This window comes from Campylobacter sp. IFREMER_LSEM_CL292 (genome assembly GCF_025771615.1).
Lineage (GTDB): Bacteria > Campylobacterota > Campylobacteria > Campylobacterales > Campylobacteraceae > Campylobacter_D > Campylobacter_D lari_D.
Genome location: NZ_JAKMQP010000001.1, coordinates 114050 through 229392 on the forward strand (window position 1 = coordinate 114050; position 115343 = coordinate 229392).

Here is a 115343-nt window from a genome sequence, read left to right on the forward strand (position 1 = left end):
GCAAAATTTTATTCACTCTATAATCAGCTCTAGCATTGTCACTTTTTATGCGTATATAAATTCCCGCTTTTTCATTTAGCATATTGTCTATATAAATTTGACTTTGATTGAGATTGTAATTGTTAAAATATAATTTGTCATAGATAAATTCTAGTTTTTGTTTATTAAATTCAAGCCTTACAAAAGGACTAATGATAGGATCTATACCTTTATCTAAAACCACCTTCAAGTTATTTACATAACCTTTAGCACTAATATCATTCAAATAATATCTATGTTTTCCAAAATCTGCAAAGCCATTTAATTTCTCTATAAAATAAAAATCAGCCTTTACCTTACCGCCCACCCAAAGAGCAAGATTAGAGGGCAAATACACTCCATTTTCCACTAAAATATCAAAAATTTTTGAAATATTATTTGAGCTTATATTTTCTAATTCATAAGCAATCTCTTCTCTTTTAAGTGAGAATTTAACATCACTTTTTAAAAAATCACTATCAATTTCTCCTTTAAAAGTATAAAATTTTGTCTTAGGATTGATAAGTAAAGAGCCAACTACACTAAGGTTATGATCTTTTAAAAGAAAATTATCAATATTAGCTTGTATATTTTTATCACTAATTTTTAAATTGACTTTTACTAAAAGATTTTTACTGTTTATAAAAAATAGATTATTTTTATAAATTAATTCCACGGGATAGTTATTAACAAAAATTTCATCTATATTGATTTCTTGAAAAAACCAATAAATATATTTTACATCTTTGATAAGCTGTACAGCTTTACTCGCACTAGTTTCATTTTGAGTGTTTTGATTTTGAGAATTTACTATAACTTTTTTTGCATTTAAAATGAGTTTTTTATCTAATTTAATATATAATTTCTCCAAATTAATAGAAGAAATTTCTAATTTTTCTATGTAAATTCCATTTTTGAGGTAAATAAACAAAACAATGAAAAGTATCATAGGTAATGCTAAAAATTTAAGAATTTTTTTAATATGTTGTGATTTGATTTTAATTTTTCTTTTATCCATTTTTTACTATCTACTTTTACCTATAAAAACAAACTCTGTAGTTTTTATACCACAAGGTTCTGTTAGTAAGATTATAACGCAATTAGATAAAAATAACTATAAAATGAGCAATATTGACAAATATACTTTATATTTTTTAGGCCATCCACAATCTGGCTGGATAAATATAGGCACAAAAGAACTAAATAGAGCTGAATTTTTACATAAGCTTACCGTCGCTAAGGCAGCACTTGAAACTATTACTTTAATTCCTGGGGAAACGACTGAAATTTTCTTTGAAGAATTAGCACCAAAGTTAAATTTAAATGCCAAAACCTTAATGCAAGAATTTTACAAACAAAGCCCTTTTAAAGAAGGTATGCTTTTTCCCGAAACTTATAAAATTCCAAAAGGCATTACAGAAGAGCTTTTAGTAAAATATCTTTTGGCTTACTCTGCAAGTGAATTTAAAAAACTTTCTTATAAAATTTTTAGAGAATACAATGAAAAAAAATGGCATGAATATATCATCATTGCTTCCATTATACAAAAAGAAGCAGCGAGTAATGAAGAAATGCCTATAGTTTCATCTGTGATTAGAAATCGCTTAAGAAAAGGCATGAAGCTTCAAATGGACGGGACATTAAATTATGGAAAATACTCTCATGAAAAAATCACTCCACAAAGAATAAGATCAGATAATAGTTCTTACAATACTTATAAATTTAATGGCATACCAAAAGAAGCTGTGTGTAATGTTTCATTTGAAGCTATTAAGGCGGCTATTTTTCCTGCTAAAACAGAATATTTATACTTTGTAAGAGATAAAAAAACCAATAAGCATATTTTTACCTCTACTTTAAAAGATCATAATAAGGCAATAAGAAATTGATTATAAAATTTCTCTTTGGCCTTTTGCATCAGGTTCGCTTAAAACACCTGTTTGTGAAAGTTGTTCTATGATATTTGCTGCACGGTTATAGCCTATTTTTAAGCGTCTTTGCAAATAAGAAATACTAGTTTTTCTATCTTCTAAGATTACAGCCTTTGCTTCTTCATAAAGTTCATCTAAATCTCCATCATCAAATTCACTTCTTTTATAAGCTCCATCTTGACTATCATCTTTTAAAAAGCTCTCATCATATTCTACTACTTGTTGAGCTTTTAAAAACTCTACAATATTTTCGATTTCATTTTCACTTGCAAAAGGTGCGTGCAAACGCACTAAACCACTCATACCAGGAGGGGTAAATAAACAATCCCCGCGCCCTAGCAAACTTTCAGCACCCATAGAATCTAAAATAACCTTAGAGTCTATCTTTTGCCCTACTTTATAAGAAATTCTACTTGGTAAATTTGCTTTTACAACACCGGTAACAACATCTACTGAAGGGCGTTGTGTGGCTACGATTAAGTGAATTCCGCTTGCTCTTGCCATTTGTGCTAAACGACCTATATAAAACTCTACATCCTTACCTGCTGTCATCATTAAATCAGCCAACTCATCGATAATCACTACAATAAATGGTAAAATTTCTCCACCTTGTTCTTTGATCTTTTCATTGTAATTTTCTATATTTTTAGTTTTTGCTTCAGCCATCAAGCGATATCTGCGTTCCATTTCAGCCACCATATTTGATAAAGCATTTACCGCCTTTTTAGGATCAGTAATTACCGGTGTAAGTAAATGTGGAATATCATTATAAATACTAAATTCAAGCATTTTAGGATCTATCATCATTAATCTTAGTGTTTTTGGCGAATTTCTATAAAGCAAAGATAAAAGCATAGAATTTATACCCACACTTTTACCACTTCCTGTAGTTCCTGCTATTAAAAGATGAGGAAGCTTTTTAAGATCTGTGATGAAAGGATCGCCTACTATATCTTTACCCAAAGCTATGGTTAAAGGTGAGCTAGAATTTTTAAATACCTCACTTTCTAAAATTTCTCTTAAGTAAATCGTATCGATTTTTTCATTTGGAACTTCAATTCCCACTACATCTTTACCTGGGATTGGAGCTTGAATTCTTATAGTTTGAGCTTTTAAAGCCATAGCTAAATCATCTTGTAATGATAAAATTTTACTTACTTTAACATCTGCTGCTGGGCGAAATTCAAAAGTAGTTACAACAGGACCTGTGTAAGTTCTAACTACATCGCCACCTATTTTAAAGCGTCTTAATTTTTCCAATAAATCATAAATTTTTCTATCTATTTCTTCTTCATTTATCTCGCTTTTGCCTTCTTTTGGCATAGTTAAAAAATCTAAGGGTGGTAAAGAAAAATCTTTTGGTTTTTCAAAATTCCCAAAGTCAAGATCTTTTAATAAAGCTTTATTTTCACTCACTTCATTAGTGATAGAATGGTGTGTTTTATTTTCTATTACTTCTATTATAGGCTCTTGGGTAATCTCAAATGGAATTTTTTCTTCTTTAACTTCATTTTGTGCTTCTTCTACTACAAAAGGATTTTCATAGTTTCTTTTACTTCTTAGCTCTTCTATACTAATAGGCTTGGCAAAATCATCTTCACTAAAATCAAGTTCTTTTACTTCATTTTGTGGAATAAAATCTTCATCTTTAAATTCTTTTACCCCTAAAAAGTTAGTTTTATTTTGAATTTTTTTAAACTCAGCTTCTTTTTGTGCTTCTATAGCATTTAATTCTTCAATTTTTTTAAAATCCTCATTAAGCTCTTCTAAGATTTTTTCTTTTTGCAAGGCTTTATATTCTTCTAGCAATTTAGCTTTTTGTAGCATTTGCTCACGCTCTTTAAGCTCTTTGGCAAACAAAGAATTTTCTTCTATCACCTCTTCTTTGTTTTCGTTTAAATCCATATTGCGTCTTTTATAGCTTGGTTCATCTAAATTTTTACTTTTTAAAGTTTGAGTATAAATATCTTCACTTTTATTTTTGTATTTTAATAAATACTCTTCAGGGGTCATTTCATCTTCCTTTATATTTATTTGACTAGCTTTTTGAGCAAAACTTGCAATAGGCTCTGAAAGCTCATGAATATAACTTGAACCTAGCTTTTTATCCTCTTCACTAATCACAACCTCTTCTAATTCTTGATTTTTTAAATCTTCAAGATTAAATTTTTTATTCTCTTGGATTTCTTTTTTTGGTAGCTCTTTTTCCTTGATAAGTTCTTCTGTTTTATCTTTAATTAAAAGCTCTTGTTTGAGCTTTTCTTGTTCTTCTTTGGTTTCATTTTCATATTTATCGCCACCAAAAAAGCCAAAAATTTTATTTTTAATTAAAGTTTCAAGTTTTAAATAAAAATCAAAATCAAGCTCTATTTTAAATACCTCTTTGATAATTTGCGGAAAAGAAATACTAAAAGCAAAAGCTAAAAGCAAAATCACCAAGATTAAACTTCCTATTTTTCCAAAAAGTCCATCTAAGATTACAAACATAGCAGAGGCTATATAGCCTTTATCTTGCAAGAACGCTGAAGCAAAAATAAGTGAAGCAAAAATACAAGCAAAAACAGCCACACTAAATCTACGCTCTATAGGTTCAAAATTATAGTTATTTTTATACAAAAGATAATTAAACCAAAAAAAGACAAAAGGGTAAAATTTAGTCAATGATCCAAATAAAAAATAACTAAGTTTTGCCAAGGAATACCCTATAATACTTACTAAAGCTTGATCGGGTATCAAAGCACTTAAGCAAAAATAAAAAATAAAAATATTAGAAATAACAAAAATAGCTTCTTTTTTTATAATATATCCTTTATAAAGAAAAAAGCTATTATATCAAAAAATTATAAGTAGTTTAATAAACTAATTTGAGAAATTTTAGAAGTAGCCGAAAGCATAGCTTGATAAGATACCATAGTTTGCATAAACTGCATATAAGTTTGCCCATAATCAGCATCAGTTACACCGCTTTTAATAGAAGCTACATTGATATTTAAAAAAGTCATTCTTTTATTTGTCTCTTCTATATTATTAGTGTAAGCTCCTATGGTTGTTTGCATTTTTCTAACATGATCTTGCAAATGATCTATTCTTTCTAAAGCCCCTTGTAAACCTGTATTTCTAGGATCACTTCCTTCTGAATCAGCCCTCATACTGCCATTTAAAACAGCATCTATCATCTCATCTAAGTCTTTAATCAAATCAACATTTGGATCATCAATAGTTAAAGAATTATTTGCACTAAATACAAAACCTGATCCATCGCGTATTTCTCCTGCTGGAGGAAAACCGCTATTTGAATTTGAATCTTTAATAGTAAGACCTATATTAGTGTTACTTGAAAATTTATCAGTAATACTTATACGACCTTTATAGTCCATACTAACTTCAACAAAACCTTTAGAATCATTTATATTTTGTTGAATGGTTTGAAAATCTCCATTGTTGATAGTACCATTTGCATTTGCATTTATAGTTGCTGTAGGAACATTATCACTTGCAAACATACCGATAATATCATTTAACTGGCCATAAGTAATATCTTCAGGTCTTGTTTGCATACCCACTGCATTACCTGTGTTTTCATTATATTGAGAGTGAGTAATAGGAAAACTTATAGTTTGAGTAGGATCGTTTGGATCAGGATAGCTTACTCTTGAGTTCTCCAAATCAATAGTTACCTTATAAGTTCGTCCACTTTTGGAAACAATTTCCATTTGGAGTTGTTGACCTTGCATACTTCCATTGGCATTTGCTACAACTTCACTTAACTTTGTACTATCAGTAGCATATTCACTTGTACCTTTAATCACTTGAGAAACATTGCCAAAAACAGTATTTCCATCTTTTTCAAAAGGCACATCATAACTAGCCCCATTAGTTTTATCACCATTGATATTACTTTTAATAAAATCTGTTTTGTGTAAGTCTATGTTAAACTGCTTACCACCTACTGTTACTTGTATTGGACTTTGAGCATTGTTTAAATTACCATCTTTAATTGCTGCATTCATAATACGCTCTGTAACTTGAGCCATTGTAATACCTTCATCTTTAGCAGCATCACTCAATTCTTTAATTTGCTCTGGATCTAAAAGTTGTGGAGTCATAGCAACAGCATGAAAATCTAAAGAACTACTTCCTTCTTTTAAACTCTTTATTTCTATCTGCCCGCTATCATTTAATGCTACTTTAACAACCTCATTTCCCTCTGTATTTCCATATAATCTTCCAATATTTTTTAATACATCTTCAATTTTTGCATCAGGATCTATATCTAAAGTAGCTTTAAAACTTGTTCCATCAGGTCTAACACCTTGAATATACATAGTCGAATGCGGGAAAGAGAGTTTTTCATCATAGCTATCACCAAAATGCTCATCGGGCTTAAGTTCTCCATTTTGAACATAGTTTTGGCCTATTAAATGTGAAAACTTAGATTCTCCGGTTAAAAATTCTTTTTTGTCCGGATAACGAGCATCAGTAAAAGAAACATTTGTTGAAATAATTTTATTGATATTTGAATCAGGCTTAAAAAATAAATCCCATCCAGGTATATTATAAGGAATTTGGGTGCCAGCACCACTTACTACAAAAATATTATCTTTATTCCCAGTATAATTTCCATAATTATCAAAAGGTTTATTTGCACTATTTGATCCTGCAAAGAGATATTGCCCATTGATACTAGTATTAGCAATATTTACAATAGAATCTCTTACAAGTTTGAGTTCTTTTGCTATAGCCTCTCTTGATTCTTGAGAATTACCATCACTTGCAGCTTTTGTGAGTAATGTTTTAAATTTTTCTAAAAGTTCTGTGATATTTTTCAAGGCAGTATCTGTGTTTTTTGCTAGCTCCATAGCAGATTGAGTTCCTTGAACTATTTGACCTATGTTTGCCATCTCATATTCTAATCTTGAGCCATTAATATAAACATTTGCATTTTCCCAAGAATGCTGAATAAGCTGACCTGTTTGTAGCTGCAAATTATATTTATTAAGCAAAGACTGACCATCTGTGTAGTTTTGTATAGAAGTGTAGTAATTATACTGATTGCTAATTCTCATTATTTTGCTCCGCAAATAAATTTTTTAATTATTTACAAGCAAAAAAAGTTCCAAATTTTAATGATATTTAAATTTTTTATATAAAATATTTTATATTGTTTTAATTTTTTTTTAGTATAATCCCATATTCTATTTAATTATTTTAAAACTTTCAAAAAGCCCGAGTGGTGAAACTGGTAGACGCGCCAGACTCAAAATCTGGTAAGGGCAACCTTGTGTCGGTTCGAGTCCGACCTCGGGCACCATTACTTTTCAAAGTGTTTTCTAAAATTTTTAAAAAACTCAGGGAGCGGTTTTGGTAGCGGTTTTTTTCTCAAAAATTAATTTTTAATACTCCATATTAAAATAATATAATTTATCATTATAATCTAAAAAAAAGAAATTGACTTTTATAAAAATATTTAAAAAAGAATAAAATAAAAATACATTTTACTTTTTTATATTCAATTGCTAATTCATTTTCTATTTCTTTTTTTATTAAAAGAAGACAGTATAAACTAAATACATTAATTTATTTATTTTATTCATAAGGCTTTAAAATTAGTTAAACCATTAAAACATATGAAATTTTATAATTATTAGCATTGGTAAAATAATGGTTTCTCGGCTTTTTCGGTTTTTTGCTTTTAGGATTAAGCAAATATTATTTTGTATACATCTTAATCTTTTTATCAAAAATATAAAAAAATTATTTTAATTTAAAATTATTATAAAATTATATCACTTAGTATTTTTAAGCTAGCGATTAGCTTAAGCTATGATCCTTTTTATATTTTATTAAACTATAAGGAGGTGATCATGATTGATATTAAAATAAAAATTAATCTGATTTTATCTTTTTTATTTTTTATAAAAATGAAATTTATTTTAGTTGGATCGCTAGCTTAAAAATACTCTCATTTTTTCTTAAAATATATCTTCATTTTATTAAAGTTATAAAAAAATATCCAAAAAATTCAAGTTAATTTTTTCAAAAAATCTTACCTTTTTTTGTTTTGATAAAAAGTTTAGTAAAATGGAAATTTTAAGCTGTATTTTAAAGCTTTCTTTTTGGAGTTTTATAGGTTAAAATTTATCAAAAAATAGCCCATTTTAAAACAATCACTACTCCATGCTAAGCAGATATACCATTTTCATTACCTTTAATGTAAAAAAGTATATATTTCGTATAAAATACTCTAATTTTTAAAATAATCACTACACCATGCTAAGCAGATATGTCGTTTTCGTTACCTTTAGCTTAAAAAGTATATATTTCGTATATTTTAATAAATTTTTGGTGTATTTTTTATGGATTTTTATAAAATTTGTCATTTTTGCTAAAAATAATCGTTTTTGCAATACATTACTTCGTAAGTATTAGATTATATGTTTTCGTTACCTTTAGTATTTTTTTTGAGATTTTTTGAGATTTGCTGTGTTTTTTTAAAAAATGAAAATGTTATGATTTTGTAATTTTTGTATGATAAAATATTATAAATTTTTGTTAAAAAAGGCAAGTTATTCTGTGTTTAAAAATATATTTTTCAAAAAAACTGTATCTGCTGATAATTCTAAAAATGAGATAAAACTAGATGAAACTCCTACGCAAAACAAAAGTGATAGATTAGAAAAAATAATTCACACTTGGGTAGTAAATTGCACTAAATATTCTTTAAAAAATCCTTATGATACAAGACGCATTAACAGAAAAAATGGCTGTATCAAATTTGTCTTAAGAATCTTTAAAGAACCTAAAAATGAAGGTGTTTTAATTGGCATTAGCTCTTCACTTTATGATAAATATAAAAATCTTTATAAATCAAAACTCGCTAGAGTAAAGCAATCAAACAAAATAAAAAGCTTACAAGAAAAATATCCTGATTTAGATATTATCAATGCCTATAAATATGCCATATTAAGCAATAAATGTGCTTTATTAAATGAAGATGTTAAAGACTTTGAAAATATTATAAAGATTTTATTGCAATTAAATATCGCTAAAAACAAACAAAAACAAGCCTAAAATCAAAAATCTACTATAAAGCAATATCAACCTAGCATTAAATAATTAAAATCGATTTATGAGCTTGTTTTGTTGGGTTATGTTAAGGAAGTGGTGTTTTAGTTATTATTTGTGTAATTTTGGCAAGCTCGAACGGATCTTGCTTGCCGTGACGATAGTACATTATAGCAATAATTTATAAAAAATAATAATTTATCAAATCGATCACAAAATAAACCTAAGAAAAGTAAATCTCTTAGGTTTATAAAATAAACCACAGACTAGTTTATTTCGCATATGTGTGTGTTTGAAAATTTATCTGTGAATGCGTATGTTGAATTATACTATAAGATTAGTAAACTTCGTAAGATTTCTTTTCTTCGAGCTCCTTTAATATATCAACGTTTTTCCATTTTACAAACCAAAATTTTTGTTTCATGGAAAATTTTATAATATAGTTTTGTAAACCCCTTTCATCAATTTTGTAATTTTCTAAAATTTTTACTTTAAAATCTTTATCAAGAAAAGGACAAGCAAGAATATCCATACTTAATAATGTTAATTCTGTATTTTTGTTATTAAAATCTTTATATTTATCAATAATTTTGTCTTTGATTTGTTTTTTTATCTCTTTAAATTCAGGATCATTCTCTATATAGTATAATAATACTACAATATCAAAATAATTCATTTCTTCACTTAAGAAAATTGTTTCTAAAATATTAAAATTAAGTTTTTTGTAATTTTTTATCTCTTTTAAGTTAATTAATAAATATAAATTTTGATTGTGTGAATATTTTCTACTTTTATTTCTTTTTAGCAAATGATGAATTTCATCAAAAATAAGTTTATAAAGTTTGTTTTTTAAATATTTATCAAAATAATTATGATTCATAAAGTTAATTAATTTAGCAAGAATTAAAGATAATTTAACCGTAGCAGAAGTTTTGTCTGATTCTGAATATATAAAAAAAACAAATTTTAACATTTCTTTCAAATGAATAAAAAGTTTATCTTTTATTTTCAAGCAGTTATTTTTAATTATAGATTTTATATTATCAAATTCACCATTTTCATTAAAAGAAAAAAGTTCATCAGCTTCATTAATCGTTTTTTTAAAACTATCTTTCATATCTATATACATTTCAAAAAAATCTTTTAACGCACTAAGTTCATCTAAGCTATTATTAATGTATTTAGTGATTTTTTTGTCTTCATGAATACTATCTTTTAAATCTTTGATAGTTTTTTCATAATTGTTAATATTTTTAGCAAGGTCTTCTTTATCAAATTTAAACTCTTTTTTTATTTTTAAATTTTGTATATGAATATCAATAGTTTGCATTATATTTTCAATATCTTTTTGTATGCTTTTTATGTTATTTTTCTTAATTTTATTTAAATTTTTTTTCAATTTTACTAAAATTAATTCAGCTTTAATTTCGTTAAAATTATTTATAATATTTTCAATAATTATATATTTATTTATATCTTTATTGATAAAATCTATTTTTTTATCAATTATTGCTAAAGTGTAATTTAAAATATCATTATATTTAATTTCATTTTCTTTTAAAATTGCTTTAAAATTAACAATTATATCTTTTGAATCTATTGTGTATTTATTGTTGCTATCGAAATCAAATTCTTTTAATAAATCTTTTATTTTTTTCTTAGCTATTGTTATATTAGTAACAAAAGGTTTAGTGAATTCTTCCATTTTCGATTCATTTAGATAAAACTTATATTTTTGCAACTCATTATTAAAAGTTTGGATTATCAAATTTTTTACATCATCTTCATTATAAAAAAGAAAATAATCATCTACATATCTGAAAATTACATAATCTTTTTTATGTAATATTTTATTTTCAGTTAATTTATTTAAAACTACTTTATCTATTTTTTGCAATATTAATTCAGCAAAGATACGAGAAAATTCAGATCCTATTAAAATACCATTTGTTTCTTTATAATTCATATTTTGCATTAATTTATCAAATTTATCAGCAAATGTATTATTAATTTTATTTAAATTATCCTTTATTGTTTTTTTGTCATAGATAGCCCAAGCGATAGAATGTGTGTATATACTATCAAAACACTTGCTAATGTCAAATTTATATAATTTTTTAAATAATTTCTCATTTTTTTGATACTCATATGATTCGTAAAACATGTATATATGACTATATTTTTTATAAGCAAAAAAACTTTTAAAATATTTTTCTTTGTGATGTTTTATTTCTATACTGTTATTTAATTCGTCATCTATGTTTTTTGTATTCGTAAAATCATTTTTATTATAAAATAAATTAGCAACTTTATAAGGTCTTCTAATGGAAAATTCACTTTTACTTGAAAAATACAAAATAGCTTGTTTGTAAGTATCATAAAAATTCATAACTTTGATTTGATGTGCCGGATGTATGATTGATAATTTTCTATATTCATTTGTTTTGTGTGGAATTTTAAAGTGAAAAGGTATGGTATAATCATCAAATTTTCTATCTATAAAAAGTATGTTTAGTATTTTTTCGCAACTTTTTTTAATATTTGCAGAATTATCAAAATAATTATTTATTTCTATTTTATATTTTAATAAAAAATTATAAAAATTTTTATTTGAAAATATTATAGGAACTTCATAAGGTAAAATTTCTGATAAAACAACTCTTTCTTTTTTATATCTTATTTTATGATTTTTGTATTTCATATTAATTTTTCCATGCCAAAGATATATTTTTTAAATCATTGTTACTTTTTAAACGAAAAATTTTTTTGTTTTCAAAATTTTTTACAAAAGAATATTTTTCTTTAATTTCATTTTGTAACTTTTGTAACTTTTCTAAATCAATATTTAGTTTTTCATATGGTTTTATTTTATCTATTTTGCATTTTAAAAAAGCATCTAATCCTTGAAAACAACTAATATCGTTAATATGCCTATTTGAGTAAAATACACCTGAATATATATGTTTTTTAGCACCTTTTAAAGCTATATTACCAGTTAAATATTTTAATCTTTTTATTAACATTCTTCTAGCATTTGTATCATCATGCTTACTTTGTTTATTATAACATTCTACGGTCTTGGTTATTTTGTTTTTATATTTTTTTATTTTATTTTTACTTAAACTAATTGATAATTTTTCTTTTTCTTTTTTAAAAGCATATCCGAGAAAATCAAAATGTAACTGTCCATTTTTTGAAGTATCAATGATTTTTCTTTTTTGGCTTCTGCTATTATGAAAAGATAATTGTGTTTCTTTTTCTAATAAATTTTCAATTTTGTTTTCTATGTTCGAAGTACTAATTATTATAATATCATCTACATATCTTGCATAATATACAACTTCTTCTAAACTATCAACTTTTTTATCAAAATCTCTCATATAAAGTTCAGATAAATAAGCACTAATCCCTATTCCTCTAGGGATTCCTATATTTTGATTGTTGGATAATTTGCTATATTCTTTTAATATAGCAAAAATGATTTTTTTTGATGTTGGCTCTAAAATATAATTTTCTTTAATTATTTTTTTTAACTTATCATGAGGTATAGTTTCATAAAAATTTTTTATATCAAGTCTTATAATAAATTTAGGAATTTCATCATCTATTAAACATTTTATTTGTTCAATTATTGCATTTCTATCAGATTGTTTAACCTTAAAAGATCTTTGTATATCCTTTTGTGCAAATTTCAACGCAAAAAATAAAGCTTCATTTTTAGTATCTACAATATAAGTATCTTTATCTTTTATACTCTTAATATCTATGTGGATATTTAGTTTTTCACTGTCTATTTTATTTTGTATTTCACAAAATAATTTATTTAAAATTTTTCTTTTTTCTTTATAATATTCACCTATTTCTTCTTTGACTTTTCTGTCTTTATTATTTTTTAATTCTTTAATTTTTTTATCGATATTTTCAATTTCGCCAAAACTTTTAAACTTATCAGGAAGATAATTTCCTTTTTTATTTTCTTCAAAATATATTTTAAAGAAAATCTTCATGTGTGAAAAAATTTCATTTTCTAAAATCATAATAAATAACCTTGATATTTAATTTGTATTTTCACTCACACTCCATTTTACTAATCTCATTTATCAAATCAACGCTTTTTATAGATAAATCAATGATTTTTAAAAGAAGTTCATAGATATATTTACCACCTTGATAATCATTTGGATTGTTTTCTATCAAGCTTTTTTTATCTATGCTTATTTGGTATCTATCGATAATCCAATCAATCGCACTTTTGCCATTGATTTTATACTCATAAGCAATATTTGGTATATTTTTTATAGTGATATTGTGATTATAAAAAATATCATTTCCTAGTTTTTTCATCTTAGTGACTTTATAAAACTCATCATTGCCAATATCAGCTAAAACTCCATCTTTAAATTCCACTTCTTTAAACATTTCATTATTTTCATAGTTTAAATGTAAAGCGGCTAGCTTTTTACCCAAAATGCTTAAGCTTTTAAAATCTTTACTTATAGGTACTCTTGGGGCTTCTTTTGAAAGTTCAAATTTGTATTTTTCTAAATAGCTTTTGTGATTTAAAATAGCATAAATATAATAAAATATATCTTCTTTGTTTATAGTTTCATCTTTTAATTGTTTTTTAAATTCATCTAAAGCAAAATCACTTATAGCGTATTCTTTACCTCCATTTTCTTGGTAAAAATAAAGCGGAAAAGCTTGGGTGTTGGCTAAAGTTTGATAGTCGGTTATAGAATTTACTATAAAAGATGAAAATTCTTTAGTCGCCATTAAACTTGTTAAAATCAATAAATTCTCATCTGTATTTTTAGGAAATAATTTTGAAAATTGAGATTGTTCTTCATTCCAAGTTTTTTCCCAGTAAAGATATTCTTTAGTAAAGGGACGATGAGAAATTTCTCTTATATTTTCTTGATTAAAATCTTTGATTTTTTCATTATTTATTAAATCTTTTTTTAAAGCTCTAGTCCAAGCTATTTTAGTATTATCTATGGTTATATCATTATCGCTTAGCTCTTTATAAAGTTCAGATTTTTTAATATTTTTATTTTTATCTAAAAATGCTTTGTGATCAAATTTAGCTAAGTCTTCATTATAAGTAGCTATGCATTTTTGCATAGAATTTGCAAGCTTTTCTTTAGAAAAATTATAAGCCCAGCTATCACGATTTGTTACTATGCCTGTGGCATTTATAGCAAAAATTCCATATTCATTTTTATCGCTTTTTAAAGGCATTAATTTATCAAAGTCCTCTCCTCTTTGATTGATCCAATCGCCTTTTTCATTTGGGATTATATTTACAAAAGGCACATTTATTATGCTTTCAAACTTTTCTAATTTATTAAGTTTTTCTTGTCTATTTAGATAATCTCCTATATCATAATAATGAATTTTATTTGTTTTAGCATTTGTATCTTTTATGAAAAATACTATAGCCACTGTTGCACGTGATCCAGAACTAAATATCTGTCCGCCTTCTTGTTTAGCTTTTTCTCCAAAAGTTCTTGTATTTCCTCTTAAATTTAAAATATAAATATCGCTAAATTCTTTAGCTACGCATTTTCTAAAGCCATCAGCACTTGTTGCATCTATAAAGCCTCCATTTACCACAAAACCTATAATGCCATTATCTTTTATTTTATCGCTTGCCATACGTATAGCTTGAATTAGCGTATCCCTTGTTGAATTACCAAATTTACCATTTGATTCATTGCCATAAGTCTCTTTAACGCGTTTTTCTAAATTGGGGTGAGAAATGTTTGCATTATTATCATTTGCACTACTTGCTCCAGTTGAATAAGGAGGATTGCCTATGATGACTTTGATTTTTTCATTGGCTATTAAGTCTTTGATTTTTTTATTTTCTTCTAAATCTTTAAATTCTAAAGCAAATAAGCCACTATCTTGTGTTTTTTTATCTAAATAATCAAGACTATCAGCTAAGGCTATATTTTTAAATTTATCTAAAGTATTTATCCTTTCATTGCCAGTTTGTGTGATATTAATAAGCGCTATATAATAAGCAAGTAAGATTATATCTTGAGCAAAAATTGCTTTTTCGTATTTGTTTTTAAAATTTTCATCACTAATTAAGTCATTTTCTTTGCTTAATAATCTTGTGATAAAACTTCCTGTGCCTGTGAATGGATCAAAGATTTTTACATTTTCATCGTTAAAATCTGTATTAAAATGTCTTTTTAAAAGCTCATTAACAGAATGAAGTATAAAATCAACCACTTGTATAGGAGTATAAACTATGCCTAATTTTTCAGCTTGTTTTTTAAAAGCTGATCTAAAGAAAGTATCGTATAAGTTTTTAATGAGTTCTTGTTTGCTTTTTTGACTTTTTGCTAATTTTACATTTTCTTCTACGTTTTTATAAAAGGCTTTTAAAGATCTTGTTTCTTCATCATCTAAACCAAAGGTATTTAACTTTTGATTTACTTCATCAAGAGCTTTTCCTATGGGATTATCATCCATATTTTTATCAAATAAAACATCAAATATAGGTTTAGTTATAATGTGAGAGCATATCATATCTATGGCTTCATCTTCTTTGATATTTGGATGAATATTTTCTTTTAAGGAAGTTAAAAATTCTTCTAAAATTTCAGGATGATCTTTAAAGATAGCATTTAATCTAATGTTTAATTTTTCTACTATTTTAGCTGTTTTTGCACTAAAGCTTTGCCAGTAACCTTTATCGCCAAGCTTAGTTGGTATGGCATTATACATCGTGTTTGCAAGCTCACTTAAGGTAAAACTATCAAACAAGCTTGGCTCATAGTTTTTATCTGTATTATTCGAGCTTTCATCTGCCACATAATCAGCCACAGCTATTTTGATCTTTTCTTTAAATACAGCCTCATCTACTAAGGTATCATCGTGACTTCTTAGAGCTTTTAAGATATTCCATATATTTAAAAAATTGGTATTTTTTATAGCCTCATCTAAATTTGAAAGCTCATTCTCGCTTAATGCTAAAGGCAGTATGATATAACCTGTTTTTTTATTTGGAGCTTTTCTCATTACTCTACCTACTGATTGGATTATATCTACCATAGAATTTCTTCCATCAAAAAATACTACACTATCTAAAGCAGGTACATCCACACCTTCACTTAAACATCTTGCATTGCTTAGTATATTACAAGTATTTTCTTTTGGGGAGTTGAGATTATTTAGTTTATTTAATCTTATATTGGAGTTCATAGTTCCATCAACATGATCTATGTTTATATCAAGATTTTTAAAAGAATCTTTTTTTAATGCTTCATCATAGCATTGCATAATAATTTTAAAAGAATTGGTTATATTTTTAGAATCTCTTATGCTTTTGCAAAAATTTATAACTCTTCTTGAAATATTACTATCCATTTCTTCTAAAAAGTCATTATCTATTTGGTTGTTTTCATCAAGAGCAACCAAATCATTTCTTGCTAAACCTTTATGTGTACCTATGATTTTAGATACAAAGTCTATATCTACATATTTTTCATCTACATTTTTTTCATCTTTTAATTTTGCTATGGCTGTATTTGCTATGTTTGCAATACCTTCTTGTTTGATAGCTAAAATAATAACTTTATAATCGGTGAGTAAGCCTTTTTCAACTGCTTCTCTAAAATTAATACTATAAATTTCATCTCCAAAAATTTCTTCATCATCCATAGAAAATACTTCATTATCACTTTCCAAAGCTTTGCTTTTTTGAGAACTAGAATAAATCTTTGGAGTAGCACTCATGTAAATTCTTTTTTTGGCTTTGATGTTTTCATCACTATGGCATAGAGTAAAAGTATTTAGTTTATCTTTTTCCTTGCCTGAATATAAATTTCCTACACTTCTGTGAGCTTCATCGCAAATGATTAGATCAATCTCATCTAGATCGTTTTGTTTTTGAGCTTGCATGATTTTTTCAACACTTTGATAAGTAGAAAAGATGATAAATCTTTTGTTGTCTTTTTTAGCTATATCGTAAGCTTTTTTAATGCTTTGTGTATCAGTAGAAGCAGGAATGGGCAATTCTAAAATATCTATATCATCTTCAATGCTTTTACCTGATTTACTATCTGAGCATACAATAGAAGCAACAAAATCATCAGTTTTCTCTTTGCAATATTCTCTAAATGTTTGCCCTACTAAAGCTATACTAGGAGCTAAAAATAAAACAATGGAATTTTTAGGAGTAATTTCTTCTATAATCTTTAAAGATGTAAAAGTTTTCCCAGTACCACAAGCCATGATAAGCTTGCCTCTTGTGTTATTTTTGTTTGCAAAATATTCTTTTGTGTTATTTATGGCTTGTATTTGATGTTCTCTTGGTTTTTTCTTTGCAGTAATTGGTAGCTCTAAAGAATTATTTGGATCAAATTTATCCCAACTTATGTTTGAATTTAAAAAATCTTCTAAAGTGATCAATTCTATAGGTATATTATTTTCTGAAATTCGCCCCAATTGCTCTTTAGCTTTTTGAGTGAGATCGCTAGCACTTATAATAATACCTTTACTAAATTTAACTTCTTTTACTCCGTTTGATAACATACTAAAATAAGTTCCTAATTTACCAAAACCTACTTTTGAATTTTCATAAAACTTACATTGAACTGCAATATAATCATCATCTTTTGTTTGAATGATTAGATCAATACCACAATCTTGCCCATCTTTTTTATCCCATTCATCCCAAAGATAAATATTTTTATAAATATTTGCTGTATCTTTTTCTTTTAAAAGATGTTTTGAGAGTTTTTCAAACATAGATCCCTTCGATCTAGTGTTTAAATTTGCTTTTTTTAATTTTTCTAAGATGATTTCAAAAGTAGTTTCGTTTGCACTCATTAAAACTCCTAATCTAATAATATAAAGAATATATCAAAAATTAACTTTGTAACTTATAAATATAAAAGTTTTGTATTTTTATTTTGTGTAATTATAAATGGATATTATACCTACTAGAAAGCTTATTAGATCAGTAGTGTTTTCTTTATAGAGATATCTTCTTATACAGTTTTATGCTTTAGTTTTCTTTGAAGCCATAATTATTATATTAATTTCAAAGGGCTTTATAATAACTTATTTTATTCTTAACAATATTTAAAAATATATTTATTGAATATTTCATTTAAATCATTAAGAGTAAATATATTTTTGTGGATTTAGTTTTATACGAATATTTTATATGCCTATGGAGTGCAATATTGAAATTTGCTAAGTTGTTTATTTTTTACCTTGATTAAGAATGTATTTTTATTAATTCATTTTTATAGCTTTAATTCTTTAGTGAATATTATAAAAATATCAAAACAGACTTTAAAACTATATATTTTTAAACATAAACATATTTTATGTTTATATTAACTATCAATGCTTTATAATAACGCAAAAGGAAAATATTATGTTAAGAAAAATAGAAATATCTGGTCTATATTCTTTTGGAATAGAAACACAAATTGTTGATTTTACAGCAAAGCCAAAAAGTAAGTTGAAAAATACAAAATATGAGTATAATTTTAATTTATCACAAGCTGGGAAACCTATGAAATCAGCAGTTTTTTTTGGAAAGAATACTAGCGGAAAAACTAACTTTTTTATAGGCGTAAAAATTTTACTAAATATAATTAAATATGGCTTTTCTCATACCCTAAGAGAGCATTTAACAAACAATGCCTTTAATGAAAATTCAAATTCTATAAAATTAAGTATTGAGTTATCTAATAACAATAAAGATATTTTTACATATTCGATAGAGTTTGATAAAAAATATATCCTAAAAGAATCTTTTTTGAAAAATAATAAAATTATATATGAATTTGAGAATGATAAGGCTATTTTTAATATTTACAGTAAAGAAGATAATAAGCTATTAGAGTCATTTTTTTCAAGAAATCTTAGTGAAAATATATTTTACTTATTAAAAGATTTTGAAATAGAGCAAAAAGAAATATTTGTAAATCTTATAAACAATATTGAAGTTTATATGAATAGTAATTATTCAAAAAAATATAATTTTGAATTTGAAGAAAATAAAAAGAAATATTTTTTAGAACACAAAGAAAGTATTTTGGAAATTTTTCAATTGCTAGATAAAACTATAAAAGATTTTGAGTTTAAAAAGTATGAAAAAGATGGAAAGAATATATACGAAATCTTTTTTGTTCGCAATGGAAAGAAATTTAATTATCAAATAGAATCAGAAGGTATTAAAAAAATAGTATATTTTGCAGATAAAATAACCCAAATTATCAAGGAAGGAAAAATTGTTTTTATTGATGAATTAGATTCTTCAATAAGCACTTTGGCGCTAATACTTATATTTAACAATCTTATTAATACAGAGGAAAACCATAATGGACAATTAATTGTTTCATCTCATAATGTTTTATTATTTGATGTTAGTTTTTTAAATTCACAACAAATATTTTTAATTCAAAAAGATCAATACCTAGAGAGTAAGATAAGAACTTACTACGATTATGATATTAGAAGCGAAAAGAAAAAAGCATATATTGATTATTTAAAAGGGCTTTATGATGAATAAAAAAACAAAACCCAGTATACAGATTTGGTGTGAAGGTAAAACAGAAGAAGATTATTTTAATTCCCTTTTTAAATATCTAAATTATGATAATGTTAAAATAGATGTAAAAAATTTAAAAAATAATAATTCATATAAAAACATTCTTTATAAAATAGAAAAAGCACCTTATATTGATAAACTTATTATTGTAATGGATCTAGATAGAGCAAAAAGTGATACTAATGAGTTAAAAATTTTAGAAAAACTTATAAAACATATAAAAAAGTCAAAAGATATACATTTATTTCTTACTCTTGATGATTTTGAAGATTGGCTTAGATTTCATTTTGTAGATAATAGTAAAAATAACAAAACAAATTTTTATAAAAAATTAGGATATAGCGATAGTAAGAATTTTAAATCATCTACTAACGATTTATATTCTCAAATATTAAATAAAGGTGGATGTATAGAAAATGCTGAAAAGTATTTTTGTAATATCGCTGTTTTTTGCGATGATCAGCGTAAGATTGATAAAAATTCACTAAATAATCTAACTCAAAGTAATCTATATTATTTTAGAAAATTATTAGAACAATATAATGGTATTTAAAAAAACTCTGCTTCTTTTTTTATATTGTGATTATATACAGATTAATCAATAATATCTGAAATTGGTTTTTTAGCTAAAACAATTTAAATATTTATGAGTAAGTTTGTTTTGTCTTTTTTTACAATTTTGGTTTAATTTATATAATTGATCTTCCTCAAATCCATCATTTATTCCTGCCTCGGCAAGCTCTAACTGTTCTTTGTGAAATTCTTCATCATCTTTAAAAGCTTCAAAACTTTTTATCCATAATGCTTTTCTCTGGTTTATATATTCTTCGTTTTTAAACATATCTATCCTTTTGTTTTATTATTTAATTTTGCTTATTTTAATTTTTCTAAGATAATTTCAAAAGTATTTTCGCTTACACCCATTAAAAATCCTAAGCTAATAATATAAAGAATATATCAAAAATAGACTTTATAACTTATAAACATTTTTCTGTAAATATATTATTTAAACTATTCTTAGTAGAAATTTGTAGATTTCGCAAATATCAAGAATATCAACAAAGTAACTATGGATATAATACAAAGTTGATAAAAGCTAGATCTTTGAAATATTATAATTAAAAAATAATATTGTATTTTTAAAGTTGATTAGATAATATATTAATTTAATAATTTTTATAACAAAAAAAAGGAAATAAAATGGGACAATATATTGTATTAGCCTTTGCAATAGCAGTTGCTATATTTGCGACATTTTATGACTTTGATAAAGATAAAAAAATCGATAATAATAAAAAATAATTGATTTTGATATTTTATTATTAGAAGCATGTTTATATCTTTTAGCTTTTATTTTTTATTGCTAGATAATAATATAAATAAAAATTTTAAAAAGCATTATTTATAAAAATACCTGCGAAACAATCTTAAGATTCATGGAATCTATTGGCGTAGGATTATTTATAAATAGTCTTTATGGTTTGCAAATGGGCGATAGTTGCACTATTATCGATCTTTCTTAAAGATTGATCTTTTTTTAAAAGAAAATAAGAGAGAATGGATGGTTATAATATAGCTATTTTAATTTGGTGCTATCACTCTTATTTTTGGCACATTGGTTTTAACAGCTCATTATTTTAACGATAAATATACTAATGAAAGAAAAAGTTAGTCTTTAGCTTTTAACGCACCCTATAAGTTGGGAGTAATAAAACAGAAATAAAATATTACCTTAGTGTTGCAACTAAATACGGTCTAGATCCTTTCTTACGCCAAGTATTTTTTGTTCCTCGTAAGGCAAAAGTTACAAAAAATGGTAAAGATGTGTGGGTTGAAAAAATAGAACCTTTAGTGGGTAGAGATGGCTTTTTAGCTATTGCTCACAAAAGCGGAAAATTTGGCGGTATTCGTTCTTATAGTGAGATTAAAAACTATCCAAAATTAGTGAATAATCAATGGCAATACACTCAAGATTTGGTTGCAATTTGTGAAGTTTATAGAACTGTTGGCGATAAACCTTTTATAGTTGAAGTTGCATATAGTGAATATGCGCAAAAAACATTGAAAATGCCTACAATCTAGTATAAAATATAAAACAGCTTAATATAAGTTAAATACAAAAGCTTGATATATAGAATAAATAACCTATCACAAATTGTGTTATAATGATAAAGGATTAAATATGCAAGGAAATATTATGGCTCAGGAAAAAGAGTATATACTTAATGAAAGTTTTAAAGCTTTATTAGAAAGTATTTTTTCTAATCCTGAACAATCACAAAAATTAATTAAAGCTTTTGAAGAACTTGTTAATGGTAGAGCAACTACTCAAAGATTGAATTTTGAAAATCTTAAAAATCAAACTATAGAAGAAATAAGACAAGAGCTTGTAAGTAAAGATTTATTTCAATCAGAGATTAAAAGATTGGAAAGTTTAATTTATTCTGAAGTTGCAAGACTAGAAGGAATTATTAACACCAAAATAGCTGAAGTTAAAACTGAATTCTCAGAACAAATTTCTAGCGCTAAGCAAAAAGCGCTTTATTGGCTTTTAGGTACTGCAGTAGCAACTACAGTAACTATACTTTCAAGCGTTTGGATTATGATGAATTTTATGCTAGAAAGCTTAAAATAAAAATTATTTAAAGTTTTTACTATATCTTGTTGATATACAATTTTATAGTTAGGATAATATAGTTATCCTATGAATTTAAGTAATGTTTTTCATATAATCATAAATTAAAGCTGTTCGACTAATAATAAAATTCTCAAAATCATCATTTAATAAATATTTAACCATATCTTTTGTTATAAAATGTGTTTCTAAATCTTTAAAAAATTGTTCTTGTTGATTATCTTGTATTTTTTTATTTAGCAACTCTTTTATATATGTGCTTGGATTTTTATTATTGATTTTATTATTATATTCTTTTGTAATAAGTGCTATATTTGCTATATTATTAATTATATTATCATTAGATGAGATAAAATTTTTTAGATATCTCTTTTCCTAATATTAGAATTTATAGGAAAAATATGATATTCTTCTAAAAATTCACTAAACTTCTTAAAAACTGTTTGCTTTTATCACTCTTGATCTTCTGGCTTAAAACCTATTATTTTTGCCATTATACCCCTATAGCTTTCAAAACTATTCATTGCTTGCATATTACTAACTCTAAGAAGTCTAACTTTGTGATCTTGTTTGTAAAAAACTTTAAAAACACAACCACTTTCTTTGTGTTTTACCATATCATCTAAACCACATTTTTCTATAAACTCATAATCTTTAGCAAAAACTTCATTTTCTACATCAAATAAATCTTGAGAATAGCCATTAGGATTAGCTGGATCATAAGTATAAGAACCTACTACACATTCTCTCATAGCTTTTTGTATTTCTTCTTGGGATAATTATTTTTCCATTTTACTTCCTTTTTTTATTTTTATAGTGATATAAATAATTTAATGTATAGTTGAGAAATTTATTTTTTGAATATTTTATAAAAGAACCAATAAACTATATAAAAGTACATATTATAAAATTGCAAAACTATTAATATTAACTACTTTTTATTTGTTATTATTTTTTTCTTGCTTTTGCCATAAAAACTGAGAAGCTACAACTCCAATTGAAGTAACAAATCCTACAAAACTTAACCAAGGATATTTAAGATACGCGAGGGCAAAACCAAATATAAATCCTATTAAAATTATTATAAAAGCAAATATCTGTCCTTTTTTTACATATTTAATTTGCTCTGGAGCTAGATTTCTCATAACTTCTTGATTTTTACTATCTTCATTAATTAGTTTTCTTTCAATATCTATAATATGATCTGTTTGTTTTTCCATTAAAGCAATACATTTTTCTTGCATTTCTTTTGATAGTCTAGGCAAACAATCAAAAGAAGAATTAACATTAATGAAAGTATTATTTTGCTGATTAAGAGTAATATTATTTTTGTTTTGTGATTTTTTTGATTTCGGTTTTATATTGTTCATTGCTATCTTTTCTTAATTCTTCTGACTTTTTGTAAAAATTATCCACCATTGTCTTTCTATCTTTTAATGATATAGCATTAAGAATATCTGCATTAAACATATTTGTAAAGCCAAATAAAAAAGCATTTATGTTTGACATTTGCCTTACCCCTTTCTTGCTATAAAATAGCACTAACTCACAACAAGTAAATTATGTTATTTATTATACACAATTTTTTATAAATGTTTTAACAATTGTCAAGTAAAAATCAGGATTTAACTTACCAATATTAATTTTAAAGTTAAAATTAACAAATTAAATTATAAAACAAAATAAATACTAATATATCAATATTTAATGCTTATAAAAAAGACTTTATAAAGGACTTTTGTGGGATATATAAAGCACCTTTAGGGGCGAAATAAAGCACTTTTTTGATATATTTTAAGCAAAAAATAATAAAAAAAGAAAAAATGGACTTTATAAAGGACATTTAGGAGATATATAAAGGACTTTTATGTGTAAAAATACGCTTAAAAAGCACTTGAAATAAACTTTATAAAGGACAAAAATGTAAAATATAAAAACACTTGCAAAATACTAAAAATAGGCATTTAAAAGCATTAAAAAACTTGATTTTTATTGTGAATTTTGGTATAATTTTATTTATAAGCAAAAATGAAATACTAAAACTCTTATATGGCTTCTCTACTAACACAAATATATGCAAAGTCTTTATCGGGATAAGCTTTTCTTACACTTCCATCATAAGGTCCATTGGATATAAAAGAAAAGGAACATAATCAGTAAGTTTCATTTTACTTCTTTTGTTAATAATATCAGAATTTGCTGTATCTATAAATTTTTCTTTATCAAGGTTACTTCTTGGTTTTAAACCATTTCTAATCATACTTTCTAAATTTTCTAATGGTGTTAGATGATATAAAAGCTTCCCATCTTTAATATTTACTCTTTTAATTTTTTCCGGTATATTATTCACATTTAACCTTTTAACCCTCCTTATTTTCTGATATTGTATCCAAAAGATATAAAAAAGAAATGCAAAATTTCATTTTAGTAGATTACCCATTCTATATTATTTATCATAAACACTAAATAATAACCAAACAATAATCGCCAGATAATTCAAAAATTATTTTATATTTTAATTTATTTAATTAATATAGATAATAAAATAGTAAGCTCAATAAGCACTCAATTATATTAACATGTATATTCTTTGTTATACAAAATATAAATTAATAGAAACTATAAGTATCAATTTTTACTACTGCTGCAAATTTTATAATATCTTATATATTATATTTTAACCAAATTTCTATTGATGATATTCAACTCTTCTTCAATAATTTTTAACACTTTTTCCTTTAAATCATTAAATAAAATTTGAATTTCTAAATCATCTAAATTACTCAATACCCAAGACACAAGTCTATCCATATCATCTTTTTTAAGTGCTAATAAATGCTTTATTTCTATTTTTTTAGGCAAGGTAAAATCTGATATTATGTCTATAAAATCTTGTTTATTTTTTGGAGTGTTTTCTATTTTATTAATATACAAAATAAAATAATATAGAAGAACTAACATTCTTTCTCCATTTCCATTCCAAGCTTCTGAAAATTTCTGAATAAAAGTTTTTCCTTTTACTGTCCTAACAAGAGAAGTTATTTTTTTAATTCTTAAATTTTTTAAAATTTCTTGCATAGATTCTTCATAGCCTAGCTCCAAACACAATCTATTGATATGTTTTTTGCATTCATTTTCTTTATAATCTTGCGCTCCAAATATTAATTCATCTGAACTAAATCCAAATTTCTTACACAATATTTCAATAATATCTATACTAGGTTTTGAGGCATTTGTTTCCCAAAGACTAATGGTTGATTGTTGTACATTTAAAATTTCAGCTAAGTCTTTTTGCGTAATATTATTTTCTTTTCTAAGAGATTTTAGATTTTCTCCAAACATCAGCACTCCTTTTAAATATTACAAAATTATAACATAAAAATTAAAAAATAATGTATAATATCAAAAAAAAATATAAGGATAAAAATGGAATTTGAAAAATATATTGTAAAATCAATAGATTTTCAAACTTTAAATCCTCAGGAATGGTTTATCAAAAATTTAATACCCAAGCGTTCTTTGGGTGTTCTATATGGCTCTAGTGGTTCTGGAAAAACACTAATAGCCATTTATTTAATAAAAAATATATTAAAAGATCATAATATTAAAATTTCATATATCAATGCGGACATGGATCTTTTAAATTTAAAAAATTATGGTATTGATGAATTAAAGAATAATTTTAAAGAAAAATTCGAATGCTTAAATATAGTTGGATGTGACAATAAATATCAAATCTATAAGGATTATCTAGAAAGTTTTTCAAAAACTAACTTGAATAATATTTTTATAGTCGATTCTTTTAACTCTATTTATCCAAAAATAGGTAATTTGCTAAATTTAAATGTTCTATATAAAATAGAACAAAAACTTAGAAGCAGAGGAGCTACATTTTTATTTATACATCATACAAACAAAAAGGGAATTTTTGGCGATTCTCAACAAATAGTAGATTATGCTGATTATACTTTTCAATGTTTTTCAAATTTAGAAAAAAAATCTATTTTATTGGTACCAAAGAAATCAAGCAGATATGAATCATTAAAAGACAAAGCTTTTCTCTTTGATGGATTAAAAATTATTGGAACAACAGAAGTCGAAGAGATGATATTGAGTGAATTTGAAAGTAAATTTATTGATTTGGTTTTTGAAATTTTAAAAATAGGAACTATAAAACAAAATGAACTAATAGATATTGTTTATAGAGATAGAAGAACCCGTTTTGGAAAAAATAGAATTAGAATTCTATTACAAAAGCATGCTAAAAATCCTAATGGAAAATGGTGTATGAAACAAGAACCTTGTGACAATAATTCTATTTATTACTATCTTAGAAAAAATAAAAATGAGGAAAAATAATGGATATGGATAATATAGTAATTTGCAAAGCTAGTGATCTTGAAGATATTTTTAAAAAGATTTTAAAAGAAAATGAATTAATCAAGAATAAAACTGATGAAAATTTAAATGTACAACAGGCTTCAAATTATTTAAAAATAAGCACTTCAAAACTTTACAAGGATTGTAATTTAGGAAAAGTTCCTTTTTGTAAAATTGGTAAAAAACTTGTTTTTAAAAAAGATGATCTTGATGAATATTTAAAACTTAATAGCTCTAAAAATAGTTTAAAATTTTAATCACACTTAACCAAAAAACCGAAAAACCTAAAAAACCATTGTAAATTAGTGTTTTTCAGTTTTAAAATTACTAAAAATAGCATTTAAAGTATTATTAATAGTTTCATTTTTAATATTTGCATATCTTTTTGTAACTCCTATGCTTGAATGTCCTAATGTTTCTCCAATAGCTTCTAAAGATATACCCATATTAATACCTATATATCCTATTAAATGTCTTAAGTCATGCAATCTAATAGGAGTTTTTAATTTTTGATTTATTTTATCCCAATGCCATCTTATATCTTTATAAGGGTTTCCATCTTCTTTAATAAAAATATATCCTTTATTTTTTACTCCAATGCTTTTTAAAGCTTCTATTTGTAAAGAACTTAACGGAAATTGTAAGTTTTTCCTTGATTTGTTTTGGCTTGAAGGTAAAAAATAAATTTTATTAGCAAAGTCAATATTGTCCCATTTTAATGTAAGAACTTCACTTTTTCTTCTTCCATGTAAAAGAAATATAAACATAGCTCGTATCATTAAATTTTCATAATTTATAATAGCTTTATAAAGAGCATTTCTATCCTCATCATCAATAGTAAAATATCTTTTGTTATCAAATTTTTGTATCTCTATTTCTCTTGCTATATTTTTTTCTATATAATCATTTTTAATAGCAAATTCAAATACTGGAGAAAGTATGTCTTTTATTGTTTTTGTTGTTCTTGGAGATTTGCCTTGATCAATCATTTTATTGACAATATTTTGCATATCTTTTAATTTGACTTGTTTTATTTTGATGTTTCCTATAACATCTTTTATATGTGCATTATATGAAAATATGGTTACCTCGTAATGTTTTTTAGAAATAGTATTTTTTCGCATACTAATCCATTCTTCAAACACTTCATTTAGTTTAGGTTCTTTAATTTTAAATTTCTTTGCAAATTTTCCATTAATTCTTTGCAAGGCAATTAACTCACAATTCTTTTTAAGGGTCTGGGTGTTATTTAAAATAGGAAATATCTCATAACTTGATTTTTTCCCTTCATAATATCTTATAGCTAATTCGTATGGTATAGTTAATCTTCTTTGCAATTCTACTAAACTAATTTCTTTTATATCCTCTAATTTCTTATCTTTGTCTATAAAATATATACCCTTATATTCTTTTATTTTTACTAGATTTTTCAAGATATTCCTTTTTTGCTTTTAATTTACGCAGAAAATTTTATTATTTTTTACATAATATAAAATTAAAAATATACTAAAAATAGTATCTCAAATGGATTTTAGTGGTAGCGGTTTTGGTAGCGGTTTTTTTCTCAAAATGGTATAAAATAATACTATTTTTAAGATAAACTTAAACAATAAAACGCCTATTTTTCAATACTTTGATAAAAAATGATAACAAAACGCATTAGGCTCAAAATCTGGTAAGGGCAACCTTGTGTCGGTTCGAGTCCGACCTCGGGCACCATTTGCTTTAGTTTTAAACTTATACTAGCTAAAATATACCATTTACAAAAAAAACTTCTATAAAAGGTTTATGTTGAATTACACATTGACAAAAAAAGATAAAATATTTTATTATGAATTAAATTTGAAAAATCAAAACTTTTTTGATACTTTTTTAAAAATAATGGAAAATAGTATTTTTAAAGTAGAAAAAATTCAAGAAAATAATTTTATCGTAAGCGGAGGTAAATTTACTTGGATTTATGAAAATGGTAAAAATATCATAATAACAGAATCTGCCTTTGAGATAATTGCAAATTTTATTCTAGATGATTTTTTTAATCTTTACCGCCAAACTCAAACAGATAATGAAACAACAAATGAAACCAAAGACGTAACCGAAGAAAACTATACACCTAAAATGCAAGATTTCATGGATCAATTTAGTTGTTTTAATATTCCTCAAACTTTAGATACAAAATCTTTAAAAATCAATGCACAAGATATGTTTGAATTTGCAAAACAAATAAATGCTATGAGAGATTATTATGAAGATGAATTTGAACAAAGTGGCAAAATGGATTCAGAGCAAAAAGCTTTAAAAAATTATCAAGAAAAAATTATACAAAAAGCCTTAAGAGATGTCTTAGATATCACTCAAGAAGAATTTGAAAAACTCTCTTTAAGTGATACAAAAAAAGCACAAGATTTTATCGATGATGCTTTGGAGATTGAACTTTTAAAATATACTGATATATTTATCAATCATAAATTAGATGATGATATTTTCACATGTATAATTAAACCTTTACTTGAAGAAGAAACAAAAAATCAAATAGGTTTTATACAATCTAAATCTTTTAATAACATCAATTCTAAAGAATATTTTTTCAATTTAATAAAAGCTGGTGCAAAAGTGACATTCAAGCAAGCTCAAAAAAGTATGATAATGCAAAATTTTTATTATTCTTTACAAGCACAGCTTTGCGAAATTTATAATCAAAATAATCAAAATTACAAATTAGAAGACGAAGAAATAAATAAATTTATAGAATCTTTACCTAACTATATAATTTTTAACAAAATAAACATAGCTTTGCAAATATCTCAAGTAACACAAGGAAAAGAGCGTATTAACCAACTTGATGATATTGAATGTTTATATGATGAGTGGCAAAAAGAAGAATGTATAGAACTTTTTATGTTAAATTATACCTATAGTCCTCCAAAACTTTTAGCTTATGAAAGAATTGATGCAAACTTAAATGATGAAGAGATAAAAAATAAAGAACAAGAGCTCATAAGAGCGAAAAAATTTAATTTTAATGCCATAAAGGCTTACAAAATTAAAAAAAGAAATGATTTTTCTAAACAGATCTTAGAAGAGTTAGCTCCTTCACAAAAACACGAATATACTATAAATTTAAATTCTATTGAAGAAAAATACATAAAAGAAATTTTAAATTTAGATGAAAATGTAAATATTACAAATTTTCACATAAATACTATCAATTCTTTATTTAATAAAATTATCCAAAAACTTTGTGGTAATTTTTTAGCATTAGATGATGTTTTAGAACAAAGCAAAATACACGATTTAATTCACAATGATTTTATCGAAATTTTAATGCAAAAAAGTGTTAGTAAAAAAACTTTGAAAAATATAAATATTTGTGTTTTTGAACCTATTTTTAGTACTAAAGAATACGATTTTTATTGTAATTTAGAAGATGAGCAAAAACAAAATTTTGCCTTAAAAATAGATCAAAATTTTTTCAAGACTTTATTAAAATGTGGAGTAAGTATCACTCAAAAACACCTAAAAAAGCTACAAACCTTGAAAGAATTTTATACCTTAATGCATAAATTAAATCTTGAAAATTTTAATCAAAATTTAAATTATTACGAAAATCAAATATACTACACAAAAGACCATATCAAAATTCAATTAAAAAATTTAAATAAAATCACAAATTTTCAAGAATTTTTAAATAAAAATACAAATTTTATAGCTTTAAATCAAATTTTAGATATTTTAAGTCAAATAAAAGATTTATCTTCGTATGAAAAAGAAGAATTTTTACAAAATTATGATTTTAAAGATTGGCAGCATACTGATGGTGAAATTTTTGTATATGATAGACAATACATTAATGAAAACTCCATAGGTTTTTTAAAAGCAAATAAAGAATTTCAAGAACCAAAAATACGCTTACTAGGTTTTACACAAATTAAACCAAACAATAGCATAGAAAGTCAAGCAGAAGAAATATTTGATTATTTAATGCTAGGAGAATCTCTTTTTGATTTAGATAATATATTAAATTTCTTAAATATCATTAAACACAAAGAATATTGCTATGCCTTAAAAGCTAATATAACCTATGGATTAACTTACAGACGAATGATAAATTTAAAAGAATTAGCAAATTATCTAAAAACAGAAGAAATTAAAAATATTATATTTATCCAAAATGACGATGAGTGCTTTAACTCCTTAAGTAAAGCTTTGAAAATATTAAATTTAAAAGCAAATTTTGATTTTAAATTAGATTTAGATAATAATTTGCAAATTTTCATACTAGAAAATGAAGAGAATAAAAATTTAAAATCAGCTATTATGTTTGGAGATACCATAGAGGAAGAATATATTTTAGATTTTATAGAAAAAGAGCAGTTTAACCAAAACTCTCTTCCTTTACTTTTTGATTTAAATTTTAGACAAAATGGCAATGGAGGAATAGCTTTAAATTCTATTTTTTATCAAGGTTGTTGCTATTTGGAAGACAACTATACTAAAGTTGATAAATACATAGGTAGTTTTGATTTTTTTCAATGTAATTGTTTTTTAAAATATTTTAAAAATGATTTAAAAAAGATCATTATATCCTATATAGATAGAAGCGAAGAAGAGGATTTTAACATTGACGAAAATATAGAATTTAAATCTAATTTTGATAAAAAATTCTTTGACTATGTTTATTCTTATAAAAATTCTTACAATAATCTTTTTATATGTGAAAAAAATAATATACTTTATATTATGTTTTGTATAGATATGTATCAATCAAATTTAGAAGATAATTTTACATGCATGAGCTCTTTTATAAATAAACATTTTCCACTAAGTGTAAAGGAAGTTAAATTTTACTCACGAAGTCCTTATGAAAAATTTGGACTAGAAACATTTTATATACAAGAACAAATACAACTAGAAAAATTACAAAACATTAAACAAACAAATGAAAATTTTATTTCATTGCAAAGCATCAAAATGGCTAAAGAATTTTATGATACATTAAAACCTTTTGATGGTTTAAATGCTCTAAAAATTTATAATGAATTTAAAAAAATTTGCCTAACACCAGTGAATTTTTTAGAAAATACAGATAAAGATTGTGTAGATTTTTTTATAGATATTGATATTTCACACAATAGACCATTTATAGATGAATATTATATTTGTTTCAAATTTGAGAAAGATTTTTACACTTTTTTTAAAGATGAAAATCTAAGTAGATGGGTTTTAACGATAACTTTTAGTCTATCATATGATGAGTATCTTGAGCAAAACAAATCTTACTCAAGCAATGATAACAATGGAGAATTTATTAAATATGCAAATTTGAAAGAAGTAGATGATATGGAAAATCTAGAAATCAACTATGAAGAGCAACAAATAAGATGTGAAAAAATCTTTGACTTTATAGAAACAAATCCACTCTTTAAGAAATTTTTCAATAAAAACAATCCTAGGAATTTTAAATTACGATTTGCTACTTATGCTGAACAAATTGATGAAATAGTTTGGATTAATAACACTTGGATTAAATAAAGAAAGGAAAAAATAAAAACACTAAAAAATTGAAAACCAACAACACAGGAAAAATTATGGATTTTAATACCGATATTTTAGAAAGCTTAGATGATTTCAAAGCATTTTTAGATACAAAACCTAACAAAGAAGTTTTAAAGATCGTAAAAAATCATATTGATGATTTTATGGAGGGTGCGTATGATAATTTAGATCCATAAAACTATGAAGTTGCTTTTGAAGAAGATACTGGTATACCTTATGATGAAGCAGATGAGGATGAATTTGAGGATTGGTTTATTAAAAATGTGCTTTATCATGATGATTTAAGTGAGATTTATAAAATACTAAAATCACTTGTTAAAGATTAAAACCCAATTTACAAAGAAAGGAAAAACAATGAAAACATTAGAAGAAATATTATATTTAGAAGAAGATGTAGATAAATATGTAAAAAACTTATGTTTAGAATTTTATGATCTTGTAGAGGCTAACAAACTTGAAGAAGTTAAAGAATTTTTAAAAGATTATCCTGTGCCTGAAATATTTTTTGAAAAATGCTATACACCTTATTGGGATAGTGAAAACAAAAGAGCTATTATAGATACTGCTATCACTTTAGCTTGTGCAGGACTTGCTTATGATAAAAGTAAAAGTTTTGAAATGATGGAGTATTTTGAAAATTTAGGACTTAAAGCCAATGAAGTGTGCTTTGGATACAATGCGCTTAGTAGGTATATTGATAGAGATGGAAAAAATAAAGAAGTAATAGAGTATTTTTTTAAAAAAGGATGCACATTTGAAACTTATAATGAAGAAAGTGGCAGCACTCCTTTACATGAATGGATATTATGCGGCGAAGAAGTGAAGTATTTAGAAGAAGCTTTAAAACTAGGAGCAAATCCTAATATGAGAGCTATTAAAACAGAAAGTGAATTTAGCTTTACTAATACAGGAGAAACCCTTTTGCATAGAGCTGCAGAATCTGATGAGAAACCTATAGGAGCTTGTGTGGAAGTGCTAATCAAATATGGAGCTGATGTAAATGCGGCTAATTGTTGTATAAGTGATATTGAAGATGGGAAAATTGAATATTATGATCCTGCTACTCCATTAGATAGAGCTAACACCTATGATATAAACAAAAACATAAAAATCTTAAAAAAAGCAGGAGCTAAGACTTGGGAGAAATTGGTTGAAGAATACAATATCGATACAAGCTTAGAAGAACCAGAACAAATTAAAATGTATGAAGAAAGAAGAAAGGATAAAAAATAAGATTAATAAGGTAAAGAACAAAAAAGGATTTTTCATTGAAATTTAATGATGTGAAATTTAAAATCAAAGAATTTGAAAGTGTGGATATCATCAGTGGTTATTCTCTTGCCTTTTATTTGCCTAAAGAAGAGCATATGATAGGAGAAGAAAACAAGAATAAAAACCAAAAAACAAAAAAAGATGAATATCGCATCAATAAAAGCAAATCTTTAGAATATATACAAAAAATCAATGAAGAAAAAGAAAAAGAAATTGAAAAACTTAAACTTCAAAGCAATGAAAAAATCAATGAAGAATTTGATAAATTAAAAGATGATGCTTTACCTGCTAAAGAATATAAAAGAAAAAATTATGAATACGATGTATTTTATGATGTTTATACAAGTAAGGATAATATAAACAAGTGCATAAAAAAATCCCGATAGAAAATGGTGTGGCAATAGTAACAAAAGATTTTTTAGAGGAATTTTATGAAAATTCTGTTAAGGGTCAGTATAATTGTAAATGGTGTCTTATACCCAGACTAATCCGCAATGAAGGAGAATCTAGTTTTGATCCTGTGCCTATTTTAAATAGCAGCTTTGTCATTTCAGAATTAAGCAATATCAAACAAAAAAACCCTTACTTTTCAAAGAAAAATAGCCAATGTGGAACATCCAAGTCATTTTGCTTTACAAAGCCCTAAGGAATTTAAAAGTATGCTTGAAAATGAGCAAAGCTTTGCTTCTTATGGTGGTAAAGAAAAACAAATAAAAGATCTTTCAAAAAGCGCACAACATAAGCTTGAAACCATTAAAAAAGCAGATGGAATTTCTAAAAAAACTAAGGAAGATTTAGAGAAAAAGCAAAGAAAAGAAGTTGAAAAATGCAAAAAATTAAAAAATAGCAAGAAAAAAATTTCACCCAAACTCATAGGAGATACGGGAGAATATGTCACTTCTTTACTTTTTGGGAAAAGATCCACACGCTATTTAAGCAATCAAAGAAAACTAGATACTAATTTTAATACTAAAGGTTTTAATCACACCATACCTGATTTTTTAGTAACGCTAAATGATTACCCTACTTTAGTAGAGGTTAAAAATGTTCAAGATCAAGCTTTAACAGAACAAATAAGCTTTGAGTTAAAACTTGCTAGAGAATATGAGCTTGATTATTTATTTTTATGCAATCATTACACAAAATTAATAGATAATATAACTAATCTAGAGATATTTAATAAAGACAATGAAAACCATAAAGGATCAAGAAGTGGTTTTATCTACCACAGACATGCTCACAGAAGCATAAAGACAATATTTAAAGAAATATATCTACACCATATCAAAGGAGCAGCACCTAATAAAATAGTAATAAAAAGATTAAATTTAAATGACCCTGTTCATATAGAAGAAGAATTAAACAAAAACAAACAAATACAAAAAAACTAAAGGAAAAACAATGAAAACATTAGAAGATATCAAAGCTATGAACTATCAAGAAAAAGATGAATTAGAAGATCTAGTTCTTGAAGCTATAGATGATAATGATTTGGCCAAGGTAAAAGATATTTTAAAAGATTATCCTGTAAAAATATCTTGTTATGAGCTTAATATCAAAGATGAGGATGGAGACTTCCCTTTATTTGATCCTTTTAACTTGATAACAAGAGCTGCATTTACTTGTGAAGAAAATAATAATGATTTTTCTATTTTAGATTATTTATTTGATGAGTATGGTTTAAGTTTAAAAGATCCTAAATATAATTTTGTTCTTATTGATATGAAACATATCAAAGAAGCTAATGAAAAATACATCTTAATGAAAGAAGTAGAAGGCGAGCCTAATATTTATAAAAACGCTCTAATCTATTATTATATACTCAATGCCGATAATCCAAATTCTCAAATCATACAATATCTAGTCAATCGTGGAGCTAAATTTGAAGTGCATGAAGATGACTTTGGTTGGACTCCTATGCATTTTTGGGCTAGACGCAATAATTATGAATTATTAGAACTAGCTATTAAAGGAGGAGCTAATGTGGATATGCAAACTTTTAGTAAATTAAGAAAATACAGCAAAACTCTTTTATTTGAAGCTGTAAGCGAACCTGAAACTTATAAGGTTACAAAGCTTTTAATTGAACTAGGAGCTAATGTGAATTTTGCTACCCCAAGAACTCCTTTAGATAATGCAAAAGGATCTAGAAATAAAAAACTTTTAAAAGATGCAGGAGCAATGACTTCAAATGAAATTAGAAAAAAATATAATTTACCAGCATATGATGATTCTCATTGTGAAATTAATGGAAAAACTGACTTTGATTTATTGGGTAAATATCGTGATGAATGCTCCAAACTTTTAAACGATGCCATAAAAAAAACCAAGGAGAATGGAGAAAAAAAAGATGTAAATAAAGTTTCAACACAAGAAACTACAATAATTTTAGGAAAAACTCCTAAAGAGCTTATAGATGCTGTGCAAAATTTTAAAGTTTTAAAAGCTTTAAATTTATTACAAAATGACGCTATTAAAAGCATCGACAAAGACATTTTAAAAATATGTGATGATGCTATAAATGAGTTAATCGATAAAGTTGTAGTAGATTCTAACAAAGGTAAAAATATAGGAGATGGTATTTATATAGAATTTAGTGAATTTATTTGCATTGATTATAATGATGATGGTTATAAAGATTATAGCGGGTGTGTAAGGAAAGAACTCAAAAAAAGTAGTCTTTATGAGCTAAAAAAGATTTTAGAAGATATTATAAAGGGTAAAAGCATAGAATCTGCTTTGCACAGTTGTGCTTTTTATGATAAAAAAGGTAAATTTAAACCAAAACATCCAAATCTTTGCTATATTCCATTTAATCTTTTTGAATTAAAAATATTAGTAGAGATGGAATTTATATCTTTAGGGCAAATTGATTTAAGTTACATAAAAGACCTAAATCAACTTTTTGCTAGTTATTCTATGGAAATCATTCATTTGCATACAAATAGGAAAGATTTTAGCGGGATAGAGTCTTGGGATGTGAGCCAAATCAAATACATGAATGGACTTTTTAAAGGATTAAAAGATTTTAATGCAAACTTAAGCAAGTGGAAAGTTACAAATGTAAAAGATTTTGAAGATATGTTTTGTGATTGTGAGTCTTTTAAAAGTGATTTATCTAAATGGAAACCAAAAAAAGCTGAAAATATCAATTCTATGTTTCATGGAGCAAAATCTTTTGACTGCGATTTAAGCGAATGGAATCTACCAAGCGAATTAGTAGAACAATCAAACAATATATTTAGCGACTGCCCTTTGCAAAACAATCCACCTTCATGGTATAAAGCAGTATTTGATATGGATAATCCAAGCTATGAATTATTATGCAAACTTGTTAAGGCGCGTGATTATAAACAAGCTAAAATTATTTTAGAAAAGATACTTCCTTTACAAAATGAACAGTATCAACATATCACTCAGCTTTGTTTTTATGTACCGAAAGGGACAGTAAGCAATGCAATGCCAGATGAGGATTTTTTTAGTACTCTTGTAAAAAATGCAAAATCTCAAGGCTTTCATATTCCTATTAGTGATAAAGTGATGCATACTTGTTTGCGTTTTGATAAACTAGAATATGCTAAATTTCTTAGAACATTAGGCTATAAAGTAGTAATTACTGAAGAAAATAATTTTGGTTTATTTGTTGCATTAAAACATAAATTGAGCACAGAAAACAAAAATATTTTAGAATTTATCTTGGATAATCTTGATAGCAAAATCGATACTGCATTTTTTGAAAATATTAGACTTGACAAAACGCCTAATAGAAGATTTTGCGATGCAGATGATGAAACACTTGATTTTTTCTTTCAAGAATTAATAAAGCGTTACCCTAAAGAGATGCTTGATGAAAAACTACTAGTTATGTTTGTGCATAGCGATCTTATTTATTTACTTTTTAAACATGGATTAAAAATAGATTTAAAAAATATACCATATGATCTAAATATAGTAGGAAGGTATTACTTAGCGCCGATTCAGAAAATGCTCGCTTATGAAGCAAAGGGAAGAGTATCAAGATTTTTACAGCTTTTAAGACATAATTTATTGCGTGCAGATTCTATTATAGAATATCATACTGGAGTAAAAGCCCCTGCGTTGCTTATTTTTTTAGATAATTTTAAGGATAGATTAGACCTTGATGGTAAAGAATACCCAATAAAAGACATTTTAATAGAATTTGCAAGTCATAATGTAGATATACAAAAGCTTGGAACTTTTTATGATAAAGATTTTTATGAAATTTTAAAATTAAGCGAATATAAACAAGAAATATTGAAAATTTTTAAAAATTAAATATATATTATATTTGACAAACAAAAATGGTTTTTTATATATATTTTAGTTATCTTAAAAATTCTGTCTTACTAAAAAAATAATTAAATTTTTAACTAAAAAATATATAAAAACCTTTTTTGAGACATTTTATAGGATAACCTTGTGATTTTTTAAAATGGCATTGAATTTTATCAACTTAAATTTGCATATATAAAATCTCATATAAAATTCAAACCTATTTTTATTTAAATACTTAAGTTTTACATTTTTGAGCTATCACATCCATAGCTTCTTGCGAGAGAACAAAATTTGTATGATAAAGCAAGCAGCTACCCATATCAAGTACTTTTAACACAAGCTTTTTATTATTAGCATCTTTTGGATTATGTCTTGTATTAGCTAGATCATAAATTTCATACACCATATCTTTACTAAGCTTATTAATGTCAAGTTCTATGATATTTTCTTCAAATTTCATAGGATCTTGTGTAAAATCTTCTTTGTTTTCTTTTTTTACAAAGCTTTTTTTCTTACTAAAAGATTTTAGCTCATTTTCTTTTGCTTCTTCTAGTGTATAAATTTCATTTAAACTAAAGCTTAAGTCATTGTCATTGTTTTTATATCTTAGTAAAAAGGCAAAGGCTTCATCTTTGCTTTCTTTAAAAAGTGTTTCAACTTTTTCTACTTGAGTTTCAAAAATAATCATATCAAAAGAAGAATAAAAGTCTAAAACCACAGCCTTAGCATATCTTTTACCACTTTTACTCATCATTGATTTAAAATCTTCAATCTTTCCTACAACCAAAAGCTCACCCTCGCCTTTGAGTGTTTCAAAATCCATACTTTTAAAATAATCTATACCTTCTATTTGACTTGCAAATTTATCCAAAGGATGGCCTGATACATAAATTCCTAAGATTTCTTTTTCATAGCCTAGTTTTTCCATTAACTCAAATTCTACTTTGCTATCATGAAGCCCTACTTTGATATCTGCGGCTATTTCTTCTTCTCCAAAAAGAGAAGCAGTAGAATTTCTTTTAACTTCAGCTATTTTTCTACTTGTTTCTGAAATAAGCTCAAGATTATCCACCAAACATTTTCTAGTATAACCAAACTCATCAAAAGCACCTGATTTAGCTAAATTTTCTATAGTTTTTTTATTAATCTTAGTAGGATCAATAGAGCTTATAAAATCATCAAAATCACTAAAGCCCTCTTCCTTGCGAATAGTCATGATATTTTCTATCGCAGGAATTCCCACACTCTTAATCGCTCCAAGCCCATAAATAATAGCTTCAGAACCATCTTCAAGCTTAGTTGCACTAAATTCTCTTTGAGCTTTATTGATATTTGGCGGCAAAAGCTTGATATTCATTCTTTTCATCTCTTCAATGTATTTTGCGACCTTATCCACATTGCTTTCTTCGCTTGTTAAAAGCGCAGCCATAAATTCACTTGGATAATAAGTTTTTAAATACGCTGTTTGAAAGGTTATAAGCGCATAGGCAGCCGAGTGAGATTTATTAAAACCATATTCAGCAAATTTCAAAATAAGCTCAAACAAATCATCAGCCTTTTTCTCATCATAGCCTTGTTTTTTAGCTCCTTCTAAATACTCTGCTTTAAGATTGTCCAAAATTTCTCTTTTTTTCTTACCCATAGCACGACGCACATTATCAGCTCCACCCAAAGAAAAACCACCAATTTTTTGCACTATTTGCATAACCTGCTCTTGATAAACTATAACCCCATAAGTATTTTCAAGTATAGGCTTTAAATCATCAAATGCATATGTTGCAGCCTTTCTACCATGCTTGATATCGATAAAATCATCCACCATCCCACTATCAAGTGGCCCTGGTCTATATAAAGCTAAAACCGCGATTAAATCTTCAAATCTTTCAGGCTTTAACCTAGCATTCAAACTTTGCATACCGCCTGATTCTATTTGGAAAATGCCCAAGGTATTACCACTTTGTATGGTTTTATAAACCTTAGGATCATTCATATCAATCTTTTCCCAAATTACATCTTTACCATAACGCTTTTTCACTAGCTTAATCGCATTATCAATTACTGTAAGGGTTTTTAAACCCAAAAAGTCAAATTTAATTAAATCCACATCTTCAAGATATTCTTTAGAATACTGCGTTACCAAATGGCGCTCATCGTTTTTGCTTTGTCTAAAAAGCGGAGCTTTATTCCACAAAGCTTCATTAGATATCACAACTCCGGCCGCGTGCATACCTGCATTTCTATTTAAACCCTCTAGTGCTTTAGCAAAATCCCAAACTTGACGCCCTTTTGGATGAGAATTTACAAATTCAGCTATTTTTGGTTCTTGCTCATAGGCTTTTTCTAAAGTAATTTTTAGCTCTTCAGGAACTAATTTTGCCAAAGCATCCGCATCAGGTATGCTCATATCACAAACCCTAGCTACATCACGGATTACTCCCTTTGCTAAAAGCTTACCAAAGGTAATGACTTGTGCAACCTTTTCAGCTCCATATTTATCGATCACATAATCAATCACTTCCCCTCTTCTATCTTGACAAAAATCCACATCAATATCGGGCATTGATACACGCTCAGGATTTAAAAATCTCTCAAAAAGAAGATTGTAAGGTATAGGATCTAAATCTGTAATTTTCAAACAATACGAAACTAGACTCCCCGCAGCACTCCCACGCCCTGGGCCAACTGGTATATCTTTTTCCTTAGCTGCGGTGATAAAATCATGAACGATTAACATATAACCTGAAAATTTCATATTTTTAATAATACTAATTTCTAAATCAAGCCTATCTTTATACTCTTGGTGCTTACTCTCATCGATAAATTGAAGTCTTTCTTCTAAGCCTTTTTTACAAAGATACTCAAAAACTATATCATCATTATCAAAGCTAAATTCTTGATCTTCTTGTGCTAGATTTAAACTATATTTTTTTGCATATTCACGGGTAAATTTAAAATTTGGTGGGGTTGGATCGCCTAGTTTTAATTCTAAATTGCATTTATTAGCTATTTCTTGAGTATTTTCAATGGCTTCAGGAATATCAGCAAAAAGCTCGCTCATTTGCTCTGGCGTTTTTACATAAAACTCATGCACCTCATGTCTTAAACGCCCTGGATCATCAAGCTTAACCCCCATAGCAATACACATAAATACTTCATGAGCAGCCGCTCTTTCTTTAAAAGTGTAATGCGTATCATTAGTTGCAATAATTTTTATATCAAGCTCTTTAGCAAGTTTGATGATAGAATCATCAATAAATTTTTGATCATCAATACCATGACGCATAATTTCAAGGTAAAAATCATCTCCAAAAACCTTTTTATACCATAAAGCTGCTTCTTTTGCACCCTCATAACCCTTTGCGCCAAATTTTATATTTCTTTCATTCTTGGTATTTAAATGCCAATTAATCTCACCTTGCAAACACGCAGAAGAGCAAATCAAACCATCACTATGAGCCTCTAAAAGCTTTTTATTAATCCTTGGGTAATAATACAAGCCATGTATATAACTTTGCGAGCTCAAATACATCAAATTTTTATAACCAATTTCATTTTTGGCAAATAAACAAAGATGAAAACGCTGTCTTGAGCTTTTATCACTTAAATCATCGTGATTATGTAAATATGCTTCAAGCCCTATAATAGGCTTAATTCCTTCAGCTCTCATTGTTTTATAAAAATCAATAGCACCAAACATATTTCCATGATCAGTCATAGCAACACTTGTTGCACCTTGTGCTTTTAGCGTTTTAGCTAGCTCTTTGAGTTTATTTGCTCCATCAAGTAAAGAATATTCTGTATGTAAATGTAAATGTGTAAATTGGCTCATATTTTTCCTTGTATTTTTTTATTATTATAAAAAAAAACCTTAAATTTAAAACTTACAAGCATAAAAAATGTATAATAGCTTACTTTCAAAAAAGGAGTAAAAAATGGAAGTAAAAATTTATTATTGTAATCTTTGAAATTACAAACCACAAGCTGCAAGGGTTGCAGAAGAAATACAAAATGAATTCAAAGATGCGCAAATTTCTACCATAGAAAAAGGTGGTGGTCATTTTATAGTAGAAGTAGATGGTAAAATCATTTACTCTAAAAAAGACTTGTTTAATTGTGAAGTAGATAGATTTCCTCATGAGGGTGAAATTACCAAGCTTATGAAACAAATATAAGCTAAACCCTCATTAGCGAGGGTTTATTTTGTTAAAGGAATAAGCATTCCATCATAAAGTTTTTGATAAATTTCTTCTGAGCATAAATGTTTAGCAAGCTCTAAACCAAATAAAATAGCCGTAGCAGGCCCAGCTGCTGTGATGATATTTTCATTTACTACAACTGCTTTATTTACTCTTATACCTTCAATACCCGCTTCACAACCAGGATAGCAAGAAAACTCCCCGTTAATCACCCCTGCTTTTGCCAATACCATAGGTGAAGCACAAATAGCAGCTACGATTTTTTTCTTAGCATGTAAATCTTGTATGATTTTTATGATAAGAGAATTGTTTTTTAAATTCATCATACCTTCAAATCCACCTGCCAAAGCGATTGCATCTAAATTTTCTTGATCAACACTAGCCAAACTCACATCAGCCCTTATGCTAATTCCATTAGCTCCTTGCACTAAAAGCTCATCATCTAATGAAGCAATAATAACTTCTAAATTTCCACTAGCCTCTCCTGCTCTTTTTAAAACATCAGCTATACCTATAAACTCAGCTTCTTCAAAACCTTTTGCCAAAGGCACTAAAACTTTTTTCATTTTTCTCCTTTTAGTCGATAAATCTTTTATTTAATTCATGAAAATATTCTATGCGTCTATCGCGTAAAAATGGCCACCATCTACGCACATTTTCACATCTTTGCATATCAATTTCAACGATTTTACAAAGCTCTTGTTTATCATCAGCCCTAAAAAGCTCTTCACCTTGGGCCCCAAAAACAAAAGAATTCCCCCAAAATCTTATACCTTCTTCCACACCGCTTTCATCTTTTTCAAAACCCACTCTATTAATAGCTACTACAGGTAAGCCATTAGCTATAGCATGACCTCTTTGCACACCTATCCAAGCTTCAAGCTGTCTTTGTTTTTCTTCTTTTTCATCCTTATCAAACCAACCTATAGCGGTAGGATAAATTAAAATTTGAGCTCCCTTTAAAGCCATTAACCTAGCAGCTTCAGGATACCATTGATCCCAGCATATTAAAACACCAAGCTTTCCAACACTTGTTTGTATAGGCTCAAAACCCAAATCACCTGGAGTAAAATAAAATTTTTCATAAAAACAAGGATCATCAGGAATATGCATTTTGCGGTATTTGCCTGCTATGGAGCCATCTTTTTCAAATACCACACTAGTATTATGATAAAGCCCTGCACTTCTTTTTTCAAATAAAGAAGTTACCAAAACAACTTTATTTTCCCTAGCTACATTAGACCAAAATTTAACATCCTCTTCATAGTCATTTGCCAAATCAAAAAAGTTTGTATTTTCACTTTGACAAAAATACTGCGTTTGATGAAGCTCTTGCAAACACACAAGCTCAGCCTTTTCTTTTGCTGCTTGTTTAATAAGTTCGCATGTTTTTTCTATAGTTTTTTCTTTATTTTGTTTAAATTCTTGCTGAATGAGCGCTAATTTCATTTTTATTCCTTTCTTCTTCTGAATCATCATAAGGATCTAAATGTATATGGATATTCCAAAAATCATCTTTAAAATGTTCTCTTATACTATCTTCAATCTCATCACCAATCTCATGAGCTTTTAAAAGTGATATTGTAGGTTCAAAAACTAAATGCACACTAACATAAAGTATATCAGGACTTTTTCTAGTTTTTAAATGATGAAAGCTTTTGACTTCTTTATTTGCACTTATGATTTGTTTAATCACTTCAACTTGTTCTTTATCAATAGCTACATCTAATAAAATTTTAGAACTTTCCTTAATGATTTTAAAAGCTGAAAAAATCGTATATAAACTTATAGCTATGCCAAATAATCCATCAATAAAATGATAATTTGTAAAAGCTATAATCACAAGTGCTAAAAGCGTTAAAGCATTAGTCAAGAAATCTATTTTATAGTGTAAGCTATCAGCTTTTATAATCAAGCTTTTTGTTTTTTTAGCAACATAATTTAAAAAAACCACCAAACACAAAGTCACAGCCATAGCAAAAGCCATGACAAAAATTCCAAGATCAAGTTTTTCTACACTTTCTTGATTGTGAATTTTCAAAACACTCTCATAAAAAATATAAACCCCAATCCCACTAATAACAAGACCTTCAAAAAGCCCCATTAATGCTTCAATTTTACTAAGGCCAAAATTATATTCCTTGCTAGAGCCTTGAGAACTTTTTTTCAAAGCTAAAAAATTTAAACCCGAAATCACACAATCAAGCAAAGAATCAATCGCACTAGAAAGTACTGCAACAGAACCCGAAGCTAATCCTACTGCAAATTTTATAATAGCTAAAAAAATAGCACATACACTTGCGATTATAGTCGCACTTTTTTGTAAATTCATCTTTGACCTTCATAGCGGTTTTGACAAGAACAATGCAAAGAACCATTTTGTCTTAAAAACACCCTTGCATCAACCCCTACTATTTTTCTATCTTTGCATACTTTTTGTAAATTTTCTAATACCAAAGCATCATTTTCATCATTATAAGTTGGCACTATCAAACCACCATTAACAAAAACAAAATTTGCATAAGTAGCACCAAGTCTTCTACCTTCAAAATATAAAGGCTTAGGTAAAGGAAGCTCTAATAAATCAAATCCTGTTTTTTTAAGTTCCTCTTCCATAGCCTTTAAAGGTTTATAATGCTCATCATTTTCATCTTTACACACACAATAAGCAATGGTTTTTTCATTTATAAATCTTGCTAGAGTATCTATATGATGATCAGTATCATCGCCTTTTATACAACCATGATTTAACCATATAATTTGTTTTAAGCCAAAAATTTCTTTTAACTTAGCTTCAATTTGCTCTTTATTAAAATGTGAATTTCTATTTTCATTTAACAAACAAGCACTCGTTGTAAGCATTACTCCTTGCCCGTTAAAATCAATACTCCCACCTTCTAAAATAAGATCAATTTTTTCTAATTTTCCAGATAATTTTTGTGCAAAAAGTTTTGAATTTACCGCATTATCTAAAGAACTTTGAAATTTATCGCCCCAAGCATTAAAAGTAAAATCAAGCCCTATAATTTTATCATCTTCACGCACATCAATTGCACCAAAATCTCTAATCCAAGTATCATTAGTATCACACTTAAAAAAATCTACATTTTTTATATGTTTAAATCTTTGAAAATCTTTTTCACTTGGAGCAATAAGTAAAACTTTTTGAAAATTTGCCACAGCTTTAATAAATTCCTCATAGCTTTGCATAATTTCTTCTAAATAAGGACTCCAATCGCTATTTTTATGGGGTAATGAAAGTAAAAGTAGCTCTTGTTTTTGCCATTCTGCTATGCTTTTTCTCATTGATAATTTCCTTTGATAAAATGTATAAAAAGGTAACATTAATTACATATTCTAAAAAATATTAATAATATCATTTTTATCTTTAAAAACGGCATAGTAGTATTTAAAGATACTTTTACATTAAAAACATTTAATATTTTTTTAAATTTCAAGTTATAAGATGAAAATAAGACAAGTTTAAGGAGGTAAAATGAAAAAAATTGTATATTCTGTCTTATCTTTATCTTTTTTAATGAGTTCTGCTTTTGCCATTGATCAAGCAAAACTTCAAGCAAAAAAGCAAACAGGTATCCATTTACAAAGTGCACAATGGAAAGTCCCAAATACTATAGAAAATGGTATTATCATTGAAGATAAACTTCCAAATTCACCTTATACTCAAGCAGTCATTTTGGGTAATAAAATTTTAAATTACACCACAAACTATATAGGACCTCAAGCAAAAAATCCTAAAAATCGTTATGCAGGTAATAATCTTTCTTGCTCAAGCTGTCATGCTAATGCTGGAACTATAAAAAATCAATCAGGTTTTGTAGGAATTTATGCACGCTTTCCACAATATAATGCAAGAGCGGATAAAATAATCACTCTAGAAGATAGAATTAATGGCTGTATGGAAAGATCCATGAATGGCAAAAGGCTTCCAAACAACTCTCCTCAAATGAAAGCCATACTTGCTTATATGCATTATATTTCTCAAGGTATAGAAGTAGGAGCAAAAACACAAGGACAAGGATTACCTAAAATATCCTTTTTAAAAAGAGCAGCAGATCCTAAAAAAGGTAAAGAAATTTATCAAAATAAGTGCGTAGCCTGCCATGGAGAAAATGGAAAGGGGGTAAAAAGTAATGATCCTAGTATGAGTTATTACATATATCCTGCTTTATGGGGAAATGATAGTTACAACACAGGTGCTGGCATGTATAGACTTATCAAAGCTGCAAGTTATATCAAAGCAAATATGCCAAAAGATGATGCAACCTTAACTCTAGAACAAGCTTATGATGTGGCAGCTTATATTAATTCTCAACCAAGACCTATTAAAAAGAATAGAAATAAAGACTTTCCAGATCGTGATGTAAAACCTGCAGATATGGATGTAAAACCTTATGCTAAACATGATAAATTTAGTATAGAGCAACATCGTTATGGTCCTTTTGAACCTTTATATATTAATACAAAATAATTTTTAAGAATAGCTAATTCTAGCTATTCTTTTTTTAAAACCCAAGCAAAATACCATATCGCAAAAGATAAAAGCAAAATCATAAAAAGCTTTTTATCATACACTCCAAAACCAATATAAAGCACAGAATACATAAAACCAAAACTTCCTGCATAAATGCAAATTCTACTCATTAAGCCATTTTCTACTGCTCTAAAACATGGACATTTGTGAAAAAATTTCTTTTTTGTTTCTTTGGGTTTAAAAAAACTCAAAATCGCACTTAAAATCAGTAAAAAACTTAAAAAATATAAAACCTTATCCATTAATGAAAATACCTTAACCAAGCAGGAATTGCACTTTGCTCTTCTCTTAAAGAACTTTCTTCTCCATGCCCTGGAAAAAGCTTAAAATCTTTTTCATAAGCTAAAACTTTAAGCAAACTCTCTTTCATCTTAGTTGCATCTGAGTAAGGAAAATCCCACCTACCAATACTACGATAAAATAAAAAATCCCCACTAAAAAGCACATCTTCGCCCACAAGTTCTATCATACAACACCCTGGAGTATGCCCTGGGAAATGATGAAATTTAAACTTAAACTCATCTATACTAAATTCATTTTCATTTTCTATCAATACATCAGCACTTGAATGCTCAAAACCATAATTAAAAGGATCTTTTAGCATAAAAGCATCATCTTTATGGATAAAAATTGGAATTTCATAAGCCATTTTAACTTTAGCATTATCATAAACATGATCATAATGACCATGGGTATTTAAAATAGCTAAAGGTTTGCTTGTATTTTCTTTGATAAACTTATAAGCATTTTCTCCTGGATCGATGATAATTTGCTTGTTATTATGATCTATAATATAACAATTTGTTTCATACATTCCACATGGTTGTTTTAAAATACGCATATAAACTTCCTTTTAACTAAATCAAATATAATTTTAAAAAATTAATATTTAAAGATTTTTTATGAATTATACAAAATTACAAGAATTATTGATCAATTTTATAAAAGAACAAGCAAGAGATAAAAATCTCATCTTAGGTTTAAGCGGTGGGATAGATTCGGCTTTAGTAGCTCATCTTTGCAAAAAAGCAGTAGGTGAAAAACTTTTTGTGCTTTTAATACCTACAAAATATTCTAAAAAAGAAAATTTAGATGATGCATTAATGCTTTGTAAAAATTTGCAAATTCATCACAAGATCATTTATATTGATGAAGTACTTTGTGCTTATGAAAAAATTTGTCAAGACTTAAACCCTTTACGCTTTGGAAATTTAGCTGCAAGAGTGCGCATGAGTTTGCTTTATGATTATTCGGCTTTACACAATGCTTTAGTGGTAGGCACTTCTAATAAAAGCGAGCTTATGCTTGGTTATGGGACTATTTATGGGGATTTAGCTTGTGCTTTTAATCCTTTAGCTACACTTTATAAAAGTGAAGTTTTTGAGCTTGCTAAATTTATAGGTGTGCATGAAAATTTCATACAAAAAGCCCCTAGTGCTGATCTTTGGCCAAATCAAAGCGATGAAAAAGATCTTGGCTATAAATATGAAGTTTTAGATGAAGTTTTAAAAGCTTTAGAAAATAATCAAAGTTTGGAAAATTTTGATGAAAATTTAAAAAATTTAGTCTTAGAGCGTATGCAAAACAATGCCTTTAAAAGAAAACTTCCAACAACATTAAAGAATACATATGACTTGGCTTGATCGGTATTTTTTTAAACCTAATTTTTTGCAAAAAACTCTAGCCTTTTTGCTTTTACCTTTTAGCTTTTTATATATGATTATAGCTATTTTAAATACTAAATTTAAAAAAGAACTTGATTTTAATTTACCCATTATAAGCATAGGTAATCTAACCCTAGGAGGCAATGGAAAAACTCCCATTTGTAAAGCCATAGCTGCTGAGTTTGAAAATTGTTTTATTATCTTAAGAGGCTATAAAAGACAAAGTGAAGGCTTAATCATCGTTAAACACAAAGATAAAATTTTATGCAGCATTAAAGAAAGTGGCGATGAAGCTATGGAGTATGCACTTACAAAGCACATTAATGGAGTGATAGTAAGTGAAGATAGAGTTAAAGGCATACAAAAAGCTATCGAACTTGGAGCAAAGATCATACTTTTAGACGATGCTTTTTCTAAATTTCATATTAAAAAACTTAGTATTTTATTACAAAGCAAAGATGAGCCTTTTTTTGATTTTACCCTACCTAGCGGGGCTTATCGTTTGCCAAAATCTTTTGCTAAAAGGGCTGATTTTATAGCTAAAGAAAATGAAGATTTTGTGCGTTATTCTCATGTAAAAGAAAATCAAAAAGCCATTTTAATAAGCTCTATTGCAAAGCCTTTTAGATTATATGAGCATTTTATCAAAGCTAGGGCTTGTTATTTTTTTGCTGATCATTACACTTTTCAAAAAGAAGAATTAGAAAAACTTTTAAAAAAACACAATTGTGATACCTTAATGCTAACCTTTAAAGACTATGTCAAGGTAAAAGATTTTGGCTTTAAAACAGAATTAATTCATCTTGATATTATTTTAAAAGACAGCTTTAAGCAAATTTTGCAAGATTATATTGATAAATTTAACAATAAGGAAAAAAATGTTACTACACTCAACCCAAGATAAAAATCACCAAGTAAGCTTTTCAAAGGCCTTACTTAGCCCTAGTGCACCTAATAATGCTTTATATGCACCACTTAATCTACCAAAGCTTGATAATGAAGCTTTAAAAAATTTAAACTACAAAGAATTAGCCTTAAAAATCATCGCAGCTTTTGATTTTGATTTAGAGCCTGAAGTTTTTGAAAAAGCTTTGAAAACTTATGAGAGTTTTGATGATAAAACCTGCCCTATTAATTTAAGAAAAATTAATGATAAGCTTTATATTAATGAATTATTTCATGGGCCAACAAGAGCTTTTAAAGACATGGCATTGCAGCCTTTTGGCGTGCTTTTGGAATGCTTAAAAAAAGATGATGATTTTTTAATCATGTGTGCTACAAGTGGCGATACAGGACCTGCTACGCTAAAAAGCTTTGAAAATAAAAAAGGCATAAAAGTAGTTTGCATTTACCCAAATGAAGGCACAAGTAAAACTCAAGCTTTACAAATGACACACTCAAATGCAAGCAATTTAAAATCCATAGCCATTGAAGGTAATTTTGATGATGCACAAAATGCCCTAAAAACACTTTTAAATGATGAAGATTTTAAAAATACTTTAAAAGAAGAAAAGTTAAGTCTAAGTGCTGCAAATTCAGTTAATTTTGGAAGAATACTCTTTCAAATCATCTATCATTACTATGCTAGTTTGAAAATTGATAAAATAATAGATATCATCATTCCAAGTGGAAATTTTGGCGATGCTTTGGGAGCTTATTATGCTAAAAAAATGGGAGCAAATATAGGTAAAATTAAAATTGCTTCCAATTCAAACAATATCTTAAGTGAGTTTTTTAATACAGGCAAATATGATTTAAGAAATAAAAGCTTACAAAAGACTATTTCTCCTGCTATGGATATACTCATATCATCAAATATAGAAAGATTGCTTTTTGATAAATTCAAAGATGAACGCACCAAAGAACTTATGCAAGCTTTAAAGAATGAAAAATATTATGAGCTTAGCCAAAAAGAACTAGAGCTTTTACAAGAAGACTTTGAAGCTGATTTTTGCAATGATGATGAGTGTATGCAATATATCAAACAATACAGCCACTTAGGACTTTTAGATCCTCACACTTGCACTTGCTTTAAAATGCTTGATTCTAACACCACGACACTCATCACTTCCACAGCACAATGGAGTAAATTTACCCCAAGTATGTATCAGGCAATTTATAACAAAGAATGTCAAGATGAACAAGCTTGCATGCAAGAACTTGCAAAAGAATTTAAGCAAGAAATTCATCCAAATATTGCAAGCTTATTTACAAGCACTCAAAAACAAAATCAAGTTTGCAAACTCAAAAATCTAAAACAAACTATTATAGAATGGATAAAACAATGATAATCATACCAGCAAGATTAAAATCAAGTCGTTTTGAAAATAAAATTTTATGTGAAATTGACAATTTACCTATGTTTATTTATACAGCTAAAAAAATGCAAGAAGTTGATGAAGTGTGTGTGGCACTTGATGATGAAGAGGTTTTAAAAATAGCACAAAAACACAATATAAAAGCAGTTTTAACAAGCAAAAATCATGAAAGTGGCACTGATAGGATCAACGAAGCTTGTCAAATTTTAAAACTAAATGAAAATGAGTTAATCATTAATGTCCAAGCTGATGAACCTTTTATAGAAACACAAAATATTAAAGATTTTAAAGAATTTAGCCAAAAAGCTTTTGAAGATGAGCTTTGTTTTATGAGTAGTTGCTACAAAGAAGTAGATGCAAAAGCTTGCGATAATCCAAATTTGGTTAAAGTAGTTACTGATAGTAATGATTATGCTTTATATTTTTCAAGATCTAAAATTCCTTATGAAAGGGCAAATTATAAACAAAATTTTAAAGCCCACCTTGGAATTTATGCATATAGGGTTAAAAATTTACAAGAATTTTGTACTTTGAAAAACTCAGCTTTGGAAGAATGTGAAAAATTAGAACAATTAAGAGCCTTAGAAAATGGCAAAAAAATCAAAATGTTAAAAATACAAAGTCAAAGCATAGGTATAGATACAAAAGAAGATTATGAGAGGGCTTTGGCTAAATTTGGAGTTAAAAAATGAAAAAAATACTTTTTTTACTAAGCTTATTTTTTACACTTCATGCAAAAGAATTAATCGTAGGTATGGAACTGGCCTACCCTCCTTTTGAAATGAGTGATACTAAAGGCAATCCAAGTGGTATTAGTGTAGAGTTTTTACAAGCCTTTGCTAAGGAAAAAAACTATGATTTAAAAATTCAAAATATAGCTTGGGATGGACTTATACCTGCTTTAAGAACTCAAAAAATAGATCTCATCATGTCTTCTATGAGTATAAGCGAGCAAAGAAAAAAAGTAATAGATTTTACCTTGCCTTATGCTAAGGCAAATTTAGCGATATTAAGCGCTAAAAAATCAAATATTAATTCCATAGAAGATTTAAATCAAAAAGGAAAAATCCTTGCTTTAAAAAGAGGTTCAAGTGCGCATTTATATGCTCAAAAAAATCTTAAAAATGCAAAAATCCTAGTATTTGATAAAGAAAATGCAGCTATTTTAGAAGTCATTCAAGCAAAAGCTGATGCTTTTATTTATGATCAAATGAGTATTTATAAAGCATGGAAAAAACATCCTGAGCAAACAAAAGCTATTTTTACCCCTTTTGAAAAAACACCTGAGCAATGGGCTATAGCTTTAAATAAAAACAATACCAAATTAAAAGAAGAGCTCAATGAGTTTATTTTAAAATCTAAAGAAAATGGTCTTTTTGATAAGCTAAGTCAAAAATATCTCAAAGATATGCAAGAAGTTTTCAAAGAACAAAAGCTTGAGTTTTTCTTTTAAGAAAAACTCTTTTCAAGTTTTCTTGAAAACATAGAAATAGGTAAAGTTAAAACCAAATAACAAAGCGCTAAGGGAATATAAATTTCTAAAGTAGAAAAGGTAAAAGCATTAATTTCTTGAGCATTTTGAGTTAATTCTGAAATAGCTATAACGCTTAAAAGAGAGCTATCTTTGATCAAATTACTAAGTTGTCCACTTAGTGGTGCTAAGATATTTTTTAAAGCTTGAGGAAAAATCACACTTTTATAAATTTCAAACTCACTCAAACCTAAAGCCTTAGCACTTTCATATTGCATTTTATCAACACTTAAAATCCCAGCTCTAAATATTTCACAAATATAAGCACTAGCAAATAAAGCTAAAATCAAAACTCCACAAACATAGCGATTATCAAGCCCCAAATTATCCGCAAAAATATAATAAATCAATAAAATTTGCACTAGCAAAGGCGTGCCTCTAATAAGCTCTATAAAAACTCTTGCAAACATATTAAAAAGCACGATTTTACAAAGACTCATATAACACAAAATCAAAGCAAAAATCACACCTACAATCAAAGACAAAACACTAATAAAAAAACTCGTAAAAAAACCTTGTATCATTTTGTTTTTATACTCATAAATTGCCATAAAATCAAAATTATAACTAGCACTTAAAAAAGATAAATAAAAAAATAAAAACAATAAAAATGCTAGCAAAAAGGCATTAACCGCAAACACCTTTGGACTGATTTTTTTATGCTCATTAAATTTATTACGCACTATAAAAAGATGATTCAATTCTAGCCTTTATTTTTTATCAAATTTTTTAAGTTTTTCATCATTTAAACTAAGTTCCATCTTACGAATTTCTTCCTCACCGCTACGGACTAATTTTTTATCATATTTAAAATACTTATTTTTAATTTTATTTGGATATTCTAAAGAATTAAGTAGATATTTAAATAAATTTATCCTTGCTTTCTTTTTACTATCTGAATTAATGATCACCCAAGGACATTTTGGTGTATTAGAAGCTAAAAGCATAGAATATTTTGCTAGAGTGTATTTATCCCATAATTCTTGTGATTTTTCATCAACAACAGAAAGTTTGTATTGTTTTAGCGGATCTATTCTCCTTTGCTCAAAACGCCTTTTTTGCTCTTGTTTGGAAACTGAAAAATAAAATTTAAAAAATAAAATTCCACTATCAAGTAGCATTTCTTCAAAAGAAGACACCTCACGCAAGAATTTTTTATGCTCATTTGGAGTACAAAAGCCCATCACAGGTTCCACCCCTGCTCTATTATACCAAGATCTATCAAAAATCACTATCTCTCCTGCTGCAGGCAAATGTGTCACATAACGCTGAAAATACCACTGAGTTCTTTCCACATCACTTGGTTTTTCAAGTGCTACCACACGACAACCTCTAGGATTTAAATGTTCAATTAATCTTTTAATAGCACCACCTTTTCCTGCTGCATCACGCCCTTCAATTAAAATCAAAACTTTTAATCCTTTATCTTTGACATGATTTTGAAATTTTAAAAGCTCGATTTGTAATCTTCTAAGCTCGCTTTCATACTCAAGTGTTGATTTTTTCACTTTAATAAGAGTAAATTTATCCTTATCCACAACAAACTCCTTAATTTAGGATAATTATTAACTTAAATTTACCACAAATAAGTAAAATAAAACAAATTTAATTTTCAATTTCAAGGAGAAAAATGCGTTTTTTAGCGGTATTTTTTATTTTTTTAAATTTAGCTTTTGCTAACAATGGAGTATTATCACTTAATGAAGCCTTTAAACTCAATACTCACAGCAATAATCAAGGAATTTTTTTAAAAATCAATCTTGCAGATAGAATTTATCTTTATAAAGATCAAATCAAAGTAGAATTAGACTCTAATGATATTACTTCTTTATTAAATTTCCCACAAACTCAAACTAGAGAAAACAAAGAAGTAATTTTTAGCCAACTTGAACTTTTCATACCTCAATTATTATTAGATGATTTTATTAAAAACAACAAAGCAAAACTTTCCCTAGCTTATCAAGGTTGTTCAGAAGAAGGTTTATGCTATCGTCCTGTATATGTAAATTATGAGCTTAATAAACAAAATGGAATTTATGCTATAAAATCCACTAAAGATCAATTTAAAAAGCAAAATGAAGATGAACAAATTGCTAATGATTTAAGTACGCAAAATATATTTATCACACTTTTGACTTTCTTTGGTTATGGCTTATTATTAGCACTTACTCCTTGTATTTTACCAATGATACCTATTCTTTCATCATTAATTGCAATGAAACTCAAAGATAAACCATCTAAAAAACATAGCTTTTATTTATCTTTTATCTATGTCTTTTTTATGTCTTTAGCTTATGCTATAGCAGGTGCTTTAGTGGGCCTTGCAGGGGCTAATGTACAAGGTTTATTACAACAACCTTGGATTATCATTACTTTTGCAGGCATTTTTGTATTACTTTCACTTTCTATGTTTGGACTTTATGAATTACAACTGCCACTTAAATTTCAAAATTTTATCAATAAAAAGATAGAAGGCAAAAATGGAGTTTTTGGTATAGCTATCATGGGCTTTTTATCAGCTCTTATTGTAGGTCCTTGCGTGGCTGCACCTTTAGCAGGAGCTTTGCTTTATATTACCAATAGTGGTGATGTATTTTTAGGAGGACTTTCTTTATTTGTGATGAGTTTTGGTATGGGCATGCCTTTACTCTTAATAGGTCTTGGAGGAAATCTTTTAAAAAGTGGGGCTTGGATGCTTAAGATAAAGATTTTCTTTGGTTTTATCATGCTCATTATGGCAGTTTGGATGCTAGAAAGAATACTTAGTGCAAATATCATTTTGATACTTTATGGAATTATAGGGGTATTTTTTGCTAGTTTTATGGGTTTATTTGATGAAGCTAAAACTAATTTTGATAAATTTAAAAAAGCGAGTATGATTTTAGTTTTAACTTACAGTTTAAGCCTAATTTTAGGCGGCTCAATGGATTCAAAAAGCTTGCTAAAACCTCTTGAGTTTAACCTTACTTCAAAAGAAAATAGCTCTAATTTAATTTTCAAAACGATTAAAAATTTAAAAGAACTTGAGCAAGAATTACAAAATTCTACCAAACCTGTTATGCTTGAATTTACAGCCGCTTGGTGTGAAAACTGCAAGCTCTTAGAAGAATATACTTTTACAGATGCTAAAGTACAAAATTTACTTGCTAATTACACACTTTTAAAAGCAGATATAACACATAATAGCCAAGAAGATTTAGCTCTTATGAAAGAATTTGGAGTTTTTGGGCCTCCTGTGATGATATTTTTTAACAAAAGCGAGGAAAAAGGACGCATTATAGGCTATGTAGATGCAAATGAATTTTTAAATAGAGTTCCTTAAAGGACTCTATTTAAAATTAATTTTATTTCAAAAAACCTTTCAATCCTTCAAGCTGATATTGCCATAGTTTTTCTATAAAAATTTTAAGTTTTATTGCCAAAAGACCACTAATTGGTTTATGTAAAACCGTACCAACTGCATAATCTTTTCCTATTGAACAAACGGTATTTCCACTCACAAAAGAAAATTCTTGCTTAAAATCTTTCTCATCAATCATAGCCATTAAAGCTTTAGCCACATAAGCTCCTTCTCTTAATGCAAGCTGGGCTGTTGGAGGATATGGAGTGTTAGTTTTAGGGTTTTTAAATAAACTATTATCGCCTATAAAAAAGTATTTTGATGAATTTTCAACATTTAATGGATGCATAAAAACATCTACTTCTATACGCGATCTTGTGCTTGGAAAATCTGAGCTATTTTCTATAACGCTATTACCTCTAACTCCTGCAGTCCAAATGATAGTATTAGCTTTAATAAATTCTCCCCCATCAAGCCTTATGCCATTTTTTTCACATTCTATAATTTTAGATTTTTCATATACTTTCACACCAAGTGCTTCTAGCCTTTGCCTTGCTTTTAAAGCCAAACTTTTATCAAACATAGGTAAAATTTGATCCATAGCTTCAATAATAGAGAGTTCTAATTTCTCATAAGCAATTTGCTCTTTTTGACAAAATATTTTAAGCTCTTTAGCTAAAGAAGCTACAAATTCAACCCCACTTAAACCCCCACCACAAACTGCTATTTTTAAATCATCTTCATTTTGGGTGGTTTTATAATTTTTTATTTTCTCATATATTATTTCATTAATTTTTAAAGCATTTTCATAATTATCTATACTCAAAGCATATTCTTGCATGCCTTTAATACCAAAAGTTTCCTTCGCAAAACCAAGCCCACATACTAAAATATCAAAGTCAAATTCATTATTTTTAGTAAAAACTTTGTCTTTAGAAATTTTTAAAACTTCATCTTGAATAAAGTTTATTTTTGGATTTAATAAAGGCAAAAGATCATATTTTGAACTATAAATATCTTCATTGGAAGCTACTTTGTGTAGTAAAATAGTATGATAATGATAAGAATTGTTATTAACCAAACTCACTTGTGCTTTTTCAAAAAACTCATCAGGTAAAGCTTTTATAGCCGATAAAGTAGCATATCCTGCACCTAAAAACAAAATTTTCTTTTTTTGCATGGATTTTCCTTTAATTTGATAAAAAAATAAATAAAAATTTGGCATAATGGTATTATTTTTTATCTTAAAATATTTTTTATTTAAATTTAGCAAGGAAAAAGCATGCAAAGACAAACTTGGAGCAATACGCTAACTTATATCCTTACAGTAGCAGGAGCGACTATTGGTTTTGGAGCCACTTGGCGTTTTCCATATTTAGTGGGTGAAAATGGAGGCGGTGCTTATGTTTTGGCCTTTTGTATAGCTATGATTTTTATAGGAATTCCTGTGATTTTGGTCGAAAATGTCATAGGAAGACGCAGAATGCTAAATTCAGTCGATGCTTTTGGCGGAAAAACAAGCGATGGAGTTAAAATATCTAATTCTTGGCAAGGTGTTGGCTATATGGGACTTTTGGGAAGTTTTGGAATCATGGCTTATTATATGGTAATAGGTGGATGGGTTTTAGCTTATATTTTTAAAATCATCATAGGTGATTTTAATCTTTCAAGTCCCATTAACGCTCAATATACAAGCGAATTTTATAGCTCTACTATAGAAAATAATCCTTTATTAATAGGAATTTTTACTACTATATTTGTGATAATTAATTGGATTATCTTAAAAAAAGGTGTAATTGATGGCATAGAAAAATCAGTAAAATACCTTATGCCATTTTTGTTTATCTGCCTTTTGGTCGTTGTTGCGCGCAATTTAACTCTTGAAGGAGCAAGCGAGGGTGTGAAATTTTACCTTACTCCTGATCTTTCTAAAATCACTCCCAAATTGTTTATAGATGTTTTAGGACAAGTATTTTTTGCCCTATCTTTAGGTTTTGGTGTAATGATAACCTTATCATCTCACCTTAAGAAAAATGAGAATTTAATCAAAACTTCTGTTTATACAGGAATTTTAAACACCCTCATAGCAGTGCTTGCTGGATTTATGATTTTCCCTGCTTTATTTAGCGTAGGTTTAACCCCTGATAGTGGGCCATCTTTGGTTTTTAAAACTTTACCTGTTGCATTTTCACATATACCTTTTGGAAGTATAATTTGTGTGTTTTTCTTTTTGCTTTTAATCATCGCTGCACTTACTACAAGCTTGCCAATTTATCAAGTAATCATTAGTGTTTTGGAGGAAAAATTTAAACTAGCTAAAAATACTGCTATCAATCTAACACTTGGAAGTATTTTTGTTTTGGGAAATTTACCATGTATACTTACCTATGGTCCTTTAAGAGATATTACTATCATCAAGGGAAAAAATATTTTTGATAGCTTTGATTTTATTAGTGGAAATATATTCTTTGTTTTAACCGCATTTTTTTGTTGTATTTATGTAGGTTGGGTGCTTAAAAAAGATGCTATTTATGAACTTTCCAATCAAAATACCCTAAAAGGAAGTATTTTTAAATTATGGTATTATTATGTTAAATTTATTATACCTTTGATTATCTTAGTGATTTTTTATTTTGGAATTTTTTAATTTATACTCATAACGCTTTAACATGCTTATATTTCCTTCAAGGCCTCCTTGATGGATATATAAGATTTTTCTACCAAATTGCTCTTTATGAGCTAATAAAGTTTTAAAACCCACCATATCATAAAGCAAATCAAACTCCACTCCACATTCTTTTTTTAAATCCTTATAAAGCTCATAAAATTCTAAATAAGGCTTAGCAAAATGATATTTTTTAGGTGAATTTAATATGGTTAAATTACCAAAATCATAATTTGGCTCTAAGCTTAAAATTTGCTCTTTTAAATATGCACTATCGCCCACACAAGCACATGTAAAAACTTTAAATTTACTATGTTTAGCCAAAAAAGCCGCAGAAGTTCCTGTACCTGAAGGTAAAAAAATACTTACATTTTCATTTAACTGCTCACTAAGCTCTAAGGCTAGTTGTTGGTATCCAAATTCAGCTTCTTTTATAGCCACACCCTCTTCTATAAAAATATCATCATCTTTTTTCAAGGCTAAAGCTTGCAGTCTTCTTGTGGGATAATTTATATTTTCTATCAACTTCACATTGTATTTTAATGCAAATTCTAAATTTCCATGGGGATTTTCTTTTAAAAAAGAACTCATTTTTTCACAAACAAAAATGAGCAAAAAATCATTTTCGTAACAAAACTTAGCTAAAGCAACTAAAGCATTACTTTGAGAGGAGCCAAAAGAAATAAATCTTTGTCCTTTTTTAAATAAATGTTTATTTTTTTCAAAAAAGGCTAGTTTTCTAGCCTTATTTCCATTAATATAACCTAGTAAATCATCTCTTTTGAGTAAAAATTCAAAATCTTTGTATTTTAAAACATCAATTCTACTTGCTATCAAGGTATTTTTCAACCTTTTCTAAAGCATTATTTGTATTGATATTAAACTTAATCTCTATTCTACGACTTGCCTCTTTGTCTTCTTTACCATCTTTCATAATCACATCAGAATAAGATCTACCACTTGCCATTAAAAGTTTTTGCAATCTTGGATCTTTGTAAAATGAGTGTATAAAACTCATCACAGCATAAGCTCTTTTTTGTGATAAATCAAGATTATATATATAAGAGCCTGCACTATCTGTGTGACCTTCTATGACTATATTTTCTATACTATTTAAGATATTTTCATCTTTTAAGATATTGTCAAAATACTGTGTTAAAATTGCCTTTAAATTCTCTTTTGCTTGAGCTTTTAGAGTAAAAGAATTTGTATCAAAAAGCACTTCAGAAGGTAAAACTATCGCACCTGTATTAGAATCTAAGGTAATATTAGTATCAAATTTTGCTTGAAGATTTTTGATGGTATTTTCTTTGATTAATCCTAGTTCTTTGATTTTGCTTTTCGCCTCATCAAAATTACGCTCTAATTCTTTGATTTCCTCATCTTTTTTATTTAATCTTTCAAGTAAAGCAAAAATTTGCTGATCTTTTTCATCTAAACTTGAATTTAAATCTTGATTAAGTTTAGTAATATTAGCTTCTAAAGCTTGTTTTTGTTTGCTGATATTATCAAGCGTACTTGAGGTATTACTTAATTTTTGGCTAAGACTTTTTAAAATATCTTCTTTTTGATTTAATTCTTCTTTATTCTCTCTTAAGCGTTCTTCTTGTTTTTGCAAATTTTCTTTTATGATTTGTAAATCACTTTGAGTTAAAACATACTTAACAACTATAGCTCCAATAAGCAAAATAAATATAAAAAGCAAGCCCGCCATTAAATCTGCATAAGCTATCCAAAAATTATTTTCTTCATTGCTAGAATTATTTTTTATCATCTATTTTTTCATCTTCTTTTTGATTTTCAAGCTTTGCAATAACTTGTGTAGTTTGCTCATCTAATTCTTTGCTTTCTTCTTTAAATTCTTGCATTAGTGAAATTTTTTCGTCAATATTTTTTTCATCTTCATAAGCTTCTTTAAAAGTATGCATACCCTCTATAATACTTGCCCTAAAGCCTTCAAAAAGCTTAGTTTGATTATCAAGCATAAGATTTTGATATTTTTCAATATTATTTGAAAAATTATTTACCTTTTCATCTAAAGCACTCACACTTTTATCTAAATGCACAATCTTATCTGAACTCACATCTAAAAGTCTATTATATTGCTCTGAAATTCTTAAAGTTAGATCTTTTATGTTTGAATTTAACATATTTACCGCATTTGCAATCTCGCTATAAGTTTTAACTATATCTTTTTGCTCTCTTTGGGTTTTAGATAAATCACTCATAGTTTGTTTTACATGCTCACTGCTTAATCTTACAGCTTTTTCTTCAGCATTTACAAGTTCTTGAAAAACTTTGAATTTTCTATCTATTGTATTATCTAGTTCTTTAAAAAATTCCTCATTGCTTACATGTTCAAAAATCGTGCCTATTTTTTCAAAATGTTGCAAACTTTCTTGAAGGTATTTTCTATCAATTTCTTCTTTAGACCAAAAAAAATCGCTTGTTGCGTTTTTTTGACGATTTAGAAGTTTTTGGAATTTACTACTACCGTATTTTTCAAAAAATATCCACCAAAGTGCTAAGAAAATTCCATAAATTGATACATAAAAGGCTGTTCCTACTCCATTTAATAAAACTGAAATCTCTTGTTCTAAGCCTGCTGTGTCGCTTGAATTAAAATTTGGCATAGACATGGCTATACTTATAAAAGTTCCTAAAATACCAAGCATAGGAAAAATAGCTGCACCCACAGAAGCAAAATTTTCATTTCTCAAATCTTTCACATAAGCATATGCAAAATCATCAAAGCTAGCATTTGACTTTGTTTCTTTACCTATAACTAAAAAATGCTTCATAATATAGCGTTTTAATATCAGCTTAAACTCATCTTTTTGTTGCTCAAAAATACTTGAAGCATAATCAGCACTATGTCTAGCAAAGATCAAAGCTACTAAAAAGATAATCCCTATCATTACAACACTATGTAATTCTACTTTAAAATCAATCTTTCCAAAATACCCTAAAAGCACTAAAATATACAATATAGCAGGGATAAAAATAATCTTTAAATAAGCAACAATTCCTGTACTACCTTTTCCTTCAGGTAATACAAGATCAGAAAAATCATCAGTTGTTTTAACTTCCATTTTATAAACCTTTGTTAATTTTACTCTAAAAATTTAAAATCTTCACAGGAAAATCAACTAAGAGTTATAAAACTCTTAGTTTCTATCGATACAATTTAAATCGCTAAAAGCGCACTCTAAGCGTTTGATCATACTCTCTTCGCCCGCTCTAAGCCATACTCTTGGATCATAATATTTTTTATTTGGCTTATCTTCTCCATCTGGATTACCAATTTGGCCTTGCAAATAAGCTTTATTTTTAAGCTCATACTCTCTAACACCATCCCAAAAAGCCCATTGTGTATCTGTATCAATATTCATCTTAATTACACCATAGCTAAGTGCTGCTTTGATATCCTCTATATCGCTACCACTGCCACCATGGAAAACAAAATTGATTGGTTTATCTTCACCAAGATTGAATTTTTCTTTTACATAATTTTGAGAGTTTTTAAGAATTTCAGGTCTTAAAATCACATTTCCTGGTTTATATACTCCATGTACATTACCAAAACTAGCTGCAATTGAAAATCTATCACTAATTTTAGAAAGTCTCTCATAAGCTAATGCTACATCTTCAGGCTGAGTGTATAATTTTGCATTATCAATATTAGTATTATCCACTCCATCTTCTTCACCACCCGTACATCCTAGCTCAAGCTCTAAAGAAATTCCAAGCTCAGACATTTGTTTTAAATAATTCTCACAAGTGCCTAGATTACTTTCTAAATCCTCTTCACTTAAATCAATCATATGAGAGCTAAACAAAGGCTTACCTGTTTCTTTTTTAAACTCAATATTTGCTTCAATCAAAGCATCAATCCAAGGAAGTAATTTTCTAGCAGCATGATCTGTGTGTAAAATTACTGGAACTCCATAAGCTTTTGCCATTAAATGTACATGTCTTGCACCACTTATAGCACCAAGCACATCAGCTTTTGGACAAGCTTTTCCTGCTACAAATTTAGCTCCACCATTTGAAAATTGAATAATCACAGGTGAATTAACTTTTTTAGCACTTTCTAAAACCGCATTAATAGAATTTGTCCCCACGACATTTACCGCAGGGATAGCAAATCCTTCTTTTTTTGCATAATTATATACGGTATTTAGATCATCGCCACTTAAAACACCTGGTTTGACAAGATCTAATACACCCATTATTTATATTCCACTTTTGCTTTTTGACGAAGCTCTTGAGCTTTTTTATTCATAAGTTCTTTAAATTCTTCCATTTTGATATTGCTTTCAATACCTGCTTTTACTTCATTATAACTCATAGTACTTTTCGCTCTAGCATCTTCTTTTAAAATAATATGATATCCAAAATCACTTTTTACTGGTGTTTTAGAAATAGTACCTTTTTTCATAGAAAAAGCTGCATCAGCAAATGGTTTTACCATAGTTGATTCAGCAAACCATCCAAGATCACCACCTTGAGCCGAAGAACCTTTGTCGATTGATTTTTCTTTTGCAAGTTGAGCAAATTTATCATTTAAAGCTTTTCCGCTTAACTTACCAAGCTCAGCAATAATATCTTTAGCTTCTTTTTCACTAGTTACCAAAATATGCTTAGCTTTTACTTGAGCTGGTTTAGTAAATTTATCTTTATTTGCTTCATAGTATTTTTTAGCCTTAGCATCGTCATTTTTGATAGAATCAAAAATTTTCTTTTGATAGATATTTACCATGATAGCTTCTTTAGCACGCTCTAATTCTTCTTTATATGAAGGATCATTTTCTATTTTTTGAGCTTTAGCGTCTTTTAATACAAGTTGTTGGATGATATATTGATCAATGATTGCTTTTTTTTGTTCAGCTGGTAAGTCAGTGATTTTAGCACCTCTTAACATAGGAGCAAAAAACTCATTTACTTCTGTATCGCTAATATTGTTTCCATCAAGGGTTGCAACCACCGCAGCATTTAAACTCAAACCTGTTAATAAAGCCGCAGCAACTAAAGAAATTTTTTTCATTGTTTTTCCTTTGAAATAGTTTTGTTGATTTTATTATATCTAAACTTTATTTAAAGCCGATTAACATACAATAAGTTTATGAAAAGAAATTTAGAAATTAAAGAATTATTTTTAAAACATTTTGGACAAGCAAAAACAGAATTAGTTTTTAGTAATGCTTATGAACTTATAGTTTGTGTTATGCTTTCAGCTCAATGTACCGATAAAAGGGTTAATCTCATCACACCTGCTTTATTTAAAGCTTACCCTAGTGTGCAAGATTTAGCTAAGGCAAATTTATCTTCTTTAAAACTTTTGATTAATTCTTGCTCATTTTATAATAATAAAGCACAAAATTTAATCAAAATGGCTCAAGCAGTTTGCGAGCAATTTAATGGTGAAATTCCAATGGACGAGCAAGATTTGAAAACTCTAGCAGGTGTAGGACAAAAAACTGCACATGTAGTGATGATAGAATGGTGCGGGGCTAATTGCATGGCTGTAGATACCCATGTATTTAGAGTTTCGCATAGACTTAATCTTAGCAAAGCCAAAACTCCCGAAGAAACCGAAAAAGACTTAACTAAAATTTTTAAAGATAATCTAAACTATCTTCATCAAGCTATGGTGCTTTTTGGGCGTTATACATGTAAAGCTAAAAATCCTTTATGCAAAGAGTGCTTTTTAAATCATTTATGCAAAAGTAAAGATAAGAAAATTTAATCTAGCACCAATTTAGTGCTAGATGATTTTAATGAAAGAATGGTAGATACAAGAAAGCATTGATCACTAAAGCATTTACTATATCTATGAAAAACGCACCCACTAAAGGTACAATAATAAATGCCATATGGCTCATACCATAGTGATTTGTTACAGTTTGCATATTTACCATAGCTGTTGGAGTAGCGCCCAAACCAAAACCACAATGTCCTGCTGCTAAAACTGCTGCGTCATAATCTTTTCCACATACCCTAAAAGTGATAAATATAGCATAAGCAGCCATCATAGCAACCTGAACAGCTAAAATTACCAACATCGGTAGTGCAAGAGTTACTAAATCCCAAAGATTAATAGTCATTAGAGCTAAAGCTAAAAATAAAGACAAGCTTACATTACCTAAAACTGATACTTCTCTATCAAATACATGATGAATTTTTGTAGCTGATAAAACATTTCTTAAAACCACACCTACAAAAAGACAATACACAAAAGTTGGTAAAGTAAAACCTGTATTTGTTTTAATATAAGTAGACAAAGCACTACCTATTAATAAACATAAAGCAATTAATGCCAAAGATTCTATAAAAGAAGAAGGTGTGATTAGTCTTTCTTTTTCTGGAGACTGGAAATTTAAAATCGCATCTTTATCATCATTTTGCTTTGGAACTACTAACTTATATTTATTGACTAAATATCTTGCAACAGGCCCACCTATGATACCACCTGAAATAAGCCCAAAAGTAGCACAAGCAATAGCAACAGTAGTTGCACTAGAGTAAAAATAAGGTTCTTTAATAAATTCAGCTGCCCATGCTGCACCTGTTCCATGACCGCCACTCATTGTAACAGAACCTGCTATAAGTCCCATTAGTGGATTTTGTCCCATAACACTTGCCACACCTATGCCAACTATATTTTGTGCAAAAAGCAAGCCAACAACAACAACTAAAAAAATTGCTAATTTTCTTCCACCCTTTTTTAAAGAAGCAAAATCAGCTAACAAACCAATACTTGAAAAAAATGCAAGCATTAAAGGATCTTTCATAGATTCATCAAATTTAATATCCAATGAGAAGAAACTATGTAAGATCAAAAGAATAATCGCAGCAATCCCACCACCAACAACTGGCTCAGGGATATTATAATCACGAAGAAATTTTACCCTTTTAATGACAAATACGCCTAAAAGCAATACTATAACCATAGTAACTAGCGTTGCATAAAAATCAAATTTCATAATTCTCCTTTGTTTGATTTATTTATCAATTGTATTCTAAATGACTTTAAAACAACGCAAATAAACAACACTCTTTTCTTATAATATTACAAAATGAAACACTTTTAGTCTTTTTTACTCTGAAATTAAAACAATATTATGATACAAATTAATATTTTTAAGCAAAGATAGCTTTGCTCTGCTAAGCTCTTGGAATGAATTAATAAGCAAAGCATCCGCATCAAGATAATCTTTTAGTTCACTGCGACCTAATTCATATTTTTCTAAATATAGCTGTGTAATTTTTTCTTGATTAACATTAATATCTTTTACTAATTTTAACAAATCATTATAATACTTGTCATTTTCATAACAAAAATTAAATTCATGGATAGTTCTTTGTAATACATCTTTATATTCAACCAAACGAGCTTGATATGCTAATTCAGAAATTTTTACATTTTGTTTTACTCTATAAAAGTCCAAAAATGGTAAGTCAATGGCGACATTGCCTCCTAAAATTAAAAATTTAAAACTCTCATCAATATTCTTATCATTCCCATCTAAATTTCCCAATATTTTTATGCTAGGTAAAATACTTTTTTGCACACTTGTATAATCCTTGTAAGAAGCCATAAGTTGATTTAGTTTTGCTTGAACTTGTGGTCTATAAGCAAGCATTTTTAATTCTATATCAAAATTAATTTTTTGCAAAGAAAAATCTTCAAGAGTATAATTTAGCATTTTATTAATCAAATGCTCATCATCTTTACCCAGTAAGTCTTTTATATTTTTAAGAGTTAAGTCTTTATTTTGCAAATTTGTAATGATATTTTGTTTAGTGTTTAATAAAGATTTTTTAATATTTAAAAGATCTATATATTCAACTTTTCCATAATTAAGTTTAGTAGTATAAATTTCTAGCATTTGCTCTAGATTTTTTAAATGTTTGTTTAATAAATGATCTACATCATTGAAATAAATAAATTCAAAAATACTATTTATCGCTAAATTAATCGTATCAAGCTCTAAAGAGCGTAACTCATACTCACTTGCTTTTGCTAAAAATTCAGAATTAGCAACTTGATCTGAAATTTTGCCATATATATCAAGCTCATAATTTAACATAATGCCATTTGAAAAACTATGTGTTTTTGTGCCATTGTTTAAATTTTTTCTTATATTTGCACCAAAATTTCCACTCAAAGTAGGATAAAGATCTAAATTTAAAAGCTTATATCTAGCCAAAGTACTTAAAAAATTAACCCTTGCTATATTTAAGTCTTTATTATTATCAATAATAGCTTTTAAGATATTATTTAAGTCTTGATTGTTATATTTTTCCCACCAAGCCTTGCTTGCGTTAAAATCTTCAAAATATTCTTTTTTTATTTGCTCTTGAGATACTTGCTCTAATTTTACTCCTACGCAGGCATTTAAAAAAAAGGTTATAAAAAATAATAAAAATATTCTCATCTCATTCCTTTGATAAAGCACTAATAGGATTTAAATTTGCTGCATTTTTTGCTGGGAAAAATCCAAAAACCACTCCGATTAAAACCGAACTTAAAAGCCCTAAAAATACCGAATTTAATGAAAGTATCATCGTAAAACCAAAATTTAAAGAATTAAATACTTCAATGATGATAAAAGAAAGCATTACTCCAAAAATAGCCCCTAAAGAACAAATCAACACAGCTTCGATTAAAAACTGCATTAAAATATCTTCTTTTCTAGCTCCAATAGCCATTCTAACTCCAATTTCTCTTGTGCGCTCACTTACTGAAACAAGCATGATATTCATCACACCAATACCACCTACTATCAAAGATACCACTGCAATAGAAGAAATAAGTAAAGTCAAAGTAGCAGTATTTTCCTCAATGGCATTTTTAATCGCGTCAGAATTTATAGTAAAAAAATCTTTTTTTCCGCGTTTAATCTCTAAAATTTTTACCATAGCTTCTTCAGCCAAAGCAGGATTTACCTCATCTTTTACCTTAGTTACTATGGCTCTTATTTGTTTATCTCCTGTGATTTTATTCATCAAAGTAGAATAAGGAGTATAAATTTTAATGGTATTTTCATCAGCTCTAAAGCCTTTATTATCTCTTTCTTTTTTTAAAACACCAACTATAGTTAAAGGTTGCTTGTTAAAAATCACGCTTTTACCTAAAACATCTTTAACGCTGATATTATCAAATAAAATTCTCAAAGCATTTTCATCTATAATGCAAATATTAGTATTATCTTTTATATCTTCATTATTAATAAACCTACCATCTACCATCACAAAACCTCTAAGTCTTAGATGATTTGGTCCTACTCCATAAATTCTAGCTTGTAAAGAATTATTCTTATAAGTTACCACCCCTATTTTACCCACATCTGCTTCTACTGCTTCTAAATAAGGCAAAGAGCTTAAGGTTTTTAAATCACTTAAATTAAGCCTTGTTCTACCTGATCGAATATCTCCCAAACCACGCCCTGAAACAACTTCTATGGTATTAGTCCCAATAGAGCTAATAGAGGCAAGTATGTTTTGTTGGGCTCCAAGCCCTAAAGCAACCACGCAAACTACTGAAGCTATGCCTATAATAATACCAAGCATAGTAAGCAAAGAGCGTAGTTTATGTGCTACAATGGAAGTTATAGACATTTTCAAACTTTCAAAAAGCTGATTTTTAAGCAAATTAAAGCTTTTTTTCTCTTTTGGCATTAACTTAGTTTTCATTTCATCTGCTTTTTTTACACCATTATCACTTATAATCTTACCATCTTTAATTTCTATAACTCTTTTTGCTCTAGCAGCTATTTCTCTATCATGAGTGACTAAAACTACGGTGTGTCCTTGCTCATTTAGTTTATTTAAAATTTCTAAAACTATCTTACCGCTTTTAGAATCAAGCGCACCCGTTGGCTCATCTGCTAAAATAAGCTCACCACCATTCATCAAAGCTCTTGCTATGGAAACTCTTTGCTGTTGCCCACCACTTAGTTCATTTGGCTTAGAAAGTTCTTTATGATCAAGCTCTAAAAAAGAAAGTAATTCTTTAGCCTTTTGTGATCTTTCTTGTTTGTTTTTACCTGCATAAACAGCAGGTAAGGCTACATTATCTTTAGCATTTAAAAGACTAAGCAAATTATATCTTTGGAATATAAAACCAATTTTTTCGCGTCTAATTCTTGCTTTTTCATCTTTGCTTAAATTAGTTACTTCATATGCATCTAAAAAATATTTTCCACTACTTGGTTCATCAAGTGTGCCTATAATATTTAAAAGAGAGGTTTTACCACTTCCTGATTGTCCTATAATGGCTACAAATTCTCCCTTTTGAATATAAAGATTAATATTTTCTAAAATAGTTGTATTATTAATCTTTTTTTGTATATTTTCTAAGCGTATCATTTTTTATTTTTACCTATGATAACTAAATCACCCTCATTAATACCATCTAAAATTTGAGTATTTAAACTATCTTTGATACCTAATTTAACAGGTGTTTTTACACTTATATTATTGGCTTTTAAAATTTCTACATAATAACCACTTGTATCGCTTTTTATAGCTAAAGTTGGTATAACTAAAGTATTATTTTCTGTTTTAATAGCAATTTCATTTTCTGTACTCATACCTATGCGTAAAAAATTATTATCATTTTTTACAAAAACCCTTGCATAATAATACACAGCGCTAGTGCTAGTACTTGAGTTTGAGTTTAAATTTGTATTGCTTGTTGCATCACTTATGGTAGTATTTGCTGGATCTATACTTGAAATAGTTGCTTCATATTTTTTATCAGGCTCATTTAAAATGCTAAATTTTACCTTTTTTCCAACACTAATTTTATTAATATCAGCTTCAGCTATTTGCATACGAATTTCCATTTCACTTAAATCAGCCAAGCGCACTATACTTGGTGTATTTTGGTTTGCATTTACAGTTTGCCCCTCTTCAACTGCTACATTGATAATCTCACCCTTACTAGGTGCAGTTATAGTAGTATAAGCTAAATCTTTTTGAGCATTTTTTAAAGAAATTTCAAGTTGAGTAGTTTGAGCTTTTAAATCAGCCACATTTGCTCTTAAGGCATAAAAAGTATTTTTAAGATTTTCAAGATTTTCTAAAGAGGTAGCCTTTTTAGCATAAAGCTTTTGCTCTCTTTGGTATTGTTTAGTAGCTATATCAAGAGCAATTTTTTTACTTTCTAAATTTGCCTTTGCACTTTCAAGTCTAGCTTTGGTAATATCTAAATCATTTTGTTGTTTATCTTTATCAATTTGTGCGATTAAATCACCCTCATTAACACGATCGCCCAATTTTACATATAGTTTAGTAATTTGCCCACTAACTTGTGCACCAACATCAACTTGGGTTTTTGCATAAACTTCACCTATTGCTTCTATGCTTTGAGTAATGTCTTGTTTTTTAACCTCATAAGCTAGATAATTATATTCTTCCTTATTTGCAAAAAAGTAAAAATACACCCCTATAATAAGTATAATCAAAAATATGCTCAAATAAATTATTTTTTTCATTTTAATCCTTTAAAAACCGCATAATAAAACATTTGTGTGAAGTAAAAATAAAATTGTAGCAATAAAATATAATTTTAACAATTTTAAAGCTTATAAGGTATAAGATAAATTAAACTAAAAATAAGGAAATTATATGCAAGATTATTTAAATTTAATGCAAAATCGCTCTTCCATTAGAGCATATACTCAAGAAAAAATTTCTAGAGAGAACTTAGAATATATCTTAGAATGTGCTAGATTATCTCCTAGTTCTTTAGGGCTTGAACCTTGGAAATTCTTGGTTTTTCAAAAAGATGAACATAAAAAAGAAATTGCCAAAATAGCTAACAATCAAAATCATGTAGCAAATTGTGCTGCTATTATTGTTGTGATCTCAAGAGCTGATTTTAAAGATTATTTTGAAGAAAAACTAAAAAAGCGTGGTTTAAGCCAAGAAGAATTAAACAAACGCTTGCAAACCTATAAGCCATTTTTAGACGCAATGGATTTAGAACAAAGTTTTATTTATGCAAAAGAGCAAAGTCATCTTGCTATTGCAAATATTATCAATGCTGCTTATAGTTTAAATTTAGGTTCGTGTATTATCGGTGGCTTTGATAAAGATAAAATCAATCAATATTTAAATTTAGACACTACCAAACAAAGAGTATCTATGCTTATTGCTCTAGGACATGCCCAAAAAAATTCTAGTACAGAAAAAGCTCGTTTTGCATTTAATGAAGTGGTAGAATTTAAAGATTAATCAAATATCAAAACTCCATTTAAATTTTATATAATAAAATAATATTTTTAAAATAAAATGGAGTTTTAAATGCAAGGAAATTTTTTAAAGATTTTTGGCGTATTGCCATTTTTAGCAGTAGCTTTTATTAACGCTTTTGTGGATTTAGGACATAAAATCATCATACAAAATACCATTTATAAATTTTATGAAGATAGCACCCAACTTTTTCTAACTGCTATTGTCAATGCTTTAATGCTTTTGCCTTTTATTCTTATGCTTTCACCATCTGGATTTTTAGCGGATAAATTTCCTAAAAATAAAATCATGAAAATATCTGCATTATTTTCAGTAATATTAACTTGTATTATTTGTTTGTGTTATTATCTTGGAGCATTTTGGCTTGCATTTACAATGACTTTTATCATGGGAGTGCAATCTGCCTTATACTCTCCTGCAAAATATGGCTTTATAAAAGAATTAGTAGGAAAAGAGCTTTTAGCTATGGGAAATGGAGCTGTTAATGCAGTAAGTATTGTGGCTATTTTAGCCGGTATGGCAGTATTTTCTCTAAGCTTTGAAATGCTTTTTGAGTCAAATTTTAACACTCCTTCGGATATTTTAACACAAATTGCACCTTTGGGTTTTGTATTAATAGCTTTTGCTTTATTAGAACTTTTTTTAGCTTATAAACTTCCTAGCTTAAAAGAAGAAGATAAAAATTTAAGTTTTGATAAAAAACAATATTTACAAGGAAAGCTTTTAACCTCTAATTTAAAAACAATATTTTCTCATAAAATTATTTGGCTTTGTATTATAGGAATTTCACTTTTTTGGGCCATATCACAACTTTATTTAGTGAGTTTTCCTGTATATGCAAAAAATGATCTTTTCATAGAAAATACCTTTTATGTACAATGCTCTTTAGCTTTTTCTGGTATAGGAGTGATTATAGGATCGCTTATTAGTGGTAAGTTTTCTAAAAATTACATCGAATTAGGTCTTATACCACTAGGTGCTTTAGGGATTTTTCTAATGAGCATTTTAATGCCATTTTTAGAAAACTTACTAAGTTATAGTGTAGTGTTTTTTATTTTTGGTTTAAGCGGAGCATTTTTTATCATACCTTTAAACTCTCTAATACAATTTCATGCAAAAGAAAATGAATTAGGAAAAGTCTTAGCAGGAAATAATTTCATACAAAATTTTTTTATGTTAGGCTTTTTAACACTAGCTACTTTTGCTGCTTATGCTAAAATTGAAGTGATAAATTTGTTTTATTTTATCATCGCTGTGGCATTTTTTGGAAGCGTTTATATGCTAAGCAAATTGCCTTTTTCTTTAGTGCGTTTATTAATGAGTATAGCGTTTTTTCAACGCTACCGTTTATTGGTAGAAGGTTTTGAGAATATTCCTGAAAAAGGTGGAGCGTTATTACTTGGCAATCATATATCTTTTATAGATTGGGCTATTGTGCAAATGGCTATACCAAGAAAAATTTATTTTGTTATGGAAAAAAGCATTTATTCTAAGTGGTATATTAGAATTTTTCTTGATAAATTTGGAGTTATTCCTGTTTCAAGTGCTTCTAGCAAATCAAGCTTAGAGCTTATTGCTATGCATATTAAAAATGGAAATTTAGTTTGCCTTTTCCCAGAAGGAGTGCTTTCACGCCATGGACAGCTTAATGAATTTAAAGGTGGATTTGAGTTAGTTTGCTCAAAATTAGAAGAACAAGATGGAGTGATTTTACCTTTTTATACTAGAGGACTTTGGGGAAGTGCTTTTTCAAGAAGTGATGAAGAATTTTCAGCAAGAAACCGCAAAATAAGCAAAAGAAAAATCGCTATTGCTTTTGGAAAAAGCTTGCCAATACACACTAAAAAAGAAGTGGTTAAAGCAAAGGTTTTTGAACTTTCATTTATTGCTTGGAAATCTCAATGTGAAAGTATGCATACTATAGCTAGAGCTTGGATAGATAGTGCTAAAAGAAATTTAAGTCAAATAGCTATTGTTGATCCTTTAATAGGTGGTATTACTTATAGAAAAATGCTTGCTTTAAGTTTAGTTTTTAGCTCTTTTATAAAAAATACATCACATGAGTTAAATATACAACCTACCCAAGGAAGCTATGCTCCAAAAGAAGAATGTATAGGAATTTTGCTCCCTGCTTCCATGGCTAGCTCTCTTTGTAATCTAGCTGTATTACTTGCAAATAAAATCGTGGTAAATTTAAATTTCACAGCAGGTGTAAAAGCAATAAATCAAGCCATTCAAAGCTCTCAAATTCAACAAATTTATACTTCTAGAAAATTTATGGAAAAATTAGAAAATAAAGGCATAAAACTAGAATTTGAAGAGCATGTTAGAATTATTTTTATGGAAGATATTATCGCAAACTTTAAAAGACAAAAACTCAAAATCTTTTCTATGCTTGCTTTAGTAAGTATCTTACCTACTTGTTTAATAAAAGCATTATTTGCATCTAATAAACAAAACCTTGCCATAGCTGCTATATTATTTAGTAGTGGTAGCGAGGGAACACCTAAAGGAGTAATGCTAAATAATCGCAATATTTTAAGCAATATAGCCCAAATTTCAGATGTATTATGTGCAAAAAATGAAGATGTTGTCTTATCTTCTTTGCCACCTTTTCATGCTTTTGGATTAACTGTAACTACTTTTATGCCTTTATTAGAAGGGATTAAAAGCATAACACATGCTGATCCAACAGATGCACTAGGTGTAGCAAAAGCTATAGTAAAAAACAATGTTAGCATTATGTGTGCTACTTCAACTTTTTTAGGTATTTATGTAAGAAATAAAAAACTTGATGCGATTATGTTTGAAAGCTTAAGGATTATTGTTTCAGGTGCTGAAAAACTCAAAAGCGAAGTAAGAACTGCCTTTGAAATGAAATTTAAAAAACCTATTTTTGAAGGTTATGGAGCCACTGAAACCACTCCGGTTGCAAGTGTGAATTTACCGAATAAATTTGATCCTGACTATTGGATTTTACACCGTGCAAATAAAGAAGGTAGTGTAGGTATGCCTTTACCAGGAAGTGCTATACGCATAGTAGATCCATCTACTTATGAAAGTTTAAATCATGGAGAAGATGGATTAATACTCATTGGTGGCCATCAGGTTATGGTGGGTTATTTAAACAATAAAGAAAAAACCGATGAAGTTATCAAAGAAATCGATGGCATACGCTGGTATAATACCGGCGATAAAGGCCATGTAGATGAGGATGGCTTTTTATATATAGTAGATCGTTATTCTCGTTTTGCAAAAATTGGTGGTGAGATGATATCTTTAGGAGCTTTAGAAGAAGAAATTGCTAAATTTATCAATACAGATGTAGTAAAATTTTGCGCAGTTGCACTAGATGATGATAAAAAAGGTGAAATGGTATGCTTATTAGTAGAATGCCAAGAGCAAGATTTTGAAGGAATTTGCGAAGCGATTAAAAACTCTACTATGCCTGCTATTTTTAAACCAAGTAAATATTTTAAAGTAGAACAAATTCCGCTTTTAGGTTCTGGCAAAGTGGATTTAAAAGGCGCTAAAGATTTAGCTAAAATCTTGCAAGAAAATTAATTCCCAAAGTAAATTTTACTTTGGGAAAATTTATAAACTACTTCTTTTAGTTTTACAATCATATTTTTTATCAAAAACAAGCTTATCGTTTTCTTTGACTGCTATTTTTCCCTTAATATAAAAATACTCCAAATCACTAGTTTGTGTTAAGATTATATCCGCCTCCATCATACAACCCTCGCGTCCTATTTGCATTGTTTGAGTAATGGTATATTGCGCGCTTAATGGGTTTTCATTTTGAAGTTTTAATTCTCTTTTTAAATTATGCTTTACTAAAACATCAACCTCATCAAATCTATAAACACCTTCTCCAAAAACCCCGCCAACACCATCTGTAATACAAGTCCAAGTATCGTTTAAAATATCATAAGAAATGCTTCTATCTACCCTACCTTCTTCTAAAAGTGTTATTGGAGTTAAAGGAGCACTTTGTGCTTGCATATTGATTTTATTGCTATCTTGACCATTAAAACATGGTAAATTAAATTCACACTCATTTAAATCTAAAGTCAAGGTTGAAATTTTTGGCATAGGCCAAAACATAGGCCAAAAAGAATTTGCTAATGATAATCTTATCTTAGAACCCTTAGCAAATCTATATCCACAAGCATCAAGTTTGATTTGCTTTTGGATAAATTCATCTTTTTTTAAAGGTATAAATTGCTCTTTATTATCACTTAATGCAAGATTGATTACTCCATAACTTACTCTTTTTACAAAACCATCAGCTCTAACTTCACTAAGTTGAGTAAAAAGCATAGCTTTTTCTTGATCGCTTGCAATTTTTACATTTAACATAGGAAAGCCTAAGACATCCAAATCTTGTTCTAAAAAATCACTTTCAAAAACAACTGCCATCCCATCATCCAACCTTTGATCGCTAGGACTTTCTCCTAAAACACCAGCTCCCATCCACTCTCCTGATAAAAGCCCATGATTTAATGGAGTGTTAATTTTGATAAATTCACTTGATTTTTTACATGTTAATTTATGCGGATTTAAATAGTATCTTTTATAGCTAATATCATTTTTAAAATCATTTAAAGCAACAAAACGACCTTCTACTTTCTCTGTTTTTGAATTTGGCTTAGAGCTATTTTCAATATATGCTTGTATCATAGGAGCTTCAAGCACATCGTTTTCTTCATTTTTAAGCCATTTATCCCACCATTTAAGTGCTTCTTGTAAAAAACCCATTGCAGGCAAAGGTAAGCCATCATGAGGATAAACATGAGCCCAAGGACCAACGATAGCTTTTTTTGGAACTTTCAAACCATTCATTAGAGTAAAAACAGGATTAGTATAAGAATCAGCCCATCCATCTAATGCAAAAACAGGGACTTGTATATCATCATAATTTTCCCCAACAGATCCATGCTTCCAATAATCATCTTTTAAAGTATGCTCAAGCCATAATGTGGGCCATAAAGGCATATTCTCAAGCCTATTGAGCCATTTTTTTCTACCATTTGGATCAATTTTTGGATCAACAAAGCGTGATTGATATGCAAGCATGATATTACCCCACCAAAAATTATCATTAAGCAAACATCCGCCTTTATAATGAATATCCTCATTAAACCTATCATCAGTAAAACCTACTACTATAATTGCTTTTAAATTTTTAGGTCTTCTTGCTGCAACTTGTAAAGAATTAAAGCCACCCCAAGATTTACCCATCATACCAATATTCCCATCACACCATTCTTGCTTTGCAATCCACTCAATGACTTCTAAGGCATCATCTTGTTCTTGTTTTAAATATTCATCTTCTAATAAACCATCAGATTCCCCACTTCCTCTAATATCAACCCTAACAACCGCATAACCATTACCACTAAAATATCCGTGCATAGGCTCATCTCTGCCCCTTGTTCCATCATTTTTTCTATAAGGAATGTATTCTAATATAGCAGGAACTTTTTCTTTTACTTGAGGAAGCCAAATTCGTGATGAAAGCTTAGTGCCATCTTTTAAAACTATCCATTCATTTTCTATTACTCTAACCTTGTTTTTAAAGTTAAAAACAATTTCCTTCATTTCATCTCCTTTTTATTGTATTTTTTAATCCAAATCAAACAAAACATTACACCCAAAATAGCCATAACTATCATGATGGTAAAATATATATGAAAACCTTTTACACCTGGGTATCTATCTAATAAATCTCCAGCAAGTAATGGTGCAAAAACTTCAGGCAAATACCCAAAAGTAGATACAATACCTATAGCCATACCCGCTAAATGTATAGGAATTTTTCCCTCACTAAGTAAAGAATAATAAATTCCAAAATTAGAATACATAGCTATATAAATTATGACACAAGCAGAAGTTAAAACACTCATTTGTAAAAATCCATTTAATTTTGAACTAAGCATTAAAAAAATAACACCAATTCCCATTAAAATAAAGCCTATCATCATTATTTTAGCTTTTCCATATCCATCTGCTATAAATCCACCCACTACAGAAGAAACCGGACGAATATATTGAGCCAATACCGTTAAAATAGCTGCAAAAACAGCAGAAGTTCCTATAACATTGCTTGCATAAGGAGTAAAATAATAAAAACTCATGTTAAAAAAATATGTACAAAAAGTAATAGCAACCACAAGCCAAAGAGCAGAATTTTTCAAAAGAAAAACCAAGTCTTTGATTTTAATCTTCTCACTTTGCTCATTAATATCATCTTTCAAAAGAAAAAACAATAAAATAGCACTTGCAATAGGAGCTATAGAATAAAACACAATAACCATTTCTATACCTTGTGCGGCTAAGGCTTTTGTTTGAAAATATCCAAAAATACTCGTAGCTATAGCCAAATGTGCAGCACCAACAACTCCTCTACCGCCTTCAAAAATTCCATAAGCCCTTGCTTGTTCTTTAGAATTTGCTAAACTCCTTACTATTTTCATCAAAGAAGGCCAAAAAGTTAATAATGAGGTAATCCCCCAAATTCCATAAATAATCAAAAGTGCATTTAAAGAAGTAAAATATAAATGCAATAAACCACCAAGTCCTGTAGTAATTAAAGAAAAAATCAATAACTTTTTTGGTGCAAAACGATCTGCTAAATAACCTCCTAAAGCATAAGAAAACAAACCAAGCAATCCATAAGCACTACCTAAAAGCCCCATTTCAAAATTATTTAAATGATAAAGACTCATATAATCATCATAATAATACTTTCTAAAATAAGGCAAACCATAAATAATAGATCCGCAAAAGGATAATAACAATAATGTTAAAAAATTATTTTTTAAACTTTGTCCTGTATTTTGTCCCATCAAAAACTCCTTTTGCATACTATATATAATTTTTATGTTTTTTTTGCTTTTATATAAGTGATTTTATGCAAAAAATATTATAATAATATATTTTTTACACATTTTAATCTACTTTATTATAAAATTTTATTAATTTAATAATTTATAAGCATAAAAAATTTATTTACAAAATAAAAATAATTTCTGTTTTTTATTTTTTATTATTGTTTTTTTGATACATTTACATAAACTAAAAATTAAAAAAGGGAAATAATGAAAATTTTTGATATGGTAGTTATTGGTGCTGGCCCTGCAGGTATTGCAGCTGGAGTAGAAGCTAAAATAAAAAATAAAGAAGTTATTGTTTTAGAAAAAGCTGATGCGATTTGTCAAACCTTAGTAAAATTTTACAAAGAGGGTAAAAGAGTAGACAAAGCTTATAAAGGTTGTGATAGCACAAATCACGGGCATATAAATTTTGAAGATGGAACTAGAGAAAGCACAATAGAAACTTTCCAAAATGCCATTAAAGAGCATAATCTTGAAGTAAAGCTTTCTAGTGAAGTTGAAAGTATTAAAAAAGATGGAGAAAATTTCATAGTTAGTACTGCAAATGAAAATTATATTTGTAAAAATGCAGTTATTGCCATAGGTAGAATGGGTAAGCCAAATAAACCAAGCTATACTTTACCTATAACTTTAACAAAAATCATCAATTTTAATGCAAATTCAACAAGCCAAGATGAAAAAATCTTAGTTGTAGGCGGTGGAAATTCAGCAGCAGAATACGCTATAGATTTAGCTAAAAATAACGATGTTACACTTTGCTATAGAAGAGAAACTTTCTCAAGATTAAATGATATTAATCTTGAAGATATTCAAAAAGCTTTTGAGCAAGGCAGTGTAAAAGCAAAACTCGGCATAGATATAACTGGTATTGAAGATGAAAATGGTAAAGCTAAAGTAAATTTCACTAACAATACAAGTGAAATTTATGATCGCATTATTTATGCTATTGGTGGTTCAACCCCACTTGATTTCTTACAAAAATGCTCTATAGAAGTTGATGAAAAAGGTGTGCCAAGCTTTGATGAAAATAAAGAAAGCAATGTAAAAGGATTATTCGTAGCAGGCGATATAGCGAGTAAAAACGGAGCTTCTATTGTAGTGGGTTTAAATGATTCATTTAAAATCTGCGATCATCTTTATAAATGCTAAAACTCTTTCAATATTCAAAAGGCTATCGTTATAATAATGATAGCCTTTTACTTTTTGACTTTTTATCTAAAAATAACTTAAAAGGAAATATCCTTGATATAGGATGTGGATGTGGAATTTTAGGACTTTTAGTAAAGCAAAAATTTCCAAATTCAAAAGTTTATCTACTAGATATTCAAGAGCAAAATATCGAACTAAGTTATAAAAACGCTAAAGAAAATAAACTTGAAATTCAAAGCATTTGCGAAGACTTTTTAAACTATAAAAGTGATATAAAATTTGATTTTTTGATCTCTAATCCTCCATTTTATAAAAAAAATACACAAAAAAGCCAAGATTTGCATTTATGTATATCAAGATATCAAGAATTTATGCCACTTGAGAAGATGTTTGCTAAAATAAATACTTTAATCAAGCCAAATGGTAGTTTTTTTATGTGCTATGAGGCAAGTTTTTTAGATGAAATTTGTGCTTCTTTAAAGCAATTTAAATTAAAGCTAGTTTCTCTTCAATGCATTCACACCAATACACAAACTAATGCAAGGCTTGTTTTAATGCATATTAAAAAAAATAGTAAAAGCCCTTGTGTGATAATGCCTACGCTTTTTATGTATGAAAATAATGTTTTAAATCCAAAAATTAGTGAAATTTATGAAAATACAGGAACTATAAGCTATGATATGTGAAAAAGACTTTGATTATTCTTTTGATGAAAATGCTTGTAAAATATGCGGTGGAAAATGCTGCACTGGAGAAAGTGGATATATCTATGCTAGCAAAGAAGAGCTAGAAGCTATTGCTGCTTTTTTAAATTTAAGCTTTGAAGCCTTTAAAGAACAATACCTTATCAAAGTTGGATTTAAATATAGTTTTAAAGAAGTAAAGCATGAAAATGGCTATCGTTGTATTTTTTTTGATACAATGTATAAAAAATGTTTAATTTACAAGCATAGACCAAAACAATGTAAAACTTTTCCATTTTGGGAGTATTTTAAAACACACAAAGAGGAGTTGAAAGAAGAATGTATAGGGGTTTGCTTTCACTAATTATCGTTTTTATCCTAACAAACCTTGCTTTGGCTAAAAGCGAAGATAAAATCTTACAAGCACTCATTTATGAAGAACATGGACAGTTTCAAAAAGCATGTGATATTTATACAAATTTATTTCATGAAAATAATGAAAGTATCTATTTGCAAAAAGCATTGCTTTTAGCTTTGGGTGCTAACTTAAAACAAAAAGATGAACTTTTAAAAGCCTCTAAAGAATTTTTAAATCATACAGCTATTGCAAGATTAAATGCTTTGCATTTTTTTGAAATAGGAGATTATAAACAAGCCGAAACTATACTTTATAAACTCATTAAAGAAGAGCAAGATTATAGAAACTATGAAATACTAGGTGATATTTTTGCTAAAAAAGCTTTATACACCAAAGCTTTAGAGCAATACAATCTTGCTTATAAGCTTTTTGAACATGAAAATTTATTACTTAAAATAGTTGAAATTAATATTAAAAATAAAAATATTGATCAAGCTAAAAAAGCTTTAGAAGAATTTGTAAAAAATTCACAATGCACTCTTAAAACATGCACCCTACTTTTAAAAATTTATCAAGAGCAAAAAAACAATAAGGCAAGCATTCAAACCCTTGAAAAACTATATAAACTCAACAATGATATTAAATATATATATGCTATGATAGAATTACTAGTGCAAGAAAAAAATTATAAACAAGCTCTAAATTTAGTCCAACAATACAACATAGATCCTGATACTAAAATTTTCTTATATACACAAACAAAAAATTATAAAAAAGCTTACGAAATAGCTTTAAAACATTATGAACTTAGCAAAGATAAAAAATACCTTTCTATGGCAGGGGTTTTAGAATTTGAAATTTATATGGATTCTAAAAGTAAAAAAATCACGGATCCAAAAATTCTAGCTTCTATTATGAAAAAATTTGAACAAAGTGTAGATGTGCGTAGCGATGCTTTATATCAAAACTACTATGGCTATGCCTTAATCGAATATGATATTGATATTGCAAAAGGTATAGAATTAGTAGGCTGGGCGCTTGAACAAGAACCACAAAATCTTTACTACCTAGACTCTTTAGCTTGGGGCTATTATAAACTTAAAAATTGCAAAAAAGCTTATGAAATTTTACAAAAAACATTCCACGATAAAGAATTTGCAAATTCCCAAGAAAGCAAAGATCACTTAAAGGCCATTGAAAAATGTTTAAAACAATAGATTTAAAAAATCATTTTTCAAAAACACAAAAAATTCTAGAAAATAAAAAAGAAATTTTTCCTTATGATATGCTGGGCAGAAGCCTAGCTTCTAATGCTTTTTATCCTAAAGATATTTACACACTTTTGCTTGAAAGAAAACTTTCGCATTTTTTATACTCCAAAGATTTAAATTTTAATCATGAAAATTTTGATGCTATCGTTTTACCAACAAGTCCTTTGCTTAATCAAGACATACAAAATTTAAGTCTTTTTAGACGCTATCATGAAAAACCCATTGTGCAATTTGACTTTATTTTTGATGAATATCAAATTTTAGAAAGCTTAGTATATGGGGCTGATGCGTTTATTGTATTTCCTAAAATGCTAAAAACTATGCAACTAAAAAAACTTTATAATTTTGCAATACATCTTGGCTTAGAAGCCATTTTTTATATTGAAAGCAAAAGCGATCTTAATAATGCTATTTTAGCAGGAGCTAGAATTTTTTTATTAGAAGATGAAAAGCTATTACCTTTGATACCAAAAAATAAAGCTCTTATAAGTAAAAATATCAAAAATCTGCATGCTTGCATAAAGGAGAGTTGATGGAGTATTTATACGCACCTTGGAGGGATGTTTATTTTAATAATAAAGATAAAAATTTTTGCCCTTTTTGTCATTGTAAGTATGAACTCAATGAAGATGAAAAACTTGGGGTAATTTTTAGAGCTAAAGAATGTTTTGGCATTATGAATAAATACCCTTATAGTCCGGGTCATTTCATGATTATCCCTTATGAGCATTTAGAAAATATAGAAGATTTAAATAATGATACATGGCTAGAAATTAGCCATTTTGTGCGTATTGGAGTTAAAATTTTAAAAGAAAACTTTCATGCCAAGGGTGTTAATATAGGTATGAATTTAGGCAGTGCAGCAGGAGCTGGCATAGCGCCGCATTGTCATTATCATTTAATCCCAAGATGGCAAGGGGATACAAATTTTATCACTACCATAGGACAAACTAGAGTTTGTGGGAGTGATTTGGAAAAAGTTTATACCACCTTATGCAAAGCTTTTAAAGACTATGTATAAAGAAGTTGATTTTGAAAATTTTTTAAAATTTAATTTTGATCTTTTAATTGATGTAAGAAGTCCCAAAGAATACAAACTTGCTCATATAAAATCTGCGCAAAATTACTACGCATTAAATGATAATGAATTTGAAGAAATAGGCACACTTTATAAGAAAAATAAAGGCTTAGCTAAAGCAAAAGGTGCAAGTTATATTTGTAAAAATATGAGTGAACATATTAATAAACTTTATCAAAATTATAAAATAGGTTCTTTGGTGGGAATTTATTGTGCAAGAGGTGGTAAAAGATCAAAAGCTATTGCTTTAATCTTGGCTGAACTTGGTTATAGAGTTGTAAGATTAGAAGGTGGATACAAGGCCTATAGAAGTTATGTGAGTGAGTTTTTTAGGAAAGATTTAAATATTGAGTTTTTATGTCTTTGTGGCAATACAGCAAGTGGTAAAAGTGATTTAATCCAAACTTTAAATAATGCTTTAAATTTAGAAAAACTAGCTAACCACCAAGGATCAAGTTTTGGTAAAATTTATGGAGAACAACCAAGCCAAAAAGCCTTTGAAGATAAGTTGTTTTATTTTTTAAAAGATTATACTCACAAAACTTGTTTTATAGAAGCTGAAAGCAGACAAATTGGAAATTTAACTATCCCGCTAAATTTATATAATAGTATGCAAAAAGCTAAGAAAATTTGGTGCGAGTGTGATATAAATTTACGCATTCAAAGAGCTTTAAAAAACTATACTCCAATGGATAAAAAAGTGTTTTATCAATGTGTTGAGAAAATCTCACCCTATATCAGTAAAGACTTCAAGATAAAACTTTGTAAAAATTATGAAGAGAATAATTTAGAACTTTGTGTAAAAATGCTTTTTGAATATTATGATAAAGTATATAAAAAACCTGCAAAAATTGATTATTTTATAAATAGCTCTAATTTAAATGAAGCTAAAAAATATCTTATGAGTTTAAACTCATAAGATTATATTTACAAAAATTACAAAAATAATACTTGAAAGAATTCCAGCAACTGGTAAAGTAATAACCCAAGCTAAACCAATAGGTTTCATCATACCCCATTTAGCATCTTTATTAAACACCCCTATACCTAAAATAGCACCGATTAAAATATGGGTTGAGCTAACTGGAATTCCAAGTTGAGTTGCTAAAAGTATAACAATACTTGCACCAAGTTCAGCACTAAAGCCTGTTGTTGGCTTAATTTCTGCTAGTTTTGAACCAACAGTTTGAATAACTTCTTTACCTAAAAACCAAAGTCCAATAACCAAAGCTATACCAAACATAAGCATTACAGCAAATGGCACTGGCGAACTTGGATTAATGGTGTTGTTTTTAAGCACATCTAAAATCGCAGCAAATGGCCCAAGAGCATTAGCTATATCATTAGCTCCATGCGAAAAAGCAAAACTAGAAGCAGTAAAAATTTGAAACCACGAAAAAATCTTTTCTATAGTTTTATTTACTTCAGTTTTTTTCATCAATCTTACAACAGCCAAAGTAACTATATAAGCAAAAATAGAAATAATAGAAACTATCCATAAATTCTGCACCATATCTAAAGTAGAAACTTTATTTAAACCTTTAAATAAAAACATTGACGCTATTATTAAAGCAGCTATCCCTGCAACCAAAGGAACATGGAATTTCATTTTAGAAAAAACATCTATATTTTTTTCTTTTTCTTTTAATTCTTTAATTTTTAACTTATATTCACTTCTTTTTTCATCATCATCTAAAACAATGGCGCTTAATTCTTTAATTTGCTCTTCTTGACTTTTGTTTTTTAAATTGATAAAAAAATTTTCTTTAAACTCCTTTTTTTCTTTTTTAATTTCTTTTATTTGCATATTAATCAAAGCCGAAGGTTGAAGTATTTTTTTATAAATATAAGCATAAATTAAATACGCCACAAGTCCACCAAGTAAAGGAGAAATAACCCAACTCATAGCTATCTTATAAATACCATTCCAATTTACCATAGAAAAAGCTTGGTCTTGATTAAAAAATACAAACCCCATAGCTATACTTGAACCTACAATACCACCTATAATGCTATGAGTAGTAGAAACTGGAAGTCCTTTTTTTGTTGCTATAAATAACCAAATACCTGAACTTAGCAAAGCTGAAAGCATAACACATACAAACACCATAGGATCAACACTATCTGGTAAAACCACTATACCACTTCTTATAGTATTAGTTACTTCCCCACCTGCAAACACAGCTCCACTTAATTCAAATACTGCTGCAATAATTAAAGCTTGCTTGATAGTAACTGTCTTAGCTCCCACGCTAGTGCCAAATGAATTTGCAACATCATTACCGCCAACATTAAAGGCCATAAAAATTCCAAATACACTAGCAAGAATAAATAATATCATGGAATTATTAGGAATATAATTATAACCCCAAACAAAAAAACACAAAACGCTTACAATAAAAATAAAAAATGCAATGGTATTGTCTTTACTCAAGCATTCTCCTTAAGAAATTATTTTAAGAATATTTTAGTAACTTTTACTTATTTTTTTCTTTGATTTGTAAAAATTGTAAAGCAGATTTTACTGCTTGCATATAACTTTGTAAGTTTATTTTTTCATTTTTATAAGCCCTATCATAAGCTGTTCCATGATCAACACTAGTTCGAACTATGGGTAAATTTAAACTCGCATTAATACTTTTATCAAAATACAAAGCTTTTAAGGGTGCTAAGGCTAAATCATGATACATACTGACTAAATACTTGCATTTACTTAATGCAAAAGGAGTAAAAGCACTATCGGCCACTAAAGGCTCACTTAAAAAAATATTTTCCTTATAAGAAAACTCTTTTTCTTTTTGACTTAAAAAATATTCATTTTCTAAATTTTGTAAATTTAATGCATGATCTTTTAAAAATACATTTGCCATTCTTATAGCTTTTTTTATTTCCTGCTCTTCTTCTCCGCCTATTACGCCATTATCACTTGCATGAGGGTTAAAACTCAAAACACCAATTTTTTCAAATAAAGTGCATTGATAAAAATTAATTAAAAATTGCGCAAGCTTGAAAGCCTTAATCTCTTTAAAAACATCTCTTAAAGCCATATGCTCAGTATATAAAGCCACAAAAAGTTCATCACACCCTAACATCATAATAGCATCTTGTTTGAAAAAATCTCTTAGTGCTTCAGTATGACCTTTATAGCTCACTCCCCCCATTTGCCAAGTTTTTTTATTAATCGGTAAAGTTACTAAAGCATCTAAAAATAAATGCGTGCAATAACTAGCTCCTTCAAAACTTAAAAAAGAATAAGCTCCACTTTTAGCGTCTAAATTTGCAGGATTTAACTCAAAATCAAAATCAATAATTTTATTAGCTTGATATGAAAACTCATAAATTAAAAAATTTTCTTTTTCTTCTTTAAAGGCAAAATGTGGTTTTAAAGCATTAGAAATTTCAACTAAATTGATTTTAGATTTAGGATTTATTTTTAAAAGTTTATTTGCTTTTTGAAATAATTCATAATGCACAAAATAATAAGGATCACAAATTTTTACTAGCTCATCATGACAAGATAATAAAATTTGCATACCTATGCCATTTAAATCCCCTATGCTAATAGCAATTTTTTTCATCTTTTAATCAAAGCTTTCATTTGCAATATAGCTTTTTCTAAGCCCACAAAAACCGATCTTGCTACTATACTTTGGCCTATATTTAACTCTTCTATTTCTAAAATATCTACAATATTTTTTACATTTTTATAATTAAGCCCATGTCCAGCTGCTACTCTTAAATTTAAACTCTTAGCCAAACTTGCACTTTGTCTTAATCTTTGGAGTTCATTTTCTAAAAGCTTTTTGAGTTCATTTTTACTTAAAATTAATTCAGGCAATGCATAAGAAGTTTGATTGATATTAGTATATAGTGCATTATAAATATTAGCATACAAGCCTGTATGAAGCTCTATAAAATCAGCATTTAAAGAAGATGATTTATTAATATCTTCTAAATTTGGATCAATAAACAAAGAAACTTCGATTTGCTCTTGCTTTAAAACATTAATAGCTTCTTGTAGTTTTTCATTATCTAAATTTAAACCACCTTCTGTTGTAAGTTCTTGTCTTTTTTCAGGCACTAAAGTAACGCGTGAGGGTTTGTATTTTAAAGCATATTCTATCATATCAATAGAGCATTCTAAATTCACTACACATTTGCAATATTTTAAGATATTTTCTAAATCAAACTCATTAGCATGACGACGATCTTCTCTTACATGGATAGTGATTTGATCAGCTAAATTTGCACTCAAAAACGCAGCTTCAAGTAAATCAGGATCATTTACTTTTCTAGCTTCTCTTAAAACTGCTATATGATCGATATTAACCCCTAAAAGCATAAGTTTTCCTTATAAGTTTTTTGCTATTATACTTTAAATTTTTTAAGGAGAGCTAGTGCTAGGTATTGATATGGGTTCAAATACATTAAGAGCTGTTTTGATGGATGAGAATTTTAATAAATTAAAAAGCGAAGAATTTATCATAGGAGCAGCTAAAAATATGCAAAATGACACCATTAGCGATGAAGCTATAGAAAGAATTTTTAGCGCTTTGAAAATCTTAAAAGAAAAAAATTATAACTTAAGTCAAGCTAAAGCAGTCGCCACAGCTGCTTTTAGAAAAGCAAAAAATACTAAGCTTATTTTTGAAAAAATTCAAAAAGAATTTAAACTTGATATAAAATTAATCGATGCAAAAACCGAAGCAAAACTAAGCGTTTTAGGTATGCAAGAGCGTCTTAAAGCTCTTAAACTTTTTAGAAAAGACTTAAGTTATTGTGATTTGGGCGGTGCTTCTTGTGAAATTTCAAATGATAAATTTAGCAAAAGTTATGATTTTGGAATCATTAGTTTTTATGAAAGAATGCATTTTAAAGCCATAAAACCAAGTGTTTATGTAAGATTTTTTAAAAAATATCCACAAAATCTTGTGCGTATTAAAGATGAAAAATTAAAAATTCATCTAAGCCCCTACCCTGCGCATTTAAAACAACTTGTCTTAAAAGCTTTTAATCTTAGTAAAGATATAAAATTAAAAGGAAATTTTTTCATACTAAATTCAGGGGTACCTACCACACTTTGTGCTTATAAACAAAACATAAAATACAAAGATTACCTAGAAGAAAATGTAAATGGCAAAATACTCAAACGCAAAGATTTTTTTGATTTTGCATTAAAAATTTGGAATTTAGAACAAGAAAAAGCTAAAATTTATCTTGGAGAAAATAGAAAAAAATACCTCATAGCAGGCTCAATGATACTTTTTGCTTTATTTAATAAGCAAAAGCTCATTGTGATTGATGATGGTGTTAGAGAAGGTGTGTGTATAGCGCATTTTAAAAATATCAAATTTTAAAGGAGAAAAAATGAGTTTAAAAGATCAAATTTTAGAAGATATCAAAGAAGCTATGCGTAATAAAGATGATTTTAAAAGAAACACTTTAAGAACGCTTAATGCTAGCTTTAAACAAATAGAAGTTGATGAGAGAATCACACTTAATAATGAAAGAATATATAAAATCATTGCAAGTGAGATTAAAAAACGAAATGAAGCCGCACTTGCTTTTAGCAAAGGTTCTAGAGAAGATTTAGCACAAAAGGAACTCCAAGAAGTAGCTATTTTAAGTGCTTATTTACCAAAACAACTTAGCGATGAGGAATTAGAAAGTGAGCTAAAAAAACTTATAGAAAAATTACAAATTAGCTCTTTAAAAGAACAAGGTATTTTGATGAAAGAAGCTAAAGCAGCTTTTGGTGCAAGCGTTGATGGTAAAAGACTTAATGAAATGGTAAGAAAGCTTTTAGCATGAAAAAAGTTTTAACACTTTGCGCCTTAGCTTTAAGCTCTTTTGCTTATACTCAATATGAATTACATCCTAGCTTTAAAGCTTATTTTAAAGACTGCTCTTTATTGATGGATAAATATTATTATATTAATTGTTATGATTATAATTATAAAGGCACTAAGGCAATTGCTTATAAACTAGAAGCTAAAATTTTAAATCAAGGGCACATCAAAAAACGCCCAAAATTTAAAGATGATACCAATATTCCTAAAAAATATAGAACTTATTGGGAGGATTATCTAAGAAGTGGTTATACAAGAGGGCATGTCGTACCAAATCAATCCATGAATGCAACCCCACAAGCCCAACTTAGCACTTTTTTAATGAGCAATATCACTCCGCAAAAAAAAGATATTAATGCAGAAATTTGGAATGAAATCGAACAAAGAGAAAGATATTTAGCAAAGAAAAATAAAGAATTGGAAGTCTTAAATTTAGTACTTTATGATGATAAGCCAAAACGCATTAAAAACAACATAGCCATTCCTAGTTTTTATATCAAAATTCTTAAGGCTAAAAATTTCACTGAATGTTATAAAGTGCCAAATAATGATAATTTTGCAAGATTTGATAGAAATTATTTTAAAGAAGATTGTAAAAAATATATTGATTAAACTAGAAGCAACAAGGCTTCTAGTTTAATTTTTACTCAACTTCAGCATCGATTACATCATCATCTTTTTTCTTTTGAGCGTTTGGTTCTTCTTTTTTATACATATTTTCTGCTAATTTATGAGAAACTTCACTTAAAGCTTTCATTTTGCCTTCGATTTCTTCTTTAGAAGCATTAGCATTTTTCAATGTCTCTTTTAACCCATCTAAAGCTTTTTGAATATTTGCTTTATCATCATCGCCTACTTTATCTCCAAGTTCACTTAAAGATTTTTCTACTTGATGTACCAAGCTATCAGCAGCATTTCTAGCTTCCACTGCTTCTTTGCGTTTTCTATCTTCTTCTTTGTGAAGCTCTGCATCTTTTACCATATTATTGATTTCTTCTTCACTTAATCCACTTGAACCTGTGATTTTAATCTCTTGAGCCTTACCTGTAGCTTTATCTTTTGCACTAACTGTTAAAATACCATTTGCATCAATATCAAAAGTTACTTCAATTTGTGGCATACCACGAGGTGCTGGTGGAATTCCTTCAAGATTGAAATTTCCTAAAGATTTATTATCACGGCTAAATTCTCTCTCACCTTGTAAAACATTGATAGTAACTGCGCTTTGATTATCTTCAGCAGTTGAGAAAACTTGCTCTTTTTTAGTTGGTATAGTTGTACCTTTTTCGATGATTTTAGTCATCACACCACCTAAAGTTTCAATACCTAAAGAAAGCGGAGTAACATCAAGCAATAATACATCTTTAACATCACCTTTAATAACCGCACCTTGAATTGCCGCACCTATTGCAACAACTTCATCAGGATTTACTGATTTATTAAGCTCTTTTCCAAAGGCTTTTTTAACTTCTTCTTGTACTAGTGGAACACGAGTAGAACCACCCACCATAACAATTTCTTTTACTTCACTTTTATCAAGCCCTGCATCTTTTACTACTTCATTAATTTTGCTAATAGTTTCAGCAACTAAACCATCAATCATACTTTCAAATTTAGCTCTTGTTAGAGTCTTAGTTAAGTGTTTTGGGCCACTTGCATCAGCTGTGATAAATGGTAAATTAATATTAGTTTCATTAGCTGAACTTAATTCTTTTTTAGCATTTTCAGCTGCTTCTTTTAATCTTTGTAAAGCCATTACATCGTTTTTAAGATCAATACCTGTTTCATCTTTAAACTCATTTGCTAAAAAGTCGATTAATTTATTATCAAAATCATCACCGCCTAAAAATGCATTACCGCCTGTTGCTAAAACTTCTACAACATTATCACCTGTTTCAAGCACAGTAACATCAAATGTACCACCACCTAAATCATAAACTACAATTTTTTCACTTTCTTTTTTATCAAGTCCGTAAGCTAAAGCTGCTGCAGTTGGTTCGTTGATAATTCTTAATACATTCAACCCTGCAATTTGTCCTGCTTCTTTTGTAGCTTTTCTTTGTGCATCATTAAAATATGCAGGAACAGTAATAACTGCATCTTCTACTTTTTCACCTAAGAAAGCTTCTGCATCTTCTTTTAATTTCATTAAAACTTTTGCTGAAATTTCTTGTGGAGTATAAATTTTACCTGCTATTTCAATCGCACAAGCCCCATTTCTCTCTGTGATATGATAAGGTAAGCGATTTTTAGCTTCTTTTGCTGCTTCTTCATTGATCATCAAACCCATAATTCTTTTTATAGAATAAATAGTTTTTTCAGGATTAGTCACAGCTTGACGCTTAGCGCTATCTCCAACTAAAACTTCTCCCTTATCTGTAAAAGCAACTACTGAAGGAGTAGTGTTTTTACCTTCTTTATTTGGGATAACTTTACTCTCGCCTCTTTCATATACACTCACACAAGAATTTGTTGTACCTAAATCTATACCTATAACTTTTGCCATTTTTTATCCTTTTTATTAAATTTTATTTTGCAACACTAACTTTTGCTGATCTAATTACTCTATCATTCATCATATAGCCCTTTTGTAAAAGTTGGACAATATGATTACTTTCATGATCGGCGCTTTCAACATGAAACATCGCTTCATGTAAATTTGGATCAAACTCACCATTTGCTTCTATTGCTTTAACCATATGTTTTTCAAGTTTTTTCAAAAGCAAGTCTAAAGTGTTTTGAACCCCTTCTTTTATTTTCAAACTTAATTCATCATTAGCTTCTACATTAATAGCCGCCTCTAATGCATCAACTACATCAAGCAAATCTTTAGCAAAACTTTCATTTGCATAAATTGTTGCTGAAATTTTTTCTTTTTCCATTCTTTTTTTGATATTTTCAAATTCAGCATTTGCTCTTAAATAAGTATCTTTTAACTCATTATACTCTGCTTGAAGTTTTTCTAATTCATTGTTTTGATTTTCTGAATTTTCCACTGCTTCTTCTTGCATTTGCTCATTTTGCTTTTCTTCGCTCACGCAGCCTCCTTTATAATATTTAACATTGTTTTAAAATCAGAATACACACTACCAGCAAAAACCACATTAGATTCTTTGCCTAAAAATGTACTCTTAAGCTTTAATCCCATAAAACCCTCTTCAAATAAAGGATCAAATTGCAATTTATCGTTAAAATAAAATCCAATTTGAGGAGATAAAAGCTTAGCAAATTCATCATTTTGATAAATTTGATAAGCTTTACTCTCATTATATCTATAATAAACCATAGCTTCTTTTAGCATAGTTATTTTTTCCAATAACTCTTTAAACTCAACTCTAAAAGCTAAATTTTCAATACTTTTTAGATCAAGCCCTATAAGTCTTTGTAAGAAAACCAGACTATCTTGGCTAAATCTTAAAACCAACTCATTTTGTCCAAAATCAAGTATGATAAATTTATCATTAACCTTGGTAATATCTTGCAAAATAAGCTCATCGCCACCATAAACTAAGGTATAAATTTCAAACTTATCAAGCAAAAACTCCAACAATGCAAGATCGTTAATCACAATCTCATCTTCGCAAAGTTGCTCATACCAATAAGCCTTCATAGCACTAAAAGTTGGTATGCGACCACTGCTAATATGAAGTTGCGTTAATACACCCTCATCACTTAATTTTTTAAAATAAACTCTTATAGTAGAAGCAGGTATGCTAACTTTATGATTTAACTCATTAGAACCCACAGGGTTATTATCCTCTAGATAGGTTTCAATGATAGTTTTTAAAATTAAATCTTTTTTACTATAAGACTTCACTATAAAACCTTAAATTTTTTATTTTAGCACTCAATGTTTTTAAGTGACAAGATAATTATACAACTTTAGTATAATAATGTCAAGTTATTTTTAAATAAAAATATTTAAAATTATTTAGTCTATATAACTAAAGTTTGTTTAGCTATTTATATATAATATATAAAAACTTATTTTTCAGTTTTTTTAAAAGAAAAGATAATATAATTGCGTCTAGCAATATTTTTTAAAAGGTTTATAATAATGAAAAATCTTACTTTAAGAGAAAAGCAAGATCTTGAAGCTTATGTGTTTTCCAATATAGAAAGAAAAAAAATGGCTTTAAGTAGAATTTTAAAGTTATATTATTTAAGATTTTTTAGATTAGTTTTTTAATTTATATTTTCTCATACCCTCTTTTGTGAAAGATAAGTCTTTAAAATCAGGGGATGAGATTAACTCCATACAAGTTTTATCCAAATTTTCCATTCCACTTACTTGCATACTAGCTTGCAGATTTTCATCTAAATATAAATCAAAAATTACACAAGCTTGATTATTGACCTTGTAGAGAATTTTTCCACCTTTCTTCTCATCTAGTTCATACGCTTGTAATTTATCATTTTTACTCATTTTCTTAATTTCATTTGCAAAAGATTGATGTAAGGTATAATAAATCATAAAATCGCGCATAATATTTTTAATATCAGCAATTTCTTTTCTTAGTTTTGATAAATCTTTAGTGTATAAACTTATAAATTGCGTATTTAAGTATTCATTTAGATTTTTTTCGTTTAAATTTTCACACAGTGGATAAAATTTAACCACGAAAGCCTTATCTTTAGCAAGTACTATATCCACACAAGCTTGTTTGTTTTGTTTGTATTCTAAAAATAAAGCTTGACTAGAGCTTAAATTTAGCGTGTTTTGTTTATTATAAGCAAAATCACTTAAATCTTCATAGATATTTGCATAAGAAAAAATTCCTATAAAAAGCAATAATAAATTTTTCATTCAAATAAATCTTTATGATGAATTTTTAAGTACTCTACTACTTCTAAGATCTCATCAACTCCCTCTTTTTGGGTATTTTGACAAACTTCATCAATACAATCAATATAAACTCCAATTGCTTTTTCTAATTTTACTCTTTTTACCCCAGCAAACAAGAGCATTGCTTCTAAAACTATGCTTAATTCATATTGTAAATTTTCTATTTCTTCTTTAAAATCATGATTTGTTTTCATTATTTTCCTTTAATTCTTTGCTTTTAATTAAATCTACAAATTGTGCTTTTATGAAATCATAGTTAGAGCTATCTTTATACGCAGCAAACAATCCACCGCTAGCATTTTTATGCCCTCCCCCATTGACCAAACTTTTAGCCATCAAACTCACATCGATTTTATTATTTGCTCTAAAACTTAAGGTTTTTCTCGAACTAAGATCAACAAAAAAATCAAAATCAGGATTTTGCATTAAAAAATCATTTCCAATTACGGAAGTATTGCCTATATTTGAAGTTAATAAACCTTTACTTCCTTTATAAAATACACTAAATTTTTCTTTATTTACACTTAGTCTTTCTACCACAAATTTTGAAATTAAATTGCTTAAAGTATCATCATTTTCTTTTTTAAAAAAAGATTTTTTTAAGCCATGCAAATCATCATCTAAATTAATATGAGCATTTTTTTGATGAATGTATTTTCTACAAACATCAAAAAGATAAAAAAGATATTTGATATTTTCTTGTGCAAACATTACCCTATTGATTTCTTTTGCTCCAGAAACCATACCAAGTAGTACTTTTCCAAGTTCAAAATTCTCATCTTCACTCAACCAAATATCTACTGCATTTACCACATCCACAAATTCTGACAAAGCCTTATTTTCACCATAACATTTACTAAAAAAATCATAAACAATCTTAGTAGCACATCTTTTATCATCTAAAAAATACCAAGGATATTTTTGCATACATTCTAAGCCACTTTGATGATGATCTAAAAGTAAAAGTTTGATTTTTTTGCCTTCTATGGCTTTTTGAAAATCTTCACATTGACTTAATGTTAAATTTAAATCCGTGATTAAAATCACAAATTCTTCATTAGGATTTTGCTTTAAATCTTCCTCTATATTTTTAAAAATCACATTAAAATTTTCATTAATCTCTTTACCATAATTAGAATTATAAAAATAACAATTCTTAAAATAAAAATCTAGCACATACTGACAAGCATAGCCATCTAAATCCGTATGTGAAAGATGATAAATTTTCATATTTTTCCTTTATAAATTATCAACTTTTATGATACCTTCTGTTTCAAACTTGGTATTTTCTGCAATCTCAGCAAAACTTAAGACCGTAATATTAATACCAAAATTAGAACAAATATCAGCAATGAATTTTCTAAGTTGCGGCTCAACACAAAGCAAGAAAGGCTTAATTCTTGTATTTGCCACACTTGCAAGTTCAGCTTTTAAAGCTTCTACTAAAGCACCAGTTTGAGCTACATTTATCATTAAATGATACGAACCATCTTTAAACTGCACATGCTCCATTAATTTTGCAGCTGCAGCAGCATCAAAAATATAAAAGCTAATTTGCCCTTTTTCATCCACATATAAATTTGTAATTGCTCTTGCTAAAGAAGCCCTTACATGCTCAATAATCATATCCAAACTCTTGCTTACTTCAGCTATATCACTAATTGATTCTAAAATTGTAAGCATATCTTTAATAGGAATATGCTCTTTAAGTAAAGCTTTTAAAACTTTTTGAATTAAACCTATGCTAGCAACCCTTAAACAATCATCTACCACGATAGGATAATCATTTTTGATTTTATCTAATAAATTTTGCACTTCTTGTTTAGTTAAAAGCTCTGAAGCATTAGCTTTTATAAGCTCACTCATATGGGTTGAAATCACACTTGCTGGATCAATTACAATATAACCATTCAGCGTTGCCTCATCTTTTAAGGATGATTCTATCCACAAAGCATCAGAATTAAAAGCAGGTTCTTTAGTAGCTATACCTTCGATAGGTTCAGTGATAAAACCACTATCCATAGCTAGATATTTATCGGGATAAATTTCAGCACTAGCTATACCTACACCTTTGAGTTTAAAAGTATATTCATTTGGTTTTAATTGCAAATTATCTCTAATTCTAATTTTTGGCATTAAAAAACCTAAACTTTGAGCTATATTGCGTCTTGTTGATCTAATACGCTCTGTTAATTCACTTTCTGCTAACTTAATAAGTCCATAGCCTAATTCTAATTCTAAAATTTCTAATTTTAAAATATCTGTGATTTTATTTTCTTCTTCTTTTAAGATTTCTTCTTCGCTGCGTTTTTGAGGTTTAGCTTGTTCTTCTTCATGGGTTTCTTGAGACTTTTTAGCTGAAATTGCATTGATTTGAATTTTACCTTCTTGCACTTGCTTTATCATATAACCAAGTCCTAAAAACACCAAAGCCATAAAGCCCAAAGAAAAATGTGGTAAGCCTGGTACTAAAGCAAATATAAATAAAACAAAGCCTACAATTAATAAAGTTTTGTATTCCCCTAAAAGCTGATTGATAGAACCTTCAGCAAAATTATCCTCATCTTTACTAGCACGCGTGATGATAATTGCAGTTGCCGTTGAAGTTATAAGTCCAGGAATTTGAGAAACAAGTCCATCACCTATTGTTAATATAGTATAAGTTGAAGCACATTCTCCAAGCTCCATATCATGCTGAAAATAACCTATCATAAACCCACCAATTAAATTTACAATGGTGATAATAATCCCAGCAACAGCATCCCCTTTTATAAATTTAGAAGAACCATCCATTGCTCCATAAAAATTTGCTTCAGCTATGATTTCTTGGCGTCTTGCGCGTGCAGTTTTTTCATCAATCAAACCTGCATTTAAATCCGCATCAATAGCCATTTGCTTACCTGGCATTGCATCAAGGGTAAATCTTGCTTGAACTTCAGAAACCCTTGTACTACCTTTAGTTACAACCATAAAATTGATTAAAACTAAAATACAAAAAACAACCATACCTATAACATAATTTCCACCAACAACAAATTCACCAAAACTTGCCACTATATCACTAACAGCAGCTGGACCTTGATGACCTTCGCTTAAAATCATACGCGTTGTAGCTATGTTAAGTGAAAGTCTAAAAAGCGTAATAATTAAAATCATAGTTGGAAAAGTTGTTAAATCTGTAGGTTTTGGTATATATAAAGAAATTAAAATAATTAAAACTGAAATTGCTATACTTAATGCAAGAAAAAAATCTAAAACTATACTTGGTAAAGGTACTATAATAATAGCTAAAATTGCAATAATTACAGCTACTATAGTTAGACTCTTTGCCTTTAAAATAGGTGCAACAAGTGGAGCAATCCAAGGCAATACTAAGCTAAAAATATCCCTTTTAGCCATTATTTTGAATAATATCCTCTAGAGTAATAGAAACTAAAAAATCATCTATCTTATTTTGAAGCTTCACCAACACAGGCATAATTTTACAATTTTCTTCTTTTTGCGAAGGACAAATTCCATTACTGCACTCAAATACATTGATAGATTTTTTCTCTACACTATTAATAATTTCTTTTAAAGTGTATTCACTTGGCTTTTTAACAAGCATAAATCCACCTTTAGCACCCTTATAAGATTTCAAAAGTGCGTCTTTGGCAAGCGCTTGTAAAATTTTTGCTAAAAAACTTTTTGGTATATCTAAAACACTTGACATAGTATCTACATCTTGTGGTTCTTGGGATTTTGCTATATGAATTAAAGACAATAAAGCATATTCGCTAGCTTTGGTAAATAACACTTTTTTCCTTTCATTGAAATATTAATAAACAATATCTATTTTTAACTTTAAATAAAAATTTTAATTATATCAAAAATATGTGTTGTTAAATATTAAATTTCTTATTTTTTAAATTTCAGCATTTTTTTTGTTTTTTTAGTTATAATTGCACTTTTTATTTTAAATACCGCTCAGGAGGTCTATTATGGCTTTAGATTCGGCTAAAAAAGCAGAAATAGTTGCAAAATTTGCTAGAAAAGAAGGAGATACGGGTTCTCCAGAAGTTCAAATCGCACTTTTAAGTGCAAGAATTTCAGATTTAACAGAACATTTAAAAATCTACAAAAAAGATTTTTCTTCTCGTTTAGGTCTTTTAAAGCTTGTTGGTCAAAGAAAAAGACTTTTATCTTATCTAAAAAGAAAAGATTATCAAGCTTATTCTAAATTAATCAGCGAATTAAATTTAAGAGATAAATAAGCCTCGTGCTTATTTATCTTTAATATATTTTATTTTAGTTATTTACCACTTCTTTAATTTAAGTTTTCAAAATTTCAATATTTTATTCACAAGAGTTTCACGATGTGATTTTAGCTTCTAAGTATCTAAAAATAGCACTTTAAGTTTTATGAGTAAAAATATTTTTCACATTTAATTTTATTGATTTTTAATGTTTTTTCACTTTTGCTATAAAAAACCCATCTGCATAATTATCTGGTAAAACTCTTTTGGCAAATGACAAGTCAAAATCATCACTTTTTGCATTAATGAAGTTAACATTTAATAAATCAAAATCTAGTAATTCTAATTTAAAATTTTCATTTCTTAACGCATTTTCTAAAACAGCTTCATTTTCTTCTCTTAAAAATGTACAAGTACTATAAACCAATTCCCCATCATGTTTTAAGGCTAGTAATGCTGAATGTAAAAGTTTTTTTTGCAAATTTGCTATTTGCTTAATTTCTTTTGTGTTTTTTTGTATTTCAAAACCCATTTTTGCAAAAGTTGAACAAGGCGCATCAAGCAAAATTTTATCAAATTTCAAAGGACAAGCTTTACCTATAGTGCGTGCGTCTTTTAAAAAGCATTTTGCAATTTTAACTTGATAATTTTCCATAGTTGTTTTTAAGGTAAAAAAGCGTGTTTTAGATAATTCACAACTTGCTAAATAACCTTCATTTTGCATAAAATTGGCCAAATTTAAACTTTTTCCACCAGGAGCTGCACACATATCTAATACACTCTCACCAGCTTTAACGCCCAAGGTTTTAGCACATAAATACGAAGAATAATTTTGTATATAAAACTTACCCTCATTAAAAGCATTCATTGAGCTTAATTTGCTTTTAAAAATACTAGGTATTTTATAACAATACAAATCAATTTTTTTAAATTTTATATTTTTTTCATTTAGAATTTCTTCTAGTTTTTCATTGTCAATAAGCAAAGAATTTCTAAAAATATTGACATATTTTTCTTGATTAAAACTTTGAAGGATTTGTTCTTTTTGCTCTTTTGTATAAATTTCATCTAAAGCTGTATTTAAATCAAGCAAGGCCATAAAAATCCTTTAAAAGTAAATATGCAGCTAAAGAATCAAGTTTGCCATCTTTTTTCTTTAAATTCACTACACCAAGCTCTTGTGCATTTTTAGAGCTAAAACTCTCATCAACAAAAAAAACTTCTTTATCAAAATCAAGTAAAGATATGAAATGCTCTATTCTTTTTCGCATTTCATCTTCACTAGATCCGCCCAAAGGAATTCCTACCACCAAAGTATTTACATCATAGTCTTTAATGTATTTTTTTACCTCATTTGCTGCTTGATTGCGGTTTTTTCTAATGATAGCTTCAAGCGGCATGGCCATGCTTTTATTAATACACAAAGCAACACCAATACGCTTTAAACCTATATCTAACGCTAAAGTATTCATATGCAAGCTCTTATTTTCACTCCAGAAATTTCCACCAGACCCTCAAGTTCATATTCATAAACTCTATCACCAAATTTTTTCAAAACTTTTTCTAAATCATTTTCATGCTTTAAAAAGCTTAACAAATCATCCTCACTTTGCTCTTGATAAAGCTCTCCAAACATTTTTGCAAATTCCTCAAAATTATGAATTAAATTTGCTTTTTTTGTGGCTAAAAGCAAATTTGTTCCTTCACTTTCATCTTTCCTATGAGGTAATACATATATAGGTTTATTCATACTCAAAGCAAGCCTTGCACTTTGCATAGAACCACTTTTTAAATCAGCTTGAGCTATTATAACAACCTCACTTAAAGCAATAATAAGCCTATTTCTTAATAAAAAATCATATGGCTTTGCTTTATATTTTGCTTCATTTTCACTTAAAGCTAATGCATTTTCATAAATATTTAAAATTTCATTTGTATTAGCTTTTGGATAAATCTCATCAAGTCCATTAGCAAATATGGCTATAGTTTGAGGATAAGCTATTTTAGCTGCTTGGATATCCACACCCAAAGCCCCACCACTTACTACACAAACCTTAATTTTTTTTAACAAAGATACTAACTCAATGAGACAATTTTTAGTATAAACGCTCATTTTTCTAGAACCTATAATAGCTACTTTTCTAGCATTTAAAAGCTCTAAATTGCCTTTATAATAAATCTTTGAAGGTGGATTTAAAAGATTTTTAAAATCTTCAATATTCTCAATAAATTTCATTTAAATACACAAGCTCAACTGAATTTAACAAATCTTTACTTTGCATCAAGGCCTTAAAAGTCTTTTCTCTTGGATGACCAATAGCGATAGCAAAACCTTTCTTTTTTGCCTCTTCTACTGCTTGTCTGAGTTGGTTTTTAATATATGCTATATCATCTTCATTATCCAAAAAAACATCTCTAGCTATATAAGGTTGTTCAAAATGACTTACTAAATTTTTAGCTTTAGAATTTCCTATGGTTCTTGAATCTACAAAAATAAAATCATTTTGTTTAAAGGCACTAAATAATTTTCCCATAGCCTGCTTATTTGCAGTAAATAAACTTCCTGTGTGGTTGTTAATAAATTTTACTTTTGGAAATTGTTCTTTTACAAAAGCAATGCGCTTGCTTATTTTTTCCATATCATCACTAGGGTGTAAAGTATTTAATTCTGCCTTGTCATATTTTATAGCAGCAAGAGGCAAATGCACCATAAAAAAGTCAAAATCCTTTGCAAACTCAGCTGTATAAGGATGGCGTTTATCAGGTGGAAAAAAAGATGGGATTAATTTTAAATTTGTTTTTTTAAGCATATCTACATGAGTGTGACTTGCCATATCATCTATAATAATTGCTAGACGAGGTTTGGTATTTTTTTGCACTAGGATTTGAGTTTTATTATCCTCATTTTTATCTGATATATTTTGCTCTTTATTGATTAATTCTTTGCTTGTATTTTGATCTATTACTTCTAAAATTAAAGTTTGATTATCCTCTTTAGTTTGATTTAACTCTGTATTTACAGGGTTTAAATTTAAAATTTCACTAATGTTTTTATCTAAAAATTCTAATTTTTCATTTTCTAAAGTCAAATTTATATCATTAAAACTAAAATTATTTTCTTGCTCTTTTGTAGGTGGTAATAGTTCTTTTTTAACTATGGTTTGATTATAGTCTAAGGTTTTATTTTCTTCTTTTTTTAAAAACAAAGCTCCAAATGCAAAAAGAAAAATTCCAATTACAACAAGACAAAGCGCTAAAAGCACTTTGTATTTTTTATTTATAGTTTTCAAATTAGTTTTTATCTTTATCAACTAATTTTTTAGCACTAATCCAAGGCATCATAGCGCGAAGTTCGCGTCCTGTTTTTTCTATCAAAGAATCATTCATTAATTTACGCTCTGCATGCATTCTTGCAAAATTCGCTCTTCTTTCTAAGATAAAATCTTTGGCAAAACTTCCATTTTGTATATCTTTTAAAACACCTTTCATAGCTTCTTTAGTTTCTTTGGTAATAATCTTAGGTCCTGTGATATAATCTCCATATTCAGCAGTATTAGAAACAGAATATCTCATATCAGCAATACCACCTTGATAAATCAAATCTACAATTAATTTCATTTCATGCAAACACTCAAAATACGCCATTTCAGGTTCATACCCTGCTTCAACTAAGGTTTCAAAACCAGCTTGGATTAAAGCACTAAGTCCTCCACAAAGCACCGCTTGTTCGCCAAATAAATCTGTTTCAGTTTCAGCTTTAAAAGTCGTTTCTATAATACCTGTTCTACCACCACCTATAGCACTAGCATAACTTAAAGCTAAATTTTTAGCATTTTTACTTTCATCTTGGTGGATAGCAATTAAACAAGGAGTACCCCCGCCTATACTAAATTCATGTCTTACAGTATGACCTGGAGCTTTAGGAGCTATCATAATCACATCTATACCTTTTGGAGCAACAATTTGTCCATAATGGATATTAAATCCATGTGCAAATGCTAGAGTTTTACCTGCTTTTAATTCAGTTTTAATTTCTTCATTAAAAATTTCACTTTGAATTTCATCAGGAGCTAAAATCATAATCAAATCTGCTTCTTTAGTAGCTTCTTTTACACTTTTTACTATAAAATTTGCTTTTTGAGCTTTTGCCCAACTTTGCCCACCCTCTTTTAAGCCTATGATCACTTCTACACCACTATCTCTTAAATTCATAGCATGAGCATGACCTTGAGAGCCAAAACCTATAATAGCTACTTTTTTTGATTTTATTAAATTAATATCACAATCTTTATCATAATAAATTGACACAGCCATTATGCACTCCTAAAATTAAAATTAAAGCAAAGATTATAACTAAAAAATATAAATTTAATCCTTTTATGATAAAATTTAAGTTTTGAAAAATTACTATAAAGAGTATTATGAAAGAATTATTTAATCAACTAAGCTATGGTCTAAATGCTGATGAAATTACCAATAAAAGCAAGCAAATCATTAGAGAGTTGCTAACTTGCGATATCATTAAATTTTATAAAAACAAATACTATTTAAAAGATGGCTTTACTTTTGGTAAGATTGATATTTCAGCTAATGGAACGGGATTTTTAGAAAGTTTTGATCCTGTTTTTAAGCGTGATTTGCTCATAGAAAATAAAAATTTAAAAGGAGCAAATTATGCTGATATAGTTGTGGCAAAATTACTTCCTCTTAAAAAAAAGCGTCCAAGTGCTAAAGTTATCTTAATACTTAAAAGAGCCCATGAAACATCTTTGGTTATAACTAAAAAATACGGCGAAGCAGTCCTTGGAGTAAATATTCAAACAGGACTCACATGTGCCTTAAAAGCCTCTCAAAAATCCTTAAAAACTCTACCTTTAGGAACTATTTTAAAAATAGAAAATCATGATAATAATATCACTGAAGTGATAGGGCATATTGATGATGATTTTGTAGATGAAAAAATTTCCTTAGCACTTTTTAATAAAAATGCAGTTTTTGATAATTTATGTGAAAATGAAGCAAGAGCTTATGGAAATGAAGTTGATGCAAGCATGTATCCATCAAGAAAAGATCTTAGAAATTTAAATTTTTGTACCATTGATCCAATTGATGCAAAAGATTTTGATGATGCAATTTATTATGATAAAAATGAGCATGCTATTTATGTAGCCATAGCTGATGTAAGTGCTTATGTGCATGCTTATAGTGCCATTGATAAAGAAGCAAGATCAAGAGGTTTTTCGATTTATTTTCCTCATATTGCTATACCTATGTTACCAAGAGCTTTGAGTGAAAATATTTGCTCACTAAAACCTAATGAAGATAGGTTAGCATTTTGTTTTAAAATAAGCTTAAATCAAAACAATGAAGTGATTAAAGAAGAGCTTTTTGAAGCTATTATCAACTCAAAACGCCGTTTTAATTACGATGAAGTTGATGAGTATTTACAAAAGCAAGAAGATTTAGGCGCAATCAATTGGCTTTATGAGGTTTTCAAAATCACTCAAAATTTACGAAAAAAACGATTAAAAAATGCTTGTGAGTTTAAAACCCAAGAGCTAAGAATGACTTTAGATGAAAATAATAAACTCATAAAAACACGCCTTGAAAATGACACTGCCTCGCATAATTTAATCGAAGATTGCATGCTTTTAGCTAATAAAGCTGCAGCAAAATTCATTGATATAGGAGTTTTTAGAAATCATTTAAGTCCTGATTATAAAAAAATAGATCAATTGCTAGCTGATCTTTCAACACTTAGTATAGATATTAATCCTAAAAATAATGCCATAGAATTATTTAAAGACATTCAAGTCTTAGCAAATGAGCTAAATATAAGAGAAGAAGTAGATAAACTCATCATCAAGGCGCAAAAAAAAGCAGAATATTCTAGTGAAAATGCAGGGCATTTTGGCTTAGGTTTTGATAAATATACCCATTTTACAAGTCCTATTAGAAGATATTCTGATCTTATATTACATAGACTTTTAAAAGCTAAAATCAACAATGATGAAAAAATGTTTAATTATTTGCTTTTAAACATACAAAGCACTTGTGAGGAATTAAGCTTATTAGAAAGAGAAGCAGATAAAGTTGCTTGGCATTTCATGGATAGAAAATTTGCAAGATGGGCAAAAGAAAATATAGGAAAAAGATTTAAGGCTTTAGTGGTAGAAAATCAAAGTTCATTGCAAGTAAAATTAAATGATGAAATTAAGGGAGCTTTGATTACCATCATAGGTTCAAGGGCAAATTTATTAGAAAATGTAGAAGTAGAAATCACTGAAGTAGATATTGTTAGTGCTAAAATTTTTGGCAAAATTACCAAGCATTTTAGTTTAGAAAGAAACCAAAATGTATAAAAATCAACTCCAAAGCTTACTTAATGGTAATAGTTTTCCCAATTATTTCTTGCTTTATGGAGCGGATAATTTCCAAATAGAGCTTTATACTAAATTTATTAAAGACAAATACTCTTTTGATGAGAGTTTAAGATTTTATTTTGAAGAATATGATTTTAAGCAAGCATATGATTATTTATCTAGTGCTTCTTTATTTAGCGAGAGAAAACTGCTAGAAATCAAAACTGAAAAGAAAATCTCAAGTAAAGAACTCAAGCAACTTTTACAGCTTTGTCAAAATTCGCAAGATAATTATTTTTTACTTGAAATTTATGATGAAAGCTCCAAACAAAGTGAAGCGGAGAAAATTTTTGCTAATAATTTTTGTAGATTTTATAAAGTAAATTCAGCTAAGGAAGGCATGGAATTACTAGCTTTAAAAGCTAAAGAATTAAATATTAACATTACTCAAAATGCCCTTTATGCTCTTTTTTATAATTTTAATGAAAATTTATATTTAGCGGCTAATGAGTTAAATAAATTTAGTGGTCTAAATATCAATGAAAAAATCATCCAAGAGCATTGTTATAGTTTAAGTACTATTAGCTTTGAAAGTTTTTTTGATAAATTAATGCAAAAACAAGATTTAAGAAACGAACTTGAAAATATTTTAGAAAATTATAATGAAATAGCATTGATTAATGCCTTATATGCAAATTTTTCTAGACTTTTTAAAATAGCTTTACATATTAAAATTTATGGAAATTTAGACTTAAAAGAAATTTTAGGCTATGCTCCACCTATTTCTGTGGCACAAAATCTTCAAAAACAAGCTCTTATGATCAAAATATCACAATACAAAAATATCTTTCTGACACTTTGTAATTGCGAATATGAATTAAAAAAGAATTCTAAAATAGAAAAAAAAGAATTTTTAATCGCAACACTTTTACAACTTAGCTCCATATTAAAAAGTTAAATTAAGAAAACTTATGGTAAAATGAAATTTGCATTTTATGCAAATCCTTGCCTAAAATTTTAGGCTTTATATCCATAAGGAGAAATTAAATGAGACATTATGAAGTTTTATTCATATTAAAACCAACACTTACAGAAGAAGAAGTAAGTGCTAAGTTGGAATTCGTAAAAGAAGTCCTTACAAAAAATGGCGCAGAAATTGAAAGCGTAGTTCCAATGGGAACAAGAAAACTTGCGTACAAAATTAAAAAATACGAAAGAGGAACTTATTTTGTGATTTATTTCAAAGCTCCTACAAATTTAATAGCAGAGCTTGAAAGGGTATTAAGAATCACTGAAGAAGTAATCAGATTTTTAATCGTAAAATATGAAAATAAAAAAGAAATTGCAGCTTGGGAAAGACTAAGCAAGGGTATCAAACAAAATAAAAAAGAAATTAAAGCTAGTGAAAGCACAGAAGGCTAATTAATGTTTAACAAAGTCGTTTTAGTAGGGAATCTTACAAGGGACATAGAAATGCGTTATGCTCCATCAGGTAGCGCAATAGGCTCTTCTGCTATAGCTGTAACAAGAAGATTTAGTACAAATACAGGAGAAAAAAGAGAGGAAACCTGCTTTATCGACATTAGCTTTTTTGGAAGAACTGCAGAAATTGCTAATCAATACCTTAATAAAGGTAGTAAAATTTTAATCGAAGGTCGTTTGAGATTTGAGCAATGGAGCGATCAAAATGGACAAAACAGATCAAAGCATAGTATTCAAGTTGAAAATTTAGAAATGCTAGGTTCAACTGTACAAAATAATCAACAAAGTAATTTTGAAAATCAAAATTATGGTTATAATCAAAATTTTAATCAACAACAAAGCTTTGATCCTTATGCTCAAGTACAAACTAGAACAAATTCATCTAATAATACCTATCAAAATCCTCAAAAGGAAGCCCCTATGAAGGAAATTGATATTGATAAATATGATGATGATACAGAATTACCATTTTAAAGGAAAAAACATGGCAGAAAAAAGAAAATACTCACGCAAATATTGTAAATATACTGAAGCTAAAGTTGATTTTATAGACTATAAAGATACAGCATTGCTAAAACATGCTTTATCAGAAAGATTTAAAATCATGCCACGCCGTTTAACAGGCACTAGCAAAAAACACCAAGAAATGGTTGAAGTTGCTATTAAGCGTGCAAGACATGTAGCACTTATCCCTTATATCGTAGATAGAAAAGAAGTTGTTACCAATCCTTTTGAAGGACTATAATTATTAAATCAAACCCAAGCTTTTTAAGCTTGGGAAAATAAAAAGGTTGTTTTATGTTTTCAGATATAGAATCTGAAATTTATGTTATTTTACTTGCATCCGTTGCTATTATAGCAGTTTTAAATCCTTTTGGAAATCTTCCACAATTTATTGCAATGACTGAAGGTCTAGATGCTGATATAAGAAAAAAACTTTTTAGAAATATCATTTACACTGCATTTTGTATTGTTTTAGTTTTTTTACTTTCTGGACCATTTATCATGAAATATTTATTTAAAATAGATATTAATGATTTACGAGTTGCAGGTGGTTTGATTTTAATCATTATGAGTACAAAAAATCTACTTTTCACCCCATCAAGCACTCAATTTCAACACTATCAAGGATTAAGCCACAAAGAATTATTAAAAAAAAGTATAGTGCCAATGGCATTTCCTATGCTTGTAGGACCTGGAACACTTTCTACCATAGTAGTTATTTCAGAAGATCAAAATTTAGCTATAGCCATAGCTTCTGTATTACTTACTTTTGCTTTTATTTTTGCTTTATTTCATTTTTCAGCTACTATTGAAAAAGTTATCGGTAAGCTTGTACTTTATGTTTTTTCACGCATTGCTTTAGTTTTTATTATGGCTATGGGAGTAAAAATGATAGCTATTGGAATTCAAACTTACATTCAATCTACCTAGGATAAATAAAAAAACTTTTTTGTAAAAACTCTTCTTCATTTACTGCTTTATTGGTATTTAACAACACACTAATATTTACCGCTACAATACTTTTTGCATGAACATACTTTGCAATTAATTTATTATTTTTACATTCACCCAAAGGATAAGCATAATCAATTCGTATTTTTATATTATTATATTCAAAATTATATTCACTTAAGCATTCTTTACCCTCCAAATAGGCTTGATATAAAAAATATTTAGCAAACTCTTTAGCATCATGAAGTAAAATATTTCCTTGGGTATAAAGCGTTAAATCTTTCATAATTCTTGGTGGATATGAAGAAATTTTTATTATAAACGCCATAATAAAAGAAATAAATAAAATAAAAAATATTGTATATATCATTGCAAATGATTTTTTCACAAAAGCATCCATTTATCTAAACATCTATTTTGAGTATTACTGCAAATTGTAATTTTTAATAACTCACCATCATGCTTGAAAATAAGTTTTGAAATATTTTGAGCTAATAAAAATACTTGTTTGTTATGATTTAAATCATCAATTTGCATATAAATATTTTTATTTTTCAAATACACCTTAATATAAGCATATAAAATAGTATAAAATCCACTAAAACTCTCATCAAAAAAATTGATTTTTTCTCTATCATCAACTAATATTTTATAGATTTTTGAATTTTTTATATCATAAATATACATATAATCACTAGTGTATATTTTCAACTTCTTCATACTATGCATATCTTTATAATTGCTCAAAATTCCTTCAGAAATTCCATTTTCTATAAAATACAAATTACTTTTTGGGCTAAAAAAACTTTCATTATTTTCTAAAATAATACCACTGAAGTTTATTTTTTTTAATGACAAATCATAAAAAATATCATCATTTGCACTCATATAACACTCAAAAGAATTACTTGTAAATATTGCATTCAAGCAAGAATTATAAATTTTCTCCATGCTAAGTAAAGCTTGATTTAAATCAAAAAATATTTCACTAGATTTTTTAACATTAAAACTATAATTATAAATATACATAGCTGGATTAATTAAAATAGTAATCAAAATACCCAAAATAACAAGGCTTAACGCAAGTTCCAATAAACTAAAAGCCTTTTTCATCTACAAAAGCTTCTTTATAGGATAAATCTTTTATTTTTAAAGATTTGAGTTTAAATTCATCACTAGTGTATTCTAAAAAGTTGTAATTATTTATATTTATCTCTTTTGCTTTATATAAAGGAATTTTCTTTAGCAATTCTTTTTCTTCATTAAAAAGGGTTTGATTTTGCCATATAACATTTAAAGATTTATTTGCAAATACAAGATAATAAGATCCAAAAATAAAAAATAAAATTACAATACAAAAAGCAAGCTCTAGGAGACTAAAAGCTTGCTTCATTTATTTAAACTTGCATTAAAAGCTTCAAAAAAGGCACCGCGCAAAGCTCTTTTTTCCAAAGCTTCAATTCCTTTTATAGTTACTCCTGCTGGAGAACAAATTTTTTCTTTAATAATAGCAGGATGAGCATGATTAAACAAAGCACTAAAGCTTTCAAAACTTGCACGAGTAAGCTCATAACTAAGCTCATTTTTTAAACCATTTTTCACACCTGCATTAGCTAAACTTTCTGCTACCAAAGCCAAAAATGCAGGAGCACAACCACTCAAAACCATAGCTATATCAAATTCTTTTTCATTTTGCAAACTTATGGCTTTACCAAAAGTATTTAGCAAAGATAAAATTTCATCTTTAAATAAATCTTTTTCCATTAAATAAGCAGTTGTAGAAGCTTTAAATTCGGCTGCTGTATTTGGCATAATTTTCACATAATTTTGTGCATCAATACAATGAAGCCGCTCAAAAGTAGTGTTTGCTAAAACCGAAATAAGCCATCTTGCCTTGCCTTTTAATTTAACAGCTACTTCTTCTAATGCATAAGGTTTAAAAGCCAAAATAATATTTTTATTATCCATATCAAACTCATCATATGATAATACTTTTAAATTTAAACCACTGGCTTTTTTTAAATCCCTAGCAACAATAACTACTTTATAAGTATCCTCTAAACCTTTAGCTATAGCACTTGCCATAGCACCATTTCCTAAAATATAAATTTCAGACATTATTTTGTTTGTTTAATAAAAGCTGAAATCTTTTCAGACTGAAAATAATTAGGATATTTGCTTGTATCTAAAATCACTTGCACTAAAGAGTTATTATCATAATTCATCACAACAGGTGCTAAAAAATTTACCGTAGATTCTTCTAATGGCTCATTAATAGCCACTATAACAAACACACCAAAATTAGTTTGCTCATTTAAAGCTAATAATTCTTGATAATAATCAGGCACTTCAAAATCATAATCAGGACGGATCATATAAGGATCAATCATCACAAAAGAAAAATCTTTACCATCAAGGCTTTTAAGTCTATAAAAAACCTCGTCTATTTTATAAAAATTCATATTTTTGGTATCTTCAAAACCTAAAATAGGACATTTAACTTCTAAGTTCATCTTGCCTCCTAAAATCTATTGACTAAGAAATTACAACTCATTAAGCAATTTTAGTTCCAATTTTAAAAATTACACTAATTAAGAGTTTTTGACTATAATTTTAGTTTTAAAAATTAACAATTTCATAAACATAAAAACATTATAATTACAATTATTAAATTTATAAGGTAACACAATGAAAAAACTTTTTATTTTTTCACTTATTATTGCAGGTTTATTTTTAGGAGCATGTAGCTCGAAAAAAGCTGAAGATTTATATAATCTAAGTTCTATGGAATGGTATCAACAAATTATAAAAGATTTACAAGAAAAAAATCTTGAAGCAGCTGATAAACACTATACTTCAATGGCAGGTGAACATATTGCTGATCCATTATTAGAACAAACTTTACTTATATTAGCTCAAGCTCATATTAGCGAAGAAGAATATGAAATGGCAAATTTTTATCTTGATGAATATTTAAACAAATTTGGTGATTCTAAAAATGTAGCTTATATAAGATATTTAAAAATCAAAGCTAAATTTGACTCTTTTGCTGTTCCAAATCGTAACCAAGCTTTAATGCTAAAAACAATAGAAGAAATCAAAGAATATAATCAAAACTATCCTAATGTACAATATAATGATTTAATCGATACTATGCTAACTAAATTTAATCTTGCAGTTTTTTACCTTGATACAAGTATAGCAGAGTTATATCAGAAAAAAAACAGAGAACAAAGCTATGAGATTTATAAGCAAAAAATCGAAAATTCCGATTTTAATAAAATCGATATGATTAAACCAGAACTTCCATGGTATAGAAAAATATTTGAAGAAGGTATAATGTAATGAAATTAGAAAATACTCAAAACTATCCAACAAAACTTCCCATTCTTGTAGAAGATGAGCTTTTTTTATACCCTTTTATGATAACACCTATTTTTTTAAATGATATGCAAAATATTAAAGCCTTAGATACCGCTTTACAAAATGAAAGTATGATTTTTGTGGCACCATCAAAAATTGAAGGTGGGCGTGGCTTTGATGATATATATGATTGTGGTGTCATTGGGAGTATTATGAGAAAAGTTCCACTGCCTGATGGCAGGATTAAAATTTTATTCCAAGGATATGCAAAAGCCAAAATTGTTGAGAGAATTTCGGATGATCCTTTATATGCTTTAGTTGATTTAATTCACCAAGAGCCAATTTGCAATACAAAAAAAGAAGCTATTATAGAAGTAGTTAGAGAAAAAGCAAAAGCTTTATCGACTGTGAGTCATTATTTCCCACCTGATCTTTTAAGAACCATAGAAGAAGATGTCGAGCCTAGCAGAATTTGTGATCTAATATTAAATTCTATTAAAATCAAAAAACAACAAGCTTATGAATTTTTTATCGAAACTAATTTAGAAACCAAGCTTTTAAATTTAATTGATTATTTAGCTAAAGAAATTGAAGCAAATAAAATCCAAAAAGAAATCAAAAATAAAGTTCATTCTAAAATTGACAAGGTTAATAAAGAATACTTTTTAAAAGAACAACTCAAACAAATTCAAAGAGAGCTTGGAAGCGATATACAAAAAGAAAGCGAAGTAGAGGAATATAATAAAAAATTAGAAAAGAAAAAAGCTTTTATGTATGAAGAGGCTTATAAAGAAATCAAAAAGCAAATTCAAAAATATGAAAGAATTCATCAAGATAATTCAGAAGCTTCTATGGTGCAAACTTACATAGAAACGGTTTTAGATATACCTTTTGAGCACTCCTCAAAGAAAAAACTAAATTTAAAAGATGTATCTTTACAACTCAATAGTGATCACTATGCCCTAGAAAAACCAAAAGAGCGTATTGAAGAATACTTTGCAGTTAAAGAACTTTTAGAAAAACGCAAGATTAAAGATAGAGATGGTGCAAAAGTCATCTTGTGCTTAGTTGGCCCTCCTGGTGTTGGCAAGACTTCTTTAGCAAATTCAGTCGCAAAGGCATTAAAAAGAGAGTTAGTGCGCATAGCTTTAGGTGGTTTAGAAGATGTTAATGAACTAAGAGGACATAGAAGAACCTATATAGGAGCTATGCCAGGACGCATTATACAAGGACTTATAGAAGCAAAACAAAGCAACCCAGTAGTTGTGCTTGATGAAATTGATAAACTAAGTCGCAATCATAGAGGAGATCCAAGTGCAGTTTTACTTGAAATCTTAGATCCTGAACAAAATACTAAATTTAGAGATTATTATCTAAATTTCAACATCGATTTAAGCAAAATCATTTTCATAGCTACTGCAAATGATGCAAGTTTAATTCCACCTGCTCTAAAAGATAGAATGGAATTTATAGAACTTAGCTCTTACACCCCTCAAGAGAAATTCCAAATAGCCAAAAACTATCTCATACCTGATGAAATAAAAAAACATGGATTAAAAAAAGAAGAAATAAGCTTTAGTGATGATGCTATAGAATTAATAGTAAATGAATATACTAGAGAATCAGGTGTAAGAAATTTAAGAAGAAAAATTGCTGAAATTTGTAGAAAATGTGTTAAAAAACTTCTTTTAGAAAAAGATATTAAAAATATTGAAATTAATGATAAAAATTTAAAAGATTTTTTAAGTAAAAAAGTCTTTGAAATAGAAAAGCACGAAAAAGAAAATAAAATCGGACAGGTAAATGGACTTGCTTGGACTGCGGTAGGTGGAGATGTATTGAAAATCGAAGCCATTAAAATCAAAGGCAAGGGTGATCTAACTTTAACAGGGAGCTTAGGTGATGTAATGAAAGAATCAGCAAAAATTGCTCAAAGTCTTGTTAAGAATTTAATCGATGATGAACAAATTAAAGTCTCAAAGAAACTTTTCTACAAAGAAGATGAAAACATATATAATCAATACAATCTTCACATTCATGTACCAGATGGAGCCACTCCAAAAGACGGACCAAGTGCAGGCATAACTATTACCACAGCCATTGCTTCTATTTTTAGCGACAAGAAAGTAAAATCAAATGTTGCAATGACTGGAGAAATTGATCTAATGGGCAATGTTCTACCAATAGGTGGTTTAAAAGAAAAACTTATTGCTGCTTATAAAGCTGATATTAAAACAGCCATTATCCCACATAAAAACTATGAAAGAGATTTAAAAGATATTCCTGAAGAAGTAGTAAAAAATATGAAAATTATTGGGGTAAAAAATTTACAAGAAGTTTTAAAAATAGCTCTTATCTAAATTAGAAGCTTTAAGCTTCTAATTTATCTATAATAGCTTTACTTTCTCTTTCTAAATTTTGTATATCTTCTATAATACAATCATAATCCTCTTTAGAAATGCTTTCCTTTTTAGAAAGCTTCACTGCTTTGTTAGCTACATTTTGAATAAATTCACTTTTAGACTCTAATTCTTTAGGAGGAATTAAAGGACAGAAAATGCTTTTTGCATCTTCATCTTTGCATAAAGTTGAAATAGGATCTAGATTTTGAAGATTTTCTTGAGAACCATTTAGAGTTAAATAAACATCAGATTTATATAATATATGATCTATTTTCATAGCAGAAAGAGTTAAATCAGATGCAAAATTAACAAAATCTTCTCCTAAATGCAAACTCTTTCCTTCAAGATCTTTAAAAGCTTGGCTAAAATCTAAAATTTTAGCATCAGAAGAACTAGCTATACCATAAACCTTCTCACTATTTTCTTGTATTAAGCCTATTTCTTGATTCATTACTTGAATTGCTAAAGTAATTTCACCTGTTGCTTTTTGTGTTTTTTCAGCAAGTTGTCTTACTTCATCTGCAACTACCGCAAAACCTCTACCATGCTCTCCTGCACGAGCTGCTTCAATAGCTGCATTTAAAGCAAGTAGGTTAGTTTGATCTGCAATATCCCTAATTACCTCAACAATCGCATTGATATTTTGAGAATTTGAAGCAAAAGTATCAACAGCATTTTTACTTTCATTGGCTACTTGCATCATAAAACCAATTGATTCTTGTAAGCCACCAATCTCGATACCATTTTTTTGCGCTGTATTAGAAATAACTTTAATATCACCAAAAACTTTCCTCATAAGTTTAATGATAGCATTTAAATCTGTAGATAATTTTAATAAATTTTTATTTTGACTATTTAAACTCAAGTCCATAAGTTCTCTTGATAAAGCATTCTTAAACACCAATTTTCCAGTTTTTTCTATCTCATCCAAAGCTTTATTAATAAAGTTAATATTATGAACAAAAATACCTTTTAAACCTTCAGGGATAGCTCTTCTAAAATATTCACCTTTTTGAGAACAAGCAATTGAAGTATTTATCTCTCTTAAATAAGCCTCTAAACCATCTATTGTATTATTAAGATTATCAGCAATTTCTTTTAATTTTTTATTAGTACATTTAATATATACAATTCTTGAATCAAAATTACCATTTTTTAACTCTCTACTAAGATGTAAAATCTTATCACTAAATTGTTCTTCTTTTTTTAAAATAAACAATCCATATATAAATAAACAAAACAAAACTAAAAAGAAACCTAAAGAAATAAACTCTGCATAAAGCAAAGAATTAATACAGGCTACTATGCTTAAAACTATACCAAGAAACAAAATATTTTTCATAAGAAATCCTTTTTTTATTTTTGAATTTTCATCATTAGTTCATTATAGGTCACCCCATAAGATTTTACTATTGCTTTTAACTCCTCTATTCCAGATTTAATACCACCATCTTTTTCTTTCAACAAAAGAACTTTATAAATTTCTTCTATTGTTTTGATAGCATCAACATTAGGTTTTCTTCTAACTGAATAATAATTTAAAATGCTTCCACTTTCATCACATGAAGCAGTTACATTAGCAAAAACCCAATAATAATCATTATATTTTGTTTTATTTTTTACAAAAGCAAAAATTTCTTTTTTAAGCTGAATGTTATCCCATAAATATTTAAAAACCGTTCTTGGCATATCAGGATGACGCATAATACTGTGAGGTTTGTATAAAATTTCATCAATTTTATAATCAGAATATCTCAAAAAATCCTCATTTGCATAAATAATCTCACCTTTTAAATTAGTTTTTGATGTTATTAAAACATCCGAGGTTAGAATTTTTTCTGAAGACATAACACAATCTCCTTAGTTTAAAATTAAAAAGAGAGTGATTATATCTTAATACAAAATAATAATTTATAAACAAAATTTATCAAATTCATCTTTGAAGCTCTAAAATTAATTGATTATAACTCATACCATAAGAATTAACTATCTTAACAAGTTCATCCACTCCGGCTTTTATACCATCTTTTTCTTCTATTTCTAAAAGAATTTTATAAACTTGCTCTATGGTTGATATTGCCTCTCTTTTAGGTTTTCTTCTAACTGAATAATAATTTATAATATTTCCTTGTTCATCAAAAGAAGCTGTAACATTAGTAAAAACCCAATAATAATCATTTTGTTTGGTTTTATTTTTAACAAAAGCAAAAATTTCTTTTCCATCTTGTATATAATCCCATAAACATTTAAAAACAGTTTTTGGCATATCAGGATGACGCACAATATTGTGAGGTTTATATAAAATTTCCTCCATTTTATAACCCGCATATTTTAAAAAATCATCATTAGCATAAATAATATCCCCTTTTAAATCTGTCTTAGAGGTTATTAATGTATCTGGTTCTAAAATTTTTTCTTGCGACATTTTTTTCCTTATAATTTATTTACAAAATATTATATTTCATTTATCATAAAATTTCATTGAAATTAAAACCTTTGTCATAAAGTATCTTTCTGACTAATTCTTGATGTTCTTTTCCTTTTGTTTCTAAAGTAATTGAAATCATCGCATCACCATATTCTAACTTAGTGGAAAATCTATCATAATCAATTTTAACTATATTAGCTTGAGCTTCTTTTATAGCATCACTCAAAGTACTCAAAGCTCCTGGTTTATCAACCAAAGTAACATTGATAAGCATTTTTCTAAAAGCTTTAAACAAACCTTTTTCTATGATAATATTTAACATTTGTACATCAATATTTCCACCGCTTAAAATCACGCCTATTTTTTTATGATTTTTTAAATCTATTTTTTTATGTAAAAGTGCAGCAACTGCTGATGCTCCAGCACCTTCAACTGTGATTTTATGTTTTTCAAGTAAATATAACACCGCATTAGCTATTTCTTCATCATCAACTTGAATAAAATCATCAACACATTCAAGAATAATATCAAAATTAATTTTATTTACATCACGCACTGCAATACCATCAGCTATGGTTCTCACAGCCTTTGAATTGATTATTTTTTTACTTTTAAAACTCTCATACATAGCAGGAGCTCCTTTAGCACTTACTCCAATAACTTTTATATTAGGATTAATCTGCTTAGCAGCACTCGCCACTCCACTAATCAAACCTCCACCACCAACTGGAGCTAAAATCATATCTAAATCACTTATTTCATCAAGCATTTCAAGCATTAAAGTACCCTGCCCTGCTATAATACTTTCATTTTCAAAAGGATGAATAAAATTTAAATGATGTTCTTTAGCATAATTTAACGCATAAGCATAAGCCTCATCAAAATTATCTCCTTTTAAAATCACTTTTACGCCTAAATTTTTAGTCGCACTTACTTTTAGCAAAGGTGTAGCTTCAGGCATAACAATCACAGCTTCTATCCCAAATTTTTTAGCACTAATTGCAACTCCTTGTGCATGATTTCCAGCGCTTGCAGCTATTACACCTGCTTGCTTTTGTTCTTTACTTAAATTAGCAATAGCATTATAAGCACCTCTGATTTTATAAGCACCTGTTTTTTGTAAATTTTCACATTTTAGAAAAACATCAGTATCTAAAAACTCACTTAAAAAAGAAGAGTGCACCAAAGGGGTTTTTAATACAAAATCTGCAATTT

106 protein-coding genes, 1 tRNA gene and 2 pseudogenes (2 of these 109 running past the window's edge) are annotated in these 115343 nt (G+C 27.9%); 49 read left to right on the top strand and 60 right to left on the bottom strand.

All coding sequences use genetic code 11. The annotated features are described in order from the left end of the window. Nucleotides 1–967, bottom strand: the beginning of a protein-coding gene (locus tag L8T82_RS00610; protein WP_263725646.1) for an AsmA-like C-terminal domain-containing protein. Its footprint begins 1535 nt before the window's first position; the window shows 967 of its 2502 coding nt (coding positions 1–967); it begins with the start codon at nucleotides 965–967; its stop codon lies off the left edge, out of view. On the opposite strand from L8T82_RS00610, the gene mltG reads away from it, so the two are divergent. Beyond that, complete coding sequence (mltG, locus tag L8T82_RS00615) at nucleotides 954–1907, top strand: endolytic transglycosylase MltG (protein ID WP_133318850.1); 954 nt, start codon at nucleotides 954–956, stop codon at nucleotides 1905–1907. The two genes, L8T82_RS00610 and mltG, sit on opposite strands and share 14 nt — an antisense overlap. Here the strand turns inward: mltG and L8T82_RS00620 are convergent, their stop codons facing one another. After that, nucleotides 1908–4436 (bottom strand): DNA translocase FtsK, encoded by a 2529-nt coding sequence (locus tag L8T82_RS00620; protein ID WP_412175059.1) that lies wholly within the window; start codon nucleotides 4434–4436, stop codon nucleotides 1908–1910. A 353-nt stretch (nucleotides 4437–4789) separates the two neighbouring features. Beyond that, on the bottom strand, nucleotides 4790–7015 hold the full coding sequence (gene flgL / locus L8T82_RS00625) for a flagellar hook-associated protein FlgL (protein WP_220566392.1): 2226 nt from the start codon (nucleotides 7013–7015) through the stop codon (nucleotides 4790–4792). Between the two features lie 158 nt (nucleotides 7016–7173). Between flgL and L8T82_RS00630 the strand changes: the two genes are divergently transcribed. Together L8T82_RS00630 and L8T82_RS00635 are read left to right on the top strand one after the other, a co-directional pair. Beyond that, nucleotides 7174–7260, top strand: a tRNA-Leu gene (locus L8T82_RS00630). 1262 nt (nucleotides 7261–8522) lie between these two features. Continuing rightward, nucleotides 8523–9020 carry a hypothetical protein gene (locus L8T82_RS00635; RefSeq protein WP_263725647.1) on the top strand — a complete coding sequence of 166 codons (498 nt, stop codon included), beginning with the start codon at nucleotides 8523–8525 and terminating at the stop codon, nucleotides 9018–9020. Between the two features lie 331 nt (nucleotides 9021–9351). On the opposite strand, the gene drt3b is transcribed toward L8T82_RS00635, so the two are convergent. From drt3b to L8T82_RS00650, 3 genes are read right to left on the bottom strand one after another with little or no spacing between them, the layout of a single operon-like run. Further along, on the bottom strand, nucleotides 9352–11715 hold the full coding sequence (gene drt3b / locus L8T82_RS00640) for an antiviral reverse transcriptase Drt3b (RefSeq protein WP_263725648.1): 2364 nt from the start codon (nucleotides 11713–11715) through the stop codon (nucleotides 9352–9354). A 1-nt stretch (nucleotide 11716) separates the two neighbouring features. After that, a complete protein-coding gene (gene drt3a, locus L8T82_RS00645; protein ID WP_263725649.1) occupies nucleotides 11717–13051 on the bottom strand; it encodes an antiviral reverse transcriptase Drt3a in 1335 nt (444 codons plus the stop codon). Between the two features lie 31 nt (nucleotides 13052–13082). Beyond that, nucleotides 13083–17858: a type ISP restriction/modification enzyme gene (locus L8T82_RS00650; RefSeq protein ID WP_263725650.1), complete on the bottom strand. Its 4776-nt coding sequence runs from the start codon at nucleotides 17856–17858 to the stop codon at nucleotides 13083–13085. A gap of 556 nt (nucleotides 17859–18414) precedes the next feature. Between L8T82_RS00650 and L8T82_RS00655 the strand changes: the two genes are divergently transcribed. Then, the gene (locus tag L8T82_RS00655) at nucleotides 18415–19557 is read left to right on the top strand and encodes an AAA family ATPase (RefSeq protein WP_263725651.1); all 1143 of its coding nucleotides are present in this window, start codon (nucleotides 18415–18417) and stop codon (nucleotides 19555–19557) included. Further along, nucleotides 19550–20149 carry an RloB domain-containing protein gene (locus tag L8T82_RS00660; protein WP_263725652.1) on the top strand — a complete coding sequence of 200 codons (600 nt, stop codon included), beginning with the start codon at nucleotides 19550–19552 and terminating at the stop codon, nucleotides 20147–20149. Before L8T82_RS00655 ends, L8T82_RS00660 begins: the two co-directional genes overlap by 8 nt. Before the next feature lie 69 nt (nucleotides 20150–20218). On the opposite strand, the gene L8T82_RS00665 is transcribed toward L8T82_RS00660, so the two are convergent. After that, nucleotides 20219–20437, bottom strand: a complete 219-nt coding sequence (locus L8T82_RS00665; protein ID WP_263662144.1) for a hypothetical protein — start codon at nucleotides 20435–20437, stop codon at nucleotides 20219–20221. Between the two features lie 878 nt (nucleotides 20438–21315). On the opposite strand from L8T82_RS00665, the gene L8T82_RS00670 reads away from it, so the two are divergent. Then, complete coding sequence (locus L8T82_RS00670) at nucleotides 21316–21678, top strand: recombinase RecT (RefSeq protein ID WP_263725753.1); 363 nt, start codon at nucleotides 21316–21318, stop codon at nucleotides 21676–21678. 100 nt (nucleotides 21679–21778) lie between these two features. Further along, nucleotides 21779–22231 carry a hypothetical protein gene (locus L8T82_RS00675; protein WP_263725653.1) on the top strand — a complete coding sequence of 151 codons (453 nt, stop codon included), beginning with the start codon at nucleotides 21779–21781 and terminating at the stop codon, nucleotides 22229–22231. A 75-nt stretch (nucleotides 22232–22306) separates the two neighbouring features. On the opposite strand, the gene L8T82_RS00680 is transcribed toward L8T82_RS00675, so the two are convergent. The 6 genes from L8T82_RS00680 to L8T82_RS00705 form a co-directional block, all read right to left on the bottom strand. Next, complete coding sequence (locus L8T82_RS00680; RefSeq protein ID WP_158336971.1) at nucleotides 22307–22474, bottom strand: hypothetical protein; 168 nt, start codon at nucleotides 22472–22474, stop codon at nucleotides 22307–22309. A 209-nt stretch (nucleotides 22475–22683) separates the two neighbouring features. Beyond that, nucleotides 22684–22983 carry a hypothetical protein gene (locus L8T82_RS00685; RefSeq protein WP_263725654.1) on the bottom strand — a complete coding sequence of 100 codons (300 nt, stop codon included), beginning with the start codon at nucleotides 22981–22983 and terminating at the stop codon, nucleotides 22684–22686. A gap of 186 nt (nucleotides 22984–23169) precedes the next feature. After that, entirely contained in the window at nucleotides 23170–23601 is a 432-nt protein-coding gene (locus tag L8T82_RS00690) for a hypothetical protein (RefSeq protein WP_263667829.1), read from the bottom strand. Beyond that, the gene (locus tag L8T82_RS00695; protein WP_263667828.1) at nucleotides 23555–23740 is read right to left on the bottom strand and encodes a hypothetical protein; all 186 of its coding nucleotides are present in this window, start codon (nucleotides 23738–23740) and stop codon (nucleotides 23555–23557) included. The genes L8T82_RS00690 and L8T82_RS00695 overlap by 47 nt, the downstream gene beginning before the upstream one ends. A gap of 595 nt (nucleotides 23741–24335) precedes the next feature. Next, the gene (locus L8T82_RS00700) at nucleotides 24336–24581 is read right to left on the bottom strand and encodes a DUF4433 domain-containing protein (RefSeq protein WP_263725655.1); all 246 of its coding nucleotides are present in this window, start codon (nucleotides 24579–24581) and stop codon (nucleotides 24336–24338) included. 320 nt (nucleotides 24582–24901) lie between these two features. Next, nucleotides 24902–25573, bottom strand: coding sequence for a helix-turn-helix domain-containing protein (locus L8T82_RS00705; RefSeq protein WP_220568124.1), 672 nt, complete (start codon nucleotides 25571–25573; stop codon nucleotides 24902–24904). Nucleotides 25574–25657: 84 nt separating this feature from the next. Here L8T82_RS00705 and L8T82_RS00710 point away from each other — a divergent pair, with 84 nt between their 5' ends. Next, nucleotides 25658–26590, top strand: coding sequence for an AAA family ATPase (locus tag L8T82_RS00710; protein WP_263662151.1), 933 nt, complete (start codon nucleotides 25658–25660; stop codon nucleotides 26588–26590). Continuing rightward, complete coding sequence (locus L8T82_RS00715) at nucleotides 26590–26868, top strand: helix-turn-helix domain-containing protein (RefSeq protein ID WP_167333027.1); 279 nt, start codon at nucleotides 26590–26592, stop codon at nucleotides 26866–26868. Before L8T82_RS00710 ends, L8T82_RS00715 begins: the two co-directional genes overlap by 1 nt. A 45-nt stretch (nucleotides 26869–26913) precedes the next feature. Here L8T82_RS00715 and L8T82_RS00720 read toward each other — a convergent pair whose 3' ends face one another. After that, a complete protein-coding gene (locus tag L8T82_RS00720) occupies nucleotides 26914–28044 on the bottom strand; it encodes a tyrosine-type recombinase/integrase (RefSeq protein WP_144623897.1) in 1131 nt (376 codons plus the stop codon). 358 nt (nucleotides 28045–28402) lie between these two features. Here L8T82_RS00720 and L8T82_RS00725 point away from each other — a divergent pair, with 358 nt between their 5' ends. The 8 genes and pseudogenes from L8T82_RS00725 to L8T82_RS00760 all read left to right on the top strand — a co-directional run bounded on the left by L8T82_RS00725 (nucleotide 28403) and on the right by L8T82_RS00760 (nucleotide 37735). Further along, nucleotides 28403–32143 carry a hypothetical protein gene (locus tag L8T82_RS00725; protein WP_263725656.1) on the top strand — a complete coding sequence of 1247 codons (3741 nt, stop codon included), beginning with the start codon at nucleotides 28403–28405 and terminating at the stop codon, nucleotides 32141–32143. A gap of 56 nt (nucleotides 32144–32199) precedes the next feature. Then, nucleotides 32200–32343: a hypothetical protein gene (locus tag L8T82_RS00730; RefSeq protein WP_263725657.1), complete on the top strand. Its 144-nt coding sequence runs from the start codon at nucleotides 32200–32202 to the stop codon at nucleotides 32341–32343. Nucleotides 32344–32521: 178 nt separating this feature from the next. Beyond that, complete coding sequence (locus L8T82_RS00735; protein WP_263725658.1) at nucleotides 32522–33400, top strand: ankyrin repeat domain-containing protein; 879 nt, start codon at nucleotides 32522–32524, stop codon at nucleotides 33398–33400. A gap of 35 nt (nucleotides 33401–33435) precedes the next feature. After that, nucleotides 33436–33825, top strand: coding sequence for a hypothetical protein (locus tag L8T82_RS00740; RefSeq protein WP_263725659.1), 390 nt, complete (start codon nucleotides 33436–33438; stop codon nucleotides 33823–33825). Between the two features lie 8 nt (nucleotides 33826–33833). Further along, nucleotides 33834–34085, top strand: a complete 252-nt coding sequence (locus L8T82_RS00745) for a hypothetical protein (RefSeq protein ID WP_263725660.1) — start codon at nucleotides 33834–33836, stop codon at nucleotides 34083–34085. A 13-nt stretch (nucleotides 34086–34098) separates the two neighbouring features. Continuing rightward, on the top strand, nucleotides 34099–34830 hold the full coding sequence (locus L8T82_RS00750) for a putative toxin (RefSeq protein WP_263725661.1): 732 nt from the start codon (nucleotides 34099–34101) through the stop codon (nucleotides 34828–34830). 10 nt (nucleotides 34831–34840) lie between these two features. Continuing rightward, nucleotides 34841–35776: pseudogene (locus tag L8T82_RS00755) on the top strand (ankyrin repeat domain-containing protein); the annotation flags it as partial. Continuing rightward, nucleotides 35756–37735 (top strand): BspA family leucine-rich repeat surface protein, encoded by a 1980-nt coding sequence (locus L8T82_RS00760; protein WP_412175060.1) that lies wholly within the window; start codon nucleotides 35756–35758, stop codon nucleotides 37733–37735. The pseudogene L8T82_RS00755 and the gene L8T82_RS00760, both read left to right, overlap by 21 nt. A 235-nt stretch (nucleotides 37736–37970) precedes the next feature. Here L8T82_RS00760 and dnaE read toward each other — a convergent pair whose 3' ends face one another. Then, on the bottom strand, nucleotides 37971–41564 hold the full coding sequence (gene dnaE / locus L8T82_RS00765) for a DNA polymerase III subunit alpha (RefSeq protein ID WP_263725662.1): 3594 nt from the start codon (nucleotides 41562–41564) through the stop codon (nucleotides 37971–37973). A 103-nt stretch (nucleotides 41565–41667) separates the two neighbouring features. On the opposite strand from dnaE, the gene L8T82_RS00770 reads away from it, so the two are divergent. After that, the gene (locus L8T82_RS00770; protein WP_257906301.1) at nucleotides 41668–41907 is read left to right on the top strand and encodes a SelT/SelW/SelH family (seleno)protein; all 240 of its coding nucleotides are present in this window, start codon (nucleotides 41668–41670) and stop codon (nucleotides 41905–41907) included. Nucleotides 41908–41930: 23 nt separating this feature from the next. Here the strand turns inward: L8T82_RS00770 and L8T82_RS00775 are convergent, their stop codons facing one another. The 4 genes from L8T82_RS00775 to L8T82_RS00790 are packed head-to-tail and all read right to left on the bottom strand — an operon-like array spanning nucleotide 41931 to nucleotide 45237. Beyond that, entirely contained in the window at nucleotides 41931–42497 is a 567-nt protein-coding gene (locus L8T82_RS00775) for a DJ-1 family glyoxalase III (protein ID WP_012661602.1), read from the bottom strand. 10 nt (nucleotides 42498–42507) lie between these two features. Further along, nucleotides 42508–43380, bottom strand: a complete 873-nt coding sequence (locus L8T82_RS00780) for an N-carbamoylputrescine amidohydrolase (protein ID WP_087699946.1) — start codon at nucleotides 43378–43380, stop codon at nucleotides 42508–42510. Beyond that, nucleotides 43349–44263: a cation diffusion facilitator family transporter gene (locus L8T82_RS00785; RefSeq protein WP_263725663.1), complete on the bottom strand. Its 915-nt coding sequence runs from the start codon at nucleotides 44261–44263 to the stop codon at nucleotides 43349–43351. The genes L8T82_RS00780 and L8T82_RS00785 overlap by 32 nt, the downstream gene beginning before the upstream one ends. Next, a complete protein-coding gene (locus tag L8T82_RS00790) occupies nucleotides 44260–45237 on the bottom strand; it encodes an agmatine deiminase family protein (protein WP_263725664.1) in 978 nt (325 codons plus the stop codon). Before L8T82_RS00790 ends, L8T82_RS00785 begins: the two co-directional genes overlap by 4 nt. A gap of 190 nt (nucleotides 45238–45427) precedes the next feature. Here L8T82_RS00790 and L8T82_RS00795 point away from each other — a divergent pair, with 190 nt between their 5' ends. Continuing rightward, nucleotides 45428–46423 carry a c-type cytochrome gene (locus L8T82_RS00795; RefSeq protein ID WP_263666198.1) on the top strand — a complete coding sequence of 332 codons (996 nt, stop codon included), beginning with the start codon at nucleotides 45428–45430 and terminating at the stop codon, nucleotides 46421–46423. Nucleotides 46424–46446: 23 nt separating this feature from the next. Here L8T82_RS00795 and L8T82_RS00800 read toward each other — a convergent pair whose 3' ends face one another. Together L8T82_RS00800 and L8T82_RS00805 are read right to left on the bottom strand one after the other, a co-directional pair. Continuing rightward, the gene (locus L8T82_RS00800; RefSeq protein ID WP_133318838.1) at nucleotides 46447–46728 is read right to left on the bottom strand and encodes a hypothetical protein; all 282 of its coding nucleotides are present in this window, start codon (nucleotides 46726–46728) and stop codon (nucleotides 46447–46449) included. After that, nucleotides 46728–47327, bottom strand: a complete 600-nt coding sequence (locus tag L8T82_RS00805) for an MBL fold metallo-hydrolase (RefSeq protein ID WP_263660924.1) — start codon at nucleotides 47325–47327, stop codon at nucleotides 46728–46730. Before L8T82_RS00805 ends, L8T82_RS00800 begins: the two co-directional genes overlap by 1 nt. Nucleotides 47328–47388: 61 nt before the next feature. Between L8T82_RS00805 and L8T82_RS00810 the strand changes: the two genes are divergently transcribed. The 5 genes from L8T82_RS00810 to L8T82_RS00830 are packed head-to-tail and all read left to right on the top strand — an operon-like array spanning nucleotide 47389 to nucleotide 51921. Continuing rightward, nucleotides 47389–48129, top strand: coding sequence for an NAD+ synthase (locus tag L8T82_RS00810; RefSeq protein ID WP_263725665.1), 741 nt, complete (start codon nucleotides 47389–47391; stop codon nucleotides 48127–48129). Further along, nucleotides 48116–49054, top strand: a complete 939-nt coding sequence (locus tag L8T82_RS00815; protein ID WP_263725666.1) for a tetraacyldisaccharide 4'-kinase — start codon at nucleotides 48116–48118, stop codon at nucleotides 49052–49054. The genes L8T82_RS00810 and L8T82_RS00815 overlap by 14 nt, the downstream gene beginning before the upstream one ends. Further along, nucleotides 49029–50438, top strand: coding sequence for a threonine synthase (gene thrC / locus L8T82_RS00820; RefSeq protein ID WP_263725667.1), 1410 nt, complete (start codon nucleotides 49029–49031; stop codon nucleotides 50436–50438). Before L8T82_RS00815 ends, thrC begins: the two co-directional genes overlap by 26 nt. Then, nucleotides 50435–51160, top strand: coding sequence for a 3-deoxy-manno-octulosonate cytidylyltransferase (kdsB, locus tag L8T82_RS00825; RefSeq protein ID WP_263725668.1), 726 nt, complete (start codon nucleotides 50435–50437; stop codon nucleotides 51158–51160). Before thrC ends, kdsB begins: the two co-directional genes overlap by 4 nt. Further along, nucleotides 51157–51921 (top strand): transporter substrate-binding domain-containing protein, encoded by a 765-nt coding sequence (locus tag L8T82_RS00830; RefSeq protein WP_220567099.1) that lies wholly within the window; start codon nucleotides 51157–51159, stop codon nucleotides 51919–51921. The genes kdsB and L8T82_RS00830 overlap by 4 nt, the downstream gene beginning before the upstream one ends. Here L8T82_RS00830 and L8T82_RS00835 read toward each other — a convergent pair. Both L8T82_RS00835 and ppk2 read right to left on the bottom strand, forming a co-directional pair. After that, nucleotides 51918–52700, bottom strand: coding sequence for an amino acid ABC transporter permease (locus tag L8T82_RS00835; RefSeq protein WP_263659119.1), 783 nt, complete (start codon nucleotides 52698–52700; stop codon nucleotides 51918–51920). The two genes, L8T82_RS00830 and L8T82_RS00835, sit on opposite strands and share 4 nt — an antisense overlap. 9 nt (nucleotides 52701–52709) lie before the next feature. Next, on the bottom strand, nucleotides 52710–53552 hold the full coding sequence (ppk2, locus tag L8T82_RS00840) for a polyphosphate kinase 2 (RefSeq protein ID WP_263725755.1): 843 nt from the start codon (nucleotides 53550–53552) through the stop codon (nucleotides 52710–52712). Between the two features lie 77 nt (nucleotides 53553–53629). Here ppk2 and dsbD point away from each other — a divergent pair, with 77 nt between their 5' ends. Continuing rightward, nucleotides 53630–55321: a protein-disulfide reductase DsbD gene (dsbD, locus tag L8T82_RS00845; RefSeq protein ID WP_263725669.1), complete on the top strand. Its 1692-nt coding sequence runs from the start codon at nucleotides 53630–53632 to the stop codon at nucleotides 55319–55321. Between the two features lie 22 nt (nucleotides 55322–55343). Here the strand turns inward: dsbD and L8T82_RS00850 are convergent, their stop codons facing one another. Continuing rightward, nucleotides 55344–56519 carry an NAD(P)/FAD-dependent oxidoreductase gene (locus tag L8T82_RS00850; RefSeq protein ID WP_263725670.1) on the bottom strand — a complete coding sequence of 392 codons (1176 nt, stop codon included), beginning with the start codon at nucleotides 56517–56519 and terminating at the stop codon, nucleotides 55344–55346. 102 nt (nucleotides 56520–56621) lie between these two features. Here L8T82_RS00850 and L8T82_RS00855 point away from each other — a divergent pair, with 102 nt between their 5' ends. Next, nucleotides 56622–57986: a sodium-dependent transporter gene (locus L8T82_RS00855; protein ID WP_214126899.1), complete on the top strand. Its 1365-nt coding sequence runs from the start codon at nucleotides 56622–56624 to the stop codon at nucleotides 57984–57986. On the opposite strand, the gene L8T82_RS00860 is transcribed toward L8T82_RS00855, so the two are convergent. The 5 genes from L8T82_RS00860 to L8T82_RS00880 form a co-directional block, all read right to left on the bottom strand. Continuing rightward, on the bottom strand, nucleotides 57957–58841 hold the full coding sequence (locus L8T82_RS00860; RefSeq protein WP_263725672.1) for a 1-aminocyclopropane-1-carboxylate deaminase/D-cysteine desulfhydrase: 885 nt from the start codon (nucleotides 58839–58841) through the stop codon (nucleotides 57957–57959). The two genes, L8T82_RS00855 and L8T82_RS00860, sit on opposite strands and share 30 nt — an antisense overlap. After that, nucleotides 58828–59778, bottom strand: a complete 951-nt coding sequence (locus L8T82_RS00865; protein ID WP_133318825.1) for an OmpA family protein — start codon at nucleotides 59776–59778, stop codon at nucleotides 58828–58830. Before L8T82_RS00865 ends, L8T82_RS00860 begins: the two co-directional genes overlap by 14 nt. Beyond that, complete coding sequence (locus L8T82_RS00870) at nucleotides 59765–61096, bottom strand: MotA/TolQ/ExbB proton channel family protein (protein ID WP_039626332.1); 1332 nt, start codon at nucleotides 61094–61096, stop codon at nucleotides 59765–59767. Before L8T82_RS00870 ends, L8T82_RS00865 begins: the two co-directional genes overlap by 14 nt. Before the next feature lie 75 nt (nucleotides 61097–61171). Next, entirely contained in the window at nucleotides 61172–62236 is a 1065-nt protein-coding gene (fbaA, locus tag L8T82_RS00875) for a class II fructose-bisphosphate aldolase (protein WP_133318824.1), read from the bottom strand. After that, nucleotides 62236–63051 carry a peptidylprolyl isomerase gene (locus L8T82_RS00880; protein WP_263725673.1) on the bottom strand — a complete coding sequence of 272 codons (816 nt, stop codon included), beginning with the start codon at nucleotides 63049–63051 and terminating at the stop codon, nucleotides 62236–62238. The genes fbaA and L8T82_RS00880 overlap by 1 nt, the downstream gene beginning before the upstream one ends. A 78-nt stretch (nucleotides 63052–63129) precedes the next feature. Between L8T82_RS00880 and nth the strand changes: the two genes are divergently transcribed. Beyond that, nucleotides 63130–63753 carry an endonuclease III gene (nth, locus tag L8T82_RS00885; RefSeq protein ID WP_133318822.1) on the top strand — a complete coding sequence of 208 codons (624 nt, stop codon included), beginning with the start codon at nucleotides 63130–63132 and terminating at the stop codon, nucleotides 63751–63753. Nucleotides 63754–63781: 28 nt separating this feature from the next. On the opposite strand, the gene gltS is transcribed toward nth, so the two are convergent. From gltS to L8T82_RS00905, 4 genes are all read right to left on the bottom strand, one after another. Next, the gene (gene gltS, locus L8T82_RS00890) at nucleotides 63782–64990 is read right to left on the bottom strand and encodes a sodium/glutamate symporter (RefSeq protein WP_263725674.1); all 1209 of its coding nucleotides are present in this window, start codon (nucleotides 64988–64990) and stop codon (nucleotides 63782–63784) included. 114 nt (nucleotides 64991–65104) lie between these two features. Then, nucleotides 65105–66445 (bottom strand): TolC family protein, encoded by a 1341-nt coding sequence (locus tag L8T82_RS00895; RefSeq protein ID WP_263725675.1) that lies wholly within the window; start codon nucleotides 66443–66445, stop codon nucleotides 65105–65107. Nucleotide 66446: 1 nt separating this feature from the next. Then, nucleotides 66447–68378, bottom strand: a complete 1932-nt coding sequence (locus tag L8T82_RS00900; protein ID WP_263725676.1) for an ABC transporter permease — start codon at nucleotides 68376–68378, stop codon at nucleotides 66447–66449. Next, nucleotides 68375–69508: an efflux RND transporter periplasmic adaptor subunit gene (locus tag L8T82_RS00905; RefSeq protein ID WP_263725677.1), complete on the bottom strand. Its 1134-nt coding sequence runs from the start codon at nucleotides 69506–69508 to the stop codon at nucleotides 68375–68377. The genes L8T82_RS00900 and L8T82_RS00905 overlap by 4 nt, the downstream gene beginning before the upstream one ends. A gap of 133 nt (nucleotides 69509–69641) precedes the next feature. On the opposite strand from L8T82_RS00905, the gene L8T82_RS00910 reads away from it, so the two are divergent. Then, nucleotides 69642–70250 carry an NAD(P)H-dependent oxidoreductase gene (locus L8T82_RS00910; RefSeq protein ID WP_133318817.1) on the top strand — a complete coding sequence of 203 codons (609 nt, stop codon included), beginning with the start codon at nucleotides 69642–69644 and terminating at the stop codon, nucleotides 70248–70250. A 69-nt stretch (nucleotides 70251–70319) separates the two neighbouring features. Beyond that, nucleotides 70320–73832, top strand: coding sequence for an acyl-[ACP]--phospholipid O-acyltransferase (locus tag L8T82_RS00915; RefSeq protein ID WP_263725678.1), 3513 nt, complete (start codon nucleotides 70320–70322; stop codon nucleotides 73830–73832). 30 nt (nucleotides 73833–73862) lie between these two features. Here the strand turns inward: L8T82_RS00915 and L8T82_RS00920 are convergent, their stop codons facing one another. Further along, the gene (locus L8T82_RS00920) at nucleotides 73863–75872 is read right to left on the bottom strand and encodes a CocE/NonD family hydrolase (RefSeq protein ID WP_263725679.1); all 2010 of its coding nucleotides are present in this window, start codon (nucleotides 75870–75872) and stop codon (nucleotides 73863–73865) included. Continuing rightward, nucleotides 75869–77119, bottom strand: a complete 1251-nt coding sequence (locus L8T82_RS00925) for an MFS transporter (RefSeq protein ID WP_263725680.1) — start codon at nucleotides 77117–77119, stop codon at nucleotides 75869–75871. Before L8T82_RS00925 ends, L8T82_RS00920 begins: the two co-directional genes overlap by 4 nt. 252 nt (nucleotides 77120–77371) lie before the next feature. On the opposite strand from L8T82_RS00925, the gene L8T82_RS00930 reads away from it, so the two are divergent. The 7 genes from L8T82_RS00930 to mnmH are packed head-to-tail and all read left to right on the top strand — an operon-like array spanning nucleotide 77372 to nucleotide 82625. Beyond that, nucleotides 77372–78316 carry an NAD(P)-binding domain-containing protein gene (locus L8T82_RS00930; RefSeq protein ID WP_263725681.1) on the top strand — a complete coding sequence of 315 codons (945 nt, stop codon included), beginning with the start codon at nucleotides 77372–77374 and terminating at the stop codon, nucleotides 78314–78316. Then, on the top strand, nucleotides 78310–79002 hold the full coding sequence (locus L8T82_RS00935; RefSeq protein WP_263725682.1) for a tRNA1(Val) (adenine(37)-N6)-methyltransferase: 693 nt from the start codon (nucleotides 78310–78312) through the stop codon (nucleotides 79000–79002). Before L8T82_RS00930 ends, L8T82_RS00935 begins: the two co-directional genes overlap by 7 nt. Further along, on the top strand, nucleotides 78992–79363 hold the full coding sequence (locus L8T82_RS00940; RefSeq protein WP_263665189.1) for a YkgJ family cysteine cluster protein: 372 nt from the start codon (nucleotides 78992–78994) through the stop codon (nucleotides 79361–79363). Before L8T82_RS00935 ends, L8T82_RS00940 begins: the two co-directional genes overlap by 11 nt. Continuing rightward, nucleotides 79339–80574 (top strand): tetratricopeptide repeat protein, encoded by a 1236-nt coding sequence (locus tag L8T82_RS00945; RefSeq protein ID WP_220567118.1) that lies wholly within the window; start codon nucleotides 79339–79341, stop codon nucleotides 80572–80574. The genes L8T82_RS00940 and L8T82_RS00945 overlap by 25 nt, the downstream gene beginning before the upstream one ends. Next, nucleotides 80559–81161, top strand: coding sequence for an indole-3-glycerol-phosphate synthase TrpC (locus L8T82_RS00950; protein ID WP_258107523.1), 603 nt, complete (start codon nucleotides 80559–80561; stop codon nucleotides 81159–81161). The genes L8T82_RS00945 and L8T82_RS00950 overlap by 16 nt, the downstream gene beginning before the upstream one ends. After that, nucleotides 81161–81649: an HIT family protein gene (locus tag L8T82_RS00955; RefSeq protein WP_263661799.1), complete on the top strand. Its 489-nt coding sequence runs from the start codon at nucleotides 81161–81163 to the stop codon at nucleotides 81647–81649. The genes L8T82_RS00950 and L8T82_RS00955 overlap by 1 nt, the downstream gene beginning before the upstream one ends. Beyond that, nucleotides 81642–82625 carry a tRNA 2-selenouridine(34) synthase MnmH gene (gene mnmH, locus L8T82_RS00960; protein ID WP_263660157.1) on the top strand — a complete coding sequence of 328 codons (984 nt, stop codon included), beginning with the start codon at nucleotides 81642–81644 and terminating at the stop codon, nucleotides 82623–82625. Before L8T82_RS00955 ends, mnmH begins: the two co-directional genes overlap by 8 nt. On the opposite strand, the gene L8T82_RS00965 is transcribed toward mnmH, so the two are convergent. From L8T82_RS00965 to L8T82_RS00975, 3 genes are read right to left on the bottom strand one after another with little or no spacing between them, the layout of a single operon-like run. Further along, nucleotides 82620–84140 (bottom strand): inorganic phosphate transporter, encoded by a 1521-nt coding sequence (locus L8T82_RS00965; protein ID WP_263725683.1) that lies wholly within the window; start codon nucleotides 84138–84140, stop codon nucleotides 82620–82622. The genes mnmH and L8T82_RS00965 overlap by 6 nt on opposite strands. 43 nt (nucleotides 84141–84183) lie before the next feature. Further along, on the bottom strand, nucleotides 84184–85284 hold the full coding sequence (gene pdxA, locus L8T82_RS00970) for a 4-hydroxythreonine-4-phosphate dehydrogenase (protein ID WP_263725684.1): 1101 nt from the start codon (nucleotides 85282–85284) through the stop codon (nucleotides 84184–84186). Beyond that, entirely contained in the window at nucleotides 85281–86048 is a 768-nt protein-coding gene (locus L8T82_RS00975) for a pyridoxine 5'-phosphate synthase (RefSeq protein ID WP_263725685.1), read from the bottom strand. Before L8T82_RS00975 ends, pdxA begins: the two co-directional genes overlap by 4 nt. A 55-nt stretch (nucleotides 86049–86103) precedes the next feature. Here L8T82_RS00975 and L8T82_RS00980 point away from each other — a divergent pair, with 55 nt between their 5' ends. From L8T82_RS00980 to L8T82_RS00990, 3 genes are read left to right on the top strand one after another with little or no spacing between them, the layout of a single operon-like run. Next, entirely contained in the window at nucleotides 86104–87063 is a 960-nt protein-coding gene (locus L8T82_RS00980) for a Ppx/GppA family phosphatase (RefSeq protein ID WP_263725686.1), read from the top strand. A 10-nt stretch (nucleotides 87064–87073) separates the two neighbouring features. Further along, on the top strand, nucleotides 87074–87517 hold the full coding sequence (locus tag L8T82_RS00985; RefSeq protein ID WP_263666179.1) for a GatB/YqeY domain-containing protein: 444 nt from the start codon (nucleotides 87074–87076) through the stop codon (nucleotides 87515–87517). Beyond that, complete coding sequence (locus tag L8T82_RS00990) at nucleotides 87514–88167, top strand: DNA/RNA non-specific endonuclease (RefSeq protein WP_263660078.1); 654 nt, start codon at nucleotides 87514–87516, stop codon at nucleotides 88165–88167. Before L8T82_RS00985 ends, L8T82_RS00990 begins: the two co-directional genes overlap by 4 nt. Before the next feature lie 31 nt (nucleotides 88168–88198). Here L8T82_RS00990 and dnaK read toward each other — a convergent pair whose 3' ends face one another. From dnaK to L8T82_RS01005, 3 genes are read right to left on the bottom strand one after another with little or no spacing between them, the layout of a single operon-like run. Next, nucleotides 88199–90061 (bottom strand): molecular chaperone DnaK, encoded by a 1863-nt coding sequence (gene dnaK, locus L8T82_RS00995; RefSeq protein ID WP_263725687.1) that lies wholly within the window; start codon nucleotides 90059–90061, stop codon nucleotides 88199–88201. 22 nt (nucleotides 90062–90083) lie between these two features. Then, complete coding sequence (gene grpE / locus L8T82_RS01000; protein WP_114640401.1) at nucleotides 90084–90593, bottom strand: nucleotide exchange factor GrpE; 510 nt, start codon at nucleotides 90591–90593, stop codon at nucleotides 90084–90086. Next, nucleotides 90590–91372: an HrcA family transcriptional regulator gene (locus tag L8T82_RS01005; protein ID WP_133318800.1), complete on the bottom strand. Its 783-nt coding sequence runs from the start codon at nucleotides 91370–91372 to the stop codon at nucleotides 90590–90592. The genes grpE and L8T82_RS01005 overlap by 4 nt, the downstream gene beginning before the upstream one ends. 240 nt (nucleotides 91373–91612) lie before the next feature. On the opposite strand from L8T82_RS01005, the gene L8T82_RS01010 reads away from it, so the two are divergent. Further along, nucleotides 91613–91744 (top strand): hypothetical protein, encoded by a 132-nt coding sequence (locus tag L8T82_RS01010; protein WP_256374638.1) that lies wholly within the window; start codon nucleotides 91613–91615, stop codon nucleotides 91742–91744. Here L8T82_RS01010 and L8T82_RS01015 read toward each other — a convergent pair. The 5 genes from L8T82_RS01015 to L8T82_RS01035 are packed head-to-tail and all read right to left on the bottom strand — an operon-like array spanning nucleotide 91733 to nucleotide 96197. Beyond that, nucleotides 91733–92362, bottom strand: a complete 630-nt coding sequence (locus L8T82_RS01015; protein WP_263665195.1) for a hypothetical protein — start codon at nucleotides 92360–92362, stop codon at nucleotides 91733–91735. The two genes, L8T82_RS01010 and L8T82_RS01015, sit on opposite strands and share 12 nt — an antisense overlap. Beyond that, nucleotides 92359–92595: a hypothetical protein gene (locus L8T82_RS01020; RefSeq protein WP_257942438.1), complete on the bottom strand. Its 237-nt coding sequence runs from the start codon at nucleotides 92593–92595 to the stop codon at nucleotides 92359–92361. The genes L8T82_RS01015 and L8T82_RS01020 overlap by 4 nt, the downstream gene beginning before the upstream one ends. After that, nucleotides 92579–93631, bottom strand: coding sequence for a DHH family phosphoesterase (locus L8T82_RS01025; RefSeq protein WP_039618500.1), 1053 nt, complete (start codon nucleotides 93629–93631; stop codon nucleotides 92579–92581). Before L8T82_RS01025 ends, L8T82_RS01020 begins: the two co-directional genes overlap by 17 nt. A 9-nt stretch (nucleotides 93632–93640) precedes the next feature. Further along, nucleotides 93641–95800: a flagellar biosynthesis protein FlhA gene (flhA, locus tag L8T82_RS01030; protein WP_133318796.1), complete on the bottom strand. Its 2160-nt coding sequence runs from the start codon at nucleotides 95798–95800 to the stop codon at nucleotides 93641–93643. After that, entirely contained in the window at nucleotides 95793–96197 is a 405-nt protein-coding gene (locus tag L8T82_RS01035) for an Rrf2 family transcriptional regulator (protein WP_220567238.1), read from the bottom strand. The genes flhA and L8T82_RS01035 overlap by 8 nt, the downstream gene beginning before the upstream one ends. A 184-nt stretch (nucleotides 96198–96381) precedes the next feature. Between L8T82_RS01035 and rpsO the strand changes: the two genes are divergently transcribed. Next, entirely contained in the window at nucleotides 96382–96654 is a 273-nt protein-coding gene (gene rpsO, locus L8T82_RS01040; protein WP_012661650.1) for a 30S ribosomal protein S15, read from the top strand. 187 nt (nucleotides 96655–96841) lie between these two features. Here the strand turns inward: rpsO and L8T82_RS01045 are convergent, their stop codons facing one another. The 5 genes from L8T82_RS01045 to ilvC are packed head-to-tail and all read right to left on the bottom strand — an operon-like array spanning nucleotide 96842 to nucleotide 100950. Then, nucleotides 96842–97735: an RsmB/NOP family class I SAM-dependent RNA methyltransferase gene (locus L8T82_RS01045; RefSeq protein ID WP_263725688.1), complete on the bottom strand. Its 894-nt coding sequence runs from the start codon at nucleotides 97733–97735 to the stop codon at nucleotides 96842–96844. Continuing rightward, nucleotides 97722–98108 (bottom strand): Holliday junction resolvase RuvX, encoded by a 387-nt coding sequence (ruvX, locus tag L8T82_RS01050; protein ID WP_263725689.1) that lies wholly within the window; start codon nucleotides 98106–98108, stop codon nucleotides 97722–97724. The genes L8T82_RS01045 and ruvX overlap by 14 nt, the downstream gene beginning before the upstream one ends. Further along, nucleotides 98105–98872 carry a DNA-protecting protein DprA gene (locus tag L8T82_RS01055; RefSeq protein WP_263725690.1) on the bottom strand — a complete coding sequence of 256 codons (768 nt, stop codon included), beginning with the start codon at nucleotides 98870–98872 and terminating at the stop codon, nucleotides 98105–98107. Before L8T82_RS01055 ends, ruvX begins: the two co-directional genes overlap by 4 nt. Further along, nucleotides 98859–99926 (bottom strand): divergent polysaccharide deacetylase family protein, encoded by a 1068-nt coding sequence (locus tag L8T82_RS01060; protein ID WP_263725691.1) that lies wholly within the window; start codon nucleotides 99924–99926, stop codon nucleotides 98859–98861. The genes L8T82_RS01055 and L8T82_RS01060 overlap by 14 nt, the downstream gene beginning before the upstream one ends. Nucleotide 99927: 1 nt before the next feature. Further along, nucleotides 99928–100950: a ketol-acid reductoisomerase gene (ilvC, locus tag L8T82_RS01065; RefSeq protein WP_263659087.1), complete on the bottom strand. Its 1023-nt coding sequence runs from the start codon at nucleotides 100948–100950 to the stop codon at nucleotides 99928–99930. A 107-nt stretch (nucleotides 100951–101057) separates the two neighbouring features. Here ilvC and L8T82_RS01070 point away from each other — a divergent pair, with 107 nt between their 5' ends. The 6 genes from L8T82_RS01070 to L8T82_RS01095 all read left to right on the top strand — a co-directional run bounded on the left by L8T82_RS01070 (nucleotide 101058) and on the right by L8T82_RS01095 (nucleotide 105914). Further along, nucleotides 101058–102998 (top strand): VacB/RNase II family 3'-5' exoribonuclease, encoded by a 1941-nt coding sequence (locus L8T82_RS01070; protein ID WP_263725692.1) that lies wholly within the window; start codon nucleotides 101058–101060, stop codon nucleotides 102996–102998. Then, nucleotides 102991–103956 (top strand): DNA polymerase III subunit delta, encoded by a 966-nt coding sequence (gene holA, locus L8T82_RS01075; protein ID WP_263725693.1) that lies wholly within the window; start codon nucleotides 102991–102993, stop codon nucleotides 103954–103956. Before L8T82_RS01070 ends, holA begins: the two co-directional genes overlap by 8 nt. Nucleotides 103957–104045: 89 nt before the next feature. Next, on the top strand, nucleotides 104046–104420 hold the full coding sequence (gene rpsF / locus L8T82_RS01080) for a 30S ribosomal protein S6 (protein WP_133318789.1): 375 nt from the start codon (nucleotides 104046–104048) through the stop codon (nucleotides 104418–104420). Nucleotides 104421–104423: 3 nt separating this feature from the next. Then, nucleotides 104424–104954 (top strand): single-stranded DNA-binding protein, encoded by a 531-nt coding sequence (locus tag L8T82_RS01085; RefSeq protein WP_133318788.1) that lies wholly within the window; start codon nucleotides 104424–104426, stop codon nucleotides 104952–104954. A gap of 10 nt (nucleotides 104955–104964) precedes the next feature. Beyond that, on the top strand, nucleotides 104965–105225 hold the full coding sequence (gene rpsR / locus L8T82_RS01090) for a 30S ribosomal protein S18 (RefSeq protein WP_039618521.1): 261 nt from the start codon (nucleotides 104965–104967) through the stop codon (nucleotides 105223–105225). Nucleotides 105226–105278: 53 nt separating this feature from the next. Beyond that, nucleotides 105279–105914: a MarC family protein gene (locus L8T82_RS01095; protein WP_263659084.1), complete on the top strand. Its 636-nt coding sequence runs from the start codon at nucleotides 105279–105281 to the stop codon at nucleotides 105912–105914. Here the strand turns inward: L8T82_RS01095 and L8T82_RS01100 are convergent. From L8T82_RS01100 to fliW, 5 genes are all read right to left on the bottom strand, one after another. Then, nucleotides 105907–106221: a hypothetical protein gene (locus L8T82_RS01100; RefSeq protein WP_220567246.1), complete on the bottom strand. Its 315-nt coding sequence runs from the start codon at nucleotides 106219–106221 to the stop codon at nucleotides 105907–105909. The two genes, L8T82_RS01095 and L8T82_RS01100, sit on opposite strands and share 8 nt — an antisense overlap. A 98-nt stretch (nucleotides 106222–106319) precedes the next feature. Continuing rightward, nucleotides 106320–107048, bottom strand: coding sequence for a prepilin-type N-terminal cleavage/methylation domain-containing protein (locus tag L8T82_RS01105; protein WP_263725694.1), 729 nt, complete (start codon nucleotides 107046–107048; stop codon nucleotides 106320–106322). Then, nucleotides 107032–107328: a hypothetical protein gene (locus tag L8T82_RS01110; RefSeq protein ID WP_263725695.1), complete on the bottom strand. Its 297-nt coding sequence runs from the start codon at nucleotides 107326–107328 to the stop codon at nucleotides 107032–107034. The genes L8T82_RS01105 and L8T82_RS01110 overlap by 17 nt, the downstream gene beginning before the upstream one ends. Then, on the bottom strand, nucleotides 107325–108053 hold the full coding sequence (locus L8T82_RS01115; RefSeq protein ID WP_263659080.1) for a pyrroline-5-carboxylate reductase: 729 nt from the start codon (nucleotides 108051–108053) through the stop codon (nucleotides 107325–107327). Before L8T82_RS01115 ends, L8T82_RS01110 begins: the two co-directional genes overlap by 4 nt. After that, nucleotides 108053–108448: a flagellar assembly protein FliW gene (fliW, locus tag L8T82_RS01120; RefSeq protein ID WP_012661666.1), complete on the bottom strand. Its 396-nt coding sequence runs from the start codon at nucleotides 108446–108448 to the stop codon at nucleotides 108053–108055. Before fliW ends, L8T82_RS01115 begins: the two co-directional genes overlap by 1 nt. Nucleotides 108449–108623: 175 nt before the next feature. On the opposite strand from fliW, the gene bamD reads away from it, so the two are divergent. Both bamD and lon read left to right on the top strand, forming a co-directional pair. Then, a complete protein-coding gene (gene bamD / locus L8T82_RS01125; protein WP_133318782.1) occupies nucleotides 108624–109280 on the top strand; it encodes an outer membrane protein assembly factor BamD in 657 nt (218 codons plus the stop codon). Further along, entirely contained in the window at nucleotides 109280–111658 is a 2379-nt protein-coding gene (gene lon / locus L8T82_RS01130) for an endopeptidase La (protein WP_133318781.1), read from the top strand. Before bamD ends, lon begins: the two co-directional genes overlap by 1 nt. A 10-nt stretch (nucleotides 111659–111668) precedes the next feature. Here lon and L8T82_RS08005 read toward each other — a convergent pair. From L8T82_RS08005 to ilvA, 4 genes and pseudogenes are all read right to left on the bottom strand, one after another. Then, a pseudogene (locus L8T82_RS08005) lies at nucleotides 111669–112340 on the bottom strand (methyl-accepting chemotaxis protein); the annotation flags it as partial. 716 nt (nucleotides 112341–113056) lie between these two features. Beyond that, on the bottom strand, nucleotides 113057–113548 hold the full coding sequence (locus tag L8T82_RS01140) for a PAS domain-containing protein (protein WP_263709147.1): 492 nt from the start codon (nucleotides 113546–113548) through the stop codon (nucleotides 113057–113059). Between the two features lie 85 nt (nucleotides 113549–113633). Continuing rightward, complete coding sequence (locus L8T82_RS01145) at nucleotides 113634–114125, bottom strand: PAS domain-containing protein (RefSeq protein WP_133318778.1); 492 nt, start codon at nucleotides 114123–114125, stop codon at nucleotides 113634–113636. A gap of 43 nt (nucleotides 114126–114168) precedes the next feature. Continuing rightward, nucleotides 114169–115343 carry the 3' portion of a threonine ammonia-lyase gene (ilvA, locus tag L8T82_RS01150; protein WP_263725696.1) on the bottom strand. 37 nt of this gene lie beyond the right edge of the window, so 1175 of the gene's 1212 nt are visible here — the last part of the coding sequence; its start codon lies beyond the right edge, outside the window; it ends in the stop codon at nucleotides 114169–114171.

What these genes read in the sequence shown, in the direction of transcription:
- mltG (WP_133318850.1), top strand. Translation starts at nt 954, where the DNA reads ATGAAAAGTATCATAGGTAATGCTAAAAATTTAAGAATTTTTTTAATA.
- L8T82_RS00620 (WP_412175059.1), bottom strand. Translation starts at nt 4,436, where the DNA reads ATGTTTGTAATCTTAGATGGACTTTTTGGAAAAATAGGAAGTTTAATC.
- flgL (WP_220566392.1), bottom strand. Translation starts at nt 7,015, where the DNA reads ATGAGAATTAGCAATCAGTATAATTACTACACTTCTATACAAAACTAC.
- drt3b (WP_263725648.1), bottom strand. Translation starts at nt 11,715, where the DNA reads ATGAAATACAAAAATCATAAAATAAGATATAAAAAAGAAAGAGTTGTT.
- drt3a (WP_263725649.1), bottom strand. Translation starts at nt 13,051, where the DNA reads ATGATTTTAGAAAATGAAATTTTTTCACACATGAAGATTTTCTTTAAA.
- L8T82_RS00650 (WP_263725650.1), bottom strand. Translation starts at nt 17,858, where the DNA reads ATGAGTGCAAACGAAACTACTTTTGAAATCATCTTAGAAAAATTAAAA.
- L8T82_RS00655 (WP_263725651.1), top strand. Translation starts at nt 18,415, where the DNA reads ATGTTAAGAAAAATAGAAATATCTGGTCTATATTCTTTTGGAATAGAA.
- L8T82_RS00660 (WP_263725652.1), top strand. Translation starts at nt 19,550, where the DNA reads ATGAATAAAAAAACAAAACCCAGTATACAGATTTGGTGTGAAGGTAAA.
- L8T82_RS00665 (WP_263662144.1), bottom strand. Translation starts at nt 20,437, where the DNA reads ATGTTTAAAAACGAAGAATATATAAACCAGAGAAAAGCATTATGGATA.
- L8T82_RS00675 (WP_263725653.1), top strand. Translation starts at nt 21,779, where the DNA reads ATGCAAGGAAATATTATGGCTCAGGAAAAAGAGTATATACTTAATGAA.
- L8T82_RS00685 (WP_263725654.1), bottom strand. Translation starts at nt 22,983, where the DNA reads ATGAGAGAATGTGTAGTAGGTTCTTATACTTATGATCCAGCTAATCCT.
- L8T82_RS00690 (WP_263667829.1), bottom strand. Translation starts at nt 23,601, where the DNA reads ATGAACAATATAAAACCGAAATCAAAAAAATCACAAAACAAAAATAAT.
- L8T82_RS00695 (WP_263667828.1), bottom strand. Translation starts at nt 23,740, where the DNA reads ATGTCAAACATAAATGCTTTTTTATTTGGCTTTACAAATATGTTTAAT.
- L8T82_RS00705 (WP_220568124.1), bottom strand. Translation starts at nt 25,573, where the DNA reads ATGTTTGGAGAAAATCTAAAATCTCTTAGAAAAGAAAATAATATTACG.
- L8T82_RS00710 (WP_263662151.1), top strand. Translation starts at nt 25,658, where the DNA reads ATGGAATTTGAAAAATATATTGTAAAATCAATAGATTTTCAAACTTTA.
- L8T82_RS00715 (WP_167333027.1), top strand. Translation starts at nt 26,590, where the DNA reads ATGGATATGGATAATATAGTAATTTGCAAAGCTAGTGATCTTGAAGAT.
- L8T82_RS00730 (WP_263725657.1), top strand. Translation starts at nt 32,200, where the DNA reads ATGGATTTTAATACCGATATTTTAGAAAGCTTAGATGATTTCAAAGCA.
- L8T82_RS00735 (WP_263725658.1), top strand. Translation starts at nt 32,522, where the DNA reads ATGAAAACATTAGAAGAAATATTATATTTAGAAGAAGATGTAGATAAA.
- L8T82_RS00750 (WP_263725661.1), top strand. Translation starts at nt 34,099, where the DNA reads ATGCTTGAAAATGAGCAAAGCTTTGCTTCTTATGGTGGTAAAGAAAAA.
- dnaE (WP_263725662.1), bottom strand. Translation starts at nt 41,564, where the DNA reads ATGAGCCAATTTACACATTTACATTTACATACAGAATATTCTTTACTT.
- L8T82_RS00775 (WP_012661602.1), bottom strand. Translation starts at nt 42,497, where the DNA reads ATGAAAAAAGTTTTAGTGCCTTTGGCAAAAGGTTTTGAAGAAGCTGAG.
- L8T82_RS00780 (WP_087699946.1), bottom strand. Translation starts at nt 43,380, where the DNA reads ATGAAATTAGCGCTCATTCAGCAAGAATTTAAACAAAATAAAGAAAAA.
- L8T82_RS00785 (WP_263725663.1), bottom strand. Translation starts at nt 44,263, where the DNA reads ATGAATTTACAAAAAAGTGCGACTATAATCGCAAGTGTATGTGCTATT.
- L8T82_RS00790 (WP_263725664.1), bottom strand. Translation starts at nt 45,237, where the DNA reads ATGAGAAAAAGCATAGCAGAATGGCAAAAACAAGAGCTACTTTTACTT.
- L8T82_RS00795 (WP_263666198.1), top strand. Translation starts at nt 45,428, where the DNA reads ATGAAAAAAATTGTATATTCTGTCTTATCTTTATCTTTTTTAATGAGT.
- L8T82_RS00800 (WP_133318838.1), bottom strand. Translation starts at nt 46,728, where the DNA reads ATGGATAAGGTTTTATATTTTTTAAGTTTTTTACTGATTTTAAGTGCG.
- L8T82_RS00805 (WP_263660924.1), bottom strand. Translation starts at nt 47,327, where the DNA reads ATGCGTATTTTAAAACAACCATGTGGAATGTATGAAACAAATTGTTAT.
- L8T82_RS00810 (WP_263725665.1), top strand. Translation starts at nt 47,389, where the DNA reads ATGAATTATACAAAATTACAAGAATTATTGATCAATTTTATAAAAGAA.
- L8T82_RS00815 (WP_263725666.1), top strand. Translation starts at nt 48,116, where the DNA reads ATGACTTGGCTTGATCGGTATTTTTTTAAACCTAATTTTTTGCAAAAA.
- thrC (WP_263725667.1), top strand. Translation starts at nt 49,029, where the DNA reads ATGTTACTACACTCAACCCAAGATAAAAATCACCAAGTAAGCTTTTCA.
- kdsB (WP_263725668.1), top strand. Translation starts at nt 50,435, where the DNA reads ATGATAATCATACCAGCAAGATTAAAATCAAGTCGTTTTGAAAATAAA.
- L8T82_RS00830 (WP_220567099.1), top strand. Translation starts at nt 51,157, where the DNA reads ATGAAAAAAATACTTTTTTTACTAAGCTTATTTTTTACACTTCATGCA.
- dsbD (WP_263725669.1), top strand. Translation starts at nt 53,630, where the DNA reads ATGCGTTTTTTAGCGGTATTTTTTATTTTTTTAAATTTAGCTTTTGCT.
- L8T82_RS00850 (WP_263725670.1), bottom strand. Translation starts at nt 56,519, where the DNA reads ATGCAAAAAAAGAAAATTTTGTTTTTAGGTGCAGGATATGCTACTTTA.
- L8T82_RS00855 (WP_214126899.1), top strand. Translation starts at nt 56,622, where the DNA reads ATGCAAAGACAAACTTGGAGCAATACGCTAACTTATATCCTTACAGTA.
- L8T82_RS00865 (WP_133318825.1), bottom strand. Translation starts at nt 59,778, where the DNA reads ATGATAAAAAATAATTCTAGCAATGAAGAAAATAATTTTTGGATAGCT.
- L8T82_RS00870 (WP_039626332.1), bottom strand. Translation starts at nt 61,096, where the DNA reads ATGGAAGTTAAAACAACTGATGATTTTTCTGATCTTGTATTACCTGAA.
- fbaA (WP_133318824.1), bottom strand. Translation starts at nt 62,236, where the DNA reads ATGGGTGTATTAGATCTTGTCAAACCAGGTGTTTTAAGTGGCGATGAT.
- L8T82_RS00880 (WP_263725673.1), bottom strand. Translation starts at nt 63,051, where the DNA reads ATGAAAAAAATTTCTTTAGTTGCTGCGGCTTTATTAACAGGTTTGAGT.
- nth (WP_133318822.1), top strand. Translation starts at nt 63,130, where the DNA reads ATGAAAAGAAATTTAGAAATTAAAGAATTATTTTTAAAACATTTTGGA.
- gltS (WP_263725674.1), bottom strand. Translation starts at nt 64,990, where the DNA reads ATGAAATTTGATTTTTATGCAACGCTAGTTACTATGGTTATAGTATTG.
- L8T82_RS00895 (WP_263725675.1), bottom strand. Translation starts at nt 66,445, where the DNA reads ATGAGAATATTTTTATTATTTTTTATAACCTTTTTTTTAAATGCCTGC.
- L8T82_RS00900 (WP_263725676.1), bottom strand. Translation starts at nt 68,378, where the DNA reads ATGATACGCTTAGAAAATATACAAAAAAAGATTAATAATACAACTATT.
- L8T82_RS00905 (WP_263725677.1), bottom strand. Translation starts at nt 69,508, where the DNA reads ATGAAAAAAATAATTTATTTGAGCATATTTTTGATTATACTTATTATA.
- L8T82_RS00910 (WP_133318817.1), top strand. Translation starts at nt 69,642, where the DNA reads ATGCAAGATTATTTAAATTTAATGCAAAATCGCTCTTCCATTAGAGCA.
- L8T82_RS00915 (WP_263725678.1), top strand. Translation starts at nt 70,320, where the DNA reads ATGCAAGGAAATTTTTTAAAGATTTTTGGCGTATTGCCATTTTTAGCA.
- L8T82_RS00920 (WP_263725679.1), bottom strand. Translation starts at nt 75,872, where the DNA reads ATGAAGGAAATTGTTTTTAACTTTAAAAACAAGGTTAGAGTAATAGAA.
- L8T82_RS00925 (WP_263725680.1), bottom strand. Translation starts at nt 77,119, where the DNA reads ATGGGACAAAATACAGGACAAAGTTTAAAAAATAATTTTTTAACATTA.
- L8T82_RS00930 (WP_263725681.1), top strand. Translation starts at nt 77,372, where the DNA reads ATGAAAATTTTTGATATGGTAGTTATTGGTGCTGGCCCTGCAGGTATT.
- L8T82_RS00935 (WP_263725682.1), top strand. Translation starts at nt 78,310, where the DNA reads ATGCTAAAACTCTTTCAATATTCAAAAGGCTATCGTTATAATAATGAT.
- L8T82_RS00940 (WP_263665189.1), top strand. Translation starts at nt 78,992, where the DNA reads ATGATATGTGAAAAAGACTTTGATTATTCTTTTGATGAAAATGCTTGT.
- L8T82_RS00945 (WP_220567118.1), top strand. Translation starts at nt 79,339, where the DNA reads ATGTATAGGGGTTTGCTTTCACTAATTATCGTTTTTATCCTAACAAAC.
- L8T82_RS00950 (WP_258107523.1), top strand. Translation starts at nt 80,559, where the DNA reads ATGTTTAAAACAATAGATTTAAAAAATCATTTTTCAAAAACACAAAAA.
- L8T82_RS00955 (WP_263661799.1), top strand. Translation starts at nt 81,161, where the DNA reads ATGGAGTATTTATACGCACCTTGGAGGGATGTTTATTTTAATAATAAA.
- mnmH (WP_263660157.1), top strand. Translation starts at nt 81,642, where the DNA reads ATGTATAAAGAAGTTGATTTTGAAAATTTTTTAAAATTTAATTTTGAT.
- pdxA (WP_263725684.1), bottom strand. Translation starts at nt 85,284, where the DNA reads ATGAAAAAAATTGCTATTAGCATAGGGGATTTAAATGGCATAGGTATG.
- L8T82_RS00975 (WP_263725685.1), bottom strand. Translation starts at nt 86,048, where the DNA reads ATGCTTTTAGGGGTTAATATCGATCATATAGCAGTTTTAAGAGAAGCT.
- L8T82_RS00985 (WP_263666179.1), top strand. Translation starts at nt 87,074, where the DNA reads ATGAGTTTAAAAGATCAAATTTTAGAAGATATCAAAGAAGCTATGCGT.
- L8T82_RS00990 (WP_263660078.1), top strand. Translation starts at nt 87,514, where the DNA reads ATGAAAAAAGTTTTAACACTTTGCGCCTTAGCTTTAAGCTCTTTTGCT.
- dnaK (WP_263725687.1), bottom strand. Translation starts at nt 90,061, where the DNA reads ATGGCAAAAGTTATAGGTATAGATTTAGGTACAACAAATTCTTGTGTG.
- L8T82_RS01010 (WP_256374638.1), top strand. Translation starts at nt 91,613, where the DNA reads ATGAAAAATCTTACTTTAAGAGAAAAGCAAGATCTTGAAGCTTATGTG.
- L8T82_RS01015 (WP_263665195.1), bottom strand. Translation starts at nt 92,362, where the DNA reads ATGAAAAATTTATTATTGCTTTTTATAGGAATTTTTTCTTATGCAAAT.
- L8T82_RS01020 (WP_257942438.1), bottom strand. Translation starts at nt 92,595, where the DNA reads ATGAAAACAAATCATGATTTTAAAGAAGAAATAGAAAATTTACAATAT.
- L8T82_RS01025 (WP_039618500.1), bottom strand. Translation starts at nt 93,631, where the DNA reads ATGAAAATTTATCATCTTTCACATACGGATTTAGATGGCTATGCTTGT.
- flhA (WP_133318796.1), bottom strand. Translation starts at nt 95,800, where the DNA reads ATGGCTAAAAGGGATATTTTTAGCTTAGTATTGCCTTGGATTGCTCCA.
- rpsO (WP_012661650.1), top strand. Translation starts at nt 96,382, where the DNA reads ATGGCTTTAGATTCGGCTAAAAAAGCAGAAATAGTTGCAAAATTTGCT.
- L8T82_RS01045 (WP_263725688.1), bottom strand. Translation starts at nt 97,735, where the DNA reads ATGGCCTTGCTTGATTTAAATACAGCTTTAGATGAAATTTATACAAAA.
- ruvX (WP_263725689.1), bottom strand. Translation starts at nt 98,108, where the DNA reads ATGAATACTTTAGCGTTAGATATAGGTTTAAAGCGTATTGGTGTTGCT.
- L8T82_RS01055 (WP_263725690.1), bottom strand. Translation starts at nt 98,872, where the DNA reads ATGAAATTTATTGAGAATATTGAAGATTTTAAAAATCTTTTAAATCCA.
- ilvC (WP_263659087.1), bottom strand. Translation starts at nt 100,950, where the DNA reads ATGGCTGTGTCAATTTATTATGATAAAGATTGTGATATTAATTTAATA.
- L8T82_RS01070 (WP_263725692.1), top strand. Translation starts at nt 101,058, where the DNA reads ATGAAAGAATTATTTAATCAACTAAGCTATGGTCTAAATGCTGATGAA.
- holA (WP_263725693.1), top strand. Translation starts at nt 102,991, where the DNA reads ATGTATAAAAATCAACTCCAAAGCTTACTTAATGGTAATAGTTTTCCC.
- rpsF (WP_133318789.1), top strand. Translation starts at nt 104,046, where the DNA reads ATGAGACATTATGAAGTTTTATTCATATTAAAACCAACACTTACAGAA.
- L8T82_RS01085 (WP_133318788.1), top strand. Translation starts at nt 104,424, where the DNA reads ATGTTTAACAAAGTCGTTTTAGTAGGGAATCTTACAAGGGACATAGAA.
- rpsR (WP_039618521.1), top strand. Translation starts at nt 104,965, where the DNA reads ATGGCAGAAAAAAGAAAATACTCACGCAAATATTGTAAATATACTGAA.
- L8T82_RS01095 (WP_263659084.1), top strand. Translation starts at nt 105,279, where the DNA reads ATGTTTTCAGATATAGAATCTGAAATTTATGTTATTTTACTTGCATCC.
- L8T82_RS01100 (WP_220567246.1), bottom strand. Translation starts at nt 106,221, where the DNA reads ATGAAAGATTTAACGCTTTATACCCAAGGAAATATTTTACTTCATGAT.
- L8T82_RS01105 (WP_263725694.1), bottom strand. Translation starts at nt 107,048, where the DNA reads ATGAAAAAGGCTTTTAGTTTATTGGAACTTGCGTTAAGCCTTGTTATT.
- L8T82_RS01110 (WP_263725695.1), bottom strand. Translation starts at nt 107,328, where the DNA reads ATGAAGCAAGCTTTTAGTCTCCTAGAGCTTGCTTTTTGTATTGTAATT.
- L8T82_RS01115 (WP_263659080.1), bottom strand. Translation starts at nt 108,053, where the DNA reads ATGTCTGAAATTTATATTTTAGGAAATGGTGCTATGGCAAGTGCTATA.
- fliW (WP_012661666.1), bottom strand. Translation starts at nt 108,448, where the DNA reads ATGAACTTAGAAGTTAAATGTCCTATTTTAGGTTTTGAAGATACCAAA.
- bamD (WP_133318782.1), top strand. Translation starts at nt 108,624, where the DNA reads ATGAAAAAACTTTTTATTTTTTCACTTATTATTGCAGGTTTATTTTTA.
- lon (WP_133318781.1), top strand. Translation starts at nt 109,280, where the DNA reads ATGAAATTAGAAAATACTCAAAACTATCCAACAAAACTTCCCATTCTT.
- L8T82_RS01140 (WP_263709147.1), bottom strand. Translation starts at nt 113,548, where the DNA reads ATGTCTTCAGAAAAAATTCTAACCTCGGATGTTTTAATAACATCAAAA.
- L8T82_RS01145 (WP_133318778.1), bottom strand. Translation starts at nt 114,125, where the DNA reads ATGTCGCAAGAAAAAATTTTAGAACCAGATACATTAATAACCTCTAAG.